Annotated in this window: 84 protein-coding genes and 1 pseudogene; 38 read left to right on the forward strand and 47 right to left on the reverse strand. The window is 68.0% G+C overall.

All coding sequences use genetic code 11. The features are described from left to right. Window positions 1–144: 144 nt before the first annotated feature. Entirely contained in the window at window positions 145–735 is a 591-nt protein-coding gene (locus tag J0J01_RS27160) for an HAD-IA family hydrolase (protein WP_296386530.1), read from the reverse strand. A 182-nt stretch (window positions 736–917) separates the two neighbouring features. On the opposite strand from J0J01_RS27160, the gene rho reads away from it, so the two are divergent. Then, entirely contained in the window at window positions 918–2,300 is a 1,383-nt protein-coding gene (gene rho, locus J0J01_RS27165; RefSeq protein ID WP_296386531.1) for a transcription termination factor Rho, read from the forward strand. A 78-nt stretch (window positions 2,301–2,378) separates the two neighbouring features. Here rho and J0J01_RS27170 read toward each other — a convergent pair whose 3' ends face one another. From J0J01_RS27170 to J0J01_RS27185, 4 genes are read right to left on the reverse strand one after another with little or no spacing between them, the layout of a single operon-like run. After that, on the reverse strand, window positions 2,379–2,807 hold the full coding sequence (locus J0J01_RS27170; protein WP_296386533.1) for a PaaI family thioesterase: 429 nt from the start codon (window positions 2,805–2,807) through the stop codon (window positions 2,379–2,381). Continuing rightward, the gene (locus J0J01_RS27175; RefSeq protein WP_296386535.1) at window positions 2,804–3,685 is read right to left on the reverse strand and encodes a shikimate dehydrogenase; all 882 of its coding nucleotides are present in this window, start codon (window positions 3,683–3,685) and stop codon (window positions 2,804–2,806) included. Before J0J01_RS27175 ends, J0J01_RS27170 begins: the two co-directional genes overlap by 4 nt. Next, window positions 3,682–4,290 (reverse strand): Maf family nucleotide pyrophosphatase, encoded by a 609-nt coding sequence (locus tag J0J01_RS27180; RefSeq protein ID WP_296386538.1) that lies wholly within the window; start codon window positions 4,288–4,290, stop codon window positions 3,682–3,684. The genes J0J01_RS27175 and J0J01_RS27180 overlap by 4 nt, the downstream gene beginning before the upstream one ends. Before the next feature lie 20 nt (window positions 4,291–4,310). Beyond that, window positions 4,311–5,438 carry a PQQ-dependent sugar dehydrogenase gene (locus tag J0J01_RS27185; protein WP_296386539.1) on the reverse strand — a complete coding sequence of 376 codons (1,128 nt, stop codon included), beginning with the start codon at window positions 5,436–5,438 and terminating at the stop codon, window positions 4,311–4,313. Between the two features lie 61 nt (window positions 5,439–5,499). Here J0J01_RS27185 and J0J01_RS27190 point away from each other — a divergent pair, with 61 nt between their 5' ends. From J0J01_RS27190 to J0J01_RS27210, 5 genes are all read left to right on the forward strand, one after another. Beyond that, window positions 5,500–6,477, forward strand: coding sequence for a quinone oxidoreductase (locus tag J0J01_RS27190; protein ID WP_296386540.1), 978 nt, complete (start codon window positions 5,500–5,502; stop codon window positions 6,475–6,477). Between the two features lie 192 nt (window positions 6,478–6,669). Beyond that, window positions 6,670–7,332, forward strand: coding sequence for a dephospho-CoA kinase (coaE, locus tag J0J01_RS27195; protein WP_296386695.1), 663 nt, complete (start codon window positions 6,670–6,672; stop codon window positions 7,330–7,332). A 14-nt stretch (window positions 7,333–7,346) separates the two neighbouring features. Then, the gene (gene dnaQ, locus J0J01_RS27200) at window positions 7,347–8,033 is read left to right on the forward strand and encodes a DNA polymerase III subunit epsilon (protein WP_296386542.1); all 687 of its coding nucleotides are present in this window, start codon (window positions 7,347–7,349) and stop codon (window positions 8,031–8,033) included. Window positions 8,034–8,037: 4 nt separating this feature from the next. Next, window positions 8,038–9,027, forward strand: coding sequence for a hypothetical protein (locus J0J01_RS27205; protein WP_296386544.1), 990 nt, complete (start codon window positions 8,038–8,040; stop codon window positions 9,025–9,027). Between the two features lie 75 nt (window positions 9,028–9,102). Then, window positions 9,103–9,528 carry an NUDIX domain-containing protein gene (locus tag J0J01_RS27210; RefSeq protein ID WP_296386546.1) on the forward strand — a complete coding sequence of 142 codons (426 nt, stop codon included), beginning with the start codon at window positions 9,103–9,105 and terminating at the stop codon, window positions 9,526–9,528. 197 nt (window positions 9,529–9,725) lie between these two features. On the opposite strand, the gene secB is transcribed toward J0J01_RS27210, so the two are convergent. Continuing rightward, window positions 9,726–10,235 (reverse strand): protein-export chaperone SecB, encoded by a 510-nt coding sequence (gene secB / locus J0J01_RS27215; RefSeq protein WP_296386548.1) that lies wholly within the window; start codon window positions 10,233–10,235, stop codon window positions 9,726–9,728. A 91-nt stretch (window positions 10,236–10,326) separates the two neighbouring features. On the opposite strand from secB, the gene J0J01_RS27220 reads away from it, so the two are divergent. Together J0J01_RS27220 and gtdA are read left to right on the forward strand one after the other, a co-directional pair. Beyond that, complete coding sequence (locus J0J01_RS27220) at window positions 10,327–11,151, forward strand: gamma-glutamyl-gamma-aminobutyrate hydrolase family protein (RefSeq protein ID WP_296386551.1); 825 nt, start codon at window positions 10,327–10,329, stop codon at window positions 11,149–11,151. Between the two features lie 10 nt (window positions 11,152–11,161). Further along, window positions 11,162–12,196 carry a gentisate 1,2-dioxygenase gene (gtdA, locus tag J0J01_RS27225; RefSeq protein WP_296386553.1) on the forward strand — a complete coding sequence of 345 codons (1,035 nt, stop codon included), beginning with the start codon at window positions 11,162–11,164 and terminating at the stop codon, window positions 12,194–12,196. A gap of 103 nt (window positions 12,197–12,299) precedes the next feature. On the opposite strand, the gene J0J01_RS27230 is transcribed toward gtdA, so the two are convergent. Next, window positions 12,300–12,905: a LytTR family DNA-binding domain-containing protein gene (locus J0J01_RS27230; RefSeq protein ID WP_296386555.1), complete on the reverse strand. Its 606-nt coding sequence runs from the start codon at window positions 12,903–12,905 to the stop codon at window positions 12,300–12,302. Window positions 12,906–13,162: 257 nt separating this feature from the next. On the opposite strand from J0J01_RS27230, the gene J0J01_RS27235 reads away from it, so the two are divergent. Further along, entirely contained in the window at window positions 13,163–15,250 is a 2,088-nt protein-coding gene (locus J0J01_RS27235) for an alpha/beta fold hydrolase (RefSeq protein WP_296386557.1), read from the forward strand. Window positions 15,251–15,398: 148 nt separating this feature from the next. Here the strand turns inward: J0J01_RS27235 and J0J01_RS27240 are convergent, their stop codons facing one another. Genes J0J01_RS27240 through J0J01_RS27255 form a run of 4 tightly spaced genes read right to left on the reverse strand, consistent with a single transcriptional unit; the run spans window position 15,399 to window position 18,564 of the window. Further along, window positions 15,399–15,776 (reverse strand): hypothetical protein, encoded by a 378-nt coding sequence (locus J0J01_RS27240; protein ID WP_296386559.1) that lies wholly within the window; start codon window positions 15,774–15,776, stop codon window positions 15,399–15,401. Window positions 15,777–15,785: 9 nt separating this feature from the next. Further along, window positions 15,786–16,499 carry an EI24 domain-containing protein gene (locus tag J0J01_RS27245; RefSeq protein WP_296386561.1) on the reverse strand — a complete coding sequence of 238 codons (714 nt, stop codon included), beginning with the start codon at window positions 16,497–16,499 and terminating at the stop codon, window positions 15,786–15,788. A 6-nt stretch (window positions 16,500–16,505) separates the two neighbouring features. Next, on the reverse strand, window positions 16,506–17,669 hold the full coding sequence (locus J0J01_RS27250; RefSeq protein WP_296386563.1) for a CaiB/BaiF CoA-transferase family protein: 1,164 nt from the start codon (window positions 17,667–17,669) through the stop codon (window positions 16,506–16,508). Window positions 17,670–17,700: 31 nt separating this feature from the next. Further along, window positions 17,701–18,564, reverse strand: a complete 864-nt coding sequence (locus tag J0J01_RS27255; RefSeq protein ID WP_296386564.1) for a dienelactone hydrolase family protein — start codon at window positions 18,562–18,564, stop codon at window positions 17,701–17,703. Window positions 18,565–18,640: 76 nt separating this feature from the next. Here J0J01_RS27255 and J0J01_RS27260 point away from each other — a divergent pair, with 76 nt between their 5' ends. From J0J01_RS27260 to J0J01_RS27280, 5 genes are all read left to right on the forward strand, one after another. Next, window positions 18,641–20,335 (forward strand): hypothetical protein, encoded by a 1,695-nt coding sequence (locus J0J01_RS27260; RefSeq protein WP_296386566.1) that lies wholly within the window; start codon window positions 18,641–18,643, stop codon window positions 20,333–20,335. A 12-nt stretch (window positions 20,336–20,347) separates the two neighbouring features. Beyond that, entirely contained in the window at window positions 20,348–21,238 is an 891-nt protein-coding gene (locus J0J01_RS27265) for an MBL fold metallo-hydrolase (protein WP_296386569.1), read from the forward strand. Window positions 21,239–21,445: 207 nt separating this feature from the next. Then, window positions 21,446–22,219 (forward strand): SDR family oxidoreductase, encoded by a 774-nt coding sequence (locus J0J01_RS27270; RefSeq protein ID WP_296386571.1) that lies wholly within the window; start codon window positions 21,446–21,448, stop codon window positions 22,217–22,219. Beyond that, window positions 22,216–24,207, forward strand: a complete 1,992-nt coding sequence (locus J0J01_RS27275) for a pyrroloquinoline quinone-dependent dehydrogenase (protein WP_296386572.1) — start codon at window positions 22,216–22,218, stop codon at window positions 24,205–24,207. The genes J0J01_RS27270 and J0J01_RS27275 overlap by 4 nt, the downstream gene beginning before the upstream one ends. Next, window positions 24,204–25,160 (forward strand): alpha/beta fold hydrolase, encoded by a 957-nt coding sequence (locus J0J01_RS27280; protein WP_296386574.1) that lies wholly within the window; start codon window positions 24,204–24,206, stop codon window positions 25,158–25,160. Before J0J01_RS27275 ends, J0J01_RS27280 begins: the two co-directional genes overlap by 4 nt. A gap of 60 nt (window positions 25,161–25,220) precedes the next feature. Here the strand turns inward: J0J01_RS27280 and J0J01_RS27285 are convergent, their stop codons facing one another. Then, complete coding sequence (locus J0J01_RS27285) at window positions 25,221–25,901, reverse strand: outer membrane beta-barrel protein (RefSeq protein ID WP_296386576.1); 681 nt, start codon at window positions 25,899–25,901, stop codon at window positions 25,221–25,223. 247 nt (window positions 25,902–26,148) lie between these two features. Between J0J01_RS27285 and recQ the strand changes: the two genes are divergently transcribed. Further along, window positions 26,149–27,969 carry a DNA helicase RecQ gene (recQ, locus tag J0J01_RS27290; protein ID WP_296386578.1) on the forward strand — a complete coding sequence of 607 codons (1,821 nt, stop codon included), beginning with the start codon at window positions 26,149–26,151 and terminating at the stop codon, window positions 27,967–27,969. Window positions 27,970–28,075: 106 nt separating this feature from the next. On the opposite strand, the gene J0J01_RS27295 is transcribed toward recQ, so the two are convergent. The 4 genes from J0J01_RS27295 to J0J01_RS27310 all read right to left on the reverse strand — a co-directional run bounded on the left by J0J01_RS27295 (window position 28,076) and on the right by J0J01_RS27310 (window position 31,390). Further along, entirely contained in the window at window positions 28,076–28,882 is an 807-nt protein-coding gene (locus J0J01_RS27295; RefSeq protein WP_296386581.1) for a mechanosensitive ion channel family protein, read from the reverse strand. A gap of 22 nt (window positions 28,883–28,904) precedes the next feature. Further along, window positions 28,905–29,237, reverse strand: coding sequence for a hypothetical protein (locus J0J01_RS27300; protein WP_296386583.1), 333 nt, complete (start codon window positions 29,235–29,237; stop codon window positions 28,905–28,907). Between the two features lie 76 nt (window positions 29,238–29,313). Further along, complete coding sequence (phaZ, locus tag J0J01_RS27305) at window positions 29,314–30,531, reverse strand: polyhydroxyalkanoate depolymerase (protein ID WP_296386585.1); 1,218 nt, start codon at window positions 30,529–30,531, stop codon at window positions 29,314–29,316. 280 nt (window positions 30,532–30,811) lie between these two features. Continuing rightward, window positions 30,812–31,390 carry an SCO family protein gene (locus tag J0J01_RS27310; RefSeq protein ID WP_296386588.1) on the reverse strand — a complete coding sequence of 193 codons (579 nt, stop codon included), beginning with the start codon at window positions 31,388–31,390 and terminating at the stop codon, window positions 30,812–30,814. Window positions 31,391–31,472: 82 nt separating this feature from the next. Here J0J01_RS27310 and J0J01_RS27315 point away from each other — a divergent pair, with 82 nt between their 5' ends. Continuing rightward, on the forward strand, window positions 31,473–32,108 hold the full coding sequence (locus J0J01_RS27315) for a flavin reductase family protein (protein WP_296386590.1): 636 nt from the start codon (window positions 31,473–31,475) through the stop codon (window positions 32,106–32,108). A 1-nt stretch (window position 32,109) separates the two neighbouring features. Here J0J01_RS27315 and J0J01_RS27320 read toward each other — a convergent pair whose 3' ends face one another. The 4 genes from J0J01_RS27320 to J0J01_RS27335 all read right to left on the reverse strand — a co-directional run bounded on the left by J0J01_RS27320 (window position 32,110) and on the right by J0J01_RS27335 (window position 35,928). After that, window positions 32,110–32,859, reverse strand: a complete 750-nt coding sequence (locus J0J01_RS27320) for a DUF2182 domain-containing protein (RefSeq protein WP_296386592.1) — start codon at window positions 32,857–32,859, stop codon at window positions 32,110–32,112. 22 nt (window positions 32,860–32,881) lie between these two features. Beyond that, window positions 32,882–33,505: a DUF1326 domain-containing protein gene (locus J0J01_RS27325; RefSeq protein ID WP_296386595.1), complete on the reverse strand. Its 624-nt coding sequence runs from the start codon at window positions 33,503–33,505 to the stop codon at window positions 32,882–32,884. A gap of 152 nt (window positions 33,506–33,657) precedes the next feature. Further along, window positions 33,658–34,635, reverse strand: coding sequence for a tripartite tricarboxylate transporter substrate-binding protein (locus J0J01_RS27330; protein ID WP_296386597.1), 978 nt, complete (start codon window positions 34,633–34,635; stop codon window positions 33,658–33,660). 45 nt (window positions 34,636–34,680) lie between these two features. After that, window positions 34,681–35,928 (reverse strand): FAD-dependent oxidoreductase, encoded by a 1,248-nt coding sequence (locus tag J0J01_RS27335; protein WP_296386600.1) that lies wholly within the window; start codon window positions 35,926–35,928, stop codon window positions 34,681–34,683. A gap of 57 nt (window positions 35,929–35,985) precedes the next feature. Here J0J01_RS27335 and hslV point away from each other — a divergent pair, with 57 nt between their 5' ends. From hslV to hslU, 3 genes are read left to right on the forward strand one after another with little or no spacing between them, the layout of a single operon-like run. Then, window positions 35,986–36,546 carry an ATP-dependent protease subunit HslV gene (gene hslV, locus J0J01_RS27340; protein WP_296386601.1) on the forward strand — a complete coding sequence of 187 codons (561 nt, stop codon included), beginning with the start codon at window positions 35,986–35,988 and terminating at the stop codon, window positions 36,544–36,546. Between the two features lie 2 nt (window positions 36,547–36,548). After that, window positions 36,549–37,010: a GNAT family N-acetyltransferase gene (locus J0J01_RS27345; RefSeq protein ID WP_296386603.1), complete on the forward strand. Its 462-nt coding sequence runs from the start codon at window positions 36,549–36,551 to the stop codon at window positions 37,008–37,010. Next, window positions 37,007–38,320 (forward strand): ATP-dependent protease ATPase subunit HslU, encoded by a 1,314-nt coding sequence (hslU, locus tag J0J01_RS27350; protein ID WP_296386605.1) that lies wholly within the window; start codon window positions 37,007–37,009, stop codon window positions 38,318–38,320. The genes J0J01_RS27345 and hslU overlap by 4 nt, the downstream gene beginning before the upstream one ends. 469 nt (window positions 38,321–38,789) lie before the next feature. Here hslU and J0J01_RS27355 read toward each other — a convergent pair whose 3' ends face one another. Beyond that, window positions 38,790–38,927, reverse strand: coding sequence for a hypothetical protein (locus J0J01_RS27355; protein ID WP_296386606.1), 138 nt, complete (start codon window positions 38,925–38,927; stop codon window positions 38,790–38,792). Continuing rightward, window positions 38,924–40,171 carry an MFS transporter gene (locus J0J01_RS27360; RefSeq protein WP_296386609.1) on the reverse strand — a complete coding sequence of 416 codons (1,248 nt, stop codon included), beginning with the start codon at window positions 40,169–40,171 and terminating at the stop codon, window positions 38,924–38,926. The genes J0J01_RS27355 and J0J01_RS27360 overlap by 4 nt, the downstream gene beginning before the upstream one ends. A 106-nt stretch (window positions 40,172–40,277) precedes the next feature. On the opposite strand from J0J01_RS27360, the gene J0J01_RS27365 reads away from it, so the two are divergent. The 4 genes from J0J01_RS27365 to J0J01_RS27380 all read left to right on the forward strand — a co-directional run bounded on the left by J0J01_RS27365 (window position 40,278) and on the right by J0J01_RS27380 (window position 45,523). Next, window positions 40,278–41,819 (forward strand): alpha/beta fold hydrolase, encoded by a 1,542-nt coding sequence (locus J0J01_RS27365; RefSeq protein ID WP_296386611.1) that lies wholly within the window; start codon window positions 40,278–40,280, stop codon window positions 41,817–41,819. After that, complete coding sequence (locus J0J01_RS27370) at window positions 41,816–42,751, forward strand: nitronate monooxygenase (RefSeq protein ID WP_296386613.1); 936 nt, start codon at window positions 41,816–41,818, stop codon at window positions 42,749–42,751. The genes J0J01_RS27365 and J0J01_RS27370 overlap by 4 nt, the downstream gene beginning before the upstream one ends. A 68-nt stretch (window positions 42,752–42,819) precedes the next feature. Next, window positions 42,820–44,526 (forward strand): SulP family inorganic anion transporter, encoded by a 1,707-nt coding sequence (locus J0J01_RS27375; protein WP_296386614.1) that lies wholly within the window; start codon window positions 42,820–42,822, stop codon window positions 44,524–44,526. A 10-nt stretch (window positions 44,527–44,536) separates the two neighbouring features. Further along, window positions 44,537–45,523, forward strand: coding sequence for a D-2-hydroxyacid dehydrogenase (locus J0J01_RS27380; protein WP_296386616.1), 987 nt, complete (start codon window positions 44,537–44,539; stop codon window positions 45,521–45,523). On the opposite strand, the gene J0J01_RS27385 is transcribed toward J0J01_RS27380, so the two are convergent. Together J0J01_RS27385 and J0J01_RS27390 are read right to left on the reverse strand one after the other, a co-directional pair. Next, on the reverse strand, window positions 45,520–46,482 hold the full coding sequence (locus J0J01_RS27385; protein ID WP_296386618.1) for a hypothetical protein: 963 nt from the start codon (window positions 46,480–46,482) through the stop codon (window positions 45,520–45,522). The genes J0J01_RS27380 and J0J01_RS27385 overlap by 4 nt on opposite strands. A gap of 10 nt (window positions 46,483–46,492) precedes the next feature. Beyond that, window positions 46,493–47,326 carry a helix-turn-helix transcriptional regulator gene (locus J0J01_RS27390; protein ID WP_296386620.1) on the reverse strand — a complete coding sequence of 278 codons (834 nt, stop codon included), beginning with the start codon at window positions 47,324–47,326 and terminating at the stop codon, window positions 46,493–46,495. A gap of 110 nt (window positions 47,327–47,436) precedes the next feature. Between J0J01_RS27390 and J0J01_RS27395 the strand changes: the two genes are divergently transcribed. After that, window positions 47,437–47,853, forward strand: coding sequence for a hypothetical protein (locus J0J01_RS27395; protein WP_296386622.1), 417 nt, complete (start codon window positions 47,437–47,439; stop codon window positions 47,851–47,853). Between the two features lie 12 nt (window positions 47,854–47,865). Further along, window positions 47,866–48,261, forward strand: a complete 396-nt coding sequence (locus J0J01_RS27400; protein WP_296386624.1) for a PaaI family thioesterase — start codon at window positions 47,866–47,868, stop codon at window positions 48,259–48,261. Window positions 48,262–48,267: 6 nt separating this feature from the next. Here J0J01_RS27400 and J0J01_RS27405 read toward each other — a convergent pair whose 3' ends face one another. The 12 genes from J0J01_RS27405 to J0J01_RS27460 all read right to left on the reverse strand — a co-directional run bounded on the left by J0J01_RS27405 (window position 48,268) and on the right by J0J01_RS27460 (window position 60,947). Further along, window positions 48,268–48,849: a cation transporter gene (locus tag J0J01_RS27405; RefSeq protein ID WP_296386626.1), complete on the reverse strand. Its 582-nt coding sequence runs from the start codon at window positions 48,847–48,849 to the stop codon at window positions 48,268–48,270. A 12-nt stretch (window positions 48,850–48,861) separates the two neighbouring features. Beyond that, complete coding sequence (locus J0J01_RS27410) at window positions 48,862–49,416, reverse strand: hypothetical protein (protein WP_296386628.1); 555 nt, start codon at window positions 49,414–49,416, stop codon at window positions 48,862–48,864. A gap of 4 nt (window positions 49,417–49,420) precedes the next feature. Beyond that, a complete protein-coding gene (gene gyrB / locus J0J01_RS27415) occupies window positions 49,421–51,892 on the reverse strand; it encodes a DNA topoisomerase (ATP-hydrolyzing) subunit B (protein WP_296386630.1) in 2,472 nt (823 codons plus the stop codon). Between the two features lie 2 nt (window positions 51,893–51,894). Beyond that, on the reverse strand, window positions 51,895–53,010 hold the full coding sequence (gene recF, locus J0J01_RS27420) for a DNA replication/repair protein RecF (protein WP_296386632.1): 1,116 nt from the start codon (window positions 53,008–53,010) through the stop codon (window positions 51,895–51,897). Between the two features lie 68 nt (window positions 53,011–53,078). Beyond that, the gene (dnaN, locus tag J0J01_RS27425; RefSeq protein WP_296386633.1) at window positions 53,079–54,197 is read right to left on the reverse strand and encodes a DNA polymerase III subunit beta; all 1,119 of its coding nucleotides are present in this window, start codon (window positions 54,195–54,197) and stop codon (window positions 53,079–53,081) included. Between the two features lie 211 nt (window positions 54,198–54,408). After that, a complete protein-coding gene (dnaA, locus tag J0J01_RS27430; protein WP_296386635.1) occupies window positions 54,409–55,812 on the reverse strand; it encodes a chromosomal replication initiator protein DnaA in 1,404 nt (467 codons plus the stop codon). Window positions 55,813–55,880: 68 nt separating this feature from the next. Continuing rightward, entirely contained in the window at window positions 55,881–56,342 is a 462-nt protein-coding gene (locus J0J01_RS27435; protein ID WP_296386637.1) for a rhodanese-like domain-containing protein, read from the reverse strand. 602 nt (window positions 56,343–56,944) lie between these two features. After that, a complete protein-coding gene (rpsT, locus tag J0J01_RS27440) occupies window positions 56,945–57,208 on the reverse strand; it encodes a 30S ribosomal protein S20 (protein ID WP_296386639.1) in 264 nt (87 codons plus the stop codon). 75 nt (window positions 57,209–57,283) lie between these two features. Then, on the reverse strand, window positions 57,284–58,060 hold the full coding sequence (locus tag J0J01_RS27445) for an enoyl-CoA hydratase (RefSeq protein WP_296386642.1): 777 nt from the start codon (window positions 58,058–58,060) through the stop codon (window positions 57,284–57,286). 39 nt (window positions 58,061–58,099) lie between these two features. Beyond that, window positions 58,100–58,939 carry a bifunctional DNA-formamidopyrimidine glycosylase/DNA-(apurinic or apyrimidinic site) lyase gene (mutM, locus tag J0J01_RS27450; protein ID WP_296386645.1) on the reverse strand — a complete coding sequence of 280 codons (840 nt, stop codon included), beginning with the start codon at window positions 58,937–58,939 and terminating at the stop codon, window positions 58,100–58,102. Between the two features lie 5 nt (window positions 58,940–58,944). Next, window positions 58,945–59,610, reverse strand: coding sequence for a YggS family pyridoxal phosphate-dependent enzyme (locus tag J0J01_RS27455; protein ID WP_296386647.1), 666 nt, complete (start codon window positions 59,608–59,610; stop codon window positions 58,945–58,947). Next, the gene (locus J0J01_RS27460; RefSeq protein WP_296386649.1) at window positions 59,607–60,947 is read right to left on the reverse strand and encodes a tetratricopeptide repeat protein; all 1,341 of its coding nucleotides are present in this window, start codon (window positions 60,945–60,947) and stop codon (window positions 59,607–59,609) included. Before J0J01_RS27460 ends, J0J01_RS27455 begins: the two co-directional genes overlap by 4 nt. Window positions 60,948–60,993: 46 nt before the next feature. Here J0J01_RS27460 and J0J01_RS27465 point away from each other — a divergent pair, with 46 nt between their 5' ends. After that, the gene (locus J0J01_RS27465; protein WP_296386650.1) at window positions 60,994–61,566 is read left to right on the forward strand and encodes a Smr/MutS family protein; all 573 of its coding nucleotides are present in this window, start codon (window positions 60,994–60,996) and stop codon (window positions 61,564–61,566) included. On the opposite strand, the gene ada is transcribed toward J0J01_RS27465, so the two are convergent. Together ada and J0J01_RS27475 are read right to left on the reverse strand one after the other, a co-directional pair. After that, on the reverse strand, window positions 61,500–62,573 hold the full coding sequence (gene ada, locus J0J01_RS27470; RefSeq protein ID WP_296386652.1) for a bifunctional DNA-binding transcriptional regulator/O6-methylguanine-DNA methyltransferase Ada: 1,074 nt from the start codon (window positions 62,571–62,573) through the stop codon (window positions 61,500–61,502). The genes J0J01_RS27465 and ada overlap by 67 nt on opposite strands. A 147-nt stretch (window positions 62,574–62,720) precedes the next feature. Beyond that, window positions 62,721–62,960 (reverse strand): DUF1127 domain-containing protein, encoded by a 240-nt coding sequence (locus tag J0J01_RS27475; RefSeq protein ID WP_296386654.1) that lies wholly within the window; start codon window positions 62,958–62,960, stop codon window positions 62,721–62,723. A 141-nt stretch (window positions 62,961–63,101) separates the two neighbouring features. On the opposite strand from J0J01_RS27475, the gene gcvA reads away from it, so the two are divergent. Continuing rightward, window positions 63,102–64,019 carry a transcriptional regulator GcvA gene (gene gcvA / locus J0J01_RS27480; RefSeq protein WP_296386656.1) on the forward strand — a complete coding sequence of 306 codons (918 nt, stop codon included), beginning with the start codon at window positions 63,102–63,104 and terminating at the stop codon, window positions 64,017–64,019. Window positions 64,020–64,050: 31 nt separating this feature from the next. Beyond that, window positions 64,051–64,446 (forward strand): copper chaperone PCu(A)C, encoded by a 396-nt coding sequence (locus J0J01_RS27485; RefSeq protein ID WP_296386658.1) that lies wholly within the window; start codon window positions 64,051–64,053, stop codon window positions 64,444–64,446. On the opposite strand, the gene J0J01_RS27490 is transcribed toward J0J01_RS27485, so the two are convergent. Continuing rightward, window positions 64,443–65,531 carry a lysine-2,3-aminomutase-like protein gene (locus J0J01_RS27490; protein WP_296386697.1) on the reverse strand — a complete coding sequence of 363 codons (1,089 nt, stop codon included), beginning with the start codon at window positions 65,529–65,531 and terminating at the stop codon, window positions 64,443–64,445. The genes J0J01_RS27485 and J0J01_RS27490 overlap by 4 nt on opposite strands. 56 nt (window positions 65,532–65,587) lie before the next feature. On the opposite strand from J0J01_RS27490, the gene J0J01_RS27495 reads away from it, so the two are divergent. The 4 genes from J0J01_RS27495 (at window position 65,588) to ugpC (ending at window position 69,831) form a co-directional block, all read left to right on the forward strand. Next, window positions 65,588–66,481 carry a sugar ABC transporter permease gene (locus J0J01_RS27495; protein ID WP_296386660.1) on the forward strand — a complete coding sequence of 298 codons (894 nt, stop codon included), beginning with the start codon at window positions 65,588–65,590 and terminating at the stop codon, window positions 66,479–66,481. A gap of 10 nt (window positions 66,482–66,491) precedes the next feature. Further along, window positions 66,492–67,322: a carbohydrate ABC transporter permease gene (locus J0J01_RS27500; protein ID WP_296386662.1), complete on the forward strand. Its 831-nt coding sequence runs from the start codon at window positions 66,492–66,494 to the stop codon at window positions 67,320–67,322. Window positions 67,323–67,342: 20 nt separating this feature from the next. Beyond that, window positions 67,343–68,617 carry an extracellular solute-binding protein gene (locus tag J0J01_RS27505; protein ID WP_296386664.1) on the forward strand — a complete coding sequence of 425 codons (1,275 nt, stop codon included), beginning with the start codon at window positions 67,343–67,345 and terminating at the stop codon, window positions 68,615–68,617. 128 nt (window positions 68,618–68,745) lie between these two features. Beyond that, the gene (gene ugpC, locus J0J01_RS27510; RefSeq protein WP_296386665.1) at window positions 68,746–69,831 is read left to right on the forward strand and encodes a sn-glycerol-3-phosphate ABC transporter ATP-binding protein UgpC; all 1,086 of its coding nucleotides are present in this window, start codon (window positions 68,746–68,748) and stop codon (window positions 69,829–69,831) included. Between the two features lie 41 nt (window positions 69,832–69,872). Here the strand turns inward: ugpC and J0J01_RS27515 are convergent, their stop codons facing one another. The 3 genes from J0J01_RS27515 to J0J01_RS27525 all read right to left on the reverse strand — a co-directional run bounded on the left by J0J01_RS27515 (window position 69,873) and on the right by J0J01_RS27525 (window position 72,969). Continuing rightward, window positions 69,873–71,159 carry a TRAP transporter large permease gene (locus J0J01_RS27515; RefSeq protein ID WP_296386667.1) on the reverse strand — a complete coding sequence of 429 codons (1,287 nt, stop codon included), beginning with the start codon at window positions 71,157–71,159 and terminating at the stop codon, window positions 69,873–69,875. Continuing rightward, window positions 71,156–71,755: a TRAP transporter small permease gene (locus J0J01_RS27520; RefSeq protein ID WP_296386669.1), complete on the reverse strand. Its 600-nt coding sequence runs from the start codon at window positions 71,753–71,755 to the stop codon at window positions 71,156–71,158. The genes J0J01_RS27515 and J0J01_RS27520 overlap by 4 nt, the downstream gene beginning before the upstream one ends. A 164-nt stretch (window positions 71,756–71,919) precedes the next feature. Further along, window positions 71,920–72,969: a TRAP transporter substrate-binding protein gene (locus tag J0J01_RS27525; RefSeq protein WP_296386671.1), complete on the reverse strand. Its 1,050-nt coding sequence runs from the start codon at window positions 72,967–72,969 to the stop codon at window positions 71,920–71,922. A 123-nt stretch (window positions 72,970–73,092) separates the two neighbouring features. Here J0J01_RS27525 and J0J01_RS27530 point away from each other — a divergent pair, with 123 nt between their 5' ends. From J0J01_RS27530 to J0J01_RS27540, 3 genes are read left to right on the forward strand one after another with little or no spacing between them, the layout of a single operon-like run. After that, a complete protein-coding gene (locus J0J01_RS27530) occupies window positions 73,093–74,895 on the forward strand; it encodes a hydantoinase B/oxoprolinase family protein (protein WP_296386673.1) in 1,803 nt (600 codons plus the stop codon). After that, a complete protein-coding gene (locus J0J01_RS27535; RefSeq protein WP_296386675.1) occupies window positions 74,892–76,739 on the forward strand; it encodes a hydantoinase/oxoprolinase family protein in 1,848 nt (615 codons plus the stop codon). Before J0J01_RS27530 ends, J0J01_RS27535 begins: the two co-directional genes overlap by 4 nt. Continuing rightward, window positions 76,694–76,951 carry a hypothetical protein gene (locus J0J01_RS27540; RefSeq protein ID WP_296386677.1) on the forward strand — a complete coding sequence of 86 codons (258 nt, stop codon included), beginning with the start codon at window positions 76,694–76,696 and terminating at the stop codon, window positions 76,949–76,951. Before J0J01_RS27535 ends, J0J01_RS27540 begins: the two co-directional genes overlap by 46 nt. 77 nt (window positions 76,952–77,028) lie before the next feature. Here the strand turns inward: J0J01_RS27540 and J0J01_RS27545 are convergent, their stop codons facing one another. Both J0J01_RS27545 and J0J01_RS27550 read right to left on the reverse strand, forming a co-directional pair. Continuing rightward, the gene (locus J0J01_RS27545; RefSeq protein ID WP_296386680.1) at window positions 77,029–77,718 is read right to left on the reverse strand and encodes a hypothetical protein; all 690 of its coding nucleotides are present in this window, start codon (window positions 77,716–77,718) and stop codon (window positions 77,029–77,031) included. Further along, complete coding sequence (locus J0J01_RS27550) at window positions 77,715–79,358, reverse strand: NAD(P)/FAD-dependent oxidoreductase (RefSeq protein WP_296386682.1); 1,644 nt, start codon at window positions 79,356–79,358, stop codon at window positions 77,715–77,717. The genes J0J01_RS27545 and J0J01_RS27550 overlap by 4 nt, the downstream gene beginning before the upstream one ends. Window positions 79,359–79,499: 141 nt before the next feature. Between J0J01_RS27550 and J0J01_RS27555 the strand changes: the two genes are divergently transcribed. The 3 genes from J0J01_RS27555 (at window position 79,500) to J0J01_RS27565 (ending at window position 82,911) form a co-directional block, all read left to right on the forward strand. Continuing rightward, on the forward strand, window positions 79,500–80,651 hold the full coding sequence (locus J0J01_RS27555) for an HlyD family secretion protein (protein WP_296386684.1): 1,152 nt from the start codon (window positions 79,500–79,502) through the stop codon (window positions 80,649–80,651). A 155-nt stretch (window positions 80,652–80,806) separates the two neighbouring features. Further along, a complete protein-coding gene (locus tag J0J01_RS27560) occupies window positions 80,807–82,408 on the forward strand; it encodes a DHA2 family efflux MFS transporter permease subunit (protein ID WP_296386686.1) in 1,602 nt (533 codons plus the stop codon). An 11-nt stretch (window positions 82,409–82,419) separates the two neighbouring features. After that, a complete protein-coding gene (locus tag J0J01_RS27565) occupies window positions 82,420–82,911 on the forward strand; it encodes a lipocalin-like domain-containing protein (RefSeq protein ID WP_296386688.1) in 492 nt (163 codons plus the stop codon). Here the strand turns inward: J0J01_RS27565 and J0J01_RS32785 are convergent. From J0J01_RS32785 to J0J01_RS27575, 3 genes and pseudogenes are all read right to left on the reverse strand, one after another. Then, a pseudogene (locus tag J0J01_RS32785) lies at window positions 82,892–83,038 on the reverse strand (hypothetical protein); the annotation flags it as partial. The gene J0J01_RS27565 and the pseudogene J0J01_RS32785 sit on opposite strands and share 20 nt — an antisense overlap. A gap of 30 nt (window positions 83,039–83,068) precedes the next feature. Further along, window positions 83,069–83,431, reverse strand: a complete 363-nt coding sequence (locus tag J0J01_RS27570; RefSeq protein WP_296386690.1) for a hypothetical protein — start codon at window positions 83,429–83,431, stop codon at window positions 83,069–83,071. Next, the coding region (locus J0J01_RS27575) for an RHS repeat-associated core domain-containing protein (RefSeq protein WP_296386693.1) at window positions 83,428–84,282 on the reverse strand (855 nt) is incomplete at its 5' end. The genes J0J01_RS27570 and J0J01_RS27575, both read right to left, overlap by 4 nt.

An 84,282-nucleotide genomic window follows, 5' to 3' on the forward strand; every position in this document is an offset into this window, starting at 1 on the left:
CCTTCTACGGCTTCAAATCCGAACAGGTCCGCGATACACTCTGTGGGCATCGGAGCATTCCTTTGGGAGTGAGACGGTCGTTGTTGCAAAACAACTTTCTCAGAACCCGCGCTCCGATGCACCTCTTCCTGTGAGATATCCGGGCTAGACCAGTTCCGCCAGGCTCCGGATCGTGCGGTGCGGAGAGGTCGCCTTGCCGCCGATATCGAGCAGCACCGTCTGGAGCCCGACGTCGCGCGCGGCATCGAGATTGCGCGGCCGGTCGTCGACGAACACGATCTCCTGTGGCGTCACGCCGAGATCGGCGATGGCGCGGCGATAGATGTCGGGCGACGGCTTGCGCAGGCCGAGATCGCCGCTGATGAACCAGCTGTCGATCCAGGCCGCCAGCCCGAACTGGCGGCGCAGCTTGAGCGACCACTGCGATACGTCGTTCGACAGGCAGGCGAGCCGGCCGTAGCGGGCTCTGAGCCGCGGCAGGGCATCGAGCGTACCGTCGATCAGGCGATGGCCGGCGAGATAGTCGTCCTCGCACGTGGCGTCGACGCCCATGCGCGTCCAGAACTCCGCCAGTTCCATCCGGCCAAGGCTTGCGGCGACGTAGGCGCGGTCGATGTCCTCGGCCGAAAGGTTCGCCGTGCCATGCCTGCGCACGAACGGCACCAGCAACTCGGCCACGTCGTCTCCCGCCTGGTAGAGCACGCCCATGGCGTCGAGGACGAGAACCTCGGGCATCGCGCAAGGATGCCCTTTGACACCGTTTCGCGACAATCCTATATGAAAGGCACCTAGGGCCCTTGGCGCCGCCGCCCGGCGGTGATCGACGGGGTCCACATCGTACGACACAGCACTCATTTCATGGCCGGCCGCCCTGGCCGCCCGAGCGCGTGCGTCATTCCAACCTACTGAAAAGACACATGAATCTCGAAGACCTCAAGAAGAAGAAACCGCCCGAACTGCTCGCGTTCGCCGAGGAGCAGGGCGTGGAAGGCGCCGCCCAGATGCGCCGCCAGGAGCTGATGTTCGCGATCCTGCAGAAGCTCGCGGCCAACGACCAGGTGATCTCCGGCAGCGGCACCATCGAGGTGATCCCCGATGGCTTCGGCTACCTGCGCTCGATGGAGGCCAACTACCTGCCCGGCGCCGACGACATCTATGTCAGCCCGACCCAGGTCCGGAAGTTCGGCCTGCGCACCGGCGACACCGTCGAAGGCGAGATCCGCGCCCCCAAGGACGGTGAGCGCTACTTCGCCATGGTGCAGATCAACAAGATCAACTTCGAGGACCCCGAGGCGCTGCGCCATCGCATCGGCTTCGATTCGCTGACCCCGCTCTATCCCGACGAGAAGCTCAAGCTCGAGATGGATGGCGCCGGCGTTATGGCGCCGACGATTTCCGAGGAGCAGAGCGCACCGCGGGCGACGGCGGCGGGCCGCGTCTCGACCGGCCGGCGCACCACCGGCACACTGACCAAGAAGGCCTCGACCTCGACGCCGCAGCAGCAGCTCGACATCTCGACCCGCGTGATCGACCTGATCGCGCCGATCGGCAAGGGCCAGCGCGCCCTGATCGTGTCGCCGCCGCGCACCGGCAAGACCGTGCTGATGCAGAACATCGCGCACGCCATCACCGCCAACAACCCGGAGGTCTTCCTCATGGTGCTGCTGGTCGACGAGCGGCCGGAGGAAGTCACCGACATGCAGCGCACGGTGAAGGGCGAGGTCGTGAGCTCGACCTTCGACGAGCCGGCGAGCCGCCACGTTGCCGTCGCCGAGATGGTGATCGAGAAGGCCAAGCGCCTGGTCGAGCACAAGCGCGACGTCGTCATCCTGCTGGATTCCATTACGCGGCTGGGTCGCGCCTACAACACCGTGGTGCCGTCGTCGGGCAAGGTGCTGACCGGCGGTGTCGACGCCAACGCCCTGCAGCGGCCCAAGCGCTTCTTCGGCGCCGCGCGCAACATCGAGGAGGGCGGCTCGCTCACCATCATCGCCACGGCGCTGATCGACACCGGCAGCCGCATGGACGAGGTGATCTTCGAGGAGTTCAAAGGCACCGGTAACTCCGAAATCATCCTCGACCGCAAGGTCGCCGACAAGCGCACCTTCCCGGCGATCGACATCACCAAGTCGGGCACGCGCAAAGAGGAGCTGCTGGTCGACCGCGCGACGCTGTCGAAGATGTGGGTGCTGCGCCGCATCCTCATGCCGATGGGCGCCGTCGATGCGATCGAGTTCCTGCTCGACAAGCTGCGGACCGCGAAGAGCAACCAGGACTTCTTCTCGTCCATGAATCAATAGCGCGCCTTCACAGGCGCGGGCGGGCGGCAGCGCTTGTAGTCAAGCGCGAGAGCCCGCGCGGTGCAGAAAAGGCAAGAACTACGACGCGCGGTCGCCCGTCCGCGCGAACACGGCGGAGGCGTGCACGATGCGCTCGTCGCCGACCATCAGGTAGCAGTTGGCGAAGGCCAAGCGGCCGCCGACCTTGTGGACGTCGACATGGGCCTCGACCCAGTCGCCGATCTTGGCCGAGCCCGCGAAATCCGTCGTCACGCTGGCCGTCGTCAGCATCGGCGACGGCGTCTGGCTGCGCGTCGTGCGGTAGCCCAGCGCGATGTCGCACATCGTCATCAGGATGCCGCCATGGGCGATGCCGCGCGCGTTGGCGTGCTTGGGCTGGATGCGCAGGCCGACCACGAAGGTGCCGTCGTCCTTCTCGCGATAGAAGAACGGCCCGTTATGGTCGAGGAACGGGCTGGTGCGGAACAGCGGCTTGAAGCCGGCGGGCGGGTCGCTGGCGCCGGTCATGCCGCCAGCACCGCCTGGCGCTGCGCCTCCGTCACCTCGACCTTGCGGCCGAACCAGGCCTCGAAGCCCATGCGGCCCTGGTGCAGCAGCATGCCGAGGCCGTCGATCGGCGTGTTGCCGCGCGCACGCGCCGCGGCGAGCAGCGCCGTCTCGAGCGGCACGGAGACGATGTCGTCGACCACGGCGTTGGCCGGCAAGCGCGCAAGGTCGAGGTCGAGCGGCGGCTGGCCCTTCATGCCGAGCGAGGTGGTGTTCACCAGCAGGGTCGCGCCGTCGAGCACGGCGGAGCGCTCGTCCCAGCGCTCGATCATGATCTGGCGGCCGTCGCGGGGCGTGAAGGCGACGCCGAGAGTGATCGCCGCCTGCTGGGTGCGGTTGATCAGCCTGAGCTCGGGCACGCCGGCATCGACCAGGCTGGCCACGACCGCGCGCGCGGCGCCGCCGGCGCCCAGCACCACGGCCGGCCCGTCCGTGGCCTGCCAGGCCGGCGCCCCTTGCTTCAATGCCGAGACGAAGCCGAAGCCGTCGCTGTTGCGGCCTTCGAGGCTGCCGTCGGGCTGCTTGATCACGGTGTTGACCGCGCCGATGCGCTCGGCATCGGGATGGATGCGATCGAGCAGCGGCATGATGTCGATCTTGTGCGGCAGCGTGAGATTGCAGCCGCGCGCGGTGGCTGTTTTCCTGAGGAACGCGACCAGCGCCTCGAGCGCCTCGCGCTTGGGCTCGACCGGCAGGCGGCCGTAGTGGCCGTCGATGCCGTGCTCCTTCAGCCAGTAACCGTGCAGCGCGGGCGAGCGCGAATGCTCGACCGGCCAGCCGACGATCGCCGCGAACGGCCTTCCGCGCGCCTCGGCGAGCAGGGCCTCGTACGGCGTCACGCCGCCTTCTCCTCGAGGCCGATGCCGTGACCGGCCAGGAACGACAGCAAGGGCAGCAGCGGCAGGCCGAGGATGGTGAAGTAGTCGCCGTCGACCCGGGTGAAGAGATGCGCGCCCAGCCCTTCGAGCTGGTAGGCGCCGACCGAGGTCAGCACGTCCTCGCCGGCCTTCGCCAGATAGGCGTCGACGAAGGAGTCGGTGAACGGCCGCATGGTGAGCCGCGCCCGTTCCGCCCAGTGCCACAGCCGCTGGCCGCCGCGCGCCACCACGACCGAGGAGAAGAGCTCGTGCGTCTGGCCGCGCAGCGCCAGAAGCTGCTTGCGGGCGGCTTCCAGGGTCGGCGGCTTGTCGAACAGCCGGCCGTTGCAGGCGAGCGTCGAATCGGCGCCGATCACCATCGCGTCGGGATGCCGCGACGAGACCTTCACCGCCTTCATCTCGGCGAGCGTCGAGGCGAGCTCTTGCGGTGCCGCGCGGCTGCCGAGGCTGCGGGTGATCTCCTCCTCGTCGACGCCGGCGGGCTCGATGTCGAAGGCGAGACCGGCATTGGCGAGCATCTGGCGGCGCGACGGGCTGGCGGAGGCGAGGATGAGGGACGGAGGCATGGTACCTTGAGACGTACTCTTTACGCAGGTTCGACGCGGAACAGGCCGCCGTCGTCGCTGTGGGTGACGAGGTAGAGGAACCCGTCGAGCCCCTGGCGAACGTCGCGGATATAGGGAAGCCGGCCTTCGATCAACCGTTCCTCATTCACAATCTTCTCGCCGTCGGTCTCCAGCCGGAACAGGGCATAGGCCGAGAGGCCGCCGGTGAACAGCGAGCCCTTCCAGGCCGGGAACGCATCGGCGGTGTAGAAGGCGAGGCCGCACGGCGAGATCGACGGCGTCCAGACGCGCAGCGGATCCTCCATGCCAGGCAGGCTCCTGTGCGGGCTGATGATGGCGCCGTTGTAGTCGATGCCGTGCGTGGCCAGCGGCCAGCCGTAGTTGGCGCCGGGCTTCAGCACGTTCAGCTCGTCGCCGCCGCGCGGGCCGTGCTCGACCTCCCACATCCGCCCCGTGGCCGGATGCATCGCCAGCCCCTGCGGATTGCGATGACCGTAAGAGAAAATCTCGGGCCGCACGCCGGCGCGGCCGACGAAGGGATTGTCCGACGGCACGCTGCCGTCGTCCCTGAGGCGCACGATCTTGCCGCCGAGATCGGCGAGGTCCTGCGCGCGCGGCTTGTTGTAGCGCTCGCCCGCCGTCACATACATCAGCCCGGCGCGGTCGAAGGCGATGCGCGAGCCGAAATGCAGGCCGCCTGGCGCCCGCGGCAGCGCCTCGTAGATCACCCTCAAGCCCACCAGGCCGCCGTCGCCCAGCTCGGCGCGCGCCACCGTGGTCGCGTTGCCGCCCCCTTTGTCCATAGGGCCCTCAGCCGAATAGGAAAGATAGAGCACGCGGTTCTGCGCGAAGTGCGGATGCAGGCAGACATCGAGCAGCCCGCCCTGGCCGGTCGCCGCGACCCGCGGCACGCCGGCAAGCGGTGTCGGGTCGAGCCTGCCGTTGGCGAACACCCGCAGCCGTCCCGGCCGCTCGGTGATCAGGATCCGCCCGTCGGGCAGGAACGCCATGCCCCAGGGCTGCACCAGGCCGTGGCTCAGGGTGGACAGACGCAGATTGGCCTTGTTGCTGCGCAGCATCTGCGCGCGGGCGATCGCTGGCGCCGCCACAATGGCCGTTGCAGCCGTGAGGAAATCACGCCGGTTCATCGACCTTCCCATTGCCGCTCACTATACTCCGCCGCGATCAACCGATACGGGGAGCCCACCAATGTCCAAGTCGATCCTGATGCATGAAAATGGCGGACCGGAGAAGATGCAGCTCGAGGAAGTCGAGGTCGGCAAGCCCGGCCCCGGCCAGGTCAAGCTCCGCCACACCGCAATCGGCCTCAACTTCATCGACGTCTACACCCGCTCGGGCCTCTACAAGACGCCGCTGCCCAACGCGGTGGGCCGCGAGGGCGCCGGCGTGATCGTCGAGGTGGGCCCCAAGGTCAAGGGCTTCAAGAAGGGCGACCGCGTCGCCTATTGCGGCGAGCTCGGCGCCTACTGCCAGGAGCGCCTGATCGGCACCGAGCAACTGGTGAAGGTGCCGAAGGGCGTGAGCGACGAGCAGGCCGCGGCGATGATGCTGAAGGGCATGACCACCGAGTACCTGGTCGACCGCACCATCAAGCCGTGGGTCAAGAAGGGCGACATCGTCCTGTTCCATGCTGCGGCCGGCGGCGTCGGCCTGCTGTTCGGCCAGTGGGCCAAGGCGCGCGGCTACAAGGTGATCGGCACCGTGTCGTCGCCGGAGAAGGCCGCGCTCGCCAAGAAGCACGGCTACAAGTGGGTGATCGACTACACCAAGCAGAACATCGTCGAGGAGGTGATGAAGATCACCAAGGGCAAGAAGGTCCCGGCAGTGGTCGACGGCGTCGGCAAGGACACCTGGGAAGCCTCGCTCGACTGCCTGCAGCCGCGCGGCATCATGGCCTCGTTCGGCAACGCCTCGGGCCCGGTGCCGCCGCAGTCGATCGCGATCCTCAACGCCAAGGGCTCGCTCTACCTGACGCGGCCGAGTCTCGGCGCCTACACCTCGACCCGCAAGGATCTCGAGGCGTCGGCCAATTCGCTGTTCAAGATGGTCAAGAGCGGCAAGGTCAAGATCGCCATCGACCAGCGCTATCCGCTGGCCGAGGCGGGACAGGCGCATGCCGACCTCGAGAGCCGCAAGACCACCGGACAGACCATCCTCATTCCGTGACATCAGTTCCTCCCCTTCGCGGAGACCGCGAAGGGGAGGTGCCGGCGTCAGAGCGCTTTTCGTGCTTCGCTCGAAAACGCGTGGCCGGCGGAGGGGTCATGAGCCAGTTCGTCGTGGCCCATGACCCCGCCGTCGCCGTATGACGGCGACACCTCCCCGGCGGAGCTGGGGGAGGAGGGAGAAGTAGCGATCGTGGTGATCGTCGGACTCACCGGCTCCATCGGCATGGGCAAGTCGACCGCAGCGAAGATGCTGCGGTCGATGGGTGTGCCCGTCTACGACGCGGATGCCACGGTGCATCGCCTGCAGGCGCCGGGCGGGCTCGCCCTGCCGCCGATCGAGGCGGCGTTCCCGGGCGTGGTGAAGAACCGCGTGCTCGACCGCCAGGCGTTGGGCGCGCGCGTTTTCGGCGACAAGGAAGCGCTGCGCCGGCTCGAGGCGATCGTCCATCCGCTGGTCCAGCAGCAGCAGCGGCTGTTCGTGCGCCGCGCGGCGCTGCGCGGCGCCCCGATGGTGGTGCTCGACATCCCGCTGCTGTTCGAGGGCCTGGGCGAGCGCCGGGTCGACGGCGTGCTGGTGGTGAGCGCGCCTGCTTTCCTGCAGCGCCAGCGCGTGATGGCGCGGCCCGGCATGACGGCGGAGAAATTTGCCGGCATCCTGCGCCTGCAAGTCCCCGACGCAGTCAAGCGCCGCAAGGCGACCGTGGTGATCCCGACCGGCCTCGGCCTGGCCCCGACGCGGACCGCGCTCGCCAAGGCGGTGCGGTCACTGAAGAAGAAGCGCGGCCATTCGTGGCCATCCAACCCGTGGCGCGATCGATTCACAGCCCGGCTTGCGCGCGCGCGGCGCAAATGAGCTAAAAGGAGTCGATGCGCGAGATCGTCCTCGACACCGAAACCACCGGCCTCGATCCGCTGGCCGGCCATCGCGTGGTCGAGGTCGGCTGCATCGAGCTCGTGAACATGGTCGCGACGGGCCGCACCTTCCACGCCTACTTCAATCCCGAGATGCTGATGCCGGCCGGCGCGCAGGACGTGCACGGCCTCAGCGACGAATTCCTGGCCGACAAGCCGCGCTTCGCTGAGCGCGTCGAGGAATTCCTGGAGTTCGTCGGCGATGCGCAGCTCGTGATCCACAACGCGCAGTTCGACATCGGCTTCCTCAACGCCGAGCTCGAGCGCTGCAGCAAGGCCAAGCTCGCCAACGCCTATGTCGACACCGTGTCGGTGGCGCGCAAGAAGTTCCCCGGCCAGCGCGCCAGCCTCGACGCGCTGTGCGAGCGCTTCGGCATCGACAATTCCAGCCGCACCAAGCACGGCGCGCTGCTCGACTCCGAGCTGCTGGCCGAGGTCTATCTCGAGCTGAGCGGCGGCCGCCAGCGCGACCTCGGCCTGGCGCCCGAGATGGTGGCACGCGCCGCGGCGGGCCTGGCGCTCGCCGCCGGCGCCGTCATCCGCGCCGCGCGCCCGCACATCGCCGGCGCCGCCGAGCTTGCCGCCCACGCCGCGTTCCTCGCCAAGCTCAGCGATCCGCTCTGGCTGAAAGCCGAGAGCTGACGCCATGCGGAGCCGCCTGACCGCGGTCCTCTCCGCTTTCCTGATCCTTGCCGGCTGCCAGCCGCAGCAGCCGCCGACCACCGCCGCGCCGACCACCACCGCGCCGACCACCACCGCACCGACCGGCATCGGCCTGCCGGCGCTGGAAGGCGCGCGCCGCTACGACGCCGCGATCGAGCCGGCCGAGGAACCCCGCACGGTGCGCAGCGTGCGGCCGCCGCGTGCGGTGCCGCCCGCGCAGCCCAGCGAGCGAGAGCGCCTGGCGATCGCGGCCTGGGAGAAGGAGGAGGCCGCCGCGCGCCGCTCGCCGCTCACCGTCCTGCCGCCGACGCGCACCCGCAGTCCGCTGGCCATACCGGGCGATGACGGCGCGCTGCCGCAGCCTGCCGGCGAGCGTTGGCAGGGCGAGAGGCGTCCGGCCAGCGAGCGGGCGGTCCCGTCCTCGACCGGCGGCCGCGCCGAGGCGCCGAACGTCGCCGAGACGCCGTCGCGAGCGGCCTCGCCACCGCCCGCAGCGCCGCCGCCCACACAACAGGCAGTGCCCGCGCCGGCATCGCCGCCTCCCCCTCCAGCGCCGTCGGTAAAGCAGGCCGAGACCGCCCCCCCGCCGCCGCCCGCGCCACCGCCGGCTGCGCAGCCGCCTCCGCAGACCGCGACGGCAGCCGCGGCCGAGCCACGGCGCCAGCCGCCGGACGGGCCGCCGCTCACCACCGTGATCTTCGCACCGCGCTCGGCCAATCTTTCGGAAGATGCCCGCTTCGCGCTCGGCTTCTTCGCCCAGGATCCCAAGACGCAGCGCCTGCGCCGCATCGAATTGTGGGCCAGCGCCAGCGCCGCCGATCCGGTCGATGCCGGCAAGATCGCCTTCGCCCGCGCGCTCGCGGTGCACGCCTTCTTGATCGACATGGGCGTCAAGGCCGACATCGCGATCGCCGGCTATTCCGAAGCCGGCGGCGGCGGCTCACCGGACCGCGTCGATGTGATGACGCGCTAGCTTATCCCCCGAGGATTGTGCGGCCGGCGCGCGGCGACCGGTAAACGCTTGCTATCGTCGTGGCGAGGGGGCTGCATGGCGAAGCACCGACTCATCACCGACCTTCACCTGATCCTGCGCGACGGCGGCAGGGTGCTGCTCGGCCTGAGGCAGAACACGGGCTTTTCCGACGGCCTGTATCATCTGCCGGCGGGGCATCTGGAGCCCGACGAGACGATCGTCGCCGGCGCCGCGCGCGAGGCCAAGGAAGAGCTCGGCATCGACATCGCGCCCGGCGATCTCGACCTCGTGCACACCATGCATCTTCGCGAAGAACGGCTGTCGCTGTTCTTCGAGGTGCGCGGCTGGTCGGGCGAGATCAGCAACGCCGAGCCCGACAAGTGCGCCGCGCTCGCCTGGTTTCCCTTCGACGGATTCCCGGAGAACTTCGTGGCCTACGCCCGGGCGGCGCTCGAGCGCATCCGGGACGGCCAGCGCGTCAGCACATTCGGCTGGGAATAGACGGCCTCAGGCTTGCCCGACCTGTGGAGACTTGGCAGCGGATTTGGGCTTCTCGAGTCCGTGCGCAATTGGCACTGCGCAGGCCCTGGGCTTCGCGGCTTCGCCGCGACTCGCGTTCTCCGACGCAGCCGGAAAACGCTCAAGCGACGGAGCGTCGCCTAGCCCTACGGGCCCGCCAGCGCGAGCTTGGCTCGCGCTTAAGCGTGCCCGACCTGGCCGGTCGGCGTGCCCGGGATGTTGCCGCCGTTCGCCTCGAGCTGCTGGCGATAGAGGGCGACGAAGTCGACCGGCGCGATGTTGAGCGGCGGGAAGCCGGCCTCGCGGGTGGCGTTGGCCACGATCGCGCGGGCGAACGGGAAGAGCAGCCGCGGCGTCTCGATCAGCAGCAGCGGGCCGAACGCCTCCTGCGGCACGTCGCCCAGGGTGACCGTGCCGGCATAGATCAGCTCGAGCACGAACAGCGGCTCCTTCTCCGGCGTCGCGGCGTTGGCCTCGATGGTCAGCGTCACCTCGAAGGTCTTGGCCTCGAACTGCTTGGTGGCGACGTTCACGTTGAGCGTGAGCTGCGGCTGCTTCTGCTCGATCAGGCTCTGCGGCGCCCGCGGGTTCTCGAAGCTCAGGTCCTTGATGTACTGGCCATGGAGGGTGAGCGGGCTGGGCGTCTGCTGGGGCTGCGGGTTGGGGCCGCCGGGAGGGGGTGTCGACATGGGCCGGGCCGGTACCATGCAAGGCAGGGCTGCACAAGCCGAAGCGGCGCGGCAATTGCCAAGCAAGGGCTGCAGCGCGATGATAAAGCCCATGAATTCCGCGCGTTTACGCCCTTTGATCGGCGTCTCGGCCTGCCTCAAGGAGAATGGTCGCGGCGGCTGGGTCCACAGCGTCGGCGACAAGTACGTACAGGCGGCAATCCGCGCCGTCGGCGGCCTGCCGGTGATCGTGCCGGCCTGCGGCCGCGAGTTCGATGCGAATGGCTCGGATGAGGGCATGACCGAGGCGCTCGATCGCCTGCTCGACACCATGGACGGCCTGCTGCTGACCGGCAGTCCCTCCAACGTCGAGCCTCGCCACTACGAGGGCGATCCCTCCCGCGAGGGCACCGCGCACGATCCGGCGCGCGATGCGACCACCCTGCCGCTGATCCGGCACGCGATCGACCACGCCGTGCCGCTGCTCGCGATCTGCCGCGGCGCGCAGGAGGTCAACGTGGCGCTGGGCGGCACCTTGCATCAGCTCGTGCACGAGGTGCCGGGCCGGCGCGACCATCGCTCGCCCCGGACTCCCGACACCGACACCAACTACTCGATCGCGCACGAGATCGAGATCCTGGAGGGCGGCCTGCTGCAGCGCCTGGTCGGCCAGCACAAGGTGATGGTGAACTCGCTGCATGCCCAGGGCGTCGACAGGCTGGCGCCGCGCGCCAGGCTCGAGGCCGTGGCCGACGACGGCCAGGTCGAGGCCTTCAGCGTGCCCGATGCGCCGGCCTTCGCCTTGGCATTGCAATGGCATCCCGAGCATCGCGCGCTCGAGAACCCTGTCTCGATGAAGCTGTTCGATGCCTTCTCCGCCGCCTGCCACGACCGCGCCCGGCGGCGTCTCGGCCTTCTACGCGCGGCCGCCGAATAGAGGTTTCGCCATGGACGGTGGCACCCGCAACAACGCCCGCCGCGATTTCTACGAGCGCATCGGCGGCCTCTCGATGGCGCCCTTGTGGGAGTCGCTGCACCAGCTCGTGCCGCCGCAGCCCTCCCCGAAGTACGTGCCGGCGGCGTGGGACTACGACAAGGTGCGGCCGTTCCTGATGGAGTCCGGCACGCTGATCACCGCCAAGGAGGCGGTGCGGCGCGTGCTGATCCTGGAGAACCCGTCGATGCCGGGCAGCGCCTGCATCACGCCGACGCTCTATGCCGGCCTGCAGCTCATCCTGCCGGGCGAGGTGGCGCCGGCGCATCGCCATACGCAGTCGGCGCTGCGCTTCATCGTCGAGGGCGAGGGCGCCTACACCGCCGTCGACGGCGAGCGCACCATCATGCGCGAGGGCGACTTCGTCATCACCCCGACCTGGACCTGGCACGACCACGGCAACGATTCGAGCAAGCCGATGGTGTGGCTCGACGGCCTCGACATCCCGCTGGTGGCGATGTTCAACGCCGGCTTCGCCGAGAACGGCGCCGAGGACGAGCAGGCGGTGACCGCGCCCGAGGGCACGTCCGACGCCAGGTTCGCGAGCGGTTTGCTGCCGGTCGACTGGAAGCCGTCGCGCCAGACCTCGCCGATCTTCAACTATCCCTATGCGCGCACGCGCGAGGCGCTGGCCGGTCTCGCCAAGGCCGGGCCGCCGGACGCCTGCCACGGCTACAAGCTGCGCTACGTCAATCCCGCGAATGGCGGTGCGCCGATCGCCACCATGGGCACCTTCATGCAGCTCCTGCCCGAGGGCTTCGAGAGCGCACCCTACCGCAGCACCGACGGCACGGTGTTCTCGGTCGTCGAGGGCGAGGGCGAGAGCACGATCGGCGACAAGACCTTCCGCTGGAAGAAGCGCGACCACTTCGTGGTGCCGAGCTGGGCGAAGGTCGTGCACAAGGCCAAGGGCGAGGCCGTGCTGTTCTCCTTCTCCGACCGTCCGGTGCAGGAGCGCCTCGATCTTTGGCGCGAGCAGCGCTCCTAACGTCACCCACCTCCCCCGTCTTCCGGGGGGGAGGCCGGGAGGGGGAGAGCAACAGTCGTGCTGCCTTCCCCCTCCTGTATCCTCCCCCGTATGACGGGGAGGACTAAGGGAGCCAGCCCATCTCCTTCGCCTGGTCGCGGAAGCTCTTGCTCACCGGCACCTTGAGGCCGTTGCGCAGGACCAGCAGCGTCCGTGTGCCGGCGCGCTCGGGCGCCGTCACCGCGCCGTCGGCCACCCACCACGAGCGGTGCACCTGCCGGCCGCGCTTGTGGCCGAGCTCGGCGAGGGCATCGCGCAGGCGCAGCAGGATCAGGTCGCTGCCGACCGCGGTGTGGATGCGCAGGTAGTGGTCCTCCATCTCCAGCGCCAGCAGGTCGCGGCCCAGCGCCGGCGGAATGCGGCGGAAGAAGTCGGGGCCGGCCTGCGGCAGCTCGGCGACCCGCGCCCGCTCGGCATCGGCCTGGGCATGCAGGCGTTGCTCCGTGAGCAGCCCGATAAGGACCGAGATCACCACCGTGAGGAAGGCATTGTCCGGATAGATCTCAGGGAAGGCCCGCCAGGGGATCGGCCAGGAGACCCAGCCATGGACCACGATGACGCCTGCGGTGCTGGGCACCGCCGCCAGCAGGCCGACCGGGGCCATGCGCGCATAGACCGGCCAGCGGTCGATCGGCTCGAGCCGCCCGAACCAGGCGGCCAGCAGGACCACCGCCAGCCAGGTCAGGACGCCGATGGTGGCCGAGGCCCAAGGTGTTGTAGGTGCCGAACGGCCCGGTCACGGCCATCACGACGGCGAGCATCAGCACCGCGGGTAGTTGCCAGGGCAGCGATCGGAGATACAGCGATTCGCGCATCGTGAGCCGATGATCCCGGCAGATCGCGAAAAAGGCCAGGCCTTCCACGCAATCGGGATGGAGCGGCGCGCGCTTACCGCCGATGGTGCGGCCTCCGACGCCGAGGTTCATCATGCCGTCCCCTCTCGACATCGTCCTGCACACGCTGCTCTGGGTGTGGCCATTGCTGGCGCTCGTGCTGTGGCTCGGCTGGTCGGCCCGCAAGCCGCGGGTGGCGCATCTGCTGCAGCTCGCCGCCCTGCCGCTGGTTGGCCTGGGCGTCACCATCGCAGGCGTCGTGCAGTCGGCGCTGCCGGCCTTCACCCTGGCCGGTTGGCTGACCGGGTTGCTGCTCGCCCTGCCGATCGGCCACGCGATCGGCCGGCGGCGCGAGGTGCGCTGGCAGGACGGCCGCGTCTGGATCGCCGGCGGTTGGTTCTTGCTGGGCTTCGCGCTGTCGATCTTCGCGGTGCGCTACGCGCTGGGCGTCACCTTCGGCGTCTGGCCGCAGCTTGCGCGCCAGCCGGCCTGGATCGCCGGCGCGGGCCTGGCGGGCGGCGCGATCGCCGGCATCGGGCTGGGCTGGCTGAGCGGCCTGCTGCTGCGCCGTCGATGGGTCGGCCGTTCGCTGCTCGCCGGGGCGGCGATGCCGGCGCTGGCGCTCACGGCCTTCGCCGCGATGATCGCCTTCGATGCGCCGGTGCGGGTGCCGCCGCTCGCCGCAGGCGATTCCATGCCCGGCATCGAGAGCTGGGACTTCTCGCAAGTGCCGCCGGTGCAGCGCGTCGTCGCGCGCGACGGCGCGCCGCTCACCTATCGCCTCTATCCCGGCCGCGCCGATCGCGCCGTCGTGCTGGTGCACGGCTCGTCGGGCGCCAGTATTTCCATGCACAAGTCGGCGCAGGCGCTGCAGGCGGCGGGCGCCACCGTCTATGCCATCAGCCTGCGCGGCCATGGCGGCAGCGGCGCGGCCAACGGCGACGTCTCCTACCAGCGCCAGCTCGACGACGATCTCGCCGACTTCGTGAGGGCGGTGGGACTCGACGGCCGGAAGATGCATCGCACGCTCGCAGGCTTCTCCCTGGGCGGCGGCTTCGCGCTGCGCACGGCGAGCGGCCCGCATCGCGCCGACTTCGACGCCTATCTCGCGATCTCGCCCTACATCGCCCAGGACTCGCCGACCTCGCGGCAAAGCGGCGGCGGCTGGGCGAGCGTGGCGGTGCCCCGGACGATCGGCCTGTCGCTGCTCGACGCCTTCGGCCTGCCGTGGTTGCAGGGCCTGCCGGTCATCCGCTTCGCGACCGACGCGGCGCCGAGCGACAGCCGCACGCCGGTCTACTCGTTCCGCCTCGCCGCCGGCCTGCAGCTCCATCGCACCTGGCGCGCTGAGATCGCCGGCATCGCTCGGCCGACCGCGGTGGTCGTCGGCGCGCGCGACGAGCTGTTCAACGTCGATCGCTTCGCGCCCCTGTTCGCCGAGCTCAACCCGAAGATCGCCGTGACGGTGCAGCCGGACCTCCGCCACCTCGACATGATCGCCGATCCGCGCGGCACCGAAGCGGTGGCCCGGGCGTGGCGGCGGCTGGCCGATGCCGCGCCGGTGCCGCGCGCCGAGCGCTTCGACATGAAGGTCCGCGAGGACATGTTCGCCGGCTTCGACGGCGACGAGACATCGTTCAAGCGCGCGCTGGCCGTGATCGACCGCACGCTGGGCGCCGATCCGGATCATGCCGAGGCGCTCGTCTGGCGCGGGGCTGGCCGCCTCTTCCTGGCCGGCCAGGCGTTCGGGCGAGGCGCGTTCGCCGAGGGCCTGCGGCTGCAGACCGAAGGACTGGGCGATCTCGAGCGCGGTGTGGCGCTGGCGTCCGATTCGCCCGGCACGCGCGCCGCGCGCGGACCGGTGCTGATGATCTATGCCGCCGCGTTGCACCCTTACGATCGCGTATTGGCCGATCGCCTGACGAAGACCGCGATCGAAGACTTCGATTTCATGGTCGCCCGGGAGCAGACGCGTTGGTCGGCGCTCGACACGCACGATCGGGGCGAGCTGCTGGGCGGGCTGGCGACGGGCTGGCTGCAGCTCGGCGATAGCGCAAGGGCGGTGCCGTACCTCGACCGCATGATCGCGGAGCTGCCGAACACACCGTACGCCAAGGCCGCTGCGCAGCGGCGCGCCGATCCGTCGTCAAAGGCAGCGCTGACCTGCCTCGACTGCCACTAGACTAGAGGATGAAGAATTTGCAGTCCGGTGTCCGGCGCGTCCGGAGCGTCCGCGCGTGTCCGGCCGAGGGGGGTGGGCCGGATTCCCGGACTCTCGACGAAAACCCTTATGGAATCGGCATCGGAGGTGTCCGGGGGTCGGCTGGATTCTAGCCGATGTCGCGTTTCTGCGCGGCGACCGAGCCCGCGCAGGCGTCGGGCGGCAGCGGCCGCATCTGCGGGTCGAGGGCGTCGGCGAACTGGGCGCGGTCGTTGGTCAGGTAGACGAACAGGGTGCAGGCGTCGGAGGCGTAGCGCAGCGTGCGGGTCGCGGCGTCGCGGCGGTCGAGCCTGGGCTTGCCGAAGGTGGCAGTGAGCTGGCGCTCGTCCATGCCCTTGATCTGGGTGAGCGGGATCGGCTTGCCGGCATTGGCCGAGCGGAACACGCCGGTCTCGCTGGTGCCCAACGCATAGCGCGGCGCCGGCTCGTTGGTGCAGCCGGCGAGCAGGAGGGCGGCCAGGAACAGTGGCCGGGCGGACGGTCTCATGGACCGACCTTAGCGGCCGGCGGTTGGGGAACGGAAGGGCAAGCCCGGGGCGCCGGGCGGGTTGAGCGTTTGTGCCACATGCACCATGGCGGCGGTGCCCAGCACCGGCACGATCAGGTTGAGCACCGGGATGGTGCCCAGGAACACCGCGACGATGCCGGTCAGCCAGAGCGGCCAGGTATTGGCCTTGCGCCAGGCCTTGACCTCGGCCGGGCTCAGGCGGCGCAGCGCCACCTGCTCGTAGTACATGCGGGCCGCCAGCCAGCCGTTGATGGCGTAGAACAGCACCGCGCCCAGGCCGGCCACCCAGATGGCGACGATGTAGAAGGGCAGCATCACCAGGTTCAGCACGATCACCGCGACCAGGAACACCAGGCCGGTCCAGATGCCGGTCCAGACCGGGATGCCGCGCGCCGGCCCGAGCTCGGGATAGTAGCGGTCCTCGACGATGTCGGCGATGCGCTCCATGAAGATCGACACCACGATGCCGAAGCTCGCCGGGAACAGCATCAGCGCCAGCACCACGACGGCGGCGCCGCCCAGCCAGCGGATCAGGCTGTTGATCCAGCCGATCTCGTAATGCGCCCAGCTCTGCAGGCCCCACCAGGCGAAGAGGCCGATCGCGACCTGCAGCACCAGCGACAGCGCCAGCGACTGCCAGAGCACCGCGCGCAGCCGGGGATCGCCGAGCTGGCCGACCGCAAGCTCCCAGGCGCGGATCACGGCCGCTTACTGCGCGCCGATCACGCCGGAGGCCTTCAGCTCGCCCACTTCCTTGGAGGAGAAGCCACGCTCCAGCAGCACCTCGTCGGTGTGCTGGCCGCGCTTGGCGGCGGGGCCCTTGACGCCTTCCTTGGTGCGCGAGAAGCGCGGCGCGGCGGCGGGCTGCGGGAAGCCCTGGATGTCGACATAGGCGTTGCGCGCCTTGGCGTGCGGATGCTGCGACGCCTCCTTCATGGTCAGCACGGGCGCGAAGCAGATGTCGGTGCCCTCCATGATCGCGCACCATTCGTCGCGCGTCCTGGTCTTGAAGATGCCGTCGAGCCGGCTCTTGAACTGCGCCCAGGCGTTGCGGTCGTTCTGGGCCGGCAGGTCCTGGCCCTTGAGCCCGGTCTTCTCCATCAAGAGGTCGTAGAACTGCGGCTCGATCGAGCCGATCGAGACGTACTTGCCGTCCTTGGTCTCGTAGGTGCCGTAGAAGTGCGCGCCGCCGTCGAGCAGGTTCACGCCGCGCTCGCCGTCCTTCCAGATGCCGGCGCCGGCCAGCCCGTAGATGCCGCCCAGCAGCAGCGCCGCGCCGTCGACCATCGCCGCGTCGACCACCTGGCCCTTGCCCGAGCGTTGCGCCTCCAGCAGGCCGCACACCATGCCGAACGCGAGCAGCATGCCGCCGCCGCCGAAGTCGCCGACCAGATTGAGCGGCGGCGTCGGCTTGTCCTTGCCGCCGATCGCATGCAGCGCGCCGGTCAGCGCGATGTAGTTGATGTCGTGGCCGGCCGCCTTGGCGAGCGGGCCTTCCTGGCCCCAGCCGGTCATGCGGCCATAGACCAGCTTCGGGTTGCGCGCCAGGCAGAGATCGGGGCCGAGCCCGAGACGCTCGGCGACGCCGGGGCGGAACGGTTCGGTCACGCCGTCGGCCTTGTCGATCAGGCGCATCACGACCTCGACGCCTTCCTTCTTCTGCAGGTCGACCGACACCGAGCGGCGGCTGCGATTGTGCACGGCGAACTTCGGGTCGGCGAGGCGATCCATGACGTGTGCCTTGGTGCGATCGATGCGGATCACGTCGGCTCCCATGTCGCCCAGCATCATCGAGCACATCGGGCCGGGCCCGATGCCCGCCAGTTCGACGATCGTCAGACCCGAAAGCGGACCGCCCGTGTTGCCAGCCATGACTTTTCCTCCTGCGGAATTCGTGTTCGTTCTAGTGTAGCCCAATGTTCGCGGCCAAGAAGCCCTGCACCCGCTGGATCGCATCGGCATGCGAAGCGGGGTCTTCGCCGGTGATCGGCACGACGCCGTCGCGCGTGGTGTAGTGGGTCAGCTCGCGGCGCTTGAGGTTCGGCCAGTCGAAGTCGTGCCAGGCATCGGGATAGGCGTGATACGCGATGGCGGCGCCCCGCGCCGCTGCGCGATCGACCAGTTCGTGGCGCGGGCCCGCCGGGGTCCAGACGTCCTTGGCGCCGATCAGCACCATCAGCGGGATCGCGGGCGTCCAGTCGGTGCCCATGCGCTTCTCGCTGCACGAGCCGGGATAGAAGGCGATCGCGGCCTGGAAGTCGGGGCCGGTAAAGGCGGCCGGCCGGCCATGACGCTTGCCTAAAGCGAACAGCACCGCGCCGCCGCCGTTCGACCAGCCGATGACGGCGACCTTGTCCTTCGCGACGAACGGCTGCCGCTGCAGCCAGGCGAGGGCTGCATAGGCGTCGCCGGGCCGGCGCAGATAGAGCCATTCCTTGAAGCCCGTGCGCGAGCACATCTCGCCCGCGCCGCGCGGCGTGAAGCTGTCGACCATCAGCACGGCGGCGCCGCGCGCGTTGAGCTTGCCGGCCCATTCCATCTCGCGCGAGACGATGCGATGGCTGGTGGCCGAAATGAGCCCACCGCAGCCATGCAGGAAGACCACCGCCGGCATCGGGCCGCCGCCACTGGGTTTGAACAGGTAGCCGGTAAGCTCGGTCGCCGGCCGGCCGTCGCCGGCATCGAACGCCGGGAAGCGTACGGTGTCCTGCGCGGCGGCGTTGCCCATGACGGCCAGTTGCACGAGCAAGGCGAGCATCCAGCGCATGGCTGGGATGGTAGCCGATTGGCGCGACGCGGTCTAAAGTCCGCGCGCGGCCGGGAGAGTGGCGCGGAGGAAACGGATGCGATTGGCGCGGATCTTGACGGCGGCGACGCTGGCGCTTGCGCTTACGGCAGGCGCATCGGCGCAGCAGGCCCCACCCGCGGCGGATGCCGCCCCGTCGCCGCCCAAGGAATACAACCAGCGGATCCTGGTTCCGGGCTCGTGGTTCCATGGCGTGCACGGCCTCGCCTTCAACAAGGACGACCAGCTGTTCGCGGGCTCGGTGATCGGCCAGGCGATCTACAAGGTGCAGGTCGATTCCGGCGAGGTCGACCGCTTCGTCGATCCGCCGACCGGCATGGCCGACGACATCGCCTTCGCCGACGACGGCACCATGGCGTGGACCGCCTTCCTGATGGGCAAAGTCTACGTCCGCCGCGGCAACAAGACGGTCGAGATCACCGGCTTCTCGGGCCCCAACTCGCTCGCCTTCGCCAAGGATGGCCGGCTGTTCGTGTCGGAGGTCTTCCTCGGCGACGCGCTGTACGAGATCGATCTCAAGAACTTCGACAAGCCGGAGTACAAGGGCGCGCAGAAGAGCGACCTGCGCAAGGTCGCCGAGAAGCTGGGCGGCCTGAACGGCTTCGAGATCAGCCGCGCCGACGGCTTCCTCTACGGGCCGCTGTGGTTCAAGGGCCAGGCGGTGAAGATCAATACGGACAATGGCGCGGTCGAGGTGATCGCCGACGGCTTCAGGATCCCGGCCGCGGCCAACTTCGACGCGAAGAATCCCGACAATCTCTACGTCATCGACACCGGCACCGGCTCGGTGTGGAGCGTCAGCCTGACCAGCAAGGCCAAGAAGCTGGTGGCCTCGCTGAAGCCCGGCCTCGACAATCTCGCCTTCGATTCGCGCGGCCGGCTGTTCGTGAGCTCGATGACCGACAACGGCATCTACCAGGTCGACACCTTCACCGGCGCCGCCAAGACCGTGGTCGAAGGCAAGCTCGCGATCCCGGCCGACATCGCGGTGGTCTCGGAGCACGGCAAGGACACGGTGCACGTGGCCGACGTCTTCAGCTATCGCACGGTCGACGGCAACAGCGGCGCGGTCGCCGACGTGCTGCGCGTGCACGGCGACACCCACGCCTATCCGCTCGGCATCTCGGTCGGGCCCAGCCACATCCTGCTGTCGAGCTGGTTCTCGATGACGGTCGAGAAGGTCGACCGCAAGACCGGCAAGCTGGTCGCCACCCTGGGCGATTTTGCGGCGCCGATGGATGCCGTCGAGATGGCCGACGGCACGCTCTATGTCGCCGAGCTCGGCACCGGCAACCTGGTCAAGGTGAGCGCCGATGGCAAGGAGCGCACGATCGTCGCCAAGGAGCTGCGGGCGCCGGCGGCGCTGGCCAAGGGCAAGGACAACGTCGTCTACGTCACCGAGCATGCCGCGGGCGCGGTCACCCAGATCGACGTGGCGTCGGGCGCGCGCAAGGTCGTGGCCGACGGCCTCGCCGGCCCCGAGGGCATCGATGTCGGGCCCGACGGCAAGCTCTTTGTCGCCGAAGTCGGCCAGAAGCGCGTGGTGACGATCGACCCGGCGACCGGCACCAAGACGGTGATCGCCTCCAACCTCGACATCGGCCTCGAGACCTATCCCGGCGGGCCGCCGGCGCTGATCGTGACCGGCGTCGCGGTCGGCACGGGCGGCACGGTCTATGTCAGCTCCGACCGCCGCAACGCGATGTACAAGCTCACGCCGCCCGCCCGTTGAGGATCTCGGTTCATGCCTGGCATTCCGTTCATCAAGGAGTTCAAGTTCGACTACGGCACGGCGATGGAGGTGACGCCTCTGATCCGCCGCGTCGTGGCGAAGAACCCCAACCCCTTCACCTTCAAGGGCACCGGCACCTACGTCATCGGCCACGGCAAGGTGGCGATCGTCGATCCCGGACCCGACCAGCAGGAGCACATAGACGCCGTGCTCAACGCGGTGCGCGGCGAGACGGTGACGCATCTCTTCGTGACCCACACCCATGTCGACCACGTTCCCGCGACGCCGGCGATGGCCAGGGCGACCGGCGCCAAGGTCTACAGCTACGGCCCGCACCCGACGCCGGCCGGCGTGGCGACCGAGCAGGAGGGCGATTTCTCCTTCGCGCCGGACATCAAGCTCAACGATGGTGACGTCGTGGCCGGCGATGGCTGGAACGTCGAGGCGGTCTATACGCCCGGTCACATCTCCAACCATCTCTGCTTCGCGGTGAAGGAGGACAACGCGTTGCTGTCGGGCGACCACGTCATGGGCTGGTCGACGGCGGTGATCTCGCCGCCCGACGGCAACATGGCCGACTATTTCGCGAGCTTGCGCAAGCTCCTGCCGCGCCCCGAGCAGCTCTTCATCCCGACTCACGGGGCGGAGATCCGCAACCCGCATCCCTTCGTCGAGGCCTATATCGAGCATCGCCTGGGCCGCGAGGCGCAGATCATGGCGCGTCTGAAGGAAGGGCCGCAGACCGTCCCGCAGATGGTCGCCAAGAACTACGCCGACACGCCGCAGCACCTGCACGCCGCCGCCGGCCGCTCGATGCTGGCGCACCTGATCCAGATGGCGAAGGACGGCCGCGTGAAGACCGATGACGGACAGGCGAGGATCGACAGCACTTATCGGCTGTAGAGAAGCACCTTCCTCCCCTTGGCGGAATCCGCCAAGGGGAGGTGTCGCCGTCTGCGCCTTTTCGAACGAAGTTCGAAAAGGCGGAGGCGACGGAGGGGTCATGAGCCGCGCAACTGTGGCTCATGACCCCTCCGCCCGCGAAGACGCGGGCACCTCCCCTTCGCGGGCTCCGCGAAGGGGAGGAGGAACGTTAGGGGAGATGCGACCATGGACCTGAAACTTTCCGGCAAGACCGTTCTCATCACCGGCGGCAGCCGCGGCATCGGCTATGCCTGCGCCGAGGCCTTCGCCGCCGAAGGCTGCGCCGTGCACCTCGCCTCGCGCTCCAGGGAATCGCTGGAAGGCGCGCGCGACAAGATCCGCAGCCGCCACAACGTGCCGGTCGAGATCCATGTCGCCGACTTCTCCAAGGGCGACATGGTGCGCAGCGTGGTCGAGGCGGCCGGTCATGCCGACATCCTGGTCAACAATGCCGGCGCCATCCCGCGCGGCGACGTCTTCGCCATGACCGAGCCCAAGTGGCGCGAGGCGTGGGAGCTCAAGATGTTCGGTTACGTCAACGCCACGCGCGCCATGCTGGAGAAGATGTACGCGCGCAAGAAGGGCGTCGTGGTCAACATCATCGGGCTGGCGGGCGAGAGCTTCAATTACGACTACGTCGCCGGCACGACCGCCAATGCCGGCCTGATGGCCTTCACCCGCGCCGTCGGCTCCAAGAGCGTCGATCACGGCGTGCGCGTGGTGGCGATCAATCCGCCCGGCACGCGCACCGACCGCATGACCACCCTGCTGCGCGGCCAGGCCCAGCAGCAATGGGGCGATCCCGAGCGCTGGCCCGAGCTCACCAAGCACATGCCGTTCGGCCGCCCGGCCGAGCCGAACGAAGTCGCCGATCTCGCGGTGTTCCTGGCGTCGGACCGCGCGAGCTACATCAGCGGCGTGGTCATGACCCTCGACGCCGGCCAGGCCGCCCGGCATTGATCCGGCTGGCGCGACTCGCCCTCCTGGCGCTGCTCGCAGGCGCCGGCGGGGAAGTCTGCGCCCAATCGTTGCCCGGGGCGCTGCCCGCGACCGAGGCGGCGCTGCGGCGGGGCGAATGGCCGGTCTATGGCGGCAGCAACGGTGCGCTGCGCTGGTCGCCCCTGGATTCGATCGACAAGACCAATGCCGCGAAGCTTCAGGTGGTCTGGCGTTGGCGCTCTGCGGATCACGGCGTGCGCGAGCAAAAGCCTGGCATCGCCGCGAGCTTCACCAACGAATCGACGCCGATCATGGTCGGCGGCACGCTCTATGTGAGCACGTCGATGAGTCAGGTCGCGTCGCTCGACGCGGCGACCGGCAAGACCAGGTGGGTCTACGATCCGCGAACCTACGAGAACACCGTCCATCCGGCGAACAACGGCTGGGCCAACATGGGCGTGGCCTACTGGAAGGGCGGCGACGACGAACGCGTCTTCGTCCTGACCGCCGACGCCTACCTGCTGGCGCTCGATGCCCGCACCGGCCAGCCGGCCGCGGGCTTCGGCGACAACGGCCGGGTCGACCTGACGCAAGGCCTGCACCGTCCGTTCCCGCGCGGCGACTACACCAACCAGGCGCCGCCGCTGGTCGTGGGTGACGTCGTGGTGGCGGGCTCCTCGATCTGGGACTTCTGGGGCAAGCATCCGCCGGCGCCGGGCGACGTGCGCGGCTTCGACGCGCGCACCGGCAAGACGCTGTGGACCTTCCACACCATTCCCCAGGCTGGCGAGCCGGGCGTCGAGACCTGGCAGAACGAGTCCTGGCGCGACACCGGCAACGCCAACGTCTGGGCGCCGATGAGCGCCGACGACCAACTCGGCACGGTCTACCTGCCCGTCAGCACGCCGTCGAACGACTACTATGGCGGCCACCGTCCGGGCGATGGGCTGTACGGCGACAGCCTGGTCTGCCTCGACGCGAAGACCGGCCGCAAAGTCTGGCATTTCCAGACGGTGCATCACGGTCTGTGGGACTACGACCTGCCGGCGGCGCCGACCCTGCTCGACATCACGGTCGACGGCCGGCCGATCAAGGCGGTGGCGCAAGTCACCAAGCAGAACTTCCTGTTCGTGTTCGACCGCGCCACCGGCACGCCGGTGTGGCCGATCGAGGAGCGCCCGGTGCCGCCGTCGACAGTCGAAGGCGAGCACGCGTCGCCGACGCAGCCCTTCCCGACCAGGCCGGCACCCATCGACTTCCAGGGCATCGGCGAGCAAGACCTGATCGACTTCACGCCCGAGCTGCGTGCCGGGGCAAAGGAGATCTTGAACCGTTACGACTACGGCCCGCTCTACACGCCGCCCACCCTGCGCGGCACGGCGACCAACCCCAGCGTCGCCGGCGGCGGCAACTGGCAGGGCGCGGCGGTCGATCCCGAAAGCGGCATGCTCTACGTCGAGACGCAGCGCAATCCGTTCGTCGTGACCTTGCGCCGGCCGATGCCCTACGAGCAGCCCTACGCGCTGATCGGCAGTTTCCGGCCGCTGTCCGGGCCGAAGGGCCTGCCGATCCTCAAGCCGCCTTATGCCAGCCTGCTGGCGATCGACATGAACGCCGGCGAGCATCGCTGGCGGGTGCCGCTCGGCCGCGGCCCGGTCGACGATCCGGCCTTGCGCGCGGCCGGCGTGCGCGGCCCCCTGGGCAATCCCTACACGCGCGGCTGGGCGCTGGTGACCAGATCGCTGCTCTTCGCCGTGCAGTCGGGCCGCTTCGTCAATCCGCGGCCGGGTCCCGATCGCGGGCGTCCTGTGTTGGAGATCCAGCAGCGCGACACCAACCTCTGGGTCTACGACAAGGCGACCGGCGCCCTGCTGGCCGAGATCCCGGTCGGCAACAATGCCGGCGGCGCGCCGATCACCTATCTCGCAGACGACCGGCAGTTCATCGTCTTCCCGGTCGGCGGCGGCATCGGCACCGCCGAGGAGCTGGTCGCGGTGGCGCTGCCGTGATCGCGCGCCGGACCATGCTGGTCGCGCTCGCACTGCTGCCGTTGCCGGCGCGCGCCAGCTATCCCGAGTACCGCCTGCCCGACGACGTCGTGGCCCGCCGCGTGACCTTTCTCAGCGAGGGCACGCCCCTGGTCGGCCACCTCGTGCAAACCAAGGCAAGGCTGGGCCAGCGCCTGCCGACCGTCATCCTGTGCCAGGGCACGGGCGGGCTGCAGCACTACCACCTCGCGCAGGCGGTCACCTTCGCGCGCGCGGGCTACACCGTCATGACCTTCGACTATCGCGGCTGGGGAGAGAGTCGCGGCCGGCTGATGCCGGTCGACCGGACGGCGCCGCCGCGCCGCGACGGCCAGCCGGCAGCCGTCCAGGCGATCGAGGTGCGCGAGACGGTCGATCCGGTGGAGCAGACGCTCGACGTGCTGGCGGTGATCGCCTTCGCGGTCGGCGAGCCCGAGGTCGATGCCAGCCGGCTCGGCCTGTGGGGCACCAGCCTCGGCGCGGGCATCGCAGTGTCGGCAATGCTGCTGGATATGCGCGTTAAGGCAGTGGTGGCGCAGGTCGGCGCCTACGACCTGCGCCGCGGCGGCGCCGGCCTCGACGAGGACCGCGCGCAGGCGACGAAGCGCGCGCACGGCGATCGGCCCTATCCGCCGCCGCAACCGCGGATCGCGGGCCAGCTGCATGGCCACATGATCCGCGAGCACTACCAGATCTTCGCGCCGATCGAGGAGCTGGGCCGGCGGCCCCATCCGGCGGCGATGTTGATCATCGATGCCGCCAACGACGAGCTGATCGACATCCGCCAGCACGGCCAGCGCCTGTACGAGCGCTTGACCGGCCCCAAGCAGCGCGTCGTGCTGCCGGGCATCCGGCACTACGACATCTATCGCGGCGAGCCGCTGGAGCAGGCCCGGAAGCTGGCGGTCGATTGGTACGACGCCCAGCTCAAATAGAAACCGCGCGGCACTGGAGGGGCATCCAGCGCCGCGCGGCTCCCGGTTCTGGAGGAGGCGTCAGAACCGGTAGTTGAAGCCCACGCGCACGAGGTTGCCGATCGAGCGCTCGTCGACACTGGTCGAGGCCGGCGTCGACAGGGACGTGTCCGGCGTGCCGATCCACAGATACTCGAGCTTGGCCGACCAGCGCTCGTTCAGCTTGCCTTCGACGCCCCCGCCGAAGGTGTAGGTCCAGAAGTTGCGCGAGTTGTCGAACGAGCCGAACTGCGAGTCGAAGCCCGACAGCCGCTGCTGGCCCCACACCGCGCCGCCGGTGACGTAGGGCATTACCGAGCCGACCGGATAGCCCACGCGGGCCCGGAAGGTCGCGAACCACGGCATGCTCTGGGTGGCGTTGATGAACGACGGCCCGGCGCCGCCGGTGACGCCGCCGGTCATGGTCGAGCCCTGGAAGTCGATTTCGCCGCCCAGCAGGACGGGGCCGAGCAGGTAGTTGTAGCCGGCCTGGGCGCCGCCCACGAACCCGCTGCTGGTGCCGTTGAAGCCGCCGCCGGTGTTGTTCTCGACGATCGAGGCCGAGGGCGTGCTCCACATGCCGCCGGCATTGAGGCCGGCGTAGAAGCCGTCCCATTGGTTGTTGCCCTGGGCGTGCGCCGCGAACGGCAAGGCCGTCGTCGCCGCAAGGACCGCCGCCGATGACACAATAGTGGCGACGATCGAGTTACGCTTCGTTTTCATCTTTGACACTCCACGCATTGAAGAGGGGACGTCGGTGGGTGCGAGGAGTGAGCCGCCCAAACGCGGCGCTCGCGCGGCATCACTGAGGAGGTGGCGTGACCGGCATTTGCAGTGTCACTCCTGCATCAGTCAGGTCGCCAGTACCAAGGCGCGTGTATTGGATGTGAGACGACAACCAGAGATTGCTTGATCCGAATCGATCCACAGTGCAGCACTGCTGTCGCGACGCTACGGTGCCCCACAATCCATGTCCGCTTCCCTCGCCACGGCACACGATCTGTTGCATTCGGTCTTCGGCTTCGGCGGTTTCCGCCCGGGGCAGGAAGAAATCGTGCAGGCCGTGCTCGACGGCGAGGACGTGCTGGCGATCATGCCGACCGGCTCGGGCAAATCGCTGTGCTACCAGCTACCGGCGATCGCCCGACCCGGCCTCACCGTCGTGGTCTCGCCGCTGATCGCGTTGATGCGCGACCAGGTGCGCGCGCTCAGCGCCGCCGGCGTCGCGGCCGGCAGCCTCAACTCGAGCAACGAGCCGGCCGAGAACGGCCGCGTCATGAAGCTCCTGCGCCAGCGCGAGCTGCGCCTGCTCTATGTCGCGCCGGAGCGGCTGGCGCGGCCCGACACGGTCGAGATGCTGTGCGAGAGCGACGTGCGGCTGATGGCGATCGACGAGGCGCACTGCGTCTCGCAATGGGGCCACGACTTCCGGCCCGAGTACCTGTCGCTCGGCACCCTCGGCCGCCAGATCGGCGGCAAGCTGCAGACCATGGCGCTGACCGCCACGGCCGACGGGCCGACCCGCAGCGACATCGCCGACAAGCTGTTCGACAAGCCGCCGCGCACCTTCGTGCGCAGCTTCGACCGGCCCAACCTCAAGCTTGCCTTCAGGTCCAAGGAGCGCTCGTCGCGCCAGGTCGTGGCCTTCGTGCGCGAGCATCCGGCCGAGAGCGGCATCGTCTACTGCGCCTCGCGCCGCAAGGTCGAGGAGCTGGCCGAGACCCTGCGCAAGGAAGGCGTCGACGCGCTGCCCTACCATGCCGGCCTCGACAAGGCGGTGCGCGACCGCAACCAGGACACCTTCCAGCAGAAGGACGGCGTGGTGATGACCGCGACCGTCGCCTTCGGCATGGGCATCGACAAGCCCGACGTGCGCTTCGTCTGCCACGCCGACCTGCCGGCCAATGTCGAGGCCTACTACCAGGAGATCGGCCGCGCCGGCCGCGATGGCCTGCCGGCCGACACGCTGACGCTCTATGGCCTGGGCGACATGCAGCTGCGCCGCATGCAGATCGAGCAGAGCGAGACGCCGGACGAGCGCAAGCGCGTCGAGCGCCAGCGCCTCAACGCGCTGCTGGCCTTGGCCGAGGCGCCGCGCTGCCGCCGCCAGACCCTGCTCGCCTATTTCGGCGAGAGCTCCGAGCCGTGCGGCAACTGCGATCTCTGCCAGGAAGGGGTCGAGCGCTTCGACGCCACCATCGAGGCGCAGAAGGCGATGTCGGCGATCGTGCGCACCGGCGAGCGCTTCGGCATGGAGCACCTGGTCGCGATCCTGACCGGCGACAGCACCGACAACGTGCAGCGCTACAACCATCACAAGCTGCCGACCTTCGGTGTCGGCAAGGACCGGAAGGCGGCCGAATGGCGCTCGATCTTCCGCCAGCTCTCGGCGACCGGCCTGATCCAGCAGGACTTCCTCGAGCATGGCCGCTGGTTCGTCACCGATGCCGGTTGGCAGGTGCTGAAGGGCAGCCAGCGCATCGAGCTGCGCAAGGAGATGGCGCAACCCAAGACATCGCGCCGCGAAAAGAAGGCCGCTGCCGCATCGCTCGTCGTCGGCGATGCCGATAGCGCTTTGTTGACCGCGCTGAAGGGCCTGCGGGCCAAGCTCGCGCAGGCGCAGCGCGTGCCGGCCTATGTCGTTTTCTCCGATCGGACGCTGATCGAGCTGGCGACGCACCGGCCGGATAGCCTGCGCGCCATGCGGGAAATCCATGGCGTGGGCGATGCCAAGCTCGAACGGTATGGCGCGGCCTTCCTGGAGGTCATCCAGGGGTCCGCCTCGCCTTGATCGGCCGATAGCGGCCGTCGCGACCGAGACTAGAGCAACAACAACGCCGTGCGCGCATTTCCGGGCAGATGGAACCGCTCGCGGTTCCATCTGCCCGGAAATCGCTCTAGTCGGCGGCGCGCGCCTCCTCGCGCTGCGGGGCGCGGCGCTGGAATTCCTCCTTCACCGCGCGATTGAGGTCGAAGCGGACCTGCATGGCCTGCGGCCGCGCCACCCAGGCGCGGATGACCAGCACGTAGTTGCCGTCGTTCACCGTGTCGACGCCGATCTGCGCCACCCGCTCGATGCGCCTGTCCTTGTCGACCAGCTCCTGCGCGCGGGCGATTGCGGTCTCGAGGTCGTCGCTGGCCGGTCGGGTGAACTTGAGCTCGACCCGCTCGGTATCGTTGCGCGACGGCACCTTGACGATCTCGCCCCACAGCTTGCCGTTGGGGAAGATCACCCGCACGTTGTCGTCGGTGTCGAGCTCGCTGTAGAACAGGTTGATCTCGCGCACCGTGCCGACGATGCCGCCCGCCTCGATGCGGTCGCCGATATGGAACGGCCGGAACAGCACCAGCATGATGCCGGCGGAGAGGCTGCTGAGCGTGCCCTGCAGCGCCAGGCCGACGGCGATGCCGAGCGCGCCGATGACCGCGACGAAGCTGGTCGTGGCGACGCCGAAGGTCGACAGCACCGCGCTGAAGGTGAGGATGAGGACGAGATAGCGCGCCGCGTTGGCCAGGAAGAGCGTGACCGTACGGTCGATCCGCTGGGTGCGTGCCAGCAGCCGCTCGACGGCGTTGTACAGCAGCCGCGACGCCATCCAGCCGGCGGCCAGGATGACGATCGCGCCGACGACGCGCAGGCCATAGGTGGTGATCAACGCCACCAGGGTATTGGCGGCGTTGGTCCACTGTTCTTCGAAATGCATCGACTAGATCAACGCCCCAAGGTCAGTTCCAGTGACCCTCGACATAGACCCAGCCGCGCGGGCGCTGTTCCCAGCGGCCCGGCATCCACTCGGCGCGCGGCCGCGGACGGGCCATGTAGCGGCCCTCGACCCAGACGTGCTCATGGCCGTTCCAGCGCCAGTAGCCGGGCTGCCAGCGCTCGACCTCGACGCGTTCCGGCGGCAGGGTCGGCACCACCTCGACCCGCGGGGGCGGCGGCGCGGCGGGGATGTAGATCTCGGCCTGGAGCTGCGCCAGGGCGGGGGCGGCCACGACGGCGACGCCGGCCAGGACGGTAAACCCGCCGATCAGGCGGCGGCGCGAGACGTTATTCATTCAAATCCTCCGTGCGGGACACCGTTTGTAACGGTGACCCGCCGGAGCGGTTGCCGCGGGCTGTGGCGGAGTTGTGTCAGCCGTCGTTGGCGCGGATGAAGTCGCGGACCCGCGGCAGGATCTGCTCGCGCCACTTGCGGCCGTTGAAGATGCCGTAGTGGCCGACCCGCGGCTGCTCCCAATGCACATGGCGTGCGCCCGGGATGTTCGGGGTCAGGGCGTGCGCCGCCTTGGTCTGGCCGAGGCCGGAGATGTCGTCGAGCTCGCCCTCGACCGTCATCAGCGCGGTCTCGATGCGCGCCGGCTCGATCGGCCGACCGCGGCTCACCCAGACGCCGCGCGGCAGCTGGTGCTCCTTGAAGACGATCTCGATGGTCTGCAGGTAGAACTCGGCGGTGAGGTCCATCACCGCGAGATACTCGTCGTAGAACTTGCGATGCGCCTCTGCCGGATCGTCGTCGCCTTTGATCAGGTGCTCGAACTGGCGCAGGTGGGCGTTGACGTGCCGGTCGAAGTTCATGGTGATGAAGCTGGTGAGCTGCACGAAGCCCGGATAGACGCGGCGCATCGCGCCCGGATAGGTGAGCGGCACCGTCGAGATCACGTTCTGGCGGAACCACATCATCGAGTTGCGCATCGCGAGATCGTTCGGGACGGTCGGGCTGATGCGGGTGTCGATCGGGCCGCCCATCAGGGTGAGCGAGCGCGGCTGGCGCGGATCGCGCGCTTGCGCCATCAGCGAGGCGGCGCCCAGCACCGGCACCGACGGCTGGCAGACCGCGATCACGTGCACGTCGGGCGCGAGGTAGCGGCAGAATTCGATGATGTAGTCGATGTAGTCGTCGAGATCGAAGTTGCCGTGCGCCAGCGGCACATCGCGCGCATCGATCCAGTCGGTGATGTAGACGTCGTGCTCGGGCAGCAGCGCCTCGACCGTGCCGCGCAGCAGGGTGGCGTAGTGGCCGCTCATCGGCGCCACCAGCAGCACCTTGGGATGGCGCTCGGTCGTGTCGCGACGGAAGTGGAGCAGCTGGCCGAACGGCTTGCGCAGCAGGATCTCCTCGTTGACCGCGACGGTCTTGCCGGCGACCTCGGTGGTCGCGAGGCCGAACGCCGGCTTGCCGTAGGTGCGCGTCAGCCGCGAGATGATCTCGGCGCCGGCCGCCATCGACTTGCCCCACCACGTGTCGGTCAGCGGGTTGTAGGGACTCGACGAGACACTCTCGAGCGCGTTGGCCCAGAGCCGAACGGGCTCGGCGAACTGACGCTGCAGCTCGTACGCGTGATACAACATATTGGGCATTATCATGGCAGGCACACACTCGCAGGGGACCATTCAACGACGGGAGAGGACCATCGCTGCACTGCCACACAGAGGACGCAGGGGTTGCGTCCCGGGTGCCTGGGCGTCATCGGACAGCGCGCGCGAGCAGCGGCACGGGCCGAGCGCTCAACGTCTTGGGCAAACTTTCACTCCCCCGCCGACGCTGTCTTTTTGACGTCATTGTTCGCCGGCGCCCTTGGAGAGTCGGGTGTCCGACCTCTGGTGTCAAGATCGGTGCCTCCTGGCGAAACTAAAGAAGTCGCTGGACAGCCTTCGCGATCGCCTCGGCCTTCGCTTCGTGCGTGAAGTGGGTGACGAAGCGGCCGTTGCGGTCGAGCACGTAGACGATCGAGGAATGGTCCATCAGGTACGGATCGCCGTCCTTGCCGGGCCGCTTCTGGTAGTAGACGCGATAAGCGCGCGCGGCCTGCGCGATCTGCTCCGGCGTGCCGGTGAGGCCGATGAAGCTCGGGCTGAAATTCTCGACATAACCCTTGATCAGCTCGGGCGTGTCGCGCTCGGGATCGATGGTGATGAACACCAGGTTCACCTTCTTGGGCACATCGGGGCCGAGCTGCTCGATCGCCGTCTCCATCAGCAGCAGCGAGGTCGGGCAGACGTCGGGGCAGAAGGCGTAGCCGAAATAGATCAGCGTCGGCTTGCCCTTGAGCCTGTCGCTCGAGAAGGGCTTGCCGTTCTGGTCGACGAGGGCGAATGGCCCGCCGAGGCTGGGCTGCTTGCCCTGCCAGGCATCCCAGCCGATCCAGCCGGCGGCGCCGACCAGAACGGCGATCCAGACGGCGAGCAGGGCTTTCATGGTGCGCGACATGGGCGGAATTTGAGGCCGCGCCGCGCTCTCGACAAGCCGGACCGCAGGTCGCACAACAGGAGTTGAAGCACTGGGAGTGTGAATGTTCTACGATGCCGCCAAGCGAGACCACGGCCTCGCGCAGGATCCGCTGAAGTCGCTGATCGTGCCGCGGCCGATCGGCTGGATCTCGACGATCGACGGCCAGGGCCGGGTCAACCTGGCGCCCTACAGCTTCTACAACGCCGTCAGCGAATTCCCGCCGATGGTCTACTTTGCCATCACCGGTCGCTACGGCGACACCCCGACCAAGCACAGCCGCATGAACGCCGAGGAGACCGGCGAGTTCGTGGTCAACATGGTGGCCGGCACGCTCACCGAGAGGATGAACATCACCACCTCGATGGTGGCCTACGGCATCGACGAGATGAAGCTCGCCGGCCTCACGCCCGCGCCGTGCAAGTACGTGAAGCCGCCGCGCGTGGCCGAATCGCCGGTGGCGCTGGAGTGCAAATACTGGAAGACGCTCGAGATCCCGGTCGAGCCGGGCCACGAGAACCACAGCGCTTCGGTGGTGTTCGGCCAGGTGGTCGGCGTGCACATCGACGACAGCATCCTGAAGGACGGCCGGGTCGACGTGATGGCGTTCCGTCCGGTCGCACGGCTGGGCTACAGCGAATACACCACGACCGAGAACGTCTGGAAGATGCGCCGTCCCGACGATCCGAAGTACCAGTAGGTTAGCCCGACGCCAGCAACCAGGCGCCGTAGCCCGTCAGCAGCACGCCGCCGATCCGGCCGGCCCAGGTCCCCGACGACAGCTTCTCGAGCAGGACGACGATGGCGAGACCGGCGACCCAGACCAGGTTCATCACGCCGACCGCGAACAGCAGCAGCATCAGGACCCAGCAGCAGCCCAGGCAATAGAGGCCGTGCGTCACGCCCATGCGCAGCGCGCCACCCGGGCCGTCGCGCCAGTGGTTGACGACGAAGTCGAGCGGTGAGCGGCAGAGGCGCAGGCAGGAGAGCTTCACCGGCGTGAACTGATAGAGGCCGGCCAACACGAACAGCAGGCCGCCGAGCTGCCGGCTGTCGATCGTCATGTCCATCGCGGAGAGCAAGGCGCCGCGTTCGAGCGCCCATTGCGCCAGCGTGGCCGCGACGCTGAAGCCTCCCCAGGCCAGCAGATAGCCCGCGGCGAACAGGGCCGCGGGCACATAGGGCTGTTGGCGCGCGCGCCGTTGCCGGTTGACGGTGGCGAAGGTCAGGATCATCGGCGCGACGCCCGGCAACATCATGCCGACCATCATCACCCACCACATCGCGAACAGCAGGCTGAGCTCGACCGCGCTCTTGGGCGGCATCACCATCGTGCGGTCCATGCCCGCCATCGCGGTCGTCATGTCGGCCGCTGCGATGAAGAGGTAGATCCACGCCAGCCCGGCGACGCCTGCCAGCGCCGCGACGATCACGACGCGCTGGCGCCGCATCAGGTCCAATCAGGCGGCCCTCTCAGGCCGCCCACGCGAACGGCGCGAAATGACCGTTGTTGCCCTTGCCGAGCAGGCTGAGGGAGAGGCCGAAGCCCTGCACTTCGGTTTTCTTCGACCGGGCGAGCGCGAGCCGGCGATTGGCGGGATGGGCGGTGTTGTCGATATAGAACGGCTCGCCCGAGCGGTTGCGCGAGGCCACGCCCTCGATCTCGAAGCTCAGGATGCCCGGGATGTCGGCGAGCCGGCTCAAGCCCTCGGCCGTGAAATCGATCCGCCTGTATTCGACGCCGCGGAAGTCCTTCACCAGGTTGTCGCGGATCATCTGCGGCGGCCCGCCGGCCGTGCCGCTCACGATCTCGGTCAGGGCCTTGCGCTGCGCCTCGCTCGCGCTTTCGTCGACCACGACGCCGAACACCCAGCCGCCGTCGGCCATGACCCGTCCGGAGCGGATGACCAGGGCGAACTTCAGGCCGTCCAGGGAAACCGCGCCGTGGCGGCCGCGATCGACGCGGTAGACCATCAGCGCGTAGCAATGCTCATGCGTCGCCGGCGCCTGGGGGTTGGTGTAGATGCAGGGACAGAGATAGTCGCAGTTGCAGCTTTCCATGTACTGGCCGCTCAGTTCCCACGTCTTCTCAGCCATCGGAGCCTCCGTGCTCTGAAGGAAAGTCTATCGTACTTCGAGGCTGGGAGCGCGGCACTCCGTGCCGCTCTCCTGTCATCCTGAGGCGCAGCCGAAGGATCCTTCGCTTCGCTCAGGATGACGTGATGCGCCACGGAGTGGCGCGCTCCCAGCTATTCGATCTTGATATTGGCCGCCTTGATCAGCGGCCACCACAGCTTGATCTCCGCTTCGTGATGGGCGCGCAGGGCCTGCGGCGTCTGTTGCGCCGCGTCGGGAATCTCCTGGCCGAGCCCGATGAATTTCTCGCGCACCTGCGGGTCGGCCAGAGCCTCGATGATCGCGGCCGTCAGCTTCGCCTGCACGTCCTTCGGCGTGCCCTTCGGCGCCCACAGCCCGTGCCAGACGGCGATGTAGAGGCCGGGCAGGCCCGCTTCGTCGACGGTCGGGACGTCCGGCAGCGTCTTCAGGCGCTGCTTGGCGGTCACCGCGAACACCTTGATCTTACCGGCCTGGATCTGCGGGATCGAGTTCGCGGCCTGGTCGAACATGATGTCGATCTGGCCGGCGACGAGATCCTGCAGCGCCGGACCGCCGCCGCGATAGGGAATGAAGCGCACCTTGGCGCCGGCCTTCTCCTCGAAGTAGAGGCCGCCGATGTGGGAGGCGGCACCCACCCCCGCCGTTCCCGCCGTGACCTTGTCGGGATTGGCCTTGGCATAGGCGATCAGCTCTTTCAGGTCGGTGGCGGGGAACTCCTTGCGGGTCACCAGGAGCTGCGGATTGGTGGCGATGAAGGACAGCGGCTCGAGGTCGTCGAGGATGTTGAAGTTCAGCGGATAGATCGCCGGATTGACGACGTGCGTGCTCCAGTGGCCGATGCCGATGGTGTAGCCGTCGGGCGCCGCGCGCACGACGCGCGCGACGCCGATCGTGCCGGCGGCGCCGGTCGTGTTCTCGACGATCACCGTCTGGCCGAGCGTCCGGCTCATTCGCTCCGCCAGGATGCGGGCCAGCGTGTCGGTCGGGCCGCCCGCGGTGAACGGCACGACGATCGTGACCTGCTTCGAAGGGAAGGTCTGTGCGTCGGCGCCGCCGGCTGCGAGGCAGGTGGCCGCCATCATCAGGCCCGCGATGATCCTTCTACGCATGATCGTCCCCCCAATCATTTTTACTGATTATTGTCTCTGTCGCTTCTAGCCGAAGCGGCCGGGGTCGCAAGCGGCGAGTGCAGCCGGCAGTTCCTCGCCCTCCATCTGGCGCGCGACCAGGCGGCCGGTGGCGGTCGCAAGCGTCAACCCAACATGCTGATGGCCGTAGCCGCAATAGACGTTGCTGAGCCTCGGCGCGCGGCCAATCGCGGGGCGGAAGTCCGGCAGGCTCGGCCGCTCGCCGATCCAGCGGCTTTGCTCGACGCCGCCGACGCCGGGGAAGATCGCCCGCAGATGCTGCACCAGAAGATCGGCGCGATGCCACGACGGCGGCTGGTGCGGCGCGGCGAGCTCGACGGTGCCGGCCACCCGCAGGCCTTCCGCCATCGGCGTGATGAAGAAGCCGCGCTCGGCCGGGCTCACCGGCATCTCGAAGCGCACGTTGTCGGGCGCCAGCATCACGTGATAGCCGCGCTCGGCGACCAGCGGCGCGTTGAAGCCCAGGAGCCGTGTCAGCTCGCCCGAGGCGCGGCCGGCCGCGATCACCACCGCCTTGGCCGGCAGCTCGCTGTCGGTGAGCTGCACCGCGGTGACGCGGTTGCCGTCGCGCACGAAGCCGCGCACGCGTCCGCGCTGCACGCTGCCGCCGTCCTCGGCGAAGCGCTCGGCCAGGGTCGTCACGACCTTGTACGGATTGATGGTGTGCATGCCGTGCGGGTAGTAGACGCCGCGCACGATGTGGCTCGACAGGCCGGGCGCCAGCTCGCGCGCGCGGTTGCCGTCGACGATCTCGAAGGTGGTGCCCTTGGCCTTCTGCAGCTCGCGCTCCTCGGCGCCGCCCTGGAAGGCCGCCTCGCTCTCGTAGACATAGAGCGCGCCGCGGCTCCTGAAGAGCTCGCCCAGGCCCGAGGCCTGGATCTCGGCCTGCCAGGCGACGTTGGCCTCGGCCATCAGGGCCCCGAACGAATCCATGCCCTTGCGCACCTCCGCCTGGCTGTAGGCGGCGAGGGCGAAGCGGGCCATCCAGGGCAGCAGGTGGGGGATGCTGGGCCGGTGCACGGTGAGCGGCCCGGTGCGGTCCATCAGCATCTGCGGCACGCGCTTCAGCGTCGAGGGGCGGGCGAGCGGCAGCACGTGGTCGATGGCGATGAAGCCGGCATTGCCGTAGGAGGTCGCCTTGCCGGGCTCGCCGCTGTCGACGAGGGTGACGGCATGGCCGGCCCGCTGCAGGGCCCGGGCGGTAGCGGTCCCGACGATGCCGGCGCCGATGACGATGACGGATTCTGTGGTCATGGCCAGCAGGTTAGCATGGCGATTGATTTGGGGCGGCGATTGACTATTTAACGGCCCATGTCCCCACAATCCGATTCTGCCCCGTCACCGGGCTGGCATGCCACGACCATCCTCTCGGTCCGCAAGGACGGCCAGGTGGTGATGGCAGGCGACGGCCAGGTCTCGATGGGCCAGACCATCGTCAAGGGCAACGCCAAGAAGGTCCGGCGGCTCGGCAACGGCCAGATCATCGCCGGGTTCGCCGGCGCCACGGCCGATGCCTTTACGCTGTTCGAACGGCTGGAGGCCAAGCTCGAGCGTCACCCCGGGCAGCTCCTGCGCGCCTGCATCGAGCTCGCCAAGGATTGGCGCACGGACCGTTACCTGCGGCGGCTGGAGGCGATGATGGCGGTGGCCGACAGGGAGGTCTCGCTGCTGCTCAGCGGAACCGGCGACGTGCTGGAGCCGGAGGGCGGCATCATCGCCATCGGCTCGGGCGGCAATTACGCGCTGTCGGCGGCGCGGGCGCTGATCGACATCGAGGGCCTCGATGCCGAGACGATCGCGCGCAAGGCGATGACCATCGCTGCCGACATCTGCGTCTACACCAACCACAACCTCGTCGTCGAAAAGCTGTAGGCATGGTGGCCTATACCTTCACCCGTCTGGCGGCCGCCGCGCTGCCGCTGGTTCACGAGTGGCTGTCGCGGCCGCACGTCGTCGAATGGTGGCCGGAGCCTGAGATGCAGGCGGCTCAAATCGACGACCATGTCGAGGGCGACGACACGACGCCCTATCTGGTGAGCCTCGATGGCCGGCCCTTCGCGTATCTGCAATGCGCGCAGCTGTCCGACGACACGCTCTGCCTCGACCAGTTCATCGCCGACGCGGCGCTGCTGGGTCGCGGCCATGGCAGCGGCTTCATCCGGCAGTTCTGCGACGAGCAGTTCGCCTCGCCCGAGATCAAGTCGATTACGACCGATCCCGCTCCCGACAATGCGCGGGCGATCCGGGCCTACGAAAAAGCCGGCTTCCGCCGCGTCGGCCTGCAGGCAACGCCCTGGGGCCGTGTTCTGTTGATGCAAAGAGACAAACCGTCATGAGCAACGACTTTTCCCCCCGCGAGATCGTTTCCGAGCTCGACAAGCACATCGTCGGCCAGCAGGAGGCCAAGCGCGCCGTGGCGATCGCGCTGCGCAACCGCTGGCGCCGCCTCCAGCTCCCCGAGAGCCTGCGCGAGGAGGTGCTGCCCAAGAACATCCTGATGATCGGTCCGACCGGCTGCGGCAAGACCGAGATCGCCCGCCGCCTGGCCAAGCTCGCCAACGCGCCGTTCCTCAAGGTCGAGGCGACCAAGTTCACCGAGGTCGGCTATGTCGGCCGCGACGTCGAGCAGATCGCGCGCGACCTGATGGAGGCCGCGCTCGACATGGCGCGCGAGCGCATGCGCAAGGACGTCAAGGCCAAGGCCGAGCTGGCCGCCGAGGACCGCGTGGTCGACGCGCTGTGCGGCCCGACCGCCAGCGAGGAGACCAAGCTGCGCTTCCGCCACAAGCTGCGCGACAACGAGCTGAACGACCGCGAGATCGAGGTCGAGGTCGCCGATTCGGGCGGCCCGATGCAGTTCGAGATCCCGGGCCAGCCCGGCGCCTCGGTCGGCATGATCAATATCGGTGACATGCTGGGCAAGGCGTTCGGCGGCCGCACCAAGAAGCGCAAGATGAAGGTCGGCGAGGCCTACGAGACGCTGATGCGCGAGGAGAGCGACCGCCTGCTCGACCAGGAGAAGGCGGTGCGCGAGGCGCGCGACTCGGTCGAGAACAACGGCATCGTGTTCATCGACGAGATCGACAAGATCACCGCCCGCTCGAGCGAGATGCGCGGCGGCGCCGATGTCAGCCGCGAGGGCGTGCAGCGCGACCTGCTGCCCTTGATCGAAGGCACGACGGTCAACACCAAGCACGGCCCGGTGAAGACCGACCACGTGCTGTTCATCTGCTCCGGTGCCTTCCATCTCGCCAAGCCGTCGGACATGTTGCCGGAGCTGCAGGGCCGCCTGCCGATCCGCGTCAACCTGGCGTCGCTCACCCAGGAGGACTTCAAGCGCATCCTGACCGAGCCCGAGGCGAGCCTGGTCAAGCAGTACAAGGCGCTGCTGGCGACCGAGAAGGTCGAGCTCGAGTTCAAGCCGGACGCGATCGACGAGCTGGCCAAGCTGTCGGCCGACATCAACGAGACCGTCGAAAATATCGGCGCCCGCCGGCTGCACACGGTGATGGAGAAGCTTCTGGAGGAGATCAGCTTCACCGCCTCCGACAAGCCCGGCCAGAAGATCGAGATCGATGCGGCCTACGTCCGCGAGCGCGTCGGCGCGCTGGCCAAGAACGCCGACCTGTCGAAGTTCGTGCTGTAGCCATCGCCCTCCCCCGTCTTCGGGGGAGGTGTCAGCGTCTTACGCTGACGCGGGGGGCCATGACTCATGACGCCTCAACTCCGCGCCGCTCTTTTTCTTTTGCGACAAAAGCAAATTTTCTGCCGCCGCTGACGCGACTCCCGAGCAATGCGCGATGACGAGGCACGAGCGGCGCGGAATCCGCGCGCCCAGCGCGCCCATTATGGGCAATGGACCGCGATTCGAGGCCCGGAAATGGCGGCTTTTTCCGGCGGCCATTGCCCATAATAGGTTCCACGGCCCGGCGCGCTTATCTTGCCTGCACATCCACATGTGCAGGAGCGCTTCATGTCCGACTCATAAATTAGAAGTCCACGATGGCAAAGTTCGTGACGCCAGAGGTCACCATTTCCGGTGCCCGCAGGAAATGGTGAAAATGGATAAAAATGGATGAAAATGGTCGAAAATGGACGAGCCGCCCTTCCCAGGGTTACAGGCAATACGCCGCGATCAGGTCGACGATATAGGCGGGGCCGTTCGTGCCCCACAGCACGAACGACAGAGCGGTCAGCGCGAACAGTACGGCCAGCGCGCCCCATGCGAAGAAGAGGCGCCAGCCCTTGATCATGCGGGCCGCAGCGCGACCTGCGGGCGCGGCACGGGCTTCTCGACGATCGGCCAGTGCATCAGGGCCGAGATGATGCCGAGCGCGATCGAGATCCACCACATCATGTCGTAGTTGCCCTGCAGGTCGAACAGCTTGCCGCCACCCCAGCCGCCGAAGAAGCTGCCGACCTGGTGGCCGAGGAACACGAAACCGTTCAGCATCGTGAGGTGCACCGGGCCGAACATCACGCCGACCAGCGAGGTCGTGAGCGGCACCGTGCCCAGCCACAGGAAGCCCAGCGCCGCGGCAAAGGCCAGCACCGAGGCCGCCGACAGCGGCAGCAGGATGAAGATCAGGAACACCGCGGAGCGCAGCAGGTAGAGCAGCGCCAGCAGGTTCTTGCGCTGGTACTTGGCGCCCATCGAGCTCCACAGGATCGAGCCCGCGATGTTGAACAGGCCGACCATGCCGATGCTCCAGCCGCCCAATTCGGCCGGCGAGAGGTTGATGCCGAACAGCGACAGGCCGATCCCCTTGTCGGAGATGTAGGCCGGCAGATGGCCGCCCACGAAGGCGACATGGAAGCCGCAGACGAAGTAGCCGACCACCAGCAGCACGTAGCTGCGCTGGGAGAAGGCCTCGGCCAGCGCCTGGCCCGAGGTCTGCGAGCCACCCCTGGCCTTGCGCGCGGCGGCGATCTCCTTGCTGTCGTTCAGGCCGATCGGCAGCAGCATCATCACCACCGCGAGCGCCGTCAGCGCCCACATGGTCGGGCGCCAGTCGCCGAAATAGCCCTGCAGTACCGAGGCGAGCGGCACGATGAAGAACTGCCCGAACGAGCCGCCGGCCGAGCAGATGCCGACCGCCAGCGCCGCCTTGGCCGGCGGGGCGAGCCGCAGGATGACGCCCAGGACGGGTCCGAAGGTCGCCGCCGACAGGCCGACGCCGACCAGGACGTTGCCCAGGATCAGCATGAAGCCGTTGTGCATCGACGCGGTGACGATCATGCCGAGCACGTAGACCGCGCCGCCGCCGGCGATGGTGATGGCCGAGCCGAAGCGGTCGCACAGCCGGCCGGAGAAGGGCGCGAAGAAGCCCATCAGCAGCATCGACAGCGCCGTGCCGAAGGAAAAGAGTTCGCGGCCGACATGCAATTCGGCCGAGACCGGCTTCAGGAAGATGCCGAAGCTCTGGCGGACGCCCAGACCGATGGTGAGGACGAGGAAACCGCACCACACGGCGGTCCAATAGGAGCGGGAGGACATGGCGCGCAAAGTGCGTCTGGCCTGCCACTGTTGCAAGCGCAGCCGCGACGCCTTGGCATAGAATTACTTCATGCCGTCACAAGCGGTTATGTGGCACAACGGAAGCATGATCGCATCCGGCCATCGCATTGCGTTGGCATGCCTGCTGTTGCTGCTCGGGATCGGCAGCGCCCTCGCGGCGCCGCCGCTGCCGAGGCTGGAGCGCGACCGCTGCGTCTTCCGTCCGCCGCGCGGCGACAAGATCGAATGCTACACGCTGGTGGTGGCCGAGAATCGCGCCAACCCGAAGAGCGCGGAGGTCCGGCTCAAGGTGGCGCGGCTGAAGGCCAAGCGGCCGATCGCGGCGGATCCGGTGATCTATCTCGCCGGCGGGCCGGGCGATGCGCCGCTGGTCGCCTCGACCACGGGTGCCGATCCGCTGGCCGAAGGGGACTGGTGGAACGACACGTCGGTCATTCGCAAGCGCCGCGACGTCATCATCGTCAGCCAGCGCGGCGCGGGAGGCTCGTCGCCCAATCTCGACTGCTTCGAGCCGCGCACCTCGGAGCCGGCGCGCGCCAAGCGCCGCGCCGTCACCGAGCCGCAGGAGCGCGAGATCCTGCTGCGCTGCCGCGCCGACTTCGACCGCCGTAGGATCGACCTCGCGATGTTCTCGACGCCGACGCTGGCGGATGACGTCGCCGACCTGGTGGCGACGATGCAGCTCAAGCACGTCAACCTCTACGGCATCTCCTACGGCACGCGCTGGGCGCTCGAGGTGATGCGCCGCCATCCCTCGATCGTGCGCGCCGTGGTGCTCGACGGCATCTACCCGCCGCAGATCAACGGCGAGCAGAACGAGCCCGAGATCGTGCGCGGCGTGTTCGAGCAGCTTTATGCCGAATGCGCCGCCGACAAGCTGTGCCGCGAGCGCAATCCGGATCTGGTGGGCGGCGTCCGGGCGATCCTGAACGAGGCCGAGCGCACCCCGCTCGAGCTTACGCTGGCGCTCGAGGACGGGCCGCAGCCGGTCAAGCTCGACGGCGCCAAGCTGCTGCTGGTGATGCTGCACATGATGCGCCAGGGCGAGGCCGCGCTGGTGCCCGAGGCGGTGACGGCGCTGCGCCGCGGCGACAAGCGGCTGATCCGCCAGTTCGCCGAGGATCTCGAGGAGGACGATGGCGGCCTGCTCGAGACCAACGCGCAGCAGTTCGGCGGGCTGTTCAACACCATCGAATGCCGCGAGACTTGGGCCGGCGTCGACCAGGCGGCGCGCGATCGGGCGATCCAGACCGGCGGCATCTACAGTTTGACGGCACAGCTCAGCAAGCTGCCGGCCTTCTGCCCGGTATGGCGGGTGCCGGTGGCGCCGGCGACCGAGCGCCAGCCGGTCACCGCGGCGCTGCCGACCCTGCTGCTGAGCGGCGGCTACGACTGGCTGACCCCGGCGACCTGGGGCCGCGAGGCCGCACGGCACCTGCCCGAAGCGCGGCACGTGATCTTCCGCGCCCAGGGCCACGGCGTGTCGAGCCAGGACTCGTGCGCGGCGCGGCTGCGCGACGAGTTCTTCGACGCGCCCGATCCGCGCTGGCCGTTGCCGTGCCGCGCCGATGCCCCGCCGGATTTCGCCGGCGCGGCCGAGCGGGTGAAAGCGATGAAGAACGAATGAACCGCGTATTGGCCCATACCGGAGTCGAGGTTCCCATCGTGCAGGCGCCGATGGGCTGGATCGCCCGCAGCCAGCTCGCCTCGGCGGTGTCCAATGCCGGCGGCCTCGGCGTCATCGAGACCTCGAGCGGCGAGGTCGACGCCTGCATGGCCGAAATAGCCCGCATGCGCGAGCTCACCGACAAGCCGTTCGGCGTCAACCTGCCGCTGCTGTTCATCCGCGATCCGCGTGTCGTCGATCTGGTGGCCAACTCGGGCGTGAGGTTCGTCACGACCTCGGCGGGATCGCCGGCCAAGCTGCTGCCGACGCTGAAGGCCGCGGGGCTGACGGTCTATCACGTGGTGCCGAACCTCTCGTCGGCGCTGAAGGCGGTCGATGCCGGCGTCGACGGGCTGATCGTCGAAGGCGGCGAGGGCGGCGGCTTCAAGAATCCCGACGATGTCTCGACCCTGGTGCTGCTGCAGGCGGTGCACGAGCGCTGCGACGTGCCGTTGATCGCCGCCGGCGGCATCTGCGACGGCCGCGGCATGGCGGCGGCCTTCGCCTTGGGCGCCGAGGGCGTGCAGATGGGCACGCGGTTCGTCAGTGCCGCCGAGAGCCCGGTGCACGCCAACTACAAGCAGGCGATCGTCGATGCCGACGACACCGGCACGGTGATGCTGAACCGCAAGTCGACGCCGTGCGTGCGGGCGCTCAAGACCGAACGCGCCCGGGAGATCGACCGGGTGGGTGGCTTCGACCGCGCGATCTTCGGCAGCGTGAAGGACGTCTATTTCGGCGGCGACATGGAAGCCTCGCTGGCGCTGGCCGGCCAGACCGTCGGGCTGATCCACGAGGTGTTGCCGGTCGCCGAGATCATCAAGCGCACCGTCGAGGGCTTCCATCGCATCCGCCGCGAGCAGGGCGAGCGCACCCAGGCCGGCGCCTTCTGATTTGAATCAAGACAAGCCGGGAGGGGACGTGCTCCAATAGTATAATTGCACACAAATTTTTGGTTAAAATGTGTGTCGAATCGCCTGCTGTCCTCGTCGAGCCGCGTCCCCGGCTCCGCGATCTGTTCACGCCCAAGCTCGTCACCATCCTGGCCGAGGGCTACGGGGTCGCGGCGTTGCGCGCCGACATCGTCGCCGGGCTCACGGTGGCGATCGTCGCCCTGCCGCTGTCGATGGCGATCGCCATCGCCTCCAACGCCACGCCCGAGCGCGGCCTCTATGCAGCGGTCGTCGGCGGCTTCCTGGTGTCGGCGGTGGGCGGCAGCCGGTTCCAGATCGGCGGACCGGCCGGCGCCTTCATCGTGCTGGTCGCGGCGGCGGTCGATCGCCACGGCATCGATGGCGTGCTGCTGGCCACCGCGATGGCTGGCGTGATGCTGACGGCCGCCGGCTTCTTGCGGCTCGGCACCTACATCAAGTTCATCCCCTATCCGGTGACGGTCGGCTTCACAGCGGGCATCGCGGTCATCATCTTCGCCAGCCAGATCCACGACTTGCTGGGCCTTACGCTCGCCGGCAAGGAGCCCGGCCCGATCGTCCCGAAGATCGCGGCGCTTGTGCAGGCGGGGGCGACCCTCAACCCGATGGCCGTCGGCCTGGCGCTGGCCGCGATCGGCCTGATCGTCGGCCTGCGCAAATGGCGGCCGCACTGGCCGGGCATGCTGATCGCCGTCGCCGCCACCGCCGTCGCGGCCTGGGCGCTCGGGCTGCCGGTCGAGACCATCGGCACGCGCTTCGGCGGCATCCCGCAGGCCTTTCCGGCGCCGCATCTGCCGGCCCTTTCGCTCGCCAGGATGGAAGCGGTGCTGCCCGATGCGTTGGCCTTCGCCCTGCTGGGCGCCATCGAATCGCTGCTCTCGGCCGTGGTTGCCGACGGCATGACCGGCCGGCGCCATCGCTCGAACTGCGAACTGGTGGCGCAGGGCGTCGCCAATGTCGGCAGTGCCCTGTTCGGCGGCCTCTGCGTCACCGGCACGATCGCGCGCACCGCGACCAACGTCCGCGCCGGCGCGCGCGGGCCGATCGCCGGCATGGCGCATGCGGCATTCGTGCTGGGCTTCATCCTGCTGGCCGCGCCGCTCGCCAGCTCCATCCCGCTGGCGGCGCTGGCCGGCGTGCTGGCGACGGTCGCCTGGAACATGGCGGAGAAGCACCAGTTCGCGGCGCTGCTCAGGAGCTCGCGCGGCGACGCGGCGGTGCTGCTGGCGACCTTCGGCCTCACGGTTTTCCGCGACCTCACCGAAGGCATCGTCGTCGGCTGCGCGATCGGCGCCATCCTGGTGCTGCATCGCATAGCCCAGACGGCGGGCATCCAGTCGGGCACGCCGTTCGTGCCGGCCGACCGGCCCGACACGGCCGATCCACGCACGCCCTACGACGCCGAGACGGTCAGCCACAGCAACGTCGTCGTCTATCGCCTGACCGGCGCCTTCTTCTTCGGCACGGCGTCGATGGTCGGTGCGGTGCTCGACCGCATCGGCGACAAGCACAAGGCCTTCGTGCTCGATTTCGCCGCGGTGCCGTTCGTCGATTCGACCGCCGCCAACGTCATCGCCTCGCTGGCCCGTCGCACCTCCCGCCACAAGGTGAAGCTCTATCTCACCGGGGCGAGCCCGGCGGTCCGGCGGGCCCTGCTCGTCGCCGGTATCCGTCCGCCGCTCGCGACCTACCGCAAGAGCATCGATAACGCGCTGCAGGAGGCATCGTCCGTGTAATATCGGCGGCATGAAACTACTGCTGTCCGACTTCGCCCTGCGTACCTGGGGCAACCACATCAAGGCCGCCCACGGCGACCTCACTTTCGTCACCGCCGAGCAGGCGCTGGCCGACGGCACCTGCGATGCCGAGATCGCCTTCATGACCCGTGAGGTCACCGGCAAGTCGAGCAAGAACAATCCGACTCCCGAGCTAGCCGGCTTCGACACTGTGGTGCGCACCACGCCGACGCTCAAATGGCTGCAGATCCATCCCGCCGGCGCCGAGCGGCCGATCTATCGCGAGCTCAGGGCGCGCGGTGTGAAGGTCACCACCGCCTCGGGCGCGACCGCGGTGACGGTCTCGCACAGCGTCCTGGGCGCCCTGATCGCCATCAACCGGCGCTTCCCGTTGCTGGCCGACGCGCAGCGCCGCCATGCCTGGGAGCCGCGGCTGGGCGAGCGCTCGCCGCGCGACCTCAAGGGCCAGTGCGCGGTGATCGTAGGAATGGGCCCGATCGGCCGCAATATCGCGCGCCTGCTGAAGGCGCTCGACATCCGCTCGATCGGCGTGCGCCGCAGTGCCGAGCCGGTGCCGGAGTGCGATCGCACCGTCGCCTACGATGACTTGCCGGCGGTGCTGCCCGAAGCCGATGTGCTGATCCTGTGCTGCCCCGCCTCGCCGGTGACGCGCGGCATCGCCAATGCCGGCGTGTTCGCGGCCATGCCCAAGGGGTCGCTGCTCATCAACGTCTCGCGCGGCGAGATCGCGGTCGAGAAGGATGTGACCGCGGTGCTGCAGAGCGGCCATCTCGCCGGCGCCTATCTCGATGTGTTCGAACGCGAGCCGCTCGAAGCAGCCTCGCCGTTGTGGGACATCCCGAACGTGCTGATCTCGCCGCATACCGCGAGCCACTCGCTCGGCCAGAACGAGGCGATCTTCGGCATCTTCCTGGAGAACCTCGTGCGCTTCCGCGAAGGGCGGAAGCTGCGCAACGACGTCGACGATCTCGGCTAAGGCCGGCCCTGCTGGCTGGCGTAATAGGCGGCCTTGCGGGCCCGCATGATCTCGCCCAACGGCCGGTGTGTCGCCAGGCCCGCCCAGGGATCGAACCGCGCCGCCTCGGCCTGCTTGGCCGTGGCGTCGCCGGCGGCATTGAGCGACAGGCGGGCCACCGTGACGATCGGCGTCTCTGAATCGGGCCATGATTTTGAGGTGTCCTCGATCGGCGTCGTCGCTTCGTCGACGAAGAACTGCAGCTCCATGTCCCACTGCACCGGCCCGATCGCCAGCCGCTCGCGTAGATCGGCGACGATGTCCTTGGACCGCGCCGACGGCGGCGGATTGCCGACCGGCTTCAGTCGCACCCTGACCGCATAGGGGCCGCAACAGAGCGGCGCCACGGTACTGAAGCGCTCGGCGGCGAAGCCGTTGAATTTCTTGCCCAGCGACGCGAACAGCGCGCGCACACGGGCGAAGCCGCCGATCAGGCCGTGGGCCTTGAAGAAGTGCAGCAGGCCGGCGATGACCCCGGGCGTCGCCGCCTCCAGGAAGTCGACGAACTCACGGCTGTCGCGGGTCGGCAGGCGATCCTGGTTGATCATCAGGAAGTCCTGGTGATCGGTCGTGCCGCCCAGCGCCGAGGGACCGTCGACGCCGAACACCTGGATCGCGAATCCGCGGATATCGGGGGTACGGTTTGACTGCACCTCGGGGCCGCCGTTGGAGAAGCGCGCCAGCACGCGGTGCGCACCGGGCGTGGCGAACAGGCCGTGGCGGGCTTGCTCGGGCAGGCCGTCCAGCACCTCCAGCGTGCCGGTGGTGGCGAGCAGCTGCTTGCGATGCAGGGCGCGGCCCGGCCCGTACCTGGCCGAGCGATGGCGCTGCAGGTTGCCGATCACCTCGGCGACGTGCTTGAGATGCGCCTCTTCATCGGGCGCGATGCGTTCCTGCCAATCGGTGCTGGGCGGCTTCATGCGCCGCAGTCTAGCGCTTGGCGGCGAGGCTCCGGAACAGCGCGTCGCTGCGGTCGTCGGCCGGGAAGAAGCACTCGATGCGGACCTCCTGCAAGGTGACGTCCTGCGGCGTGCCCAGGGTCGAGATGGCGGTGAACACCGAGAGCGACCGGCCGCTCACGATGTAATCGAGGGTCAGGATGGGCTGCGGCCGCTCCTCGAAGCGGAGCTTGCGGAACGAGGCCGGCACGTCGGGGTAGGCCATCACCTCCTCGATGAAGGCGAGCGCCTTGGGCTCGCCGCCGTCGGCCAGGATCTCGGCATAGGTGGTCGAGACCAGGTGGCGCGCGACCTCCTCCCAGTTGGCGAGCTTGGGGCGCAGCGCTTTGGGATCGAGCAGCCAACGCAGGATGTTCGGCGCCTTGCCCGGCGGCGGCGCGGGCGGCGGGCCTTCGAACAGGAACAGGGTGAAGGCGGTGGCCGCGTCGTTGGCCTGCTGCAGGTTCCACAGGCGATCGACCACGATCGCCGGATAGGGCTCCTGCTGTTTCAGGATGCGCTCGATCGCCTGGCGCACCGGCGCCAGCTCGGGGGCGGCGAGATTGCTCTCGCGATAGACCGGCGCGAAGCCCGCGGCGAGCAGCATGGCGTTCCTCTGGCGCAGCGGCACGTCGAGCGCTGAGGTGAGCTGAACCACCATCTCGCGGCTGGGCCGGGCGCGGCCCGATTCGAGGAAGCTCACGTGCCGCTGCGAGACGCCGGATTGCAGCGCCAGCGCGAGCTGGCTGGCGCCGCGCCGTCGCCGCCAGGCGCGCAGCATGGGGCCGAACAGGTCGGGCGGGGTCGCGGGTTGGATATTCACCATGCGGCAAAGGTACCACCTCCCGCCGGATCGGCGATTACCTCCCCCGTAATTGCTGGAGGCGCGGTCCGGGGCGAATTCTCGGGGCGTCCGAGCCATTGAAGGAGGACGTCATGAACGCATCCGATCGTCTGCTGCGGCGCACCCTGTGGGGCAACGCCGTCTTCTCCGTGATCTCCGGCGCCGTGCTGGTGGCCTGCGCCGGGCCGTTCGCCGCCTGGGCGACGCACGAGCCGGTGTCGCTGGCGGGCCTCGACCTCGCCATCGTCTTCGAGCTGCTCGGCCTGGGCGTCGTGCTGTTCGGCGCGCTGTGCGGCTGGGCGGCGTCGCGCGAGACCATGCCGCAGGGCCTGGCCCGCATGATCTTCGCCGCCGACATCGCCTGGGTCGCGGGCAGCGTGCTGGTGCTGATGCTGCCGGCGGCGTGGACCGGCCTCGGCATCGCGGGCATCGCCGCGGTGGCGCTGATCGTGGCCGACATTGCCATTCTGGAGTATCTCGGCCTGCGCCGGCTGAACACCGCCCACTGAACGGAGACGACCATGGACAAGCTTCAGTTCCTGAACGACCACCCGCTGCCCTTCGCCAAGCTGCTGGGACTGAAGTTCGTGGCCGCGAGCGAGACGGGCGTGAAGGCGGAGATGGTGGTCAAGCCCGAGCTCTGCACGCGTCCCGACATCCTGCACGGCGGCGCGGTGATGGCCTTCGCCGACACGCTCGGCGCCGCCGCCACCGTGCTCAACCTGCCGGAAGGCAAGGGCACCACGACGATCGAGAGCAAGACCAACTTCGTGGGGCCCGCGCCGGTCGGCGCGACGGTGATCGGCGAGACCACGCCGATCCATCGCGGCCGGCGCACCCAGGTCTGGACCACCCGCATCACCACCGCCGAGGGCAAGCTGGTGGCGGTGGTCACCCAGACTCAGATGGTGCTGTAGCGCCGTTCAGGATTCTGCCGCCGAGCGTTCGGCGCGCGCCGCGGCGAACACGGCTCGTGCAGCATCCGCATTCAGGATCGCGATCCCCACACCGACGACGAGGTCGGGCCAACCCGATGCGGACAGCACGGCGACGCCGGCGGCGACCATGATCGCGACATTGGCGAGCGCATCGTTGCGCGCGGACAGGAAGGCGGCACGGGAAAGGCTGCCGGCGTGATGCCTGAACTTGGCGAGAACGAAGGCGCACGACAGGTTGACCGCGAGCGCGCCCATGCCCGTGAGAGTCATCGGCAAGGGGGCGGGAGCCTGCGGCGCGAGGAGTTTCTCCCAGGCCGTCCATGCCGTCGCCAATGCTGGGACCAGTAGAATTCCCGCAAGCAACATGCCGGTTCGGGCCCTTGCCCTGGGGCTCCACGGCAGCGCAACGAGGATGAGGAAGTTGACCGACGCGTCCTCGAGAAAATCAATGCTGTCCGCGAACAGCGACACCGATCCGATCTGAAGCGCGACCGCGAACTCGACGATGAAATACGCCAGATTGGCGACCGCCACGAAGGCGACGGCCTGTTTCAGGCTCGAGGGCATCCGGCGCGCCCTCTAGCGCACCAGCAGCGCCGGGATGAAGGAGTTCAGCACCTTGTCGGCGTCGGCATTGCTCTGGCCGCTGGTCTGGGTCCAGCGGATGATGATCTTCACGAAATGCTCGCGGTAGCCGATCAGCAGGAACTTGCCGTAGATGCGGCCGGTCATCGAGCCGCCCTGGGCGCTGAAGGTGTTGCAGCGCAGGGTGAACTGGCCGTAGGAGCAGGCCGACGGCACCGCCGGCTTCTCGAAGCCCTTCATGCCGGCCGTCGAGGCCTGCTGGCTGATGTTGTTCAGCTCGTCGTTGAACTGGTTGATGACGGTCGGATGGCTGCTGCCGTTGGGCACCCGGCGGCCGCCGTCATAGACGTCGACCGTGATCTCCATGCCGTTGGATGCCTGGTACTGGTAGGTCGAGCCGAACGAGCGCGTCAGCGTCGTGCCGCCGACGCTCTGGCCGAAGCTGATCTTGGTGCCGGGATCGACGGCCGGCGCCTGGGTCTGCCCTTGAGCGAGCGCAGCTCCTGCGGAGAGCAGGAGCGCGACGAGCGACGTGACGGTCCTGGACATTGGCCTAGACATCCAGATTGGCCACCTTGAGGGCGTTGTCCTGGATGAAGTCGCGGCGTGGCTCGACGACGTCGCCCATCAGGGTGGCGAAGATCTCGTCGGCCTCGTCGGCATGGTTGATCTTGACCTGCAGCAAGGTGCGCGCCTCCGGATCGAGCGTGGTCTCCCAGAGCTGGTCCGGGTTCATCTCGCCCAGCCCCTTGTAGCGCTGGATGGAGACGCCTTTGCGGCCGGCCTCGAGCACGGCGGCGAACAGCTCGGTCGGCGAGGAGATGGTGGTCTCCTTGTCCTTGGCGACGAAGGTGCCGGGCCGGCGGTAGATGTTCTGCAGCTCCGGCGCCAGGGCATCGAGCCGGCGGGCCTCGGCGCTGCGCAGCAGCGGCCCGTCGATCACATGACGCTCCTGCACGCCGCGTAGCCGGCGGGTGAAGGCGAGGCCGCCGTCGGTCGTCGGTTCGCCCGACCAGCCACGCTCGAGTTCCGGGCTGACCACGTCGAGGCGACGGGCGATGTATTGCGCGGCTCCCTGCGCCTGCTCGGCATCGCCGATGATGTCTGGATTGAGCGCGCCGGCGATCGCGGCTTGCTCGATGACGGCCTGGCTCGTGACGCGGCGAGACAGCGCCAGCGGCTTGACCAGATTGGAAACCGAGCGAGCGACGTCGACGGTGTGGCGGAGGTCGTCCTTGGCCTGCGTCGTGCCGTCCCCCAGCCGGAAGACAGAGCCGTCCAGGCCGCTGTCGATCAGGTGGTCGTCGAGCGAGCGCTCGTCCTTGAGGTAGATCGCCGACTTGCCCTTGGCCGCTTTGAACAATGGCGGCTGGGCGATGTAGAGGTAGCCGCCGTCGATCAGGCTCTTCATCTGGCGATAGAAGAACGTCATCAGCAGCGTGCGGATGTGCGATCCGTCGACGTCCGCGTCCGTCATGATGATGATCTTGTGATAGCGCAGCCTGCCGATGTCGAAGTCGTCGTGGCCGATGCCGGTGCCGAGCGCGGTGATCAGGGTGCCGATCTCCTGCGAGCCCAGCATCTTGTCGAAGCGCGCGCGCTCGACATTCAGGATCTTGCCGCGCAGCGGCAGGATCGCCTGGTTGGCGCGGTTGCGGCCCTGCTTGGCCGAGCCGCCGGCCGAATCGCCCTCGACGATGAACAGCTCGGAGAGCGCCGGATCGCGCTCCTGGCAGTCGGCGAGCTTGCCGGGCAGCGAGCTGACGTCGAGCGCACCCTTGCGACGGGTGAGCTCGCGCGCCTTGCGGGCCGCTTCACGCGCGGCGGCGGCCTCGACCACCTTGGTGACGATCTTGCGCGCCTCCGAGGGATGCTCCTCGAACCACTGGCTGAGCTTGTCGCCGACTACCGATTCGACCACCGGCCGCACCTCGGAGGAGACCAGCTTGTCCTTGGTCTGCGACGAGAATTTCGGGTCCGGCACCTTGACCGACAGCACGCAGGTCAGGCCCTCGCGCATGTCCTCGCCGGAGAGGTTCACCTTCTCCTTCTTGGAGACGCCCGATTCGTCGGCGTACTTGTTGAGCGTGCGGGTCAGCGCGCCGCGGAAGCCGGCGAGATGGGTGCCGCCGTCGCGCTGCGGGATGTTGTTGGTGAAGCACAGCATCGTCTCGTGATAGCTGTCGTTCCACTGCAGCGCGACCTCGACGGTGATGCCGTCCTTCTCGCCGCGGATCGAGACCGGCGGGTTGTGCAGCACCTGCTTATTGCGGTCGAGATACTTGGCGAAGGCCTCGACGCCGCCCTCGTAGAACAGCTCGGAGACCTTGGGCTCGGCGCCGCGCTCGTCGGTGATGACGATGCGCACGCCGGAGTTTAGGAAGGCTAATTCGCGCAGCCGGTGCTCGAGGGTGGAGAAGTCGTACTCGGTCTTGGTGAAGGTCAGCTTGGAAGGCAGGAACGTCACCTCGGTGCCGCGCTTGCCCTCGGGCGCGTCGCCGACCAGCTCGAGGTCCTTGTCGGCGTCGCCGTGGCGGAACCGCATGTAGTATTCCTTGCCGTTGCGCCAGATGCGCAGGTCGAGATGCTCGCTGAGCGCGTTCACGACCGCGGCGCCGACGCCGTGCAGGCCGCCCGACACCTTGTAGGAATTCTGGTCGAACTTCCCGCCGGCATGGAGCTGGGTGAAGATCACGTTGGCGGCCGAGATGCCCTCTTCCTTGTGGATGTCGACCGGCACGCCGCGGCCGTTGTCGCGCACCGTGACCGAGCCGTCGCCCTGCAGGACCACGTCGACGCGGTCGCAATAGCCCGCCAGGGCCTCGTCGATCGCATTGTCGACGATCTCGTAGACCATATGGTGCAGGCCGGTGCCGTCGTCGGTGTCGCCGATATACATGCCCGGGCGCTTGCGCACGGCCTCGAGGCCGCGCAGCACCTTGATCGAATCGGCGTCGTAATCCTCGCCGTTGCCGTTTGGGCCGTTGGGCCCATTGCCATTGGGAAGGGGTTCGTTCTGGCTCATCGTCATGATTCCACTACAGCGCCGTCGGCGACACGCAGGACCTGCGCGCGGCCGGCCAGCGGCTTGAACAGCTCGGCGTCGGTGCCGGTCATCCAGCTCTGCACACCCAGCGCTACGACCTCCTCGAACAGGGCGGCGCGCCGCTCGGCATCGAGATGGGCCGCGATCTCGTCCAGCAGCAGCAAGGGCGGCCGGCCTCGCGACAGGGTCACCAGCCGGGCATGGGCCAAGGCGATGGAGACCAGAAGGGCCTTCTGCTGGCCCGTCGAGCCTTCCGCCGCCGGCAGGTCGAGATCGAGATGGCGCACCGCAAGATCGCTGCGATGCGGCCCGGTAGATGTGGTGCCGGCCTCGGCGTCGCGCAAGCGGCTGGCCGAGAGTGCCGCACGCAGCCGGTCCTCGGCATCGAGCGCGGCCATGGCGGCGATCCAGCCATCGACCTCGCCCGCCATGGCGAGCGCGGCGCGCGGGAACGGCCCGACGCCCAGACGGGCGGCCGCATCGAGGCGCTGCACGGTGTCGGCGCGGTTGGCGGCGAGGGCCACGCCGTGGCGGGCCATGGTGTCTTCCAGGGCGGTGAACCAGTGCGGGTCGCGATTGCCCTCCGCCAAGAGGCGGGCGCGCTGGCGGAGCGCGTGCTCGTAGGCCGCGACGTCGCCGGCATGTTCCGGATGCAGCGCCGTGACCAGCCGGTCGAGGAAGCGGCGGCGCTCGCCGGCACCGTCGAGGAACAGCCGGTCGAGCTGCGGCGTCAGCCAGACGGCCGCGACATGCTGGCCGAGCGCGGTCTGGCTCGCGGCCGGCCGGCCGTCGATCCGCACCACGCGGCGCGGCAGGCTGGCTTCGCTGCGCCCGGGTTCGAGGCCGGTGCCGATCGCCAGCCGGCCCTCCGGCGTGTCGAGGGTGGCGGCGACCGCCCAGGCCGATCCATCCGGCCGGCGCGTCACCTCGTCGAGGCGGGCGCGGCGCAGGCCGCGGCCCGGCGCCAGGAAGCTGAGCGCCTCCAGAAGATTGGTCTTGCCGGCGCCGTTGGGGCCGACCAGCACCACGGGCTCGCCGCCGCAGTCGAGGCGGAGCTGGCGATAGTTGCGGAAGTCGGTGAGCCTGACCTGGCGCACGGCCAGAAGGGCCGGCGCTGCGCCGGATGCGGCGTCGGGGCTATAGGCTAAAGCGCTTGCCGATACCGTCATACCCGCATCGGCATGAGAACGTACAACGCGCTCTCATCGGCACCGTCGCGCACCAGGGTGGGCGAGCCGGCATCGGCCATCAGGAAGCGCGCCTCGGAGCCCGCGATCTGCTCGGTGATGTCCAGCAGGTAGCGCGAGTTGAAGCCGATCTCGAGGCCGGCAAACTTGTAGTCGACCTCGATCTCCTCGGTGGCGCTGCCGGCGTCGGGGCTGGTGGCCGACAGGGTGACGATACCCTTGTTGACCGCGAGCTTGATGGCGCGCGACTTCTCGGTGGAGATGGTCGAGACGCGGTCGACGGCCGAGGCGAACTCCTTGCACGGCACGTTCAGGACCTTGTCGTTGCCGGTCGGGATCACCCGCTCGTAGTCGGGGAAGGTGCCGTCGATCAGCTTGCTGACCAGGGTGACGCTGGCCGAGGCGAAGCGGATGCGGGTGTCGGAAAGCTCGATATCGACCGAGCCGTCGCTCTCGTCGAGCAGCTTGCGGACCTCACCCACGGTCTTGCGCGGCACGATCACGCCGGGGATCTCGGCAGCCCCCTTGGGCAGCGGCACCTCGACCCGGGCCAGCCGGTGGCCGTCAGTCGCCACGCCGCGCAGCACGTCGGTATTGCCCGACTTGGCGGCGTGGAAATAGATGCCGTTCAAGTAGTAGCGCGTTTCTTCGTTCGAGATGGCAAAACGCGTCCGGTCGATGATGCCCTTGAGGTCGGTCGCCGGGATCTGGAAGCGGTGCGGCAGGTCGCCCTCGTTCATCGCAGGGAAATCGGCCGGCGGCAGGCATTGCAGGCTGAAGCGCGAGCGGCCGGCGCGGATGGCGAGGCTGTTGCCGTCGCTCGCGGTCTCGAGCTCGACCTGGGCGCCGTCGGGCAGCTTGCGCACGATCTCGTAGAGGGTATGGGCCGGGGCGGTGGTCGAGCCGGTCTTGGCGGCGCTGGCATCGACCGTCTCGGTGATGGCGAGGTCCATGTCGGTCGCGGCCAGGCTCAGCCGGCCCTTCTGGGCGGTGATCAGCACGTTCGACAGGATGGGGATCGTGTTGCGGCGTTCGACGACACTCTGCACATGGGCGAGGGCCTTCAGAAGCGCTGCCCGTTCGATCGTCAATTTCATGGTTTGGTCGCTGTAACGAGGGCCGATTGAGCGGTTGAGACACCCCGTTTCGCGGACCTCCGAAGGCCCATTGCGGAACGGTTGCGGAGTATAGCACGGGGGCTGGTGGCGGGAAGCAATTTCGCCCGTTTCTAGAGGCGCTTAAGCCCCACTTAAGCCACGAAAAACGGGGCCTTTCGAGCCCCGTTCGTTCGCGTCCATGCGGTGGCGTTCAGCCTTGCAACTGTCGCTTGAGCAGCTCGACATCCTCTGCAATCGAGATGTCGGACACCTTCAGCTCCTCGATCTTGCGCACGGCATGCATGACCGTGGTGTGGTCGCGGTTGCCGAAGCGCTTGCCGATCTGCGGCAGGCTCAAGGTGGTGAGCTGCTTGGCGAGATACATCGCCACCTGTCGGGGACGCGCCACCGAGCGCGCGCGGCGCGGCGAGGACATCTCGGCCAGCTTGATGTTGTAGTGGGCGGCGACCCGTTGCTGGATCTCGTCCACCGTGACCTTGCGGTCGGCCTGGCGCAGCAGGTCGTGCAGGACGTCCTGCGCCATCTCGACGGTGATCTCGCGGCCGATCAGCTGGCCGTGCGCGACGACGCGGTTCAGTGCGCCCTCGAGCTCGCGGATGTTGGTGCTGATCTTGTGCGCGAGGAACTCGAGCACGTTGGTCGGCACCGGCACGCGCGCCCCCTCGGCCTTGGTCTGCAGGATGCTGAGGCGCAGCTCGTAGGTCGAGGAGTGGATGTCGGCGACGAGGCCCGAGCCCAGCCGCGAGCGCATGCGCTCCTCGATGTCCTGCAGCTCGCTCGGCGGCTTCTCCGAGGAGAGCACGATCTGCTTGTTCTGCTCCACCAGGCTGTTGAAGGTGAAGAAGAACTCGTCCTGGCTCGCCTCCTTGCCGCAGATGAACTGAACGTCGTCCACCATCAGCACGTCGACGTTGCGGAACAGCTCCTTGAACTGGCCGGTGTTCTTGGTGCGCAGCGCCGTGATGAAGCGGTTCACGAAGCTCTCGGCCGTCAGGTAGAGCACGCGGGTCTTGGGATCGCGCTCGCGGATGGCGTGCCAGATGGCGTGCATCAGGTGGGTCTTGCCCAGGCCGACGCCGCCGAAGATATAAAGAGGGTTGCGCTCAGGCAGGGGCTTGTCCTGCTCGGCGATGTTGCGCGCGGCGGCGTAGGCGAACTCGTTCGGCTTGCCGACCACGAAGTTGGCGAAGGTGTAGCGCGCCTCCGGGCCGGAGAAGCCCTCGTCGCCGCCGCGACCGATCGCCGGACCGAACTTGGGCATCGGCTGCTGGAAGCTCTGCGGCGCCGGGACTGGCGGCATGGCGATGATCTCGTTGCGCTTCACCGTCGGCGGCGGCACGAGGTTGACCTCGACGCTCGAGACGTCGGGATTCACCGCATGCCAGTAGGCGAGCACGCGGTCGCCGTAGTGGCGGCTCACCCAGTCGCGGACGAAGCGGGTCGGCGCATAGAGGCGGACCTTGCCGGCCTTCGATTCGCCCGGTTCGACCTCGCCGAACCAGGTCTTGAAGGCCTTGTCGCCGATTTCCTTGCGGAGACGATCGCAAACCCGAGTCCACTGCGCCTCGAGTTCCTTTCGCCCCTCATCATCCATGCCAGTCCCCGCAATACTCTTCTGATTGAACGCTGCGTCGTTAGCCGACGTCGAGGATAGAGTCTTGTTCAAGTCTGTCTCCATGGAAGCCCAGTAGCCTTCCACCCCGCCGCTGAACCGCGTTTCCCATGCGTATCCAGCGGACCTTCGAACCCCTCAGACACGTTGATGCACGTACTGTATCCGGCTGCGGACATAGCTTTCGCCGCCGCAGCCGACCTCGCCCCACTCCGACACAGAAACAGCAGTGGCGTATCCTTGTCCGTGACGGCGTTCCCCAATGTCGCCACGAACTCCGGATTCTGCTGCATGCTTGGGAAGACCTGCCACTCGAGCAGCGCCGGCTTCTTGCCGATCGCTGCGAGTTCGGGCAGGCCCACGTAGTTCCACTCGGCGCGGGTGCGGCAGTCGATCAGCACCGCGTCCTTGTTCTCGCTCAGGATCTTCCAGGCGGTCGCCGGAGTCACGTCGCCGGTGTAGCCCGGGGCGGCGGAGACTTCGTACGTGCCAGTGATCCTGTTGCTCGCCATGGCCCCCGCATCTTTCATTTCGAGCCGGGGCGCAGGCTTCGAGCCTCGAGTGAGAAGTCGAGACCAAAGCACGGGCTTGAACAACGACGGCTCTTCTTTGGAGAGAGCGTGATCCCACGCGCTCGATTCTTCAAGTGCTCGTCGTCGTGTATGCCGGTGTGCTTGTGGTCTGGTTCTCCTTCTTCCTCGTTGCAGCGAAGAAGGAAGTCCCCCCGTCTCCGCCTTGGCTCGCGCTCAGCGCCCCACGCCCCGTCGCGATGTCGGACTCTTAGACAGACTCAGCGAGCGGCGCAAACGCTTCGGAACCGACATAGGCGCGTGATGCACGTTGTTCCCCGCGCGATTCATTTGACAACCCCGCCGATTCGATTCGCGTCGCGCTGACGTCGCTTCGAAGATCAAGGACGCGCCTCAACATCTTGCGCTCGCCTTGCTCGGCCGTTCGATGGGGGCGAATTGCATCTTTTTTGCCGACTTCGATCCCAAGTCCTGATTGCGTCCGAACCGTAAAAAAGTTCTCAAAAAAATTTCCGCGCGTATCTCAAAAACGAAAACGCCGCTCGGTGGGAGCGGCGTTCATCTTCAGTGCAGGGCGGGTTGCCTCACGCCATCGCCTTGATGCGCGCATTGAGTCGCGACATGCGACGCGATGCGGCGTTCTTGGCGACGACCCGCGCGGCAGCGCCGCGCTGGATCTCCGGCTGCGCCGCCTTCAGCGCATCCGCCGCCTTCTTCTTGTCGCCGGCCTTGATTGCGTCCTCGACCTTCTTGATCGAGGTGCGCACGCGGCTGCGGCGCGCCGAATTCGCGGCGGTGCGGCGCTCGGTCTGGCGGGCGCGCTTCTCGGCCGACTTGTGATTAGCCATTGAATCCTCTTCCTCGGAAGGCGGCGCTTATACGAGGCGACCGGGGACCGGTCAACCCCACGGAATCGGCGCGATTCAACGGTGTTTCCAGGTTGCTTTGCGCTTCCCGGCGAACGCGTTCATGCCCTCGCTGCGGTCGTCGAAGGCGAAGGTGGCGTGGAAGGTGCGTCGCTCGAAGCGCACGCCCTCGGCCAGGGTGGTCTCGAAGGCGCGGTTGACCGCCTCCTTGGCGACCATCGTCGCGGGCAGCGACATGCCGGCAATTTTTTCTGCCGTTGCAAGGGCTTCGTCCATCAGCTGGACGAGCGGCACGACGCGGCTCACCAGGCCGCAGCGCTCGGCTTCGGCGGCGTCCATCATGCGGCCGGTCAGGATCATGTCCATCGCCTTGGACTTGCCGACGAAGCGCGGCAGGCGCTGCGTGCCGCCGGCGCCCGGGATCGTACCGAGCGTGATCTCGGGTTGACCGAACCTCGCATTGTCGGCGGCGATGATGAAGTCGCACATCATCGCCATCTCGCAGCCGCCGCCCAGCGCATAGCCTGCGACCGCGGCGACGATCGGCTTGCGGATCTGGCTGACCCGCTCCCAGCCGACGGTGATGAAGTCCTGCAGGAAGACATCCTGGTAGGACTTGTCCTTCATCTCCTTGATGTCGGCGCCGGCGGCGAAGGCCTTGTCGCTGCCGGTCAGCACCAGGCAGCCGATGGCCGGGTCTGTTTCGTATGTATCCAGCGCCTGGCCGAGCTCGCGTACCAGGTCGGCGCACAGCGCATTCAGCGCCTTGGGCCGGTTCAATCGGACGATGCCGACGCGGCCCCTGGTCTCGGTCGTGATGTTCTCGTAAGCCACTCTATCCCTCCTGTTGGCCTCCCCGCCGGGCCTTGCAGACTAACGCTGGCAGTGGGCGCAATAAAAGGTCGAGCGGCCGGCCTGCACCAGCCGCTTGACGAGGTGGCCGCACTGCTTGGTTTGGCAGGGCGCGCCGGCGCGGTCGTAGACCTTGAAGCGGGTCTGGAAATAGCCGAGCTCGCCGCCCGGCTGGACGTGATCGCGCAAGGTCGAGCCGCCGTCGTCGATCGAGCGCAGCAGCACCTGCTTGATCGCCGCGACCAAGCGCTCGGCGCGATCGCCCTGCACCGTATGGGCAGAGCGCCGCGGCGAGAGGCCCGACAGGTAGAGCGCCTCGCAGGCATAGATGTTGCCGACGCCGACCAGCGTCTTCTGGTCGAGCAGGGCCGCCTTGATCGGCGTCTTGCGGCCCTTGAGCCGCGCCGCCAGCACTGCGCCGTCGAAGGCATCGGCCAGCGGCTCGGGACCCAGCCCCTTGAAGGCCTTGTGCTTCTCGACACCCTCGGTCGGCACCAGCAGCATCAGGCCGAAGCGGCGTGCGTCGTTGAAACGAACCTGCCAGCCATCGTCCATATCGAAAACCACATGATCGTGGCGCTCGAAGGGATGCTCGGCGGCGCTTTTGGCATCGTGCAGCGTCATGCGGCCCGACATGCCGAGATGGATGATCAGGGTCTGGCCATCGTCGAGGCGCAGCAGCAGGTATTTCGCCCGCCGGTCAATTGCGGTGACGGTGCGGCCTTCGACCTTGGCGGCGAAGCGCGCCGGCAGCTTCACGCGCAGGTCCTTGCGGCGCTGGATCAGGCCGGCGATACGATGGCCGACCATGCGCGGGACGAGGCCGCGCCGGACGGTTTCGACTTCGGGCAGCTCGGGCATCGGGGCTAGTGGCGCGCTCCGAACAGCGCACTGCCGACGCGGACATGGGTGGCGCCCAACCGCACCGCCGTCTCGTAGTCGGCGCTCATGCCCATGCTGATCCGGTCGAGGCCGTTGCGCTTGGCCATCTTGGCCAGCAGGGCGAAGTGCAGCGCCGCCTCTTCCTCCACGGGCGGGATGCACATCAGGCCGACCACCGGCAGCTTGTGCACGTCGCGGCAGGACGCGACGAAGGCGTCGACGTCGGCCGGCAGGATACCGGCCTTCTGCGCCTCCTCGCCGGTATTGACCTGGATGAAGCAGGCCGGCCGCTTCCCGGCGCGTTCCATCTCCTTGGCGAGGGCCGCGGCCAGGCGCTCGCGGTCGACCGACTGTATGACATCGAACAAGGCCACGGCGTCGCGCGCCTTGTTGGTCTGCAACGGCCCGATCAGGTGCAATTCGAGGTCGGGATAGTCCGCCTTCAGCGCCGGGAATTTATCCTGCGCCTCCTGCACCCGGTTCTCGCCGAAGATGCGATGGCCGACCTCGAGCAGCTCGCGCACCCGCTCGGGCCCATGGGTCTTGGAGACGGCGACCAGGGTGACATCGCCGGGCCGCCGGCCGGCAGCCTTGGCCGCCTCGGCGATGCGGCCCTGGACCTCGGCCAGATGCTCGGCGCCGGCGCTCACGCGTCGAGGCTCGCGCGGGCGACTAGCGCCTCGTCGTTGCCGGGATCGGCAGCCAGCGCGTTGTCCAGGGTCTCGCGGGCGCGGTCCTTCTCGCCGAGCGCGGCGAGGCAGATGCCGTAGTTGGCGAGCAGGCGGGCGTCGTTGGGCGCGCCGCGCAACGCCTGCTCGTGCAGCGGCCTGGCCTCGGCGGCTCGGCCGAGATCGACCAGCACCGCGCCGAAGTTGGTCAGGATCAGCGGATCGTCGGCCGCATGCTTGCGGGCCCGCTTGAACGAGCGGCGCGCCTCGTCGAGGCGCTTGAGGCCGCGGAACGCCAGGCCCTGATTGTTGAGCGCCCGGGCATCGTCGGGCGCCGCCTTGAGATAGGGCTCGAGCGTCAGCAGCGCCGTCTCGTAGCGCTTGCCGTCGAGATGCAGGAAGGAGAGCTGCAGCACGGCATCGCGGTCGAACGGGTTCTGGGCGAGCACCCGCCGCAGCACGCCCTGCGCCTCGTCGCCCTTGCCCGCGGCCGACTGGGCGAGCGCGAGGGTACGCAGCGCCGGCGTGAAATGGGGATCGAGCTCGAGCGCCTTCTCGACGTGCGCGATCGCTTCCGTCACCTTGCCGGCGAAATAAAGGACGAAGCCCAGCGCGTGGTTGAGCACGGCGCTCTGCGGCACCAGCGCCACCGCCTGCCCGGCTTCGGCGATCGCGTCGTCGTGGCGGCCGAGGCCGCCCAGCGCCAGCGCGCGGTCGGCCATGATCTGGGCGCGGCGCGGCGCCTCCTCGCCGGCATCCTGCATCGCCTGATCGAGGATCTGCACCGCCTGCTCGAAATGGCCGAGGCGATAGAAGACATGGCCCAGCATGTTGCGGGCGCGGGCCTGGATGGAGCGCAGCTGCGCGCCGTCGGGATGCTCCAGCGCGCGATCGAGGTTGGCGACGACCTCGGAGAGCTCGCGCTCGGCGGCGGTGAACTTGTGCTGGTCGATATGGATGCCGGCCAGCGCCAGACGCGCCTCGATGTGGGTCGGCGCGCGGCGAACGGTGTCGCGGAAGCGCTTGGCCGCCTCGTCGAGCTTGCCCTGGCGGCGCGCGATCAGGCCGAGATTGTAGGACAGCATCGGCTCGTTGGGGTCCTTGGCGATCGCCTTGCGCCACAGGACCTCGGCCTCGCCGAGCGCGCCGCGCTGCGACAGGCAGACGGCGAGATAATGCAGGATCGCCGGCTGGTCGCCGTGGCGGGCATGGGCGGCGCGCAGATGCGGCTCGGCGCGATCGAACCAGTTGGCGCGCAGATATTGCAGGCCGGCCTGCAGGTCGGGATCGGGCTGGACGTGCTGAGGAGCGGTCGCCATGGCCGGCTGTGTAGACCCGGGATGGGGCCAAGGCTACATCAAACGGATGGCCAAGGACGTCGAGCTGTTCCGGGCGGCAATGGCGGATGTGAAGCCGCTCAAGGGCCGCAAACGTCCGGCCAAAAAGCCTGTCACCCCGAGGCCGAAGGAGGCTGTCATCCCGAGGCCGAAGGCCGAGGGATCTTTGCCGGTCCGGGAAAGATCCCTCGCTGCGCTCGGGATGACAAAGTCGCCGGCGCTGCAGTCGTTCGATCGCGAGGTCGATCGCTCGCTGTCGAAGGGCAAGCGCAGGCCCGAGGCCAAGCTCGACCTGCACGGCATGACTCTCGTCGCGGCCGAACGCGCCGTGAGCGCGTTCATCGCCGACTCGTCGGCGCAGAATCGCCGCGTCGTATTGATCGTCACCGGCAAGGGCACACGCCTCGACAGCGGCCGCATGTTCGGCGGCCGCATCCGGGCGGAGTTTCCGGGCTGGCTCGAGCGGCCGGAGAACCGGGTGCGGGTGGCGGGCGTGCGGGCTGCCCATCCGCGCCACGGCGGCGGCGGCGCCTTCTACGTGCTGCTGCGCCGGCGCTCTTCGGCGAGCAGCCGCTCCTTGCGCGCCACGCCCCAGCGATAGCCGGTCAGCGCGCCGGTCGAGCCGACGGCGCGGTGGCAGGGGATGACGCCGGCCGCCTGGTTGGTGGCGCAAGCGCGTCCGACGGCGCGGGCCGAGCCGGGCGCGCCGATGCGCTTGGCAATCTCGCCGTAGGTCCGGGTCTCGCCCGGCGGGATCTCGGTCAGCGCTTTCCACACCTTCCACTGGAAGGCGGTGCCGACGATGTCGAGCGGCACGTCGGGCGCATCGAGCGCGGTCGGCTTGCGGCCGTACAGCCGCGCCAGCACGCCTTTTACGCGCGGCGCCAGCACCTGGTCGTTGCGCTCGATCTCGGCTGCCGGAAAGTCGTGCTTGAGATCGCGCTCGAGCGTGCGGTCGCTGTCGCCGAGGAACACCGCGGCGATGCCCTTCTGCGTCGCTGCGACCAGTACGCGGCCGTAGTCGGACTCGACCGTGGTGTAGTCGATGTGCGCGCCGGCGCCGCCCTTGGCGTAGGTGGCGGGTGTCATGCCGAGCGCCTTGTCGCTCGATTCGTAGACGCGGCTCGGCGAGCCGTAGCCCGCGCCGTACAGCGCCTCGCTCACCTTCTCGCCGTTGCGCAACGCCTTGCGGAAGCGCTCGCGCTTCCTGGCGATCAGCCAGTCGCGCGGCGTCACGCCGAGCTCCGATACGAATCGCTTGCTGAGGGTGTTGGCGGTGATGCCGACCAGCCGTGCCACCTCGGCGAGCGACGGCGGCGTATCGACGTCGGCGGCATCGAACAGCGCGCAGGCGCGCGCCACCGGGCGGCTGAGCCCGAGCTCAGCTTGCCAGTCGCGCGGCTTGCAGCGCTTGCAGGGGCGGAAGCCGGCCGCTTCGGCCGCTTCCGGCGAGGGGTGGAAGGCCACGTTCTTGCGCAGCGGCGGCCGTGCCGCGCAGGACGGCAGGCAATAGACCCCGGTCGACTGGACTGAGAACCAGAACCGGCCGTTGTAGGCCCGGTCGCGACGCTGGACCGCGGCCCAGCAGGAATCCGGGTCGGGGAGCATGCCAGGGAGGGAGGGGCTGGCGAGCGCCATGGTGGGGGGAGAAAGAGAGATTTCGGTCATGGACGCCATATAGACGTCCCGACCAACCTGCTCTATCCGGCGCCCGCCGGCAATTCCCCCGACCCGGAAACCTATTCGTGGATGGCCTTAGGCCCAGAAGCCCTTGGTGGACTCGTACCGGGCGGTGCCGCGATCGATCCCGATGTCGCGCAGCAGGCGGTCATCGAGCTCGGCCAGTTGGCGTCGGGATTTGCGGATCTCCGCACGATTGATCAGGGTCTCCACGCCGACCGCAACCGACCCGGCGAGCAGCGCAATGGCCCGGCCGAGGGTGAAAGAGGGGGTAGCCGTGCGGGCGATTTCCCGCACGCCAGACAGGGTCGACATGACTTAGCTCCGTTTGAGGCGGTGGCGGCGGAACTGCCGCGCTGACCTCGTGTATATGCCTTATTTGATGTATGATCCGCATTAGCGCAAAGGATGAAAGCTCTTGGGAAGGGCTAAAAAAACTATGAACTGGTCGTCCAGATGAGTCGCTCTCAATTGCCGCTGAATGCGCTCCGCGCCTTCGAGGCCGCCGCCCGTCACGCTAGTTTCACTCATGCCGCCGAGGAGCTGCACGTCACCCAGGCGGCGGTCAGCCACCAGGTCAAGGCGCTCGAGGAAAGGCTGGGCGTGGCGCTGTTCGTGCGCCGGCCGCGCGGGCTCGAGATCACCGGCGAGGGCCAGGCGCTGCTGCCCGACCTGCGCGACGCCTTCGACCGCATGACCAACGCCTTGGAACGGGTCGGCCGCAAGGCCAACTCGGGGACCTTGAACGTCAGCCTGGTGACGACCTTCGCGCTGGGCTGGCTGGCGCCGCGGCTGCACCGCTTCCAGGCCAAGCATCCGGAGATCGAGGTGCGCATGACGACGGCGCTGCGCCATGTCGACTTCGCGCGCGAGGATTTCGACTGCGCGATTCGCTTTGCGGTGCAGCCTGATCCGGACCTGCATGCGACGCGCCTGTTCAGCGACGTGCTGACCCCGCTCTGCGGCAAGCGCTACAAGGACAAGCTGAAATCGCTCGATGACCTGAAGCGCGTGCCGTTCATCGACATGACCTACGATCCCGAATGGTCGATCTGGCTGCGCGCGGTCGGCCTGGGCGACTTCAAGCCCAAGCGGGTCCTGACCTTCGATTCGACGATGATCGCCGTCGAGGCGGCGATGGAGGGCGCGGGCGTCGCGGTCGGGCCGCCGCAGCTGTTCCGCGAGGAGCTGGCCGAGGGCCGGCTGTTCCAGCCGTTCCCGCAGATCGTCGATTCGGGCAAGGCGTGGTGGTTCGTCTGCCCACCGTCGTCGGCGACCCGGCCCAAGACCAAGGCGTTCGAGGAATGGCTGGTCGAGGAGCTCAGCCAACCGCCGGTGCGGGCCACCCGACCGATTATGGCAGCGCGCCGTTGACCCCGACAAAAGCTAATGCTGAATGGGCGGCATGAACATCGATATCAGCCGCCCCTGGATCCGCACCTCGCTGGGCGAGAAATGCCACACCGGTGGATTCTTTACCGTCACCAACAAAAGCGACGAGGCCGATCGGCTGATCGCAGCCGAAAGCCCCGTCGCGACGAAGATCGAGATCCACGGCATCAAAGTGGTCGGCCACGGCATCTGCATGCGGCCGCTCGAGAAGGGGCTGCACCTGCCGCCCGACACGGCGATCACGCTGAAGCCGCGCGGCTATCACCTGTTGATCGAGCTCAAGGCACCGCTCGCTCAGGGCCAGCGTGTGCCGATGACCCTGACCTTCGAGACGGCGGGGGCGCAGACGGTCGAACTGCTCGTCGAGGCGCCGGGTCCGGTCGGCGACGAGGCCCTGGCCGAGCGTTAGCCGGGATAGCGGTGCGTCTGCCCGAAGGCGTCGCGGACCCGTAGCTCGTCGGGCAGCGCATCGGGATCGTCGCCCAGATAGCCTGCAAGATAACCAGGACCGATCGGCACCTTGCCGTGGCCGCCCGGCACGTCGAGCACGTAGGTCGGCTGCGCCAGGCCCGACAGCCGGCCGCGCAGCGCCCGCATCAGCTCCTGCCCGCGCGCGATGGAAACGCGGAAGTGGCCGGTGCCGCGCACCAGGTCAGGATGATGCAGGTAGTAGGGCTTCACCCGCGCCGTCACCAGCGCCCGCATGAGCTGGTCTAGGGTATCGACGGTGTCGTTGATCCCGGCCAGCAGCACGGTCTGGCCCAATAAAGGTATCCCCGCATCGGCCAGCCGTCCGAGCGCCATCCGTGCCGCGGGCTGAAGCTCGCGCGGGTGATTGCAATGCACGCCGAGCCACGGCGCGGCGCGGCGCGGCTTGATCGCGGTCACCAGTTCGGGGGTCACGCGGGACGGATCGACGATCGGCACCCGGCTATGGATGCGGATGACGCCGACATGGCCGATCGCGTCGAGGCCCGCGATCAGGTCGGCGAGCCGCCGTGGTGCCATCATCAGCGGATCGCCGCCGGTCAGGATGACTTCCCAGATCTCGGGCCGGTCGCGGATGTAGGCGAGCGCGGCCGCGAGCTCGTCGGCCGACAAGGCCTCGCCGCCCGGCCCGACCTTCTCGCGGCGGAAGCAGAAGCGGCAATAGACCGGGCAGACATGCAGCGGCTTCAGCAGCACCCGGTCGGGATAGCGGTGGACGATGCCCTTGACGGCGGCGCGCGCCTCGTCGCCGATCGGGTCGGCCAGCTCCTCGGGCGCGATCTCGGTCTCGGCGATGCTGGGCACGAACTGGCGGGCGATCGGGTCGTCGGCGTCCGCGCGGTCGATCAGGCCAAGCATCTCGGGCGTGATGGCGATCGCCATCGACTGCGCGGCGTCGGCAAGCCGCGGCTCGGCCGCGACCAGCCCTTCGCGCTCCAGCGCCTCGAGGGTCCGCAGGGTCTGCATGGCGGCCGTGACATAGCGGGAAACACCGCTTTCAACCAGTTCGGAAAACCCGCATCATCCCGGCAACAAGTAAGCAAAGAGGTAGGGGAAGGCGTATGGCGTCGGGGTCGCGTCCGCTGTTCGGCGAGCAGCAGCGTTTCATGCTGCTGCTGGTGTTGCCCGCGGGCCTGCTGATGCTGCTGTTCCAGGTGGTGCCGATCGTGATCGGCGCCAATGCCAGCTTCCGCGACTGGGCGCTCTACAATCCGAAGAAGGTCTGGGTCGGGCTGGCGCACTACCAGGCGGTGATCACCGATCCCGCCTTCCTCGAGGTCGTGCTGCCCAACACCTTCCTGTTCATGGTCGTGAGCGTGCTGGGCGCGCTGGCGCTGGGCCTGGCGCTGGCGCTGCTGCTCAACCGCCCGTTCCGCGGCCAGAAGCTGGTGCAGACCGTGCTGCTGGTGCCGCTGATGGTGGCGCCGGTGATCGCCGCCATCATGATGCGCTGGATGTTCAACGATCAGTTCGGGATCGTGAACGCAGTGCTCGAGGGGCTGGGGTTCGAGGGCCAGCCCTGGCTGGTCGAGCGTTGGACCGCCTTCGGCGTGATCCTGCTGACCGACATCTGGCTGTGGACGCCCTGGTACACGCTGCTGCTGCTGGCGGGACTGCAGAGCCTGCCGCGCGAGCCGTTCGAGGCGGCCGAGATCGACGGCACCTCGACCTGGCGGGTGTTCACCCATCTCACCGTGCCGATGCTGCGGCCGGTCATCGTGGTCTGCGTCGTGATCCGCGCGATCGACGCCTTCCGCACCTTCGATATCGTCTGGACGCTGACCGGCGGCGGCCCCGGCCGCTCGACCGAGCTGTTCAGCCTCTATGCCTATGTCCTGGCCTTCCTCAATCTCGATCTCGGTCGCGGCTCGGCAGCGGCGATGATCGGCGGCCTCATCATCCTGGTGGTCGGCGTGGTGCTCTATCGCGTCACCGACCGCATCGCCAAGGCCTGACGCCATGGCGATGGTCCGTCAGCCCATGCTGTTCGCCAATCTGCCGTTGGGCGTGCGCCGCCTGCTGTTCGGCCTGGCGATCGTCGGCATCTGCTTCCTGTTCGCCTTTCCGGTGCTGTGGCTGATCCTGACGTCGCTGCGGCCCGAATCGGGCGTCTACTACGTCCATCGCGGCACCGAGTTCACCTTGGGCAACTTCGCCGAGGTGTTTCAGGACGAGCGTGTGGTCGAGGCTTTCGCCAACTCCGCTGTGATCGCCACGCTCGCGACCTTCTTCTCGCTGCTGGTGACGGTGTCGAGCGGCTACATGCTGTCGCGCTTCAAGGGACCGGTCTCGAGCACCTGGTTCGGCACGATCTACATCTTCCGCTGCGTGCCCTACATCTCCTGGGTGATCCCGCTCTACTTCGTGGCGCAGAGCTGGGGCCTCTACGACACCTATGTCGGCCTGCTGCTGCCGCACATCGCCGTCCATATCTGCTTCTTCTCCTGGCTGATGAAGGGCTTCTTCGACGGCATCGACCCGTCGATGGAGCACGCCGCCCTGATCGACGGCTGCACGCGCTGGGGCGCTTTCCTGCGGGTGGCGCTGCCGTCGGCGATCCCGGCGATCGCCGCGCTGGGCGTGCTGTGCTGGCTGTTCACCTGGAACGAGTTCCTGTTCGCCCTGATCCTGACCGGCAATCGCGTGCCGGTGATCACCGTGGTGATGGCCCAGTTCGTCACCGAGATGGGCCTGCGCTGGAATCTGATGGCGGCGACGGCGGTGATGGCGCTGGTGCCGGCCTTCCTGCTCGCCTTGTTCGGTCAGAAATACGTGATTCGAGGCCTGCGCCTCTAAGTCAAAAGAAGGAGGAAACGATGTTGAGACGAGCGTTATTAGCCGCCGCCGCCGTGCTCGCGGCCGGCACGGCGCAAGCCCAGGTGAAGGAGCTCAGGATCGGCTACCAGCCGAGCCCGATCCAGGACGCCTCGATCGCCATGTTCGAGAGCTGGGGCGCCAAGAAGGGCATCAAGATCGTCAAGGTGCCCAACTCCTACGGCGTCTACGTCGAGAAGATGACGGCGTCGCTGACCTCGAACTCTGACCAGTACGACGTGATCTGGCACAACGACGACTGGGGCCAGCTCTGGGCGCACCTGCTCGAGCCGACCGACGACATCGAGGCCCTCAAGTACGCCGAGAAATGGGGCATGGACAAAGTCGTGTTCGGCAATGCGCAGGGCCAGAACACGGTCGTGCCGATGGGCCAGACCTTCAGCGTGTTCTTCTATCGCAGCGACCTGGTGAAGCCGGAGGAGGTGCCGAAGACCCTGGCCGGGCTGGTCGAGACCTCGAAGAAGCTCCAGGCGGCCGGCAAGGTGAAGTTCGGCTATGTCGGCGGCATGGCGATGAACCACAGCTGGTTCTCCTGGCTGTGGTCGATGTGGGCCAACAATTGCGACGTGCTGGCGCCTCCTTATGAGCGCGACAACAAGAAGCTCGCGGCCAACGGCTGGAAGTCGATGATGACCGAGCCCTGCATGAAGGAGACGGTCGAATACTGGTGGGACGCCATCAACACCCACAAGATCTCGCCGCGCGGCATGCCGGCCTACGACCGCAACGAGGCCAACGCCATCTTCATGGGCGGCGACGCGGCCTTCACCGTGGCCGACACGCTGTGGTGGGGCACCTTCAACGATCCGGCCAAGTCCAAGATGGCGGGCAAGATCGCGGCCGCGCGCTTCCCGCTCGGACCCAACCGCAAGGACCCGTTCGCCTGGGACGATATCTGGGGCTGGGCGATCCCGAAGTCGATTTCGCCGGAGCGCAAGGCGCTCGCCAAGGAGATGCTGGCGGCGATGATGGTCGACAAGGAAGGCCAGATGAAGATGTTCAAGGCGACCGGCGCGCCGCCGCCCAACACCACCTTCTGGCCCGAGATCTCCGCGGCCGATCCGTTCATGAAGCTGCTGAAGGAGTCGGTGCTCGATTCGCCCCACAAGGTGCGCGGTGCCTACTACTTCGCCAACTGGCCGGCGGTGCACAAGGCGTTCAACGACACCGTCACCAAGGCCGTCACCGGCAAGCGCGAGGACATCGCCAAGGTGCTGGCCGAGGGCGCACCCAGCGTTAGCAAGGCGGCGCAGTAAGCGCGAAACGAGGCGCCCTTCATGTTCCTCTCCCGCTAGGGGGAGGGTCAGGTGAGGGGCTTCGAGGATTGTCTGTAACCCCTCACCCCGCCTCTCCCCCTAGCGGGGGAGGAGCATGACGAGTCATCATGGCCGCTATCAGTCTTGCCAAGGTCAACAAGCACTACGGGTCGCTGCACCATGCCGTGAAGGACGTCGACCTCGAGATCGCCGACAAGGAGTTCGTCGCCCTCGTCGGCCCGTCGGGCTGCGGCAAGTCCACCACGCTGCGCATGATCGCGGGGCTGGAGGACATCTCGAGCGGCGAGATCCGGATCGGCGGCAAGGTGGTGAACAACCTGGCCCCGCGCGACCGCGACGTCGCCATGGTGTTCCAGAACTACGCGCTCTATCAGCACATGAGCGTGTACGACAATCTCGCCTTCGGCCTGCGCAACAAGAAGGTGCCGGAGCGAGACATCAAGGCGGCGATCGACCGCGCCGCCGAGATCCTGGGCCTGCACGAGCTGCTGAAGCGCCGGCCGCGCCAGCTCTCGGGCGGCCAGCAGCAGCGCGTCGCGCTCGGCCGCTGCCTGGTGCGCAACCCGCTGGTCTTCCTGTTCGACGAGCCGCTCTCCAACCTCGACGCCAAGCTGCGCGCCCAGATGCGGGTCGAGATCAAGCGCTTGCATGCCCAGGTGCCGACCACCTCGGTGTTCGTGACCCACGACCAGGTCGAGGCAATGACGCTCGGCGACCGGGTCGTGGTGATGCGCGACGGCCGCGTGCAGCAGGTCGGCACGCCGCTTACGGTCTATGCCCGGCCGGTCAACCGCTTCGTCGCGGGCTTCATCGGCGCGCCAGCGATGAACTTCGTCGAGGTCACGGTGGGCGAGGGCAAGGTCAGCGCCCCGGACCTCGATCTCGCCGTCAGCGAGCCATCGGGTGCCGCGCTCCAGCGCTATCGGGGCCGCAAGGTCGTGCTGGGCATGCGGCCCGAGCATCTGGTGCTGGGCGAGATCGCCGGCCGATCGTTCGAGGCGGCGGTCGAGGTGGTCGAGCAGCTCGGCTCGGAGATCCTGCTCGAGGCCCGGCTGGGTGCCACGCGCATCACCGTCGCGCGCGTGCCGGCCGAGGCGTCGGTCGCAAGCGGCGACCGCCTGCGGCTGTCGGTGCCGCCGGGCCGACTGCATTTCTTCGATCCCGAGACCGACGAGGCGATCGCCGGTTCGTGATATCGATGATATCACTGATATCCGGGAACTTCCCGGCCGCCTCAGCCGAACCAGCGCACCGCCACCATCACGATATCGGGCCAGATGCAGATCATGGCGATCATCGCCAGCAGGGCGATGACGAACGGCGCCGAGCCCTTCTCGACGTCGGTCAGCTTGCCGCGCCCGCGGATGCCGTGGATCACGAACAGGTTGATGCCGAACGGCGGCGAGATCATCGCCGTCTGGATCAGCAGCACCAGCAGGATGCCGTACCACACCGAATCGTAGCCGGCCTGGACCATCAGCGGCGTGGTGATCGGGATGGTCGAGATCATCATGGAGAGCTCCTCCATGAAGGTGCCGAGGATCAGGTACAGCGCGATCACCGCCAGCAGCACCTGGACCGGCGAGAGCTGGTAGTGGGCGATCAATTTGCTGAGCTGCTGGGTCAGGCCGATGGTCTGGATCACGACGTTGAGGAAGAAGGCGCCGACCAGGATCGCCACCACCATCGAGGTGGTGCGCACCGTGTTCTCGCAAACGTCGCGCAGCATGCGCCAGCTCAGCCGCCGGTCCTTGGCCGCCAGGGCGAGCGCGCCGACGATGCCGACCGCCGCCGCCTCGGTCGCGGTGGCGATGCCGAAGAAGATCGCGCCGATCACGATCACCAGCAGCACCAGCGGCGGCAGCAGGTCGGGGAGAAGCTTCATCCGCATCTCCCAGTTGGTCGGGATGCGGGTGCCGCCCCAGTGCGGCTTCCAGATGCAGGCGACCAGCACCGTCAGGCTGAACAGCACGGTCAGGATGAAGCCCGGGATGAAGCCCGCGAGATAGAGCTTCGGCACCGAGGTGTCGGTCATCACGCCGTAGATGATCATGTTGATCGAGGGCGGGATCAGGATGCCGAGCGTGCCGCCGGCCGCCAGTGTGCCGAGGAACAGCGGCTCGTTGTACTTGTGCTTCTCGATCTCGCCCATCGCCACCACGCCGATGGTGGCGGCGGTGGCGACGCTCGAGCCCGACACCGAGCCGAACAGGGCGCAGGCGCCGATGTTGGAATGCATCAGCCCGCCAGGCAGCCAGGAGAGCCACTGCACCAGCGCGGCGTACATGCGCTCGGCGGTGCCCGAGCGCAGCAGGATCTCGCCGAACAGAATGTAGAACGGGATCGCCGTCAGGATGAAGTTGCTGGTGGTCGACCAGGTGAGCTCGCCGACGATGCGGCTCATCGGCATGGTCGAGAACATGTCGTTCAGCAGCACGCCGGTCAGGCCCATGCCGGCGGCGACGGCGATCGAGCTGCCGAGCAGGAACAGCAGCACCACGAGCGAGATGCCGGCGGTCATTGTGGCTTCTCCTGCTCGAGCCCGTGATGGGTGGCGGCGATCTCCTCCTCGGCCTCCTCGACGGCGGACTTCGAGCCGATCAGCTTGAACAGCTCGCCGTAGCGGCCCTGGGCGAAGGCCAGCAGGCCGCGCGCCAGCAGCAGCAGGCAGACCAGGACGAAGAACACCAGGCCCGCGAACCACAGGCCCTGCGGGACGATCAGCGGCGCCTCGATCGCCGACAGCGAATGCGATTCGGAGACCCAGGACTGCCTGACCACGCCCCAGGCGTAGAAGGTCACCATGCCGAAGAAGAACAGCAGCGTGGCGAGGCTGATCAGGTCGAGCAGCGCCCGCACGGTGATCGACTTGATGCGGACATAGACGGTGTCGATGCGGATGTGGCTGCGGCTCAGCAAGGCAGCCGAGAAGCCCCAGGCGCTGGAGATCGCCAGCGCATAGCCCGACAGCTCGTCGGCGCCGCCCAGGGTCACCGCCAGCGTGTAGCGCAGCGTGATGTCGATGCAGATCAGGATCGAGGCGATGAGCAGCATGGCGCCGCCCACCACCGCGCCGACCCGAGAGATGCTCTCGGCGGCGGTTTGAAGGCGCTGCATCAAACTCCTCCCCATTCAGATGGGGAGGTGTAGCGGTAGTCCGCGACGGAGGGGTCATGGGCCCCCGCAAGACTGTCGCTCATGACCCCTCCGCCCGCGTAGGATGCGGGCACCTCCCCTTCGCGATTCCGCGAAGGGGAGGATTCTGATTTCGCATCTTCATTTCAGGGTGTCGGCGCCTTCAGCCCGAGCGCCTTGCCGACCGTGTCGTTCCACTCGCGGGCGCATTCGGCGCCGCAGCGCTTGGCCCAGCCGGCCAGCACCGCGCCCTCGACCAGCTTCTTGTGCGCGTCCATCTCCTCGGGCTTGACCGGCACGATGGTGGTCTTGGCGAGCTTGCCCATGGTGCAGGGCTGCACGCCGCTGTTGCAGTTGTCGGCCTCCGACGTGGTCGTCTTGATGGTCGCCCACATCTTGTCCTCGTAGGCCCTGGTCTGCTCGGCCATGAAGGCCTGGACCTTGGGATCGAGCCGTTTCCAGCTGTCGAGGTTCACGGCCAGCACGTTGATGCTCCAGCCGAGCGACATCGGATAGATCGACTTGGTGACCTCGGCCCAGCCGGCGGTGTTGCCCGACAGGCTGCCCGTGACGCCGCAATCAACGACGCCGGCCGATAAAGCCGGCACGACCTCGGCGAAGGCCATGCTGACCGCCGAGCCGCCGACGCCGCCCAGGAAGTCGCGCATGGTGTTGTTGAACACGCGGATCTTCTTGCCCTTCAAGCCGCCGAGGCCCGACACGACCTCGCGGCACCAGAAGACCTGGGGTGTGTTGCCGCCGAAGGCCAGCAGCTTGACGTTCCAGTTCTTCTGCATCTGCCGGTCGATCACGCCGCGATAGGCGTTGCAGGCGGTGCGGGCCTTCTCCGGATCGAGCGTCAGGCCCGCCAGGTCGCAGGCCTCGAAGCGCGGGTCGTCGCCCGCCATCTTGGAGATGTCCATGCCGGCGAAATCCATCACGCCGAGCTTGAGCAGGCGCAGCATCGTCTTGTCGTCGATGCTCATCTGGTCGAGCGGCGTGATGTCGGCGGTGATGGCGCCCTTCGACGCCTCGAGCACGGTCTTGCGCCAGAACGGGACCTCGTCGTGGATCGAGGCCGGCGTCGGGCTGTTCAGCCCGATGACCTTGAACTGACTCTTGGGCAGGTCCTGCGCCGCGACACAAGTGGTCATCGCGGCCGCCAAGGCGAGGCCCATCATCCAACGCTGCAGCATCTGCCGTTCTCCCCCAGCACAGCCAAAGCTCCGACCATTGTGAGCAAGATGCGCGCCAAGCGAAAGGGGCGTGCGCTAGCTGAATCGTTTGCGGGCTGCGTCCGGGACCGGCAACATGCCGGCATGGCCCACGATCCCATCGCCTTCGAGTTGTTCAAGAACGCCATCTTCTCGATCGCCGACGAGATGGCGCTGACCGTCTTCCGAACGACCTATTCGGGCGTGCTCAAGGACAACATGGACTACTCGACCGGCTTCGCCGACGGCGACGGCAAGCTGGTGGCGCAGGGCCTGACCCTGCCCGGCCATCTCGGCTCGGTGCCGACCGCGATGGATTCGATCATGCGCCACTATCGCGACGACATGGTCGAGGGCGATGTCTTCATCATGAACGACCCGTTCGACGGCGGCATGCACCTGCCCGATATCTTCGTGTTCAAGCCGCTCTATCACGACGGCAAGCGGCTCGCCTTCGCCTGCACGGTCTGCCATCACACCGATGTCGGCGGCCGCGTCGCCGGGTCGAATGCGTCCGACTCGACGGAGATCTATGCCGAAGGTCTTCGGATCGCGCCGCTGAAACTCTACGAGGCGGGCAAGGTCAACAAGACCATCATGACCTTCATCGAGAAGAACGTGCGGCTGCCGGTGAAGGTGTTCGGCGACCTGCGCGCCCAGCTCGCCGCCTGCCACATCGCCGAGCAGCAGTTCGCCGAGCTGGTTCGCAAGTACGGCCCCGACGAGACCGTGGCCTTCATGCGCGAGACCGTCGACTACGCCGAGCGCCTGACGCGCGCGGCGCTGTCGAAGCTGCCCGACGGCGAATGGAGCTTCGAGGACTGGATCGACGACGACGGCATCGACTACGGCAAGCCGATCCGTCTGTTCGTCACCCTGCGCAAGACCGGCGATCACATGGTGGTCGACTGGACCGGCACCAACCCGCAGGTCAAAGGCGCGATCAACAACACGCTTTCCTTCACCAAGGCCGCCTCCTACACCGGCATCCGCTCGGTCCTGCCGCCCGGCATCCCCAACAACGAAGGCGTGTTCCGCGCCATCGAGGTGATCTGCCCACCGGGTACGGTCGGCAACGGCGTGCTGCCGGCGGCGTGCGCGGCGCGCGGCCTCACCGGCTTCCGTATGACCGACTGCATGTTCGGCGCGCTGGCGATGATGCTGCCCGACAAGGTCAAGGCGGCGGGCGACGGCGGCAACACCGGCATCTCGATCGGCGGCTACGACGCCAACCGCAAGCCCTTCATCTATGTCGACTTCACCTGTGGCGCCTGGGGCGCGCGGCCGTGGGCCGACGGGCTCGACGGCAACAGCCACATGTTCGCCAACATGGCCTCGCATTCGATCGAGGTCACTGAGGCCGAGGAGCCGATCCAGCTCCTGGCCTACGAGTTCGTTCCCGACAAGGCGGGCGCCGGCAAGTACCGCGGCGGCGTGCCGTTCCGGCGCGATTACAGGTTCCTCGAGGACGAGGGCGTGCTGCAGGTCCGCTCCGACCGCCGCGACCATCGGCCGTTCGGCCTCTATGGCGGCAGCCCCGGCGGCGCCTCGGAGAACTACTTCAATCCGCAGGCCGAGAACCGCGTGCTGCCCGGCAAGTTCACCATGACCATCCGCAAGGGCGACATCTTCCGCCACGTGCTGGCCGGCGCCGGCGGCTGGGGCGATCCGCTCGAACGCGATCCGGCCGCGGTGCTGAAGGACGTACGCAACGAGCTGCTGTCGCCCCGGAGGGCGGCCGACGATTACGGCGTGATCGTCGATGTCGCGCGCTGGGCGGTCGACGAGGCGGCGACCGCCGCTCGGCGAGACGAGCTTCGACGGGCACGCGCCTGGGACGTGGTCCCGAAGGTGCAATGGCACGATCCCAACAAACCGGAAGAGACTGCGGTGCGGGCGGTGGAATGAGCGAGCGTTACCGGGTAGGCGTCGATATCGGCGGCACCTTCACCGACATCGTGCTGCTGGGTTCGGGCGGCACGATCCACACCAAGAAGATCTCCTCCAGCGTCGGCGACTATGCCCGCGCCATCGTCGAGGGCCTCTCCGAGCTGTTCGTCGAGACCGGCCTCGCCGGCGACGCGATCGAGGAGATTCGCCACGGCACGACCGTCGCCTCCAACGCGATCCTCGAGCACAAGGGCGCGCGGGTCGGTCTGATCACCACCAAGGGCTTCCGCGACGTGCTGGAGATCCGGACGCTGCGCATGCCCAAGCTCTACGACCTGGCGTGGGAGAAGCCCATGCCGCTGGTCGAGCGCTATTTGCGCCAGGTGGTCGACGAGCGGGTCGATGCCCGCGGCCGCGTCGAGCGGGTGCTGGACGCGCGCGACGCCGAGCGCGCGGTCGATGCGCTGCTGGCCGAGAAGGTCGAGGCCATCGCCGTCTGCCTGCTCAATTCCTTCGCCAATCCGCGGCACGAGCTGATGCTGAAGGAGATCGTCGAGCGCAAGGCGCCCGGCCTGAAGCTCAGCGTCTCCTACGAGGTGCTGCCCGAGATCAAGGAGTACGAGCGCACCTCGACGACGGTGATCAACGCCTATGTCATGCCGATCGTGGCGAGCTACCTGCGTGCGCTGCGCCAGGGCCTCGACAAGGCCGGCATCCCGGCGCGGCTGTTGCTGATGCAATCCAACGGCGGCCTGACCAGCGACCAGGCGGCGGCCGAGCGGCCGATGAACATCATCGAATCGGGTCCGGCCGGCGGCGTGGTCGGGGCGCAGGCGCTGGCCCGCGCCAAGTCGGTACCCAAGATCATCACCTTCGACATGGGCGGCACCACCGCCAAGGCCTCGATGGTCGAGGACGGCGAGGTGACGCGCGCGGCCGAGTACTCGGTCGGCGCCGGCATCATGATCGGCTCGCGGCTGCTGACCGGCGCCGGCTACACGCTGAAAGTCCCGGCGATCGATCTCGCAGAAGTCGGCGCGGGCGGCGGCTCGCTGGTCTGGATCGATGGCGGCGGCGCGCTGCAGATCGGGCCGGAGAGCGCCGGCGCCCTGCCGGGGCCGGTCTGCTACGACAAGGGCGGCGACACGCCGACCGTCACCGACGCCAACGTCGTGCTGGGCTACATCAACCCGTCCCACCTGGTCGGCGGTGCGCTGGCGCTCAATGCCGACAAGGCGCGGCGGGCGTTCGAGGACAAGGTGGCGAAGCCGCTCGGCCTGGCGCTCGAGAAGGCGGCCTACGGCGCCCATCTCATCGCCGCCTCCAACATGATCCGCGCCATCAAGTCCATCTCGACCGAGCGCGGCCGCGACCCGCGCGAGTTCGCGCTGTTCGCCTTTGGCGGCAACGGCCCGCTGTTCGCCTGCGGCATGGCGAGGTCGCTGGGCATGAGCCGCGTGGTGGTGCCGCCGTCGGCCGGGCTGTTCTCGTCGTTCGGCCTGCTCTATGCCGATGTCGAGCATCACTATTCGCGGACCTTCCGGCGCCTCTTGCGCCAGGCCGATCTCGCCGAGATCGAGCGCGCCTGGAAGACGCTGGCCGACCAGGCCGAGGCGCAGCTCGCGGCCGAGGACTTCGCGGCCGACCGCAGGCGGCTCAGGCGCTCGGCGGCGCTGCACTATCAGGGCCAGAGCTACGAGCTGACCGTGCCGGTGCCCGACGGCGCGATCGACGCGCGCATGGTCGAGCATCTCGAAAGACCTACGGCCATCGCGCCGGCAAGGACGAGCCGGTCGAGCTTGTATCGATCCAGGTCGTGGGGCAGGGGCTGCGCGAGGGCTCGGCGATCCCCGAGCGCCTGAAGCTCAGCCGGGCCGAGCCGCCGCCGCCGCCGCCGCGGCGCGCCTATTTCGGCGATGCCGGATGGCTGGAGACGCCGATCCTGCGGCGCTCCGACCTCAAGGGCGAGCGTCGCGGCCCGTTCATCATCGAGGAGTACGACGCGACCTGCGTCGTGCCGCCCGATGCGACGGCGAGCCTCGATGCGGCAGGCAACGTGGTGATCGCGCTTTAGACATTCTCGTCTTTTCTGAACCGCGCGGGCTCTCGCGCCTCAGAAGGCGCTGCCGCCCGCCAGCGCGTATGAACGCGCTAGGTCCACCTCGCCTTGTCCGGCGTGTCCGTGGCGGTCAGCAGCGTCGCGGTCGAGACCACCGTCCAGTCGCAGAGGTCGTAGCGGCGGCTCAGCACGTCGCGCACCTTGGTTTCGCCCTTGCCTTGCGGGATCTTGGAGCGCTCCCACATCGCCAGATTGGGCCGCCGCGTCAGCAGCAGGCTGCGCACGCCGGCGTGGATGCCGGCGCCGGTGACCTCGTCGGCATCGGTGGCGGTGCGGTCGCCGACCGCCTGCCACAGGCCGATCACCTGCGAATCGTAGGCGCTCTCGAAGCCCGGCCAGCCCTGGGCGCAGAGATCGAGGAACTCCGCCCAATGGTGCTGCGGCGTCGCGAACCAGCGGAAGGCGTAGTTGCCCTGGCGCACCGGCGGCGTCGCGTCCTTGGGCCGCAAGGTCGGATGGAGCAGCTCGCTACGCCGCGTCCAGACGTCGGCCTCATCCTGCAGCAGCAGGCGCTCGGCCTCGGCCGCGCGCGTCGTGCCCGGCCACACGGTGATCGCCTGGATCTCGTCGCGGGGCCGGCCGATCTGGCTGCGCCACAGGCCGAACAAGGCGCCGCCGTTGGCGGAGATGCGCTCGGCGCCCTGCTTCGCCAGTCGCACGGCCACCGCCGGCCACTGGCGCGGCGCGGTATCGATGCGATGGTGAACGTAGAACTCGTTCAAATGGCCACGGTCTCGTGTCGGCTCAGGGTGAATCCTTCATACCCCTTGGCGGCGACCGCATCGCAATGCTTCTTGTAACGGTCGAAGCCCCCAACGTAGGGCATGAACACACGCGGCTTTCCAGGAATGTTTGCCCCCATGTACCAGGAGTTGGCCAGCGGATAGAGCGTGGAATCCGCGACCCGATTGACGTGCTCGACCCACTCGCTCTCGGCCTTGGCCGTGGGCTCGATGCGGTCGAGCTGGTGGCGGTGCAGATGGTCGATCGCGTCGGCGATCCAGTCGACGTGCTGCTCGATCGAGGCGATCATCTGCGTCTTCACGCCCGGGCTGCCCGGGCCGGTGACGACGAACATGTTGGGGAAGCCCGCGATCATCACCCCGAGATAGGTGAGCGGCCCGCCTTCCCAATGCTGGCGCAGCGCCTCGCCGTCGGTCGTGCGGATGTCGATCTCGTTGAGCGCGCCGGTCATGGCGTCGAAGCCGGTGGCGAAGACGATGGCATCCAGATCGAACGCCGCGCCCGACCCGAGCTTCAGGCCGGTCTCGGTGATCGACTCGATCGCATCGGAGCGCACGTCGACCAGGCTCACGTTCGGCCGATTGTAGGTCTCGTAGTAGTCGGTATCGAGGCAGAGCCGCTTGGTGCCGATCGGATGATCCTTGGGCGCCAGCAGCTCGGCGGTCTTCCGGTCCTTCACCGTGGCGCGGATCTTGTTGCGCACGAACTCCGACGCGGTGTCGTTCGACGCCTTGTTCACCAGCAGGTCGGTGTAGGCATAGAGGTAGCTGATCGAGCCGCCCTCCTGCCACTTGGCTTCGTAGGACGCGTCGCGCTCGGCCTTGTCGACATCGAGCGCCGACCGGGTCGGCTTGTCGTGGCCGGCGATCGCGAAGGGCGTCTCCATCGCCGCGGCGCGGCGCTGCGGGTACTCGGCCTTGTGCTTGCGCTCCTTCTCCTCCGGCATCGGTGTGTTGCGCGCCGGCAGGCTGAAGTTGGCGGTGCGCTGGAACACCGTGAGGTGCCTGGCCTGCTGGGCGATGATCGGGATCATCTGCACGCCCGACGAGCCGGTGCCGATGACGCCGACCTTGAGCCCGCTGAAGTCGACGCCCTCGTGCGGCCACAGGCCCGAGTGGTACCACTTGCCCTTGAAGTCCTTGAGGCCCTTGAAGTCGGGCACGCGCGGCGTCGAGAGGTTGCCCGCCGCCATCACGCAATAGCGCGCGCGGATCTCCTCGCCGCCGTCGGTCGTCACCGTCCATTCATTGGCCTTGCCGTCGAACGCCGCCGAGGTGATGCGGGTGTCGAGCTGCACGTCGCGGCGCAGGTCGAAGCGGTCGGCGACGTGGTTGATGTATTTCAGGATCTCGGGCTGTGTGCCGTAGCGCTCCGGCCACTTCCAGTCCTGCTGCAGCTCGGCGTCGAATGAATAGGAATACTCGAGACTCTCGACGTCGCAGCGCGCGCCCGGATAGCGGTTCCAGAACCAGGTGCCGCCGACCCCCGAGCCCGCCTCGTAGGCCCGCACCTTGAGCCCGAGCTTGCGCAGGCGATGGATGGCATAGAGGCCGGCGAGGCCGCCGCCGACGATCAGGACATCGAGCTGGCGCGGTACGGGATGCGACGCATCGGGCATTGCGAATCCTAGGGTTTTGCTGTGCGGGCGGTCTTGCACCGCCTGTGAACGACAATTCACTCCCCACCACGCGATTTGGCAAGGGAGGGCCGCTTTTGCACGCGTGGTCAGGGGTTTGTTTCAGCTTTATGATCTCTCATCTTGGACCAAACGGTTAATCCTCCGGTCATCGCGACCGCCCAGAGTCAGCCCGGCTGGGCCCGCAGCCACCGCCGCCAGTTCTTTCTCCGGCCGCGCGTCATCGCCATCGCCATCGGCCTGCTGCTGGCCGTCGCCTTCGGCGCCTACGAGACCTATCTCCGCTTCACCCACATCTACGAATACGACGCCCGCGCCACCGCCGACATCGTGACCATCTCCAGCCGCGCCGACGGCTGGGTGGTCGAGATGCCGGCGCTCGAAGGCGTGCGCGTGAAGGGCGGCGACACGGTGGTGAGGATCGACGACCGCATCGCCAGGCTGCGCGTCGATTCGCTGAAGGCCCAGATCGAAGGCATCCGCGCCGAGCGCACGCGGCTCAAGGCCGAGCGCACCTTCAGCCGCGAGCAGGTCGAGACTTCGATCAAGACCCGGACCTCCGGCGTCGCGGTGCGCGACAAGGCGCGCGAGGCGCTGCAGTCCGATCTCGATTTCGCCAAGCTGGAGCTCGACCGCGCCCGCAAGCTGTTCGCTACCAAGGTGATCAACGAGCGCCAGTTGCAGAGCGCGCAGAGCGCCGTGACCAAGCTCGAGGTCCAGATCCTGCAGATGGAGGCCGAGCACCAGCAGGCCGAGGGCAGCCTCGACGAGGCCCGCGCCGGCGAGGAGCGGCTGAAGGTGATCGATGCGCAGATCGAGGCGCTGACCCACCAGGTCGCCAACCTCGCGGCGCAGATGCACCAGCAGCAGGTCGACGTCGAGGACCGCACCATCAAGAGTCCCGTCCCGGCGGTGATCGACCGCACCTTCGTGCTGCCCGGCGAGTACGTCGCCGCGGGCCAGCGCATCCTGATGCTGCACAACCCGGACGAGGTCTGGGTCGAGGCCAACATCAAGGAGACGCAGGTCGGCCAGGTGAAGCTCGGCCAGACGGTCCATGTCACCGTCGACGCCTATCCCGGCGTCAAGTTCACCGGCAAGGTGACGCGCATCGGCAGCGCCACCACCGCGCGCTTCGCGCTGCTGCCGACGCCCAACCCGTCCGGCAACTTCACCAAGATCACCCAGCGCGTGCCGGTGAAGATCGACATCGTCGATCCGCCCCGGCCGCTGACGCCGGGCATGATGGTCGAAGTCGAAATTGACGTCCGATAGCGCCGCTTCCGGTTCGAGGATCTCACACTCCTACCTCACCCTGGGGAGCGGACCGCAGGTCCGCGTCTCGAAGGGTGGAAACGGACAAGGTACTCGTTGCCGTCCTTCGAGACGGCGCTTCGCGCCTCCTCAGGATGAGGTGAGACCGTTGAACCGTGCCCACTGACGCCGCCTTCGACAGCCCCCAGGTTCTCGGCGAACGCTACGGCGAGAACTACCGCTGGTACGTGACCGTCACCGGCATGGTCGGCGTGGTCTCGATGGTGCTGGCCATGACCACGGTCAACGTCGCGGTGCCCGACGTGATGGGCGCCTTCGGCATCGGCCAGGACAAGGCGCAATGGATGTCGTCGGCCTACGCCGCGGCGATGACCGCGGGCATGCTGATGAACGCCTGGATCACCGACGTGCTGGGCGAGCGCCGCACCTTCGTCGGCGCGCTGTTCTTCTTCTCGATGGGCGCGCTGATGGGCGGCGCGGCGCCGACCGAGGACGTGCTGATCATCTTCCGCACCGTGCAGGGCTTCAGCGCCGGCGTAGCGCAGCCTCTGGTGATGGCGATCATCTTCTCGGTCTTCCCGCCCGAGCGGCGCGGCATGGCGATGGGCGTGTTCGGTCTCGGCGTGGTGTTCGCGCCGGCGATCGGCCCGACGCTCGGCGGCATGATGATCGAGTACTTCTCCTGGCGGTACGTCTTCTACATCTCGCTGCCGTTCTGCGCCCTGGCCGCGGTGCTCGGGCTGTTCTTCATGCCGAGCCGGCCGATGCCCCGGCAGATCCCGCCGTTCGACTGGCTGGGCTTCTTCCTGCTGTGTGCCGCGCTGCTGGGGCTGATGACCGGGATCGCCGACGGCCAGCGCGAGGGCTGGGCCTCCGACACCATCGTCCTGCGCCTCGCCGTCGGCGGCGTCGCTGCCGTCGGATTCATCCTGTGGGAGCTGCACACGCCCAGGGCGATGATCGATATCCGGATCTTCGCCAATATCGAGTTCGCCGCCGCGGCGACGATCGCCTTCGTGTTCGGCTTCGGCATGAATGGATCGACCTATGTCATCCCGGTGTTCGTGCAGACCATCATCGGCTTCACGCCGTTGCTGGCCGGGCTGATGATGATGCCGGCCGGCATCATGCTCGCCTTCATCTTCCCGCTCGCCGGGCGCATGGCCGACGTCATTCCGGCCTCGACCATGATCATCGCCGGGCTGGTGCTGTTCTCGACCGGCTTCACCTTCATGTGCACCGCCGACGTCGACACGACCTTCTGGACGCTGGTCAGCATGGTGATGGTGTCGCGGCTCGGGCTGGGTTTCATCAATCCCAGCCTCAACGCCTCCTCGCTCAAGGCCCTGCCGGCCGACAAGGTCCGCCAGGGGGCGGGCATCGCCAACTTCATGCGCCAGCTCGGCGGCGCCTTCGGCACCAACCTGCTGGTCGCCTTCTTCGAGGTGCGCACCCACTTCCATGCCGAGGCGCTGACCGCGACCCAGGACTGGGGCAATTTCACCAGCCAGCGCCTGGTCACCCTGGTCGAGCAGCTGATGCAGCGCGCCGGCGGCCTGCCGTTCCAGCAGCAGAAGGCCGGCGCCTACGAATATCTCGGCCAGATGCTGCACGTGAAGGCGGAGATGCTGGCCTTCTCCGACACCTTCATCGTGATCGCCGCGGCCGGGGTGGTGGCGATGATCCCCGCCGCGATGCTGTCGCGCAGCCAGCGCCGCGGCCGCGGCTTCAGCCTGCTCGGCAGGGCGGCTCGATGAGGAGGAAGACCATGACGAGCCAACGCGCTTCGCGGCGGCGCACTCTCAAGATCGCGGCCGGCGCCGCGGCCGCCGTCGCCGTGGCCCGGGCGGCCGAAGCGGCCACCCCCGACGTGGTCGGCGTCTGGAAGCTCGCCGGCGGCAGCACGACCGATCCTTCGGGCAAGCCGCTCGGCGTGCCCTACGGGCCGCGCGGCATGGGCCTGGTCTCGTTGACCGCCGACGGCCGCATGATGGCGGTGCTGGTCGACGGCCGCGCCCGGCTGCCCGACGGCGCCAAGCGCGAATACTCGTCCTACTGCGGCAACTACACGTTCGACGGGAGCACGCTGATCACCACCGTCGACGCCGCCTCCGACCCCGCCCGCATGGGCAGCCGGCAGGTGCGCAAGGTCCGCTTCGAGGGCGAGCGCATGATCCTGGTGCCGCCCGAGCGTGAGGAAGGCGGTGTGAAGCTCCATCGCGAGCTCGCGTGGGAGCGGATCAGCGCGGTGCCGCTGTAGGGCCATGCCGTCGTTCGGCGTAGGTCTTCACCTGCGACAGCGCGTCGGTCACCGACTTCAGCCGGCGGTTGGCGTCGTAGGCGTAGGTACAGGTGCGCCCTTGGCGGTCAGCGTAGGCGACAAGATCGAGCCTGTCGTACGCGTAGCTCTCGAAGGACTATCCGATGAGATCGAGACGAACTCTCATATTCGGTCCTACCATCTCCCGGATTTCTGCCCCCTTCTCTCCTGGCATAGGGACATTCTCAAGAAACGAGGCGGAGATCAGTTCTTGGACATCCTCAGACCCATTTGTAAATCGCTCTTCGAACAGATCCAAAATTGCTCGGAGTTCCCGTTCAGCCGGCTTTGATCCCAATCTCACCGAAGCTGCCAACGCGAGAACGTACAGGGTGACGTCGTAGAAAAAAACATGAGGCAGTATTTCGTCGTTGGCTTCAATATGCTCGTCCAATGGGTGCTTAAGCCCGGGGAAGCGTTCCGCCAAGGTTCGAATTAGTGAAAATGATTCCTCTCTCATGGCGGTAAAATGCTCAACAATTCGTCCAGCAAACTTTGTGCGACAAGGCGATCATAGTACGGGGCATTTGGGTTATTGCGAAGGAACTTGCGAAGCCCGTTGATTGAATCCTGCCCCTTTATGCTGTGGAAGGTGCCCGAAGTTGGCTTGCCCGTCCTTAGCTCATTTCGGATAGCGTCCTGGGTAGTTCCGTTCCCCGTACGATTGGCTTTTCCGACATGTTTGTAGAGATTATTTATAATATTCTGGAGTCTGGTGTTAGATACGATCGGGGTGGCTAGGATGGCTCCTGAATTGCTCGGATTGCCGGCAATGAGTCCGCGAGCTCCTTGTGCCTCCAACCAGGCGAATGCTCTTTTGAAGATCTCGCTGATCATGCCTGCACCCAACTCAGCCCCGCCTCTTATGCCGAGACCAAGGGCAGCGCCCTGGATGCCTGCCTGCAGTGCGTCACTTAGGTCCACACAGCCGCCGCGCAGAATTTGACCCGCGACGTTACCGATAACACCTCCCCCGAAGCCGGCGACGGAGTATGCCCCAACGCCGAATTCGCCTGTGGGATCAACAACGCCGATCGGGTTCCCATCCACGTAGGGATAAAGGTTGCCGGTCGGATTGCCTTGTTCGCCGACCGGATCGCGCGACAACCACCTTCCAGCAAAAGGATCAAACGCACGATAGTTTGTCAGGTAGAGCCCGCTGTCGGCATTGAAGAACATGCCGGCGTAGACGAAGTCGGTGGTCGGCGCTGTGGCCTGTAGCGGCACGCCGTAGGGATCGTAGCCGTAGGCGAGAGCGCTAGCAGTGCTCGCAAACACCCTTCGCACCGAGCCGATCTGGTCGATGCCGTA

It is taken from the genome of Reyranella sp. (assembly GCF_017305915.1).
GTDB lineage: Bacteria > Pseudomonadota > Alphaproteobacteria > Reyranellales > Reyranellaceae > Reyranella.

Coding starts and splice junctions, on each gene's coding strand:
- J0J01_RS27390 (WP_296386620.1), bottom strand. CDS start 47,326: ATGGTGAATATCCAACCCGCGACCCCGCCCGACCTGTTCGGCCCCATG.
- J0J01_RS27530 (WP_296386673.1), top strand. CDS start 73,093: ATGGCCCACGATCCCATCGCCTTCGAGTTGTTCAAGAACGCCATCTTC.
- J0J01_RS27525 (WP_296386671.1), bottom strand. CDS start 72,969: ATGCTGCAGCGTTGGATGATGGGCCTCGCCTTGGCGGCCGCGATGACC.
- J0J01_RS27335 (WP_296386600.1), bottom strand. CDS start 35,928: ATGACCACAGAATCCGTCATCGTCATCGGCGCCGGCATCGTCGGGACC.
- J0J01_RS27330 (WP_296386597.1), bottom strand. CDS start 34,635: ATGCGTAGAAGGATCATCGCGGGCCTGATGATGGCGGCCACCTGCCTC.
- J0J01_RS27300 (WP_296386583.1), bottom strand. CDS start 29,237: ATGAATAACGTCTCGCGCCGCCGCCTGATCGGCGGGTTTACCGTCCTG.
- J0J01_RS27475 (WP_296386654.1), bottom strand. CDS start 62,960: ATGTCGACCCTGTCTGGCGTGCGGGAAATCGCCCGCACGGCTACCCCC.
- phaZ (WP_296386585.1), bottom strand. CDS start 30,531: ATGTTGTATCACGCGTACGAGCTGCAGCGTCAGTTCGCCGAGCCCGTT.
- J0J01_RS27410 (WP_296386628.1), bottom strand. CDS start 49,416: ATGTCCAGGACCGTCACGTCGCTCGTCGCGCTCCTGCTCTCCGCAGGA.
- J0J01_RS27180 (WP_296386538.1), bottom strand. CDS start 4,290: ATGCCTCCGTCCCTCATCCTCGCCTCCGCCAGCCCGTCGCGCCGCCAG.
- rpsT (WP_296386639.1), bottom strand. CDS start 57,208: ATGGCTAATCACAAGTCGGCCGAGAAGCGCGCCCGCCAGACCGAGCGC.
- J0J01_RS27500 (WP_296386662.1), top strand. CDS start 66,492: ATGGTCCGTCAGCCCATGCTGTTCGCCAATCTGCCGTTGGGCGTGCGC.
- J0J01_RS27370 (WP_296386613.1), top strand. CDS start 41,816: ATGAACCGCGTATTGGCCCATACCGGAGTCGAGGTTCCCATCGTGCAG.
- J0J01_RS27550 (WP_296386682.1), bottom strand. CDS start 79,358: ATGCCCGATGCGTCGCATCCCGTACCGCGCCAGCTCGATGTCCTGATC.
- J0J01_RS27515 (WP_296386667.1), bottom strand. CDS start 71,159: ATGACCGCCGGCATCTCGCTCGTGGTGCTGCTGTTCCTGCTCGGCAGC.
- J0J01_RS27380 (WP_296386616.1), top strand. CDS start 44,537: ATGAAACTACTGCTGTCCGACTTCGCCCTGCGTACCTGGGGCAACCAC.
- J0J01_RS27405 (WP_296386626.1), bottom strand. CDS start 48,849: ATGCCCTCGAGCCTGAAACAGGCCGTCGCCTTCGTGGCGGTCGCCAAT.
- J0J01_RS27160 (WP_296386530.1), bottom strand. CDS start 735: ATGCCCGAGGTTCTCGTCCTCGACGCCATGGGCGTGCTCTACCAGGCG.
- hslU (WP_296386605.1), top strand. CDS start 37,007: ATGAGCAACGACTTTTCCCCCCGCGAGATCGTTTCCGAGCTCGACAAG.
- J0J01_RS27315 (WP_296386590.1), top strand. CDS start 31,473: ATGTTCTACGATGCCGCCAAGCGAGACCACGGCCTCGCGCAGGATCCG.
- J0J01_RS27505 (WP_296386664.1), top strand. CDS start 67,343: ATGTTGAGACGAGCGTTATTAGCCGCCGCCGCCGTGCTCGCGGCCGGC.
- J0J01_RS27255 (WP_296386564.1), bottom strand. CDS start 18,564: ATGCGCTGGATGCTCGCCTTGCTCGTGCAACTGGCCGTCATGGGCAAC.
- J0J01_RS27570 (WP_296386690.1), bottom strand. CDS start 83,431: ATGAGAGAGGAATCATTTTCACTAATTCGAACCTTGGCGGAACGCTTC.
- J0J01_RS27185 (WP_296386539.1), bottom strand. CDS start 5,438: ATGAACCGGCGTGATTTCCTCACGGCTGCAACGGCCATTGTGGCGGCG.
- J0J01_RS27270 (WP_296386571.1), top strand. CDS start 21,446: ATGGACCTGAAACTTTCCGGCAAGACCGTTCTCATCACCGGCGGCAGC.
- J0J01_RS27220 (WP_296386551.1), top strand. CDS start 10,327: ATGAATTCCGCGCGTTTACGCCCTTTGATCGGCGTCTCGGCCTGCCTC.
- J0J01_RS27465 (WP_296386650.1), top strand. CDS start 60,994: ATGGCCAAGGACGTCGAGCTGTTCCGGGCGGCAATGGCGGATGTGAAG.
- J0J01_RS27565 (WP_296386688.1), top strand. CDS start 82,420: ATGACGAGCCAACGCGCTTCGCGGCGGCGCACTCTCAAGATCGCGGCC.
- J0J01_RS27395 (WP_296386622.1), top strand. CDS start 47,437: ATGAACGCATCCGATCGTCTGCTGCGGCGCACCCTGTGGGGCAACGCC.
- gtdA (WP_296386553.1), top strand. CDS start 11,162: ATGGACGGTGGCACCCGCAACAACGCCCGCCGCGATTTCTACGAGCGC.
- ugpC (WP_296386665.1), top strand. CDS start 68,746: ATGGCCGCTATCAGTCTTGCCAAGGTCAACAAGCACTACGGGTCGCTG.
- dnaA (WP_296386635.1), bottom strand. CDS start 55,812: ATGGATGATGAGGGGCGAAAGGAACTCGAGGCGCAGTGGACTCGGGTT.
- J0J01_RS27320 (WP_296386592.1), bottom strand. CDS start 32,859: ATGCGGCGCCAGCGCGTCGTGATCGTCGCGGCGCTGGCAGGCGTCGCC.
- J0J01_RS27235 (WP_296386557.1), top strand. CDS start 13,163: ATGCCGTCCCCTCTCGACATCGTCCTGCACACGCTGCTCTGGGTGTGG.
- J0J01_RS27170 (WP_296386533.1), bottom strand. CDS start 2,807: ATGACCGGCGCCAGCGACCCGCCCGCCGGCTTCAAGCCGCTGTTCCGC.
- J0J01_RS27345 (WP_296386603.1), top strand. CDS start 36,549: ATGGTGGCCTATACCTTCACCCGTCTGGCGGCCGCCGCGCTGCCGCTG.
- J0J01_RS27285 (WP_296386576.1), bottom strand. CDS start 25,901: ATGAAAACGAAGCGTAACTCGATCGTCGCCACTATTGTGTCATCGGCG.
- J0J01_RS27375 (WP_296386614.1), top strand. CDS start 42,820: ATGTGTGTCGAATCGCCTGCTGTCCTCGTCGAGCCGCGTCCCCGGCTC.
- J0J01_RS27400 (WP_296386624.1), top strand. CDS start 47,866: ATGGACAAGCTTCAGTTCCTGAACGACCACCCGCTGCCCTTCGCCAAG.
- J0J01_RS27365 (WP_296386611.1), top strand. CDS start 40,278: ATGATCGCATCCGGCCATCGCATTGCGTTGGCATGCCTGCTGTTGCTG.
- J0J01_RS27485 (WP_296386658.1), top strand. CDS start 64,051: ATGAACATCGATATCAGCCGCCCCTGGATCCGCACCTCGCTGGGCGAG.
- J0J01_RS27295 (WP_296386581.1), bottom strand. CDS start 28,882: ATGCATTTCGAAGAACAGTGGACCAACGCCGCCAATACCCTGGTGGCG.
- J0J01_RS27210 (WP_296386546.1), top strand. CDS start 9,103: ATGGCGAAGCACCGACTCATCACCGACCTTCACCTGATCCTGCGCGAC.
- mutM (WP_296386645.1), bottom strand. CDS start 58,939: ATGCCCGAGCTGCCCGAAGTCGAAACCGTCCGGCGCGGCCTCGTCCCG.
- rho (WP_296386531.1), top strand. CDS start 918: ATGAATCTCGAAGACCTCAAGAAGAAGAAACCGCCCGAACTGCTCGCG.
- gyrB (WP_296386630.1), bottom strand. CDS start 51,892: ATGAGCCAGAACGAACCCCTTCCCAATGGCAATGGGCCCAACGGCCCA.
- ada (WP_296386652.1), bottom strand. CDS start 62,573: ATGCTCCCCGACCCGGATTCCTGCTGGGCCGCGGTCCAGCGTCGCGAC.
- J0J01_RS27190 (WP_296386540.1), top strand. CDS start 5,500: ATGTCCAAGTCGATCCTGATGCATGAAAATGGCGGACCGGAGAAGATG.
- recQ (WP_296386578.1), top strand. CDS start 26,149: ATGTCCGCTTCCCTCGCCACGGCACACGATCTGTTGCATTCGGTCTTC.
- J0J01_RS27535 (WP_296386675.1), top strand. CDS start 74,892: ATGAGCGAGCGTTACCGGGTAGGCGTCGATATCGGCGGCACCTTCACC.
- gcvA (WP_296386656.1), top strand. CDS start 63,102: ATGAGTCGCTCTCAATTGCCGCTGAATGCGCTCCGCGCCTTCGAGGCC.
- J0J01_RS27205 (WP_296386544.1), top strand. CDS start 8,038: ATGCGGAGCCGCCTGACCGCGGTCCTCTCCGCTTTCCTGATCCTTGCC.
- J0J01_RS27435 (WP_296386637.1), bottom strand. CDS start 56,342: ATGGCGAGCAACAGGATCACTGGCACGTACGAAGTCTCCGCCGCCCCG.
- dnaQ (WP_296386542.1), top strand. CDS start 7,347: ATGCGCGAGATCGTCCTCGACACCGAAACCACCGGCCTCGATCCGCTG.
- J0J01_RS27310 (WP_296386588.1), bottom strand. CDS start 31,390: ATGTCGCGCACCATGAAAGCCCTGCTCGCCGTCTGGATCGCCGTTCTG.
- J0J01_RS27520 (WP_296386669.1), bottom strand. CDS start 71,755: ATGCAGCGCCTTCAAACCGCCGCCGAGAGCATCTCTCGGGTCGGCGCG.
- J0J01_RS27460 (WP_296386649.1), bottom strand. CDS start 60,947: ATGGCGACCGCTCCTCAGCACGTCCAGCCCGATCCCGACCTGCAGGCC.
- J0J01_RS27260 (WP_296386566.1), top strand. CDS start 18,641: ATGCGATTGGCGCGGATCTTGACGGCGGCGACGCTGGCGCTTGCGCTT.
- J0J01_RS27240 (WP_296386559.1), bottom strand. CDS start 15,776: ATGAGACCGTCCGCCCGGCCACTGTTCCTGGCCGCCCTCCTGCTCGCC.
- J0J01_RS27360 (WP_296386609.1), bottom strand. CDS start 40,171: ATGTCCTCCCGCTCCTATTGGACCGCCGTGTGGTGCGGTTTCCTCGTC.
- dnaN (WP_296386633.1), bottom strand. CDS start 54,197: ATGAAATTGACGATCGAACGGGCAGCGCTTCTGAAGGCCCTCGCCCAT.
- J0J01_RS27355 (WP_296386606.1), bottom strand. CDS start 38,927: ATGATCAAGGGCTGGCGCCTCTTCTTCGCATGGGGCGCGCTGGCCGTA.
- hslV (WP_296386601.1), top strand. CDS start 35,986: ATGTCCCCACAATCCGATTCTGCCCCGTCACCGGGCTGGCATGCCACG.
- J0J01_RS27250 (WP_296386563.1), bottom strand. CDS start 17,669: ATGGCTGGCAACACGGGCGGTCCGCTTTCGGGTCTGACGATCGTCGAA.
- J0J01_RS27265 (WP_296386569.1), top strand. CDS start 20,348: ATGCCTGGCATTCCGTTCATCAAGGAGTTCAAGTTCGACTACGGCACG.
- secB (WP_296386548.1), bottom strand. CDS start 10,235: ATGTCGACACCCCCTCCCGGCGGCCCCAACCCGCAGCCCCAGCAGACG.
- J0J01_RS27385 (WP_296386618.1), bottom strand. CDS start 46,482: ATGAAGCCGCCCAGCACCGATTGGCAGGAACGCATCGCGCCCGATGAA.
- J0J01_RS27325 (WP_296386595.1), bottom strand. CDS start 33,505: ATGGCTGAGAAGACGTGGGAACTGAGCGGCCAGTACATGGAAAGCTGC.
- J0J01_RS27495 (WP_296386660.1), top strand. CDS start 65,588: ATGGCGTCGGGGTCGCGTCCGCTGTTCGGCGAGCAGCAGCGTTTCATG.